Source organism: Desulfonatronum thiosulfatophilum, from assembly GCF_900104215.1.
Classification (GTDB): domain Bacteria; phylum Desulfobacterota; class Desulfovibrionia; order Desulfovibrionales; family Desulfonatronaceae; genus Desulfonatronum; species Desulfonatronum thiosulfatophilum.
This window is the reverse complement of sequence record NZ_FMXO01000003.1, coordinates 1-115,343: the sequence shown is the minus strand read 5'-3', so window position 1 is coordinate 115,343 and position 115,343 is coordinate 1. Positions and strand designations below refer to the sequence as shown.

Annotated in this window: 101 protein-coding genes, 3 tRNA genes and 1 riboswitch (1 of these 105 running past the window's edge); of the genes, 44 read left to right on the top strand and 60 right to left on the bottom strand. The window is 56.9% G+C overall.

Annotated elements, in window-relative coordinates; all coding sequences use genetic code 11:
• On the top strand, positions 1-943 hold the 3' portion of the coding sequence (locus BLP93_RS03225; RefSeq protein WP_092117167.1) for a uracil-xanthine permease family protein. Its footprint begins 788 nt before the window's first position; 943 of the gene's 1,731 nt are visible here — the last part of the coding sequence; its start codon lies off the left edge, out of view; its stop codon occupies positions 941-943.
• On the opposite strand, the gene BLP93_RS16560 is transcribed toward BLP93_RS03225, so the two are convergent.
• Both BLP93_RS16560 and BLP93_RS03215 read right to left on the bottom strand, forming a co-directional pair.
• On the bottom strand, positions 921-1,106 hold the full coding sequence (locus tag BLP93_RS16560; RefSeq protein ID WP_139162898.1) for a hypothetical protein: 186 nt from the start codon (positions 1,104-1,106) through the stop codon (positions 921-923). The two genes, BLP93_RS03225 and BLP93_RS16560, sit on opposite strands and share 23 nt — an antisense overlap.
• Before the next feature lie 263 nt (positions 1,107-1,369).
• A complete protein-coding gene (locus BLP93_RS03215) occupies positions 1,370-1,576 on the bottom strand; it encodes a hypothetical protein (protein ID WP_092117163.1) in 207 nt (68 codons plus the stop codon).
• A 466-nt stretch (positions 1,577-2,042) separates the two neighbouring features.
• Between BLP93_RS03215 and BLP93_RS03210 the strand changes: the two genes are divergently transcribed.
• Together BLP93_RS03210 and BLP93_RS03205 are read left to right on the top strand one after the other, a co-directional pair.
• Positions 2,043-3,101, top strand: coding sequence for a response regulator (locus tag BLP93_RS03210; RefSeq protein ID WP_092117161.1), 1,059 nt, complete (start codon positions 2,043-2,045; stop codon positions 3,099-3,101).
• 4 nt (positions 3,102-3,105) lie between these two features.
• Positions 3,106-5,202: a GspE/PulE family protein gene (locus tag BLP93_RS03205; protein WP_244148627.1), complete on the top strand. Its 2,097-nt coding sequence runs from the start codon at positions 3,106-3,108 to the stop codon at positions 5,200-5,202.
• Between the two features lies 1 nt (position 5,203).
• Here BLP93_RS03205 and BLP93_RS03200 read toward each other — a convergent pair whose 3' ends face one another.
• A complete protein-coding gene (locus BLP93_RS03200; RefSeq protein ID WP_092117159.1) occupies positions 5,204-6,874 on the bottom strand; it encodes an FAD-dependent oxidoreductase in 1,671 nt (556 codons plus the stop codon).
• 341 nt (positions 6,875-7,215) lie between these two features.
• On the opposite strand from BLP93_RS03200, the gene BLP93_RS03195 reads away from it, so the two are divergent.
• Both BLP93_RS03195 and BLP93_RS03190 read left to right on the top strand, forming a co-directional pair.
• Positions 7,216-7,533, top strand: coding sequence for a hypothetical protein (locus BLP93_RS03195; protein WP_092117157.1), 318 nt, complete (start codon positions 7,216-7,218; stop codon positions 7,531-7,533).
• Complete coding sequence (locus tag BLP93_RS03190) at positions 7,530-8,324, top strand: HD domain-containing protein (protein WP_092117155.1); 795 nt, start codon at positions 7,530-7,532, stop codon at positions 8,322-8,324. The genes BLP93_RS03195 and BLP93_RS03190 overlap by 4 nt, the downstream gene beginning before the upstream one ends.
• A 134-nt stretch (positions 8,325-8,458) precedes the next feature.
• Here BLP93_RS03190 and BLP93_RS03185 read toward each other — a convergent pair whose 3' ends face one another.
• Both BLP93_RS03185 and BLP93_RS03180 read right to left on the bottom strand, forming a co-directional pair.
• Positions 8,459-12,004, bottom strand: coding sequence for a YhaN family protein (locus BLP93_RS03185; RefSeq protein WP_092117153.1), 3,546 nt, complete (start codon positions 12,002-12,004; stop codon positions 8,459-8,461).
• 94 nt (positions 12,005-12,098) lie between these two features.
• On the bottom strand, positions 12,099-13,355 hold the full coding sequence (locus tag BLP93_RS03180; RefSeq protein ID WP_092117151.1) for a metallophosphoesterase family protein: 1,257 nt from the start codon (positions 13,353-13,355) through the stop codon (positions 12,099-12,101).
• 756 nt (positions 13,356-14,111) lie between these two features.
• Between BLP93_RS03180 and BLP93_RS03170 the strand changes: the two genes are divergently transcribed.
• Positions 14,112-14,294 carry a hypothetical protein gene (locus BLP93_RS03170; RefSeq protein WP_092117147.1) on the top strand — a complete coding sequence of 61 codons (183 nt, stop codon included), beginning with the start codon at positions 14,112-14,114 and terminating at the stop codon, positions 14,292-14,294.
• Between the two features lie 285 nt (positions 14,295-14,579).
• Here BLP93_RS03170 and BLP93_RS03165 read toward each other — a convergent pair whose 3' ends face one another.
• Complete coding sequence (locus BLP93_RS03165; RefSeq protein WP_092117145.1) at positions 14,580-16,418, bottom strand: methyl-accepting chemotaxis protein; 1,839 nt, start codon at positions 16,416-16,418, stop codon at positions 14,580-14,582.
• A gap of 159 nt (positions 16,419-16,577) precedes the next feature.
• Positions 16,578-16,802, bottom strand: a complete 225-nt coding sequence (locus BLP93_RS03160; protein ID WP_092117143.1) for a hypothetical protein — start codon at positions 16,800-16,802, stop codon at positions 16,578-16,580.
• Between the two features lie 210 nt (positions 16,803-17,012).
• Between BLP93_RS03160 and BLP93_RS03155 the strand changes: the two genes are divergently transcribed.
• Entirely contained in the window at positions 17,013-17,318 is a 306-nt protein-coding gene (locus BLP93_RS03155; protein WP_139162897.1) for a hypothetical protein, read from the top strand.
• 128 nt (positions 17,319-17,446) lie between these two features.
• On the opposite strand, the gene BLP93_RS03150 is transcribed toward BLP93_RS03155, so the two are convergent.
• A tRNA-Arg gene (locus tag BLP93_RS03150) sits at positions 17,447-17,523 on the bottom strand.
• 90 nt (positions 17,524-17,613) lie between these two features.
• Positions 17,614-18,867, bottom strand: a complete 1,254-nt coding sequence (murA, locus tag BLP93_RS03145) for a UDP-N-acetylglucosamine 1-carboxyvinyltransferase (RefSeq protein ID WP_092117139.1) — start codon at positions 18,865-18,867, stop codon at positions 17,614-17,616.
• A 190-nt stretch (positions 18,868-19,057) separates the two neighbouring features.
• Here murA and BLP93_RS03140 point away from each other — a divergent pair.
• The 4 genes from BLP93_RS03140 to BLP93_RS03125 all read left to right on the top strand — a co-directional run bounded on the left by BLP93_RS03140 (position 19,058) and on the right by BLP93_RS03125 (position 21,935).
• A tRNA-His gene (locus BLP93_RS03140) sits at positions 19,058-19,133 on the top strand.
• Positions 19,134-19,306: 173 nt separating this feature from the next.
• Positions 19,307-20,614 carry an adenosylhomocysteinase gene (gene ahcY / locus BLP93_RS03135; protein WP_092117137.1) on the top strand — a complete coding sequence of 436 codons (1,308 nt, stop codon included), beginning with the start codon at positions 19,307-19,309 and terminating at the stop codon, positions 20,612-20,614.
• A complete protein-coding gene (locus BLP93_RS03130; RefSeq protein ID WP_092117135.1) occupies positions 20,614-21,189 on the top strand; it encodes a 5-formyltetrahydrofolate cyclo-ligase in 576 nt (191 codons plus the stop codon). The genes ahcY and BLP93_RS03130 overlap by 1 nt, the downstream gene beginning before the upstream one ends.
• Positions 21,174-21,935: a purine nucleoside phosphorylase YfiH/LACC1 family protein gene (locus BLP93_RS03125; protein ID WP_092117133.1), complete on the top strand. Its 762-nt coding sequence runs from the start codon at positions 21,174-21,176 to the stop codon at positions 21,933-21,935. The genes BLP93_RS03130 and BLP93_RS03125 overlap by 16 nt, the downstream gene beginning before the upstream one ends.
• Positions 21,936-22,000: 65 nt before the next feature.
• Here the strand turns inward: BLP93_RS03125 and BLP93_RS03120 are convergent, their stop codons facing one another.
• From BLP93_RS03120 to BLP93_RS03100, 5 genes are all read right to left on the bottom strand, one after another.
• Positions 22,001-22,135, bottom strand: a complete 135-nt coding sequence (locus tag BLP93_RS03120) for a DUF3096 domain-containing protein (RefSeq protein ID WP_092117131.1) — start codon at positions 22,133-22,135, stop codon at positions 22,001-22,003.
• Between the two features lie 88 nt (positions 22,136-22,223).
• Positions 22,224-23,381, bottom strand: a complete 1,158-nt coding sequence (locus BLP93_RS03115; RefSeq protein ID WP_092117129.1) for a baeRF3 domain-containing protein — start codon at positions 23,379-23,381, stop codon at positions 22,224-22,226.
• Positions 23,382-23,398: 17 nt separating this feature from the next.
• Positions 23,399-24,589 carry an anaerobic nitric oxide reductase flavorubredoxin gene (locus tag BLP93_RS03110; RefSeq protein ID WP_092117127.1) on the bottom strand — a complete coding sequence of 397 codons (1,191 nt, stop codon included), beginning with the start codon at positions 24,587-24,589 and terminating at the stop codon, positions 23,399-23,401.
• A gap of 65 nt (positions 24,590-24,654) precedes the next feature.
• A complete protein-coding gene (locus BLP93_RS03105; protein WP_208596553.1) occupies positions 24,655-25,320 on the bottom strand; it encodes a DUF3341 domain-containing protein in 666 nt (221 codons plus the stop codon).
• Positions 25,321-25,419: 99 nt separating this feature from the next.
• Positions 25,420-25,872 carry a hemerythrin domain-containing protein gene (locus BLP93_RS03100; protein WP_092117125.1) on the bottom strand — a complete coding sequence of 151 codons (453 nt, stop codon included), beginning with the start codon at positions 25,870-25,872 and terminating at the stop codon, positions 25,420-25,422.
• A 422-nt stretch (positions 25,873-26,294) separates the two neighbouring features.
• Positions 26,295-26,396: riboswitch (TPP riboswitch) on the top strand.
• A gap of 189 nt (positions 26,397-26,585) precedes the next feature.
• On the opposite strand from BLP93_RS03100, the gene thiE reads away from it, so the two are divergent.
• The 4 genes from thiE (at position 26,586) to mltG (ending at position 30,622) form a co-directional block, all read left to right on the top strand.
• Complete coding sequence (thiE, locus tag BLP93_RS03095) at positions 26,586-27,239, top strand: thiamine phosphate synthase (protein ID WP_092117123.1); 654 nt, start codon at positions 26,586-26,588, stop codon at positions 27,237-27,239.
• Positions 27,236-28,540, top strand: a complete 1,305-nt coding sequence (gene thiC / locus BLP93_RS03090) for a phosphomethylpyrimidine synthase ThiC (RefSeq protein WP_092117121.1) — start codon at positions 27,236-27,238, stop codon at positions 28,538-28,540. The genes thiE and thiC overlap by 4 nt, the downstream gene beginning before the upstream one ends.
• A 188-nt stretch (positions 28,541-28,728) precedes the next feature.
• Positions 28,729-29,532: a 2-amino-3,7-dideoxy-D-threo-hept-6-ulosonate synthase gene (locus BLP93_RS03085; RefSeq protein WP_092117119.1), complete on the top strand. Its 804-nt coding sequence runs from the start codon at positions 28,729-28,731 to the stop codon at positions 29,530-29,532.
• Entirely contained in the window at positions 29,525-30,622 is a 1,098-nt protein-coding gene (gene mltG / locus BLP93_RS03080) for an endolytic transglycosylase MltG (RefSeq protein ID WP_092117117.1), read from the top strand. The genes BLP93_RS03085 and mltG overlap by 8 nt, the downstream gene beginning before the upstream one ends.
• 141 nt (positions 30,623-30,763) lie before the next feature.
• On the opposite strand, the gene BLP93_RS03075 is transcribed toward mltG, so the two are convergent.
• The gene (locus tag BLP93_RS03075; protein WP_092117115.1) at positions 30,764-31,177 is read right to left on the bottom strand and encodes a response regulator; all 414 of its coding nucleotides are present in this window, start codon (positions 31,175-31,177) and stop codon (positions 30,764-30,766) included.
• A gap of 222 nt (positions 31,178-31,399) precedes the next feature.
• On the opposite strand from BLP93_RS03075, the gene BLP93_RS03070 reads away from it, so the two are divergent.
• From BLP93_RS03070 to BLP93_RS03055, 4 genes are all read left to right on the top strand, one after another.
• A complete protein-coding gene (locus BLP93_RS03070) occupies positions 31,400-31,597 on the top strand; it encodes a MoaD/ThiS family protein (protein WP_092117113.1) in 198 nt (65 codons plus the stop codon).
• A gap of 2 nt (positions 31,598-31,599) precedes the next feature.
• Positions 31,600-32,511, top strand: a complete 912-nt coding sequence (locus tag BLP93_RS03065; protein ID WP_092117111.1) for a PP-loop family protein — start codon at positions 31,600-31,602, stop codon at positions 32,509-32,511.
• A 7-nt stretch (positions 32,512-32,518) separates the two neighbouring features.
• Positions 32,519-33,862, top strand: coding sequence for a nickel pincer cofactor-dependent isomerase, group 22 (locus BLP93_RS03060; RefSeq protein ID WP_092117109.1), 1,344 nt, complete (start codon positions 32,519-32,521; stop codon positions 33,860-33,862).
• 85 nt (positions 33,863-33,947) lie between these two features.
• Positions 33,948-35,993 (top strand): SpoIIE family protein phosphatase, encoded by a 2,046-nt coding sequence (locus tag BLP93_RS03055; protein ID WP_161946177.1) that lies wholly within the window; start codon positions 33,948-33,950, stop codon positions 35,991-35,993.
• A gap of 56 nt (positions 35,994-36,049) precedes the next feature.
• On the opposite strand, the gene BLP93_RS03050 is transcribed toward BLP93_RS03055, so the two are convergent.
• The 9 genes from BLP93_RS03050 to BLP93_RS03015 form a co-directional block, all read right to left on the bottom strand.
• On the bottom strand, positions 36,050-36,484 hold the full coding sequence (locus BLP93_RS03050; RefSeq protein ID WP_092117105.1) for an MOSC domain-containing protein: 435 nt from the start codon (positions 36,482-36,484) through the stop codon (positions 36,050-36,052).
• Between the two features lie 18 nt (positions 36,485-36,502).
• Positions 36,503-37,642 (bottom strand): cobalt-precorrin-5B (C(1))-methyltransferase CbiD, encoded by a 1,140-nt coding sequence (cbiD, locus tag BLP93_RS03045; RefSeq protein WP_092117103.1) that lies wholly within the window; start codon positions 37,640-37,642, stop codon positions 36,503-36,505.
• Between the two features lie 36 nt (positions 37,643-37,678).
• A complete protein-coding gene (locus BLP93_RS03040) occupies positions 37,679-38,353 on the bottom strand; it encodes a precorrin-8X methylmutase (protein WP_092117101.1) in 675 nt (224 codons plus the stop codon).
• Positions 38,354-38,355: 2 nt separating this feature from the next.
• The gene (locus BLP93_RS03035; protein ID WP_092117099.1) at positions 38,356-39,783 is read right to left on the bottom strand and encodes a cobyrinic acid a,c-diamide synthase CobB; all 1,428 of its coding nucleotides are present in this window, start codon (positions 39,781-39,783) and stop codon (positions 38,356-38,358) included.
• A 366-nt stretch (positions 39,784-40,149) separates the two neighbouring features.
• Positions 40,150-40,947: an NYN domain-containing protein gene (locus BLP93_RS03030; protein WP_092117097.1), complete on the bottom strand. Its 798-nt coding sequence runs from the start codon at positions 40,945-40,947 to the stop codon at positions 40,150-40,152.
• 48 nt (positions 40,948-40,995) lie between these two features.
• The gene (locus BLP93_RS17160) at positions 40,996-41,199 is read right to left on the bottom strand and encodes a hypothetical protein (RefSeq protein ID WP_208596552.1); all 204 of its coding nucleotides are present in this window, start codon (positions 41,197-41,199) and stop codon (positions 40,996-40,998) included.
• On the bottom strand, positions 41,196-41,522 hold the full coding sequence (locus BLP93_RS17155; RefSeq protein ID WP_208596551.1) for a GNAT family N-acetyltransferase: 327 nt from the start codon (positions 41,520-41,522) through the stop codon (positions 41,196-41,198). The genes BLP93_RS17160 and BLP93_RS17155 overlap by 4 nt, the downstream gene beginning before the upstream one ends.
• Complete coding sequence (locus BLP93_RS03020; protein ID WP_167353011.1) at positions 41,509-42,270, bottom strand: class I SAM-dependent methyltransferase; 762 nt, start codon at positions 42,268-42,270, stop codon at positions 41,509-41,511. The genes BLP93_RS17155 and BLP93_RS03020 overlap by 14 nt, the downstream gene beginning before the upstream one ends.
• The gene (locus BLP93_RS03015) at positions 42,263-42,568 is read right to left on the bottom strand and encodes a helix-hairpin-helix domain-containing protein (RefSeq protein WP_092117095.1); all 306 of its coding nucleotides are present in this window, start codon (positions 42,566-42,568) and stop codon (positions 42,263-42,265) included. The genes BLP93_RS03020 and BLP93_RS03015 overlap by 8 nt, the downstream gene beginning before the upstream one ends.
• Before the next feature lie 284 nt (positions 42,569-42,852).
• Between BLP93_RS03015 and BLP93_RS03010 the strand changes: the two genes are divergently transcribed.
• Both BLP93_RS03010 and BLP93_RS03005 read left to right on the top strand, forming a co-directional pair.
• Complete coding sequence (locus BLP93_RS03010) at positions 42,853-45,318, top strand: mechanosensitive ion channel domain-containing protein (protein ID WP_092117093.1); 2,466 nt, start codon at positions 42,853-42,855, stop codon at positions 45,316-45,318.
• Between the two features lie 108 nt (positions 45,319-45,426).
• Positions 45,427-46,557, top strand: coding sequence for an LBF_2804 family protein (locus tag BLP93_RS03005; RefSeq protein WP_092117091.1), 1,131 nt, complete (start codon positions 45,427-45,429; stop codon positions 46,555-46,557).
• Between the two features lie 120 nt (positions 46,558-46,677).
• On the opposite strand, the gene BLP93_RS03000 is transcribed toward BLP93_RS03005, so the two are convergent.
• The 8 genes from BLP93_RS03000 to flgB form a co-directional block, all read right to left on the bottom strand.
• Positions 46,678-47,199, bottom strand: a complete 522-nt coding sequence (locus tag BLP93_RS03000; protein ID WP_161946176.1) for a Slp family lipoprotein — start codon at positions 47,197-47,199, stop codon at positions 46,678-46,680.
• Between the two features lie 297 nt (positions 47,200-47,496).
• On the bottom strand, positions 47,497-48,822 hold the full coding sequence (locus tag BLP93_RS02995) for a FliI/YscN family ATPase (RefSeq protein ID WP_092117087.1): 1,326 nt from the start codon (positions 48,820-48,822) through the stop codon (positions 47,497-47,499).
• Complete coding sequence (locus tag BLP93_RS02990) at positions 48,822-49,550, bottom strand: FliH/SctL family protein (RefSeq protein WP_092117085.1); 729 nt, start codon at positions 49,548-49,550, stop codon at positions 48,822-48,824. The genes BLP93_RS02995 and BLP93_RS02990 overlap by 1 nt, the downstream gene beginning before the upstream one ends.
• The gene (gene fliG / locus BLP93_RS02985; protein WP_092117083.1) at positions 49,537-50,547 is read right to left on the bottom strand and encodes a flagellar motor switch protein FliG; all 1,011 of its coding nucleotides are present in this window, start codon (positions 50,545-50,547) and stop codon (positions 49,537-49,539) included. The genes BLP93_RS02990 and fliG overlap by 14 nt, the downstream gene beginning before the upstream one ends.
• Positions 50,540-52,147 carry a flagellar basal-body MS-ring/collar protein FliF gene (gene fliF / locus BLP93_RS02980; protein WP_092117081.1) on the bottom strand — a complete coding sequence of 536 codons (1,608 nt, stop codon included), beginning with the start codon at positions 52,145-52,147 and terminating at the stop codon, positions 50,540-50,542. The genes fliG and fliF overlap by 8 nt, the downstream gene beginning before the upstream one ends.
• Before the next feature lie 136 nt (positions 52,148-52,283).
• Complete coding sequence (gene fliE, locus BLP93_RS02975) at positions 52,284-52,589, bottom strand: flagellar hook-basal body complex protein FliE (RefSeq protein ID WP_092117079.1); 306 nt, start codon at positions 52,587-52,589, stop codon at positions 52,284-52,286.
• 55 nt (positions 52,590-52,644) lie between these two features.
• Entirely contained in the window at positions 52,645-53,082 is a 438-nt protein-coding gene (flgC, locus tag BLP93_RS02970; RefSeq protein WP_092117077.1) for a flagellar basal body rod protein FlgC, read from the bottom strand.
• The gene (flgB, locus tag BLP93_RS02965; protein WP_092117075.1) at positions 53,082-53,492 is read right to left on the bottom strand and encodes a flagellar basal body rod protein FlgB; all 411 of its coding nucleotides are present in this window, start codon (positions 53,490-53,492) and stop codon (positions 53,082-53,084) included. The genes flgC and flgB overlap by 1 nt, the downstream gene beginning before the upstream one ends.
• Before the next feature lie 326 nt (positions 53,493-53,818).
• Between flgB and BLP93_RS02960 the strand changes: the two genes are divergently transcribed.
• The 4 genes from BLP93_RS02960 to hflX all read left to right on the top strand — a co-directional run bounded on the left by BLP93_RS02960 (position 53,819) and on the right by hflX (position 58,309).
• The gene (locus tag BLP93_RS02960) at positions 53,819-54,382 is read left to right on the top strand and encodes a tetratricopeptide repeat protein (RefSeq protein WP_092117387.1); all 564 of its coding nucleotides are present in this window, start codon (positions 53,819-53,821) and stop codon (positions 54,380-54,382) included.
• 312 nt (positions 54,383-54,694) lie between these two features.
• Positions 54,695-55,675 (top strand): hypothetical protein, encoded by a 981-nt coding sequence (locus BLP93_RS02955; RefSeq protein WP_139162896.1) that lies wholly within the window; start codon positions 54,695-54,697, stop codon positions 55,673-55,675.
• Positions 55,676-55,791: 116 nt separating this feature from the next.
• Positions 55,792-56,403: an IMP cyclohydrolase gene (locus tag BLP93_RS02950; protein WP_092117071.1), complete on the top strand. Its 612-nt coding sequence runs from the start codon at positions 55,792-55,794 to the stop codon at positions 56,401-56,403.
• Between the two features lie 397 nt (positions 56,404-56,800).
• Positions 56,801-58,309: a GTPase HflX gene (gene hflX, locus BLP93_RS02945; protein WP_244148626.1), complete on the top strand. Its 1,509-nt coding sequence runs from the start codon at positions 56,801-56,803 to the stop codon at positions 58,307-58,309.
• Between the two features lie 12 nt (positions 58,310-58,321).
• On the opposite strand, the gene BLP93_RS02940 is transcribed toward hflX, so the two are convergent.
• From BLP93_RS02940 to groES, 3 genes are all read right to left on the bottom strand, one after another.
• Positions 58,322-59,347, bottom strand: a complete 1,026-nt coding sequence (locus BLP93_RS02940; RefSeq protein WP_092117069.1) for a GGDEF domain-containing protein — start codon at positions 59,345-59,347, stop codon at positions 58,322-58,324.
• A 428-nt stretch (positions 59,348-59,775) separates the two neighbouring features.
• Positions 59,776-61,422: a chaperonin GroEL gene (gene groL / locus BLP93_RS02935; protein WP_092117067.1), complete on the bottom strand. Its 1,647-nt coding sequence runs from the start codon at positions 61,420-61,422 to the stop codon at positions 59,776-59,778.
• Positions 61,423-61,480: 58 nt separating this feature from the next.
• Positions 61,481-61,771, bottom strand: coding sequence for a co-chaperone GroES (gene groES / locus BLP93_RS02930; protein ID WP_092117065.1), 291 nt, complete (start codon positions 61,769-61,771; stop codon positions 61,481-61,483).
• Positions 61,772-62,338: 567 nt separating this feature from the next.
• Between groES and amrB the strand changes: the two genes are divergently transcribed.
• The gene (gene amrB, locus BLP93_RS02925; protein ID WP_092117063.1) at positions 62,339-63,142 is read left to right on the top strand and encodes an AmmeMemoRadiSam system protein B; all 804 of its coding nucleotides are present in this window, start codon (positions 62,339-62,341) and stop codon (positions 63,140-63,142) included.
• Positions 63,143-63,562: 420 nt separating this feature from the next.
• Here the strand turns inward: amrB and lpxC are convergent, their stop codons facing one another.
• The 10 genes from lpxC to sat form a co-directional block, all read right to left on the bottom strand.
• On the bottom strand, positions 63,563-64,495 hold the full coding sequence (gene lpxC / locus BLP93_RS02920) for a UDP-3-O-acyl-N-acetylglucosamine deacetylase (protein ID WP_092117061.1): 933 nt from the start codon (positions 64,493-64,495) through the stop codon (positions 63,563-63,565).
• A 388-nt stretch (positions 64,496-64,883) separates the two neighbouring features.
• Positions 64,884-65,750 (bottom strand): peptide chain release factor N(5)-glutamine methyltransferase, encoded by an 867-nt coding sequence (gene prmC / locus BLP93_RS02915; RefSeq protein WP_092117059.1) that lies wholly within the window; start codon positions 65,748-65,750, stop codon positions 64,884-64,886.
• Positions 65,751-65,752: 2 nt separating this feature from the next.
• Complete coding sequence (gene prfA / locus BLP93_RS02910; protein WP_092117057.1) at positions 65,753-66,832, bottom strand: peptide chain release factor 1; 1,080 nt, start codon at positions 66,830-66,832, stop codon at positions 65,753-65,755.
• 89 nt (positions 66,833-66,921) lie between these two features.
• Positions 66,922-67,137: a 50S ribosomal protein L31 gene (gene rpmE / locus BLP93_RS02905; protein WP_092117055.1), complete on the bottom strand. Its 216-nt coding sequence runs from the start codon at positions 67,135-67,137 to the stop codon at positions 66,922-66,924.
• A gap of 129 nt (positions 67,138-67,266) precedes the next feature.
• Positions 67,267-68,442 carry a quinone-interacting membrane-bound oxidoreductase complex subunit QmoC gene (gene qmoC / locus BLP93_RS02900; RefSeq protein ID WP_092117053.1) on the bottom strand — a complete coding sequence of 392 codons (1,176 nt, stop codon included), beginning with the start codon at positions 68,440-68,442 and terminating at the stop codon, positions 67,267-67,269.
• 13 nt (positions 68,443-68,455) lie between these two features.
• Complete coding sequence (locus BLP93_RS02895; protein WP_092117052.1) at positions 68,456-70,741, bottom strand: hydrogenase iron-sulfur subunit; 2,286 nt, start codon at positions 70,739-70,741, stop codon at positions 68,456-68,458.
• A gap of 3 nt (positions 70,742-70,744) precedes the next feature.
• Positions 70,745-71,992: a CoB--CoM heterodisulfide reductase iron-sulfur subunit A family protein gene (locus BLP93_RS02890; protein ID WP_092117050.1), complete on the bottom strand. Its 1,248-nt coding sequence runs from the start codon at positions 71,990-71,992 to the stop codon at positions 70,745-70,747.
• 188 nt (positions 71,993-72,180) lie between these two features.
• On the bottom strand, positions 72,181-74,163 hold the full coding sequence (aprA, locus tag BLP93_RS02885; protein WP_092117048.1) for an adenylyl-sulfate reductase subunit alpha: 1,983 nt from the start codon (positions 74,161-74,163) through the stop codon (positions 72,181-72,183).
• Between the two features lie 61 nt (positions 74,164-74,224).
• The gene (gene aprB, locus BLP93_RS02880; RefSeq protein ID WP_092117046.1) at positions 74,225-74,719 is read right to left on the bottom strand and encodes an adenylyl-sulfate reductase subunit beta; all 495 of its coding nucleotides are present in this window, start codon (positions 74,717-74,719) and stop codon (positions 74,225-74,227) included.
• 99 nt (positions 74,720-74,818) lie between these two features.
• Positions 74,819-76,105, bottom strand: coding sequence for a sulfate adenylyltransferase (gene sat, locus BLP93_RS02875; protein WP_092117385.1), 1,287 nt, complete (start codon positions 76,103-76,105; stop codon positions 74,819-74,821).
• A gap of 837 nt (positions 76,106-76,942) precedes the next feature.
• Here sat and BLP93_RS02870 point away from each other — a divergent pair.
• The 7 genes from BLP93_RS02870 to BLP93_RS02840 all read left to right on the top strand — a co-directional run bounded on the left by BLP93_RS02870 (position 76,943) and on the right by BLP93_RS02840 (position 86,415).
• Complete coding sequence (locus BLP93_RS02870) at positions 76,943-78,616, top strand: 3-phosphoshikimate 1-carboxyvinyltransferase (RefSeq protein ID WP_092117044.1); 1,674 nt, start codon at positions 76,943-76,945, stop codon at positions 78,614-78,616.
• Entirely contained in the window at positions 78,576-78,881 is a 306-nt protein-coding gene (locus BLP93_RS02865) for a hypothetical protein (protein ID WP_092117042.1), read from the top strand. The genes BLP93_RS02870 and BLP93_RS02865 overlap by 41 nt, the downstream gene beginning before the upstream one ends.
• A gap of 15 nt (positions 78,882-78,896) precedes the next feature.
• Complete coding sequence (locus tag BLP93_RS02860) at positions 78,897-80,819, top strand: aconitate hydratase (protein ID WP_092117040.1); 1,923 nt, start codon at positions 78,897-78,899, stop codon at positions 80,817-80,819.
• A 75-nt stretch (positions 80,820-80,894) separates the two neighbouring features.
• Positions 80,895-82,790 (top strand): SurA N-terminal domain-containing protein, encoded by a 1,896-nt coding sequence (locus tag BLP93_RS02855; protein ID WP_092117038.1) that lies wholly within the window; start codon positions 80,895-80,897, stop codon positions 82,788-82,790.
• Between the two features lie 93 nt (positions 82,791-82,883).
• On the top strand, positions 82,884-83,615 hold the full coding sequence (locus tag BLP93_RS02850) for an SIMPL domain-containing protein (RefSeq protein WP_092117037.1): 732 nt from the start codon (positions 82,884-82,886) through the stop codon (positions 83,613-83,615).
• A gap of 416 nt (positions 83,616-84,031) precedes the next feature.
• Complete coding sequence (gene coaE, locus BLP93_RS02845; RefSeq protein ID WP_092117035.1) at positions 84,032-85,660, top strand: dephospho-CoA kinase; 1,629 nt, start codon at positions 84,032-84,034, stop codon at positions 85,658-85,660.
• Positions 85,661-85,671: 11 nt separating this feature from the next.
• On the top strand, positions 85,672-86,415 hold the full coding sequence (locus BLP93_RS02840) for a rhomboid family intramembrane serine protease (protein ID WP_092117033.1): 744 nt from the start codon (positions 85,672-85,674) through the stop codon (positions 86,413-86,415).
• A gap of 21 nt (positions 86,416-86,436) precedes the next feature.
• Here BLP93_RS02840 and BLP93_RS02835 read toward each other — a convergent pair whose 3' ends face one another.
• Positions 86,437-87,579, bottom strand: a complete 1,143-nt coding sequence (locus BLP93_RS02835; RefSeq protein WP_092117383.1) for an SPL family radical SAM protein — start codon at positions 87,577-87,579, stop codon at positions 86,437-86,439.
• Between the two features lie 66 nt (positions 87,580-87,645).
• Between BLP93_RS02835 and BLP93_RS02830 the strand changes: the two genes are divergently transcribed.
• Positions 87,646-88,428: a glycosyltransferase family 2 protein gene (locus BLP93_RS02830; protein ID WP_092117381.1), complete on the top strand. Its 783-nt coding sequence runs from the start codon at positions 87,646-87,648 to the stop codon at positions 88,426-88,428.
• Entirely contained in the window at positions 88,403-89,143 is a 741-nt protein-coding gene (locus BLP93_RS02825; protein WP_139162895.1) for a polysaccharide deacetylase family protein, read from the top strand. Before BLP93_RS02830 ends, BLP93_RS02825 begins: the two co-directional genes overlap by 26 nt.
• On the opposite strand, the gene BLP93_RS02820 is transcribed toward BLP93_RS02825, so the two are convergent.
• Genes BLP93_RS02820 through BLP93_RS02800 form a run of 5 tightly spaced genes read right to left on the bottom strand, consistent with a single transcriptional unit; the run spans position 89,135 to position 94,308 of the window.
• Complete coding sequence (locus BLP93_RS02820) at positions 89,135-90,229, bottom strand: glycosyltransferase family 4 protein (RefSeq protein ID WP_092117029.1); 1,095 nt, start codon at positions 90,227-90,229, stop codon at positions 89,135-89,137. The genes BLP93_RS02825 and BLP93_RS02820 overlap by 9 nt on opposite strands.
• A gap of 3 nt (positions 90,230-90,232) precedes the next feature.
• Positions 90,233-91,333 carry a lipopolysaccharide heptosyltransferase II gene (waaF, locus tag BLP93_RS02815; protein WP_092117027.1) on the bottom strand — a complete coding sequence of 367 codons (1,101 nt, stop codon included), beginning with the start codon at positions 91,331-91,333 and terminating at the stop codon, positions 90,233-90,235.
• Entirely contained in the window at positions 91,334-91,861 is a 528-nt protein-coding gene (locus BLP93_RS02810) for a KdsC family phosphatase (RefSeq protein ID WP_092117025.1), read from the bottom strand.
• Positions 91,851-92,666 (bottom strand): 3-deoxy-8-phosphooctulonate synthase, encoded by an 816-nt coding sequence (gene kdsA / locus BLP93_RS02805; protein WP_092117023.1) that lies wholly within the window; start codon positions 92,664-92,666, stop codon positions 91,851-91,853. The genes BLP93_RS02810 and kdsA overlap by 11 nt, the downstream gene beginning before the upstream one ends.
• A complete protein-coding gene (locus BLP93_RS02800; RefSeq protein WP_092117021.1) occupies positions 92,659-94,308 on the bottom strand; it encodes a CTP synthase in 1,650 nt (549 codons plus the stop codon). The genes kdsA and BLP93_RS02800 overlap by 8 nt, the downstream gene beginning before the upstream one ends.
• 218 nt (positions 94,309-94,526) lie before the next feature.
• Here BLP93_RS02800 and BLP93_RS02795 point away from each other — a divergent pair, with 218 nt between their 5' ends.
• The 4 genes from BLP93_RS02795 (at position 94,527) to BLP93_RS02780 (ending at position 96,395) form a co-directional block, all read left to right on the top strand.
• On the top strand, positions 94,527-95,339 hold the full coding sequence (locus BLP93_RS02795) for a phosphoribosylformylglycinamidine synthase subunit PurQ (protein ID WP_092117019.1): 813 nt from the start codon (positions 94,527-94,529) through the stop codon (positions 95,337-95,339).
• Between the two features lie 78 nt (positions 95,340-95,417).
• Positions 95,418-95,915: a nucleoside deaminase gene (locus BLP93_RS02790; RefSeq protein WP_092117017.1), complete on the top strand. Its 498-nt coding sequence runs from the start codon at positions 95,418-95,420 to the stop codon at positions 95,913-95,915.
• An 11-nt stretch (positions 95,916-95,926) separates the two neighbouring features.
• Positions 95,927-96,019 (top strand) — tRNA-Ser (locus BLP93_RS02785).
• Positions 96,020-96,122: 103 nt separating this feature from the next.
• Positions 96,123-96,395, top strand: a complete 273-nt coding sequence (locus BLP93_RS02780; protein WP_092117015.1) for a PDDEXK family nuclease — start codon at positions 96,123-96,125, stop codon at positions 96,393-96,395.
• Positions 96,396-96,484: 89 nt separating this feature from the next.
• Here the strand turns inward: BLP93_RS02780 and BLP93_RS16555 are convergent, their stop codons facing one another.
• The 4 genes from BLP93_RS16555 to BLP93_RS02760 all read right to left on the bottom strand — a co-directional run bounded on the left by BLP93_RS16555 (position 96,485) and on the right by BLP93_RS02760 (position 101,321).
• Positions 96,485-96,988, bottom strand: a complete 504-nt coding sequence (locus BLP93_RS16555) for a hypothetical protein (RefSeq protein WP_139162894.1) — start codon at positions 96,986-96,988, stop codon at positions 96,485-96,487.
• A gap of 675 nt (positions 96,989-97,663) precedes the next feature.
• Positions 97,664-98,494 carry an FAD binding domain-containing protein gene (locus tag BLP93_RS02770; protein WP_092117011.1) on the bottom strand — a complete coding sequence of 277 codons (831 nt, stop codon included), beginning with the start codon at positions 98,492-98,494 and terminating at the stop codon, positions 97,664-97,666.
• The gene (locus tag BLP93_RS02765) at positions 98,491-99,012 is read right to left on the bottom strand and encodes a (2Fe-2S)-binding protein (protein ID WP_092117009.1); all 522 of its coding nucleotides are present in this window, start codon (positions 99,010-99,012) and stop codon (positions 98,491-98,493) included. The genes BLP93_RS02770 and BLP93_RS02765 overlap by 4 nt, the downstream gene beginning before the upstream one ends.
• Positions 99,009-101,321, bottom strand: coding sequence for a xanthine dehydrogenase family protein molybdopterin-binding subunit (locus BLP93_RS02760; protein WP_092117007.1), 2,313 nt, complete (start codon positions 101,319-101,321; stop codon positions 99,009-99,011). The genes BLP93_RS02765 and BLP93_RS02760 overlap by 4 nt, the downstream gene beginning before the upstream one ends.
• A 382-nt stretch (positions 101,322-101,703) precedes the next feature.
• On the opposite strand from BLP93_RS02760, the gene BLP93_RS02755 reads away from it, so the two are divergent.
• The gene (locus tag BLP93_RS02755; RefSeq protein WP_161946175.1) at positions 101,704-102,927 is read left to right on the top strand and encodes an MFS transporter; all 1,224 of its coding nucleotides are present in this window, start codon (positions 101,704-101,706) and stop codon (positions 102,925-102,927) included.
• Positions 102,928-103,219: 292 nt separating this feature from the next.
• On the opposite strand, the gene BLP93_RS02750 is transcribed toward BLP93_RS02755, so the two are convergent.
• The 5 genes from BLP93_RS02750 to BLP93_RS02730 form a co-directional block, all read right to left on the bottom strand.
• The gene (locus BLP93_RS02750; protein ID WP_092117003.1) at positions 103,220-104,293 is read right to left on the bottom strand and encodes a hypothetical protein; all 1,074 of its coding nucleotides are present in this window, start codon (positions 104,291-104,293) and stop codon (positions 103,220-103,222) included.
• A 17-nt stretch (positions 104,294-104,310) separates the two neighbouring features.
• A complete protein-coding gene (locus BLP93_RS02745; RefSeq protein WP_092117001.1) occupies positions 104,311-108,345 on the bottom strand; it encodes an aromatic amino acid lyase in 4,035 nt (1,344 codons plus the stop codon).
• A 43-nt stretch (positions 108,346-108,388) separates the two neighbouring features.
• Complete coding sequence (locus BLP93_RS02740) at positions 108,389-109,468, bottom strand: hypothetical protein (RefSeq protein ID WP_092116999.1); 1,080 nt, start codon at positions 109,466-109,468, stop codon at positions 108,389-108,391.
• Positions 109,469-109,880: 412 nt separating this feature from the next.
• Positions 109,881-110,282, bottom strand: coding sequence for a type II toxin-antitoxin system VapC family toxin (locus BLP93_RS02735; RefSeq protein ID WP_092116997.1), 402 nt, complete (start codon positions 110,280-110,282; stop codon positions 109,881-109,883).
• On the bottom strand, positions 110,282-110,554 hold the full coding sequence (locus BLP93_RS02730; protein WP_092116995.1) for a hypothetical protein: 273 nt from the start codon (positions 110,552-110,554) through the stop codon (positions 110,282-110,284). Before BLP93_RS02730 ends, BLP93_RS02735 begins: the two co-directional genes overlap by 1 nt.
• Positions 110,555-112,089: 1,535 nt before the next feature.
• Between BLP93_RS02730 and BLP93_RS02720 the strand changes: the two genes are divergently transcribed.
• The 4 genes from BLP93_RS02720 to BLP93_RS02705 form a co-directional block, all read left to right on the top strand.
• Entirely contained in the window at positions 112,090-112,731 is a 642-nt protein-coding gene (locus BLP93_RS02720) for a hypothetical protein (protein WP_092116991.1), read from the top strand.
• A 57-nt stretch (positions 112,732-112,788) separates the two neighbouring features.
• Positions 112,789-113,409, top strand: a complete 621-nt coding sequence (locus tag BLP93_RS02715) for a hypothetical protein (RefSeq protein ID WP_092116989.1) — start codon at positions 112,789-112,791, stop codon at positions 113,407-113,409.
• A 121-nt stretch (positions 113,410-113,530) separates the two neighbouring features.
• Positions 113,531-114,469 carry a DUF4062 domain-containing protein gene (locus BLP93_RS02710; protein ID WP_092116987.1) on the top strand — a complete coding sequence of 313 codons (939 nt, stop codon included), beginning with the start codon at positions 113,531-113,533 and terminating at the stop codon, positions 114,467-114,469.
• 318 nt (positions 114,470-114,787) lie between these two features.
• A partial coding sequence (locus BLP93_RS02705; RefSeq protein WP_208596550.1) for a transposase occupies positions 114,788-115,343 on the top strand: 556 nt, incomplete at its 3' end.

Sequence of the window (115,343 nt, the reverse complement as noted above, 5' to 3'; positions counted from 1 at the left end):
CATGGAGGGAACCGGGAACATCATGCTCGTTCAGCAGTTCTCGCTGCGCCGGTTTCGCAAAGTGGACTATCAGCGGGTCCAAACCGGGCTGTACGGGGACGCCGTGGCCAAGGGGCTGGCCGGATTAAGCGGCGCCGCGCCCGTGGCTACGTTCTGCGACAACCTGCCGCTGCTGAAGATGACCCGCGTCGCCTCGCGTCGCGTCGGCCTGATGGGCGCGGCAATCCTCTTCGCACTGGCTTTTATGCCCAAAATATCCGGTTTTCTGTTGGACCTGCCCGCCCCGGTCATCGGCGGAATGCTCGTGGTCATCTGCGGGATGCTCTTTGCCGCTGGCATCAGCCTGATCATCAGCTCCGGGCTGAGTTTCCAGATCGGGCTGATCTTGGGGCTGTCCCTGTGTGCCGGGCTTGTAGCCGAGACTCGCAACTTCTTTCCGGATGTAATGCCCGTGGCTCTGAGCCCGGTACTCCAGAGCGGCGTGGCCATGGGCGGTTTTGTGGCAATGGCCATGAGCCTGTTGCTGGTTCTCTTTCCCAAGCCCCAAATGACGTTTCGGCTTCTGCCCCGGACTGAGGAAATGCCGAAGCTGCTGGCCACGCTGGAGGATGTTCGGCATAAGTTCAAGATAAGCGACACAGCCTTCCATCGTCTGCGCCTGTCCTGCGAAGAAACGTTCAGCCATCTCTGCGAGCACGTCGCCGATGAGGGCAAGACATGCCTGTTCGACATCCAGCGCAAGGAAGAGGGCATGTTCGTGGAAATCATATGCGGCTCGCAGGTCGAAGACGTGGACCGCTGTCCGCCCCCCATCCACCCCTCCTGCGCAAACGACCAGGATCTTTCCAGACTGGGCCTTTTTCTACTGGCCAAGATGGCCCGCGACGTGCTGCACTTCCACCTCTCCGGGAATACCTACATTACTTTTTATATCGATGATTAAAGTTTCTCGTTAGAAGTTTTCCGGGGTGAAAATCGCCGTTCTGGTCCAGGGGGGCGGATTCGGACAGGCTGAGTTTTCGCAACTGGAAATCGAGCCGGGAGTGGAGATCCCGATCCACATCCATGATCCGCAGCTGGATTCCATTTTCGTGCTTTTCCGGCATGGGCGAGGCGTATTCCAACGGAGGATGGCGAGGCCTTTGGGACGGAGGTTCACCTTTTTGCCCGATTGGCGTGGAACATGGGGTGTGCAATACAGGAGCCCTGCCTGCTTTGTCGGGAGGGCCTGTATGCTGGTTTCCAGCGACCATGACAGGGTCGATGAGATTGATGCATTGGCGCGACCCGGTACGGATTGTCGGGCCGCGCCAAGGCAAATTACGGTTGCGCGGTGGCAGATTGATCGAAACGACACTGTCCGGAATTTTCAGGAGTAGTGTCCTCCTGGCTGGCCTTTGAAAAACTCGTTTACTGTTTCGCTGACATACAGCTTGACCTCTTTATCTCCTTCCTCAAGCAAAACATTGGATTCGGCGAGCAAACCCAGATCCTCGGCCACATCTTCCCAGTGTTTTTTCGTCCGTGCGATATCCGGATCTCCAACATTGAAACGCCTGATGGCTACCCACGACATGTTTGACTCCTCTTTGTAGTTGCTCGTTTATCTGTATTGCGCCGACACAGCGCATTGAGTGAAGCGCGTCTCAAAAAAACATTAAACCGCTCGCTCCCGTTGATCGCTGAAGACGCCGAGATCGCCAAGGGGAAACATTTTCTGAAAGCAGGAAAGGAGCTGCTTTCAGAAAGGTTGCCTTCTTTGACGGGATGAACAAGACATCGCCGGCAGACGTGAAGCCTTTTTGGCTTAACACACCTTTCCAGCGGAAGACGAAATCTTCTTGGCGGCCTCTGCGGGCTTGAGCGTAGCGGGCGGTTCATATTTCAAAAATACGCTCCAGCCGAATGAACCGCAATAATTGCAAGAATGGTGCAAGTCAATTTGGTTGCATTTCCTCATGTCCAGGGATAATTGTAATGAATGCAATGGAAGCTTCAGCTGATGTCGATTATCTTCGCAAGCGCAACGAACTGAGGTCGGTATGGATAAGTGGAACCATGACGAAGAGCCGGAAGATCTGAACGTCTCCATCCTCCTGATTGAATCTGACATCGAACAGGGGAGATCCATGGAGTTGGAACTGCGCAGGAGCGGCTTCAAGGTCTTCACCGCGACGAGCCACTTGAGGGCGTTGAGTCTGCTGGAGGATCACAAGAACTTGAGAATCGTTCTTGTCCAGGTGGAGGCCACGGATATCGGCGGCTTCGATTTCGTGCATCTCCTGCGGCACCGCAACCGCTTTCAAAACCAGCATCTCCAGATCATCATGATCGGCTCGGGAGAGGATTTCGTTAGATTTCCTGCTGATGGCAATTCCATCGACGACTACCTGCTGCGGCCGTATTTTCCCGGAGAACTTTGCTGGCGGGTCCGCAAGGCCCAGAAATTTCTGCTTAATCAAAAACAGATCGCCGCCGTGCACCAGATGAGCATTTCCGCCGGCATTTTAACCTCTTCAGGACTGAAAAGGGCATTGCATGAGGAATTGAACAAGGCTTTCCGCAAGCGCAGCTGCTTTTCCCTGGCCGTGTTCGAGTTATACGGCCTGGAAAGCGTTCATCTGAACCATGGGTTGATGATGGCCGAATGGATGGAGCGGGACCTTTCGGCCCAGATCCGCGACAGGCTGCGCAGCTATGATCGGCTGGGCAGACTGGACTGGGGTCGGTACTGCCTGATCGCCCCGGAGATCGATCAGGAGCACCTCCGGTTGCTGCTGATCCGCTTCAGTCGACAGATCGCCGAATGGAACGAATCCGTCAGCCGCAATTCCCACATCCGGATTCCTTTGGAACCGCAAGTTCGCCCATTGACTGTCATCCCGGAATTTGAACCGCACCATTTAGCCCAAGCCACGGCAGTGCTGTGGGACTGGATTATCCGTCTCGACGGCCATGTTCCTGTCGCTGCCGCCGATTATTCGAGCATCGTAATAACTTCGGAAACCATCGCGGATGTCGTCATCGCCGAGCAGGACGGCTCCGTTCAGACCCGTCTTGCGATCAAGGCACCAGGCATCACCCAGCCTTTACCTCAATGAACCAATGACAACTGCTTCATCAACCAACCTTCAGGGGGAAGCGCTCTTCCGGCAGGGAAGATTCCAGGAAGCCGCCACTTCACTGCTCGACGATTATCGCAGTGGCAAGAAAACCTTTGCCGTGATCACCCTGCTGATCCAGTCCCTGCGGGCCCTGGGCCAACACCGGGAAATGGCTGATTTTCTGGCCAAGGCGTTGATGGAATCATCCCTAACCGTGCATGAACAGGCGGCGTTGTACTACCAGCTCGGCCAATCCTTGTTCCAGGCCAAGGATCTGGTCCAGGCCAAGCAAGCCTTCTGGCAGGCCCACCGCCTGAACCCGAACCACCCGGGCCTAGCTGAGAAGCTGAAGGCCATCGGGCAAAAGGAAAGCCGCCCACAGCATCGCTACAGTCAGCTGATCTCGAAGGGAGACCTTGCCGAGCAGCAGCTTGCCGAGCTGACCTTGTCCGCCAAAGAAAACAACGAGGACCTGGACCAGTTGCTCCTGCGGGAAGCGAAGATCAGTAAGCAGGCCCTGGGTGAATCTCTGGCCACTTTTTATGAAGTGCCCTTCGTGGATTTCGATCCGAATATCGACGCCCCCTTTGAACTCTTGGAAAAGCGCAAGCTGGACCCGGAATACCTGAAACGCTCCGGGTGGACCCCTCTGGCTGTTGACGGGAACACCATCACCGTGCTGATGGCCAACCCCTTCGATCATGCCCGACTGGATGAAATCCGATTCATTTTCGGCACCAGCCGGATCGAACCGAAGGTTGCCCTGATTTCCGACATCCATGGATTCATCGAGCTGTTCTACCGTCGCCTGGGTTCAGAGGAACTGATGGAACTTGGGGATTCGGTGGAAGCGCGAATCGATGAGGAAGTGGAACCGCATCTGGACATGGAGACCGGGGTCACGGATTCCGAGGTCGTGCGGCTGGTGAACGCCCTGCTGGTGGAGGCCTGGCGCCGCAATGCCTCGGACATCCATATCGAACCCGATCCGCGCAACAGATTCTGCTCGGTACGGTTTCGGATCGACGGCAGCTGCCATGAGTTCCGGAAAATTCGCGCCGGCATGGCCAAGCCGCTCATCTCCCGGATCAAGATCATGGCCCACCTGAACATCGCGGAGCGCCGTCTGCCTCAGGACGGCAAAATCAAGATGCGCCTGCCTGAGCTGGGTAAAATTGTTGAATTTCGGGTGGCCATCCTGCCGACCATCGAAAACCATGAAGACGTGGTCCTGCGCCTACTGGCCTCGGGCAAGCCCCTGCCCCTGGAAAAGCTGGGCATGTCCGACGACAATCTGGCCAAGTTCAAGAACGCGGTCTACAAGCCCTACGGGCTGATCGTCGTGGTCGGCCCCACGGGCTCCGGCAAGACCACCTCGCTCCACTCGGCCATCAGCTACATCAACACTTCCGAACGCAAGATCTGGACGGCCGAGGACCCGGTGGAAATCACCCAGGAAGGCCTGCGCCAGGTTCAGATCAACCCCAAGATCGGCCTGGATTTCGCCACAACCCTGCGGTCCTTCCTGCGGGCCGATCCGGATGTGATCATGATCGGTGAGATGCGGGACGCGGAAACCGCGCATATCGGGGTTCAGGCCTCGCTGACGGGCCACTTGGTTTTCTCCACGCTGCACACCAATTCCGCGCCCGAAACCATCACGCGCCTGCTGGACATGGATCTGGACCCGTTCAACTTCGCGGACTCTTTGCTCTGCGTCGTGGCCCAGAGGCTGATCAAAACCCTCTGCACCCAATGCAAGGAAGCCTATCGCCCCGCCAAGCAGGAGGTGGACGATCTGCAAAAAGAATTCGGGGCGGGCTTTGACCAGTACATTCCCATGTCCAGGGATATTTCATTGTATCGGGCCAAGGGGTGCGGTCAGTGCAACCAGGGCTACCGCGGCCGGATCGGCGTTCATGAACTGATGGCCAGCTCGACGCGGATAAAAAACCTGATCAAGCGCCGCGGCCATACCGAGGAAATCCGGGATCAGGCCGTGGCCGACGGGATGCTGACCCTGAAACAGGACGCCCTGCTCAAAGTGCTGCAGGGCGTGACCGACATGTCCCAGGTTCGGTCGGTGAGTGGGTGGTAGCTCAATCGTTCGAAGGCTCTTTGGAAAGATCCTCGAATATGCTCAAGGCCGCCACGGATCCCTGGCCGACGGCCGTGACGATCTGGCGCACTCCGCCCGTAACGTCTCCCGCGGCATAGATACGGGGATGACTTGTACGCATCCGGTGGTCCACGAAAACTGTGCCGTCCTCGTTCAGTTGGAGACCGAGATCCCTGGCCAGGTCGGCATTGGCCGTCTCGCCGATGGCCACGAAAACACCGTCCGTCGAAACTTCACGCTGCACACCGCTATGCACGTCGCGGATCCGCACAGCCCGCACCGACTCCTCGCCCAGGATCTCCTCCACCACGGTGTTCCAGTAGACCGGAATGTGTTCGCGATCCAAGGCGTCCACCAGATGCTGCTCGCCCCGGAAGGCGTCGCGGCGGTGGATGACGGCCACGCCGGCACCGAGGTTCTTCAGGTACAGGGCATCGGTCAGGGCCGTATTGCCCCCGCCGACCACCAAAACGTTCCGGCCCTTGTAGAGGTAGCCGTCACAGGTGGCGCAGTAGTTCACGCCATGGCCGAAAAACTTTGCCTCTCCCGGAACGCCCAGCTTGCGCCATGTGGCTCCGGTGGCCAGAAGCATAGCCCTGGCGCGGAACAGCCCCCGATCCGTCAGAGCCTCCACGCGCCTGCCGATCTTGGCTTCGTGAACAGGCACCCCCTGGAGGATCTGGACATACTGCCGGGCCTGTTCGGACATCATTTCCACCAGCTTGAGACCGGAAATGGAGGTGAACGCAGGATAATTCTCCACCACAGGCGTGACCACGATCTGTCCGCCCACGGTCTTGCCCTCCAGGATCACCGTTTTCAGACCGCTGCGCGCGGCATAGACGGCCGCGCTCAGACCTGCCGGCCCACCGCCCACGATCAGCAGATCCACGTCCACGGCTTCCTGACCGGAATTTCCAGGGGTCGGAGACGCAGTGGACGGAGCCACCGGCTGGAGCGTCAACACCTCGGCCATGAAGTGCTCCTCCGGAACCAGGCCGATGATGTTGTGTTCGGCATTGACCACCGTATGGGGAACGGCGCCGATGTTGAATCGTTGGGCCAAATCCTGATTCTGGCCGGTTTCCACGCATTCCGTGGAAATCAGATCCGGGCGCTCGATGGCCGCGCGGATCGCATGCATCACTTGTTGCGGGCAGTAGGGACAGACGGGGTTGACGAAAACCTGGATGTCCCGGGGCTCTTTGCATTGCGCCAGCACTTTTATGGATGTCTCCGAAAGTCCGCTCTCCTTGAGGGATGCCAGCAGGATGGTTTCAATGAGGGACTTGCCTTCCTCGCCCGCGGGCGCTCCGGTAAAACGAATGCGATAGTCCTCCGGCTGAACGAGGATGGTCGGTGAGCGGTGTACGGAGTATTTCTCGGCCTCCCCGGATTCCATGGACGCGAAATTTGCCTTGATTTTCGGGCTGATTCGGGCCAAGTCCTTCACAAAATCCGTGCAGAACCGGTTGTAGGGGACGTTCTCCTCCTCCCTGGTGAAGACAAAAAGTACAACATCCCGAGTCATTACACGAAAAAGGTCTTCAAGGTATATACGGCTCTTCTCCGGGAGGAGCCATTTTTGCGTGGGCTCGGAGCTTTCGCGCGAATCGTCCGCGGAAGATTTCTTGCTTTTCCAGAAGGCCATGGCAGCTCCTCATGGTGGGTAATGGCGGGTGAGGCGGGCAGATGCAGCGATTGGTGGTTGCACGATACTGAAGACCCGATATCATGGCAATTTCAGATGCGCGAAAGCGATAAAAAGGGGAGAACCGTCCGCTTCGCTTAAGTCGCAGAGGTCGCCAAGAAGAAAATTTCTGAAAGCAAAGCTCTTCCCCTGCTTTTAGAACGTTCCCCTTGGCGCCTTCCTTGAGCGACCGCAGGGAGCGGGTGGTAATGCAATAATTTATGATCCGCATCGCTCAAACCGGAGAAGGACGATGCAGGCTAATGATTCAACACTAAAACCAGTAATCAGGAGAAATGATAATGGAATTATGGTCCGTCTTTGAGTTGATGTTTACGGCCCAGGGGCCGTCGGAGTGGTCGCACTGGCCCTTCGGGCCGACGTTTGTCGGCAGCTGGCTGAACATGTTGACGAAGTTCATCTTTATCGGACTTGTCCTGGCCTTGATGATGTACATGTTGCGCTATCTGTTTGGTCCGGGCGGCCCAATGCGCGAAGAGCCTGAAATGGGCGAGGAGCAGAAGGTTGAGCTGGCGGTGGAGCTGTTGCGCAGGCGGATGGAACAGGGGCGCATCGATGCCTTGGAGTTCGAGCGGATCAAGAAATTATTGCAGCCATGATGGTAACGGAGCTGGAACGCGGCGTCCTGGAACTGTGCCGCTTTGCCCGCGACCATTATCCCCAGGAACAGTTGGAACGGGCGAACATGGCCCTGAAACTGGACCATTGCCTGCGGGTCTTCCAGGAAGCGGAATCCATCGCAATGGAAGAAAAGCTGGAACCGGACGCGGTCCGGGTTACACTCTGGGCAGCGCTTTTTCATGACGTCGGCAGATTCCCGCAGTATCTCGCCTACAAGACCTTTGACGATCGCAAATCCGTGGACCATGGGCGCCTCGGAGTGCGTGTCCTTAAAAAACACGGTTTTCTTGAGGGCCTGAGCGCTCAGACCCAAAAAGCCGTGCGTACGGCGATCATTCTGCACAACAAGCGATTTCTGTCGGCAAGCCTGCCGGAGTGGGCGGCCGTCCCGGCCAGGGTCGTCCGGGACGCGGACAAGTTGGACATCTACAAGATCTTGCTCCAGCATCTGCGCCCGGACGCCGCCAACAACCCGGTGGTCACCATGGACTTGCGCGACGAGCCCGAAGTGTACAACGAGGAACTTGTCCGGCAGATACTGGACGGAGAATTGGGGGATTATTCCCGGATGCAAACCCTCAACGACTTCAGGCTGCTGCTCTGCAGCTGGGTTTACGATCTGAACTTCTCCGCAACGAAAAAAGCGGTCATCCAGCGCGGCTACCTGGACGAACTCCTGTCCGGCCTCCCGGACACGCCCCGAATCAGGCAGGTCCGGAAAACAGTACTTGCCCGCGTCCGAGAATACGCCACTGAGCCGCTCAATTGATTCCCATAGATATCATCTAAATATCATTGGTTGAAATATCTGTATCCATGTCCATGGTGTTTCTGTTTTATTTTTACCACCCTTGTCCTTCGGCTTCATCCGCAAATGCGGGCAGGTGACGGGACTGATCAAAATCAAGCTGTTGTCGAATTCAGGTGGTGGATTCTGACATCTCCATGAGCATGGTCATTGGTTTTGCCAGGCATGTTCATTTTTTGCACTGTATCCACGACCCAGCCATGATGAGTAAAGAGAATGACCTGGTTGCTTCGCCCCAGATCGGCCAAGGCGTTCAATGTTGCCATGGTGCGATGGTCGTCGAAGTTGATCAGGATGTCGTCGGCGATGAAGGGCATGGGTTCGTGGGATTCCAGCCTCCATTCCAGGGTAGCCAGACGCAGGGCCAGGTAAAGCTGGTCCCTGGTGCCGAAACTCATTTCCGCGACGGTTTTCACGCTGCCGTCGGCGCAGACGCCCACCAGAACAGGCCGCCCCTTGTCGTCAATGTCCGAGCGCAATCCAGGAAAGGAATTCAGGGTCAGCGCCGCGAAGTAGCGGGAGGCGATGGCCAGGATCGGGCCCTGGTGCCGGCGGCGGTAGCGTTCAATTTCCTGTTTCAGCAGCAATGCGGCCAGGCGGACCCGAGTATAGCGCTCGGCCAGGCGGCGAACCCCGGACAGGGCGATCTGGATTTCGCTTTCCTTGGCCGCGGCCGCATCACTGCCGTCCATGCGCTGCAATTCGTTGCGTGCTTCGCCTTTCTGCTCGGAAAGTTCCCTGATCCGTGGCTCCAGTTCCTCTGCAATCCGTTTGCGCAAGGCATCGATTCGTCCCGGCAGCGCGTCAGGATCCACTTCCGTGCGTTGCCGGTCCAATTCGTCCAGGGAGATGCCTTCGGCGATCTCCAGCAGGGTTTGCTCATGCCGTTCCAATTCTGACCGGGCGGCCAGGAACTGCTCAAACCGCTGCCCGGTTTCGCGCAGCATTTCATTCGATTCGGCCTTGGAGACGCGCTGCAGTTCAGCCAACTGATCTTCCGTGTTTTCCAGGGTGATCCGGGCTTGACGGATTTCCTCTTCAAGGCTTTCCAGGTCGGCGCGGAGCTTTTCGAAAACTGTTTTCTGGGAATTGGCCTGCGTGAGCAAGGATTGCAGTTTGACCACGGCTTGATCCATGGGCAGACCTTCCAGCTCTGGAGCCGTGATGGACCCGATCAGTGCGATGGTCGAGGACTCGAACTGTTCGAAGTAGGCATCGATGTCCACGATCCGACGCGTGTACTGATCCGCTTGGTTGATCTTGGTCAGGCAGGTGCTCAAGGCTTCGAGAATCCCGGCCGCCGCGTCCGGGGTGGTCTCGGAGGACAGACCGAATCCGGACAAAGCCTCTGACCAGTTCTGCTGCCAGTCCGCGATATTTCTCCGGCACCCCTCGAGATTTTTCCCGGCCCGGATCTGGTCCTTGGCAAGGCGAACCCGGTCCTTTTGCAGGCTCACTGCCTGGTCCTGGAGGGTTTTACAGGAAGTCAGATACTGTTCCGCAAACGTGAGCAACGGGGCGAGTTCTTCTCCAGACTCGGGATGTGGGCAGTTCATCCGGCCCAGTTCATGGGCAAGGCGATCCAGCAGACTTCGGCGCTGGGAGAGAATAGGCGTTTTCTCGGTGATCGTTTTCCGGGCTTCCAGGAACTTCCGCCGGCTTTCCAGACACTGCTCCAGCCAGGTGCGCATTTCGCGAGGAGTTCGGGGCCGCAACCCGAGCGGAGCCCACAGTTCCAGCCACTGGGCGTCAAGGCGGACCTTCTCGTCTTCCATCCGCACTGCTTCCTCACCCAGTCGCTCCAACTGGTCTTCGAGCCTGCTCGCCTCGGCACGCTTCGCAACGTACTGATGGACCCGCTCCGCGGCCAGGCGCAGGTGGTCCGCGGCGTCATCGGCTGCCTGCATCCCGGCCTCAAAGGCAGCCGGCAGACCGAGATCTCCGGCATAGACCATAATATTCTCGTCCTGGTCTTTACCTTCCAGCCAGACCCCCCGAATCAGCTGCCAACCCTGGTCACGGTGCGCCCTGCGCTGGAGCAAGTCCCCTTCCGTGACCACCTGTCCGGTCTGCTCGATGACCGCGACATCGCGCCGAACCCGGTCCAGTTCTTCCTGAAGAACCTTGCGCTGGGACGTATTGGCCTTTGCGCCGTCCGCCAGCTCCTTGAACCGGTCCACGAACCGGTCAATGCTTTCCGATGCGGGTAAGGAGTAATCCACCAGGTTTTCCGGCTCTCCGGTCCACAGTCCGATGCGCGTGATGTCCGCGGAAGCGGATTCCATGAGCAGCCGGGCATCCTTGTCCAGCTTGCGGAGCTGGCTGTCCAGATCTCCGGCTTTCTGGGCCAGGCTCACTGCCGTTGCCAATCCCTCCAGATTCGGCGTCTCCGGCAACTGGGCCAGAGCGCTTTCCACGTTTTCCAGGGCAGCGGTTGTCTCCTGGAATTGCCGCTGGGTCTGGACCACGGCGGCGTCCAGGCCGGCAAAACGGTTGCCCAAAGAGTGAATGGTCTGACGCTGCGCCAGCAGATTCTTGATTTCGTCGCGATGATCCAGAGACAGGGCCGGAGCGGCCTGGGCCAGCAGGGTTTCGGCCTCGGTGCGCAGTTGCAATTGATCAGCAAGTAGTCCAGGCCGATCCCGTCGGGCCTGATGCACCATGCCCAGCTGCTTATGGAGGGCGTCTATGCTCTCGGCCTGATCCAGGATGTCCTGTCGGATCAGGCATTCCGCGACGCGCTGCTCCAGGCGTTCACGCCGGGACAAGGCGTCTTGCCGGCATTTGGCGGCGGCATTGTGGTTCTCCAGGGCTTGCGGAACCCGAGCCGCAAAATCGATGGGAAGATTGGCCACGTCAACCAGTGTGGCACAGATTTCGCGCAGTGCATCCCGCTTGCCCATGTGCGGCAGAGCGCGCTGCAGTCGTTGCAGGCGTTCCAGCTCGGTCCTCACGCCCTGGTTGGCCTGCTCGGTTTCGGCCAGTTGCCCGGAGAGTTCATCCAGGGCCAGCCGGCGCTTCTTCCACTCGCTTCCAGCCAGGCAAAGATTGCGCATTTCCGATTTCAATTCCGCATGCCGCTTGATCGCCTTGTTCAGTTCCGGCTTGCTGCCGCCGGATTTGAACAGATCCGCGCCTTCCTGCTCCAGCCGGGCAATGATCCCGTGCAGCGAGGCCAGGCCGACCCCGGCGGAAAACAAGGCCTGACCCACATCGCCCTGCTGTTCCAGGATGGCTTTGCCTCCGGAAATCAGGGTCTCGTGGTCGATCCCGAACAAGGAGTTGAACAGGGGTTCCTCGATGCCGTGCAGGAACTCGTCCAGGATGCGCTGGTCGATGGCCTGATGGTCCCTGTCCAGCAAGTCGCCCACATTGCGCTTGCGCCGCCAGAAATGCAGTTCCCGTCCGTCCCGGTTCTGAAGCACCCCGCCGACGAGCAGCTTGTTGTATTCATGCTGAAAATTGTCCGCGGTTCTGGCTTCGATGCCGTAGAGCAGAGCCCGAATGGCCCGCAACGCCGTGCTTTTTCCAGCCTCGTTGGGACCGTAAACCACATGCAGCCCCGGCGTCGCGGATGTGAAATCCAGGCTGTGATTCGTGAAATGGCCATACGCGGCAAGTTCCAGGCGATTGATTTTCATTTCCCGCTCCTGTTCCAGGACTGTAAGTGTGACACCAAGAGGAAATTGTTGAAGATGGATTGCAGAGTTGACTGGTTGTTGAAGGTTTCGATTCTCACGTTTGCAGCAATTGGGCGACCAGAATATTTTTGACGTCCGTGCGGATTTCCGCCCACTGTTCCGGCTGGGTCGGGGCAAACGCGTCTTCGCCGGTGAACAGTTCCGCCGGCAATTTGTTCAAGAACGCCTCGAAATCCGGATCGATATCGCGAAGGGCATCGGCATCCATTTCCAGATCCAGCAGACTGGTGATCAACCCGCCCAGGGCCTCGTTGCTTTGGATCAGCGTTTCCAGATCCAGGTGCTCTTTGGTCCGCAACCGGATTTTTTCCAGACAGAGATCATCCCCGCCCAGATCCGCCGCCAGGGAACGCAGGGCTTCTTCCCAGTGGGTCGGATTGGCCTGCAGCCGCTGATGCATGGGGGTCGCACCGTGCAGTTCCAGCCGGGCCACCACGGGCCGTCCATCACCAAACTTCAGCACGTTGAGCATCCGGCCGCGCGCCTTTTCCAGGATTTCCTCCGGACCTCGGCATTCGGATACATCCACCCGACACAGGTCCCAGCGCAATACGTCCAGATCCACATGCTCCACTCGGTGGGCCAGTCCATCGGCGACCGTAACCAGCGTGCAGCCCTTGGCGCCTGTTTCCCGGATGGTCCGGCCCTGCGTGTTGCCAGGGAAAACGATCCAGGGATCATCCTCCCACACCACTTCCCGCTGGTGGACGTGACCCAGAGCCCAGTACTGGTATCCCTTGGCCCGCAACCCATCGACGGTACACGGAGCGTACGGTTCGTGACCTTCTCGTCCGTTCAGGGCGGTATGCAGGAGTCCAATGTTGAAGAAACCTTCCACCGGCGGTGGATAATTGCGGCTGAGATCCTCGGAAACGGCCCGACCGGCATACCCCTGGCCATGAATGGCGACCTGGATCGACTCCAGCCTGTGCGTCTGTGTCTTCCGGGACGAAAAAACAAACACGTTTTCGGGCAAACTCAAGGCTTTGGTGACATGGCTGACTGCATCATGGTTGCCCGAAACAATAAACACCTGGACGCCGGATTCACGTAACCTGGCCATACGTTTGGCGAAATACAGCCCGGAATTGAAATCCTTCCAATCACCGTCGAACAGGTCACCAGCCAACACGATGAACGCGACATGCTCGCGTAACGCCAGTTCGACCAGATTATCGAATGCCCTGCGTGTGGCGCCTCGGATTTCATCCCGGACCGACTCCTCCGGAACTTCGATCCCTCTCAACGGGCTGTCCAGATGAATGTCAGCGGCATGGATAAAGCTGTACATGAACCCTCCTTGCAATGTAGACGTATAATGTTTTTATCGTCGCTTGTTATTGCATCGTAAATCATGACCTGATCTGAAACAACGACGCACCGGCGAACTAACGGCGAGTTTGCGGACCTGCAATGCACCCATTGTTGGCTGCTCTCATGTGCTTCATCTTGCAGTCAAAGTACAGCGAGATGAAATTTTTTCGAGCTTGGTCCCGTCCACAATTCACGCCGGAGTAAAAAGGCTTGGGCCTGCCCTGTTCGCCGCCTGTCATCTTGCATAAGACAAAAATTTCGAGCACAGCTTCATCCCCGGGTGGCTGACAGGCAGCGTAATACCACCCGCTCCCGCCAAAAATGTGGTCAGCGCAAATCAAGCTGTCGATCATGGTTGGCGATTCCCGCACAGCACGAAATTTTGCATATTTTCACTTTGCGCGGATTGTGCTGAAACGATGACCATGAACCCTAATTTACGGCTGAATAAACAGGCGATTATCGGCATTGCTGGTGAATATTTTGAAGGCAGATATTGTTTATGAATTAAGCGCTCGCGATTTCACACGCGCATGAGGATGTCCATGCGCTGGTCGCACGGCGGCTTTGCGCCAACATTGCCGAACACGCCCGTGCGCTGGCCGAGATATCTGAAACCCTTTGCCGCCTCGAAGAAGGCGTACGCGAGTTTGGCGCGGTCTTTAACGAAAGGCCGTCCTCGGTTTCACGGGATTGGGCCAACCGGTTTGTTGAAAGTCTCGAGTTTTTGCTGATGACGGCGGACGAGTCGGTGTTTTCGCGGACGAAATCTGACATCGAGACGCTATTTCGCCTGACGGAAGACCGGGGGGAGATGAAGGAAACGCTCCGGCAACGGATTTATAAAGGGGAAGCCGGTGCATCAAAGGAGGCTCAAGATTATATCTTTGATCTCACAATTTTTTTTCCCGTCTGATCTATTTTTTTCACGCGATGGCCTTGCAGGCGGATAATCTTTCACCACGGAAGCTGCGGGATTAGGAGCCCCTGCCGGATGCGACATTCATTCGCCCCCATGTTAGACTCAGCAGGGCCAGTCTCTAAGTGTCCGGGACCAGCTCGGGCACAATTCGATCAGGGATCACCGAAAAAATCTACAAAAGCTGCCGGCACCTGGTCCAAAGCGATGCCGGCAGCCATTATAAGAAAAAGTTCCAAATGCAAAATTGAGCCAGTGGAATGGTTTCCGACTATAGATGTCCTATCGTTCTTCCTTCATTTCCCTGACCAGATTGTGCAACATACGGACTTGGTCCAGCAGTTCCCGAATGGCTTGGTCGGAGCGGTTCATGGCTTCGGTTGTTTCCGAAGACAGGCGGTTGATTTTATCCAGGCCCACCTTGATCTGGTCGCTTGCTGCGGACTGCTGTTCCGTGGCTGTGGCGATTGAATGAACGTCCGAGGCCGCGTCGCTGACCAAGGCAACGATCTTTTGAAGAGCCTGACCGGATTTCTCGGCAAGTTCCGTGGCCTCATGGACTACTGCCACAGCGCTTTCCATGGCCTTTATATTGGTTTTAGTGCCATTTTGAATGGAGGTGATGGCCTGGCCGACCTCCTTGGTGGCGTGCATGGTTTTTTCCGCCAGTTTGCGGACCTCGTCCGCAACCACGGCGAAACCGCGTCCTGCGTCACCGGCGCGAGCCGCTTCGATAGCCGCGTTTAGGGCGAGGAGGTTGGTCTGGTCAGCGATGTCCTCGATCACATTCATGATGTTGCTTATTCCCTCGGCTTCCTTGCCAAGTCCGCCCAAGTTGTCGCGTAATGATTCAGCCTGTCGCTGAACTTTCACAATAGCCTCGACGGCCTTCTGGACGATTTCCGATCCTTGCAGGGCTTGCTTCTGGGATTCGTCTGCCCGGCCGGCGACGTTGGAGGCGTTCCTGGATACCTCCAGGACCGTGGCATTCATTTCCTCCATGGCAGTGGAACTCTCGGATACCCGTTCACTCTGAGTAAGGGCGCTCCGGGAAGAATGCTGAACCTGGGACGAAAGTTCGTGGAGCGATTCGTTCAAACGCTCGACAATGGTTTCCACGTTGGACGCGGCATGCTGAATGCCCTCTTCTTTAGCCTGCTCCGCACGCTTCTTGGCCTCAAAGGCTTCCTGGGCCGCTTCCATAGCCCGGCGCGACTCAGTTTCCGCCTCCCTGGACTTGTCCTCGGCTTCGAGGATCTTCTCTTTGAGCTTCTGCACCATGGCCTGAACCGAGGCCTTTAGCGAAGCCAGCTCACCGCGGTATGTGCCCCGAACTTCCCTGTCCAGGTCGCCGCGTTCCACCGCCAGGGCGTACTCCTGCAAGCGTCCTAATGGACTGCTGATCAATCGGGAGAAAAGCAGGAACACGGAAATCACGATGGCCAAAAGCCCTGCGGCCCCCAAGGGCAGGAAGACCCGGTTGGCGCCGGCGATGGTGGCATAGATGGAGGACATGGGGATAAAGACGATTTCCGCGGTTTCCACGCGGTTTTCCAGCCTGGCCGGATAGTCGAAGGTATACCGCTGCTGCATGGACAAGGGCGCGTCCTCGGGCGCGGAATGGCAAGGTATGCAGCTCCTGGCGTTGACCGCTCCCTGGGCGATGATGAAGTGATCCACCCCGTCCACCTGTCGAACCCCGCGCCACTCCAGAGTCTTCTCCCCGTCAAGATGCATCCGGTCCAGGTGTTCAATCAATTCCGCCTCCACCGGTGTCGCCTTATTTTTGGGATTCATAGGTTTGGTGGACGGTGTCCGGAATTGAATTTCATACTTGTGGTCAGGGGAGATTACCTCGAAGACTCTGTTGGCGGCGTAGGAGGTAGACTGCAATTCCACAACGAATTCATCAGAGCCAAGAATGCGAGTAGCTTCGGGACGGATTACGGATCCGAGGTGGCTACGCACGGCCTTCATGCTGAACAGGAGCATGCTTGCCTTTTGCTCGTACTGGGTCGTGATTTCCCGTTCCATAATCCTGTTGATGCTCAGGATCAAAGCGGCCACCGCCAAAAAACAAAATCCAGCTGACAACAGGATGAAAATTCGACTCAACTTCATGCTCTACCTCTTTATGTAAAAATTCCGAATGCATATATCCATGATGGATTACTTAATGTTTTTTCATTGAGTGAAAAAATTTTATGTCCCGTATAATGGATAGTTGATAAAGGCAACTAAAATATTAATAAATGTCTTCGCAAGCGCTTGCCACATTAATTAATTGAGCATCACAAAAGAGAAAGCTCCCTGGATAATCAGTGGTAGAGGACTTGGTTGGTTATAGAACGGATTGCATGCGACTTTATTCACAAGCGCATCATCCAGGAGCGGAATGTCACTGCAGTCGATTTCGCTGTCCGGAATATCGAACAACGCCTTGAGATCGGCGTTCTGCTCGTCGATCAGAGGCGGCATGTTGTTCAGGTCAACCTTATAACTCACAGTTTCTCATAGCGCCTCCTCTTTTTCGGTTCGGCGCGACGTCCTGAAATGATTTGGAGCAACCCCTGTGCCGCACTCGCCTTCCCGGGACAGACTCCATCTTGTTCGTTGTTCGGGAATTAGGCTTGACCAACGTCGCGACTCAGCTCTGCACTCAGCTCCAAGCAAAAGAATTGATTGGTCCACTCGACCAGACAGCGATTTTGTTTGGTGCTGCAACCCACGATATCGGCAAAGTCCGGTGCTCAATCCGAACTCAGCGATAGCGGCTCCCTGCATGAACGGCTCGGTCCCAAACTGTTGGAGGAGCGAGATATCGCTCCCTCCTATGCCCGATTCGCTCAGACACATGGCAGTTGGCGAAACCAGCCGGATCTCCCGCTTGGAGACTTGCTGGTCGCACTGGCGGACACGCTGGGTCACAATCCCTGGGATGTTTGGCTGACAGTCGACGGCATCATTGAAAATGCCGATACTGCCGTGGATAGATTATACGGGCAGGAAAGTTTCTATTAGATTCAAGTTGCGAAAACTGAACTGCAAAGGTCTAACCGGGCAAAAGCAGAACAAATCATTTCTCAATATTTTTTTTGGGGGGGCAAGCAAAAAAAAAGGCTGACTAAGTCAGCCTTTTTTTTATTATTTGGTGCTCCCGGTAGGATTCGAACCTGCGGCCTATCGCTTAGGAGGCGATCGCTCTATCCACCTGAGCTACGGGAGCGGAATTTGATTCCCTAAACCCCGAAGTATGCCCTCGTCAAGTCGATTCAAAATTCAGGTCCTATCTGTATCTGCCCTCTGCCATACGCTCCTACTGGGCCTCACGGCGAATCCGGGCGCCCACCTGGGACAGCTTGGACTCCAGTTCTTCATAGCCCCGATCCAGGTGATAGATACGCCGCACCTCGGTGGTTCCCCTTGCAGCCAGACCGGCCAGAACCAGGGAGGCGCTGGCGCGCAGATCCGAGGCCATGACGGGCGCACCGTTGTAATGGGTCACGCCGCGAATCATTGCGTTCTGACCTGAGACCTTGATTTGCGCTCCCATGCGCACCAGTTCCTGGACGTGCATGAATCGGTTCTCGAAAATGGTTTCCTTGATCACGCCGGAGCCATCGGCCAGCCCCATCAAGGTCATGACCTGGGCTTGCATGTCCGTGGGGAACCCGGGGAACGGCTGAGTCATCAAATCAACTCCGACAAGTTTTGCGCCGCGTTTGGCCAACACCCCGCTCTTGCCCTCCTGGATCCAGACCCCCATTTCCCGCAGCTTGTAGACCACGGCGTCCAGATCATTCATTGAACAGTTTTCCAGGTATAATTCCCCGTCGGTGATCACCGCGGCGACCAGATATGTGCCGGCCTCGATCCGGTCGGGCATGATCCGGAATTCAGCTCCGGTCAGACGTTCCACACCCTGAATACGGATGATGCTCGTGCCCTGGCCCTGGATTCGGGCCCCGCAGGCGTTCAGGAAGTCGGCCAGATTGACCACTTCGGGTTCCCGGGCTGCATTTTCCAGGATCGTTTCCCCTTCCGCCAGGCTGGCGGCCATAAGCAGGTTCTCGGTCCCGCCCACTGTCGGGAAGTCGAAGTGAATATGGGCGCCTCTGAGTCGATCGCATCGGCCGAGAATGTTTCCGCCCTCCAGGTCAAAATGGGCGCCCATCCGTTCCAGCCCCCGCAGGTGCAGATCCACCGGTCGTGAGCCGATGGCGCACCCTCCGGGCAGCGCCACCACCGCCTTGCCCAATCGGGCCAGAAGGGGCCCCAGGCACAGCACTGATGCCCGCATGGTGCGGACCAGATCGTAGGGCGCTTCAGGGGTCAGATTTGCCCCAACACACGTCTCCACCGAGTTTCCGTCCTGCTCCGCCTCGCAACCCAGCAGCCGCAGCAGCTCAAGAGTGGTGGATATATCTCGCAGCTTCGGCACGTTCCGCAAACGCACCGACCCCTCGGCCAGAATACAGGCCAGCAGAATGGGCAAAGCCGCATTCTTCGACCCGCTGACCGGCAACCTTCCACGCAGGGGAACATTTCCCTCAATAACCAGCTTGTCCATTATTTTCCTCCAAAATGTCGAATGTCGTCATAACCCGCTCTTAATCGCAATCGAAATCGAAATCGAAATCGAAATCGAACGATGGTATTTGCGGAACGGAAATTTGTCACGCCGGGGAGGCGACAAAATTCATCCAGCCTGCATCTTGACGAGAACACGGCGTATGGCTTAATGATACTATCTTTACACGGTGGGTGTAGCTCAGTAGGTAGAGCACCTGGTTGTGGCCCAGGCGGCCGCGCGTTCAAGTCGCGTCATCCACCCCATGTATTTACAGGGGTCAATCCAAACACGGGTTGACCCCTTTTTTGCTTTTACCGCTCTTGACCCGTGGGGAGATATAGGTTTTCCTCACGCATTTCAAATTCGACCCACATTACCCATTACCCATAGCCAACCAAACACAAATACGATTCCCAAAGCAAAAGGAGTGCGACACATGACGAGAATTCCCGATACCAAGACGGACTTCAAGGTCCGCGATCTTTCCCTGGCCCAATGGGGCCGTCAGGAGATTGAGATCGCGGAGACTGAAATGCCCGGCCTGATGGCCCTGCGTGAAGAATTCGGCGCGGCTCAGCCCCTGAAGGGCGCACGCATCGCCGGTTGCCTGCACATGACCATCCAGACGGCCGTGCTGATTGAAACTCTGATCCATCTCGGAGCGGAAGTCCGCTGGAGTTCGTGCAACATCTTCTCCACCCAGGATCACGCGGCGGCCGCCATTGCCGCGGCCGGAATTCCGGTCTTTGCCTGGAAGGGCGAGACGGAAGAAGAATACTGGTGGTGCGTGGATCAGACCATCCAGGGACCAGACGGCTGGGTTCCGAACATGCTGCTGGACGACGGAGGTGATCTGACCCAAATCATGCACGAGAAGCACCCTGAATCCATGGCCTCGCTGCGCGGGTTGTCCGAGGAGACCACGACAGGCGTGCACCGCCTGTATCAGATGGAGAAGGCCGGCACGCTGAAATGCCCTGCATTCAACGTGAACGACTCCGTGACCAAGAGCAAGTTCGACAACCTCTACGGCTGCCGGGAGTCACTGGCTGACGGCATCAAGCGGGCCACGGACGTGATGATGGCCGGCAAGGTCGTGGTGGTTGCCGGTTACGGGGACGTGGGCAAGGGCTGCGCTCAGGCCATGCGCGGACTCGGGGCCAGGGTCGTGATCACGGAAATCGACCCGATCAACGCCTTGCAGGCGGCCATGGAAGGCTACCAGGTAGTGACCATGGAAGAGGCCGCTCCCATGGGAGACATCTTCGTCACCGCCACGGGATGCCGCGACGTCATCACCCGCGCCCACATGGACGCCATGAAGGATCAGGCCATTGTCTGCAATATCGGTCACTTCGATCTGGAAATTGATGTCGCCGGGATCCGCGAACTGAACTGGATCAACATCAAACCCCAGGTGGATCACATAGTCTTCCCGGACGGCAAGCGGATCATCCTGCTGGCCGAAGGCCGGCTGGTGAACCTGGGCTGCGCCACCGGCCACCCCTCCTTCGTGATGTCCGCCTCGTTCACCAACCAGGTCATCGCCCAGATCGAATTGTGGACTAATCCCGGCAAGTACGAGAACAAGGTCTATGTTCTGCCCAAGCTGCTGGATGAAAAGGTGGCCCGTTTGCACCTGAAGAAGCTCAATGTCGGCCTTTCATCCCTGACCAAGGCCCAGGCCGATTACCTTGGCGTTCCACTCGAAGGCCCCTACAAGCCGGATTACTACAGGTATTGATGTCCAAACGCATTCTCCGATCCCGGCTGACGGCGAGGCGCAGCAGTATGCAGGTCGACGACGCCTTACGGCGAAGTCATGCCGTTCAGGAGCGCGTGCGTGAGCTACCCGGCTGGGAAGCCATGCGTACGGTCCTGGTCTATCTTCCGTTCCAAAACGAAGTGGACACCTGGGATTTGATCCATGAGCTCTGGGGCCGGGGCGTACAGACCCTGGCCCCATGTTGTCGTCCGGACTGTCCGGGGGAGATGGATTTGTATCGGTTCCGCGCTCTCGAAGATCTGCGCCCCGGCAGCTACACCATTCCCGAACCGGATCCCAGCCGTTGCACCATGGTCGATCCGCGGGAATGCGAGGGCATCCTGATCCCCGGAGTGGGATTCGACCGCCGGGGATTTCGCCTCGGCTTCGGCGGCGGCTATTATGACCGGCTCCTGGCCCTGACCGGAGCCGAAGTCCGGACCATCGGGCTGGCCTACAAGTTCCAGATCCTGGACGATCTGCCTCTGGAACCCCACGACCAATCCGTGCAGGTCATCTGTACGGACACGGAAACCATATGGGCCCCCACATAGGCTGCATCCCCTTTTCCTTTCCCGGATTGCCGAACATTCGTGCCGCCTTCACCACCCGCCGGGGCGGCTCGAGCCGGGGTCCCTATTCCGGGGGCAATCTGTCCTGGGAGGTGGGGGATGCAAAGAACGATGTGCTGGAAAACCGCAACGCCCTGCGGGAACTGGCGGGATTCGGGCACTGGGCCGAGGCGCGACAGGTTCACGGAGTGGAAGTTCTGGTTGAGCCGAACCCCTTGAATTTGGATCAGTGCGCCGACGTCCAGGCCGACGGCTTGGCCACTTCCCGCCCGGACCTGGCCCTGGTCATCAAGACGGCGGACTGTCAGCCCATCCTTCTGGCTCATGCCGACGGCCGCCATATTGCTGCCCTGCACTGCGGCTGGCGGGGCAACCGGCAGGGCTTTCTCCAGAAAGGTGTCCGGGCATTCTGCGACGCCTACGGCTTCCACCCGCACGAGGTGCTGGCCGTACGGGGGCCGAGTCTTGGCCCCGGCGCCAGCGAGTTCGTGAATTTCGATTTGGAGTGGGGTGAGGCTTTTCGGAAGTATCATAATCCGACAACCGGCAACCTCAATCTATGGCGCCTGACCAAGGCGCAACTGCTGGAAGCCGGTCTGCTTGAAGAACGTATTTTCAGCATTGACCTCTGCACCTACAGCCTACCGGAAACCTTTTTTTCCTATCGCCGCGATAAGGCCACCGGACGGCAAGCCGGACTGATCTGGATGGATCCTGCTGTTGCTTGACCCTTATCCTTTCTTATTCACCACGAAGAAAAACAAAGAACGAACGATCTTCAACGTTATCTCGGTCAGTTTATCAACCTGAGTATGCCAAAGATAATCAGATAGATGGCGACAATGTAATTCAACACTCTGGGAAAGATCAGGATCAAAATCCCCGCGATGATGGAAACAATCGGTTCAGCCGTTACGTTTATTTGCATTTTTTCCATCCTTCATCAGAATTTTCTTAACAGACAGACCGGGACACTGGGTTTGAATACCCCGTGTCCCGCCAGATCACATTTTCCATCAAAATCGATAGATCGCGGCTATTCCGGTCTGCGTTGGCATTCGTTCGGCTGGAACGACCACGACTGTAGCGCCTTTACGCATAGCCATCTGCCCCAGATCGTCGAGCAGGTCGTCCATCTTGGGGTCCATGATGTCGTCCAGTTCGATCTCTCCGGTACTCGCATCCACCCTTCCGGGAATTTCACGATCGGCCTCCACCAGCAGCGTACCAACCCGGCCCTCGATGATCGCCTTGGCAACCTGCGCAACGTTGTCGTCGCCCAGCTCTTCGGCCTTTGCCGTGCCGAATTTTTCCACATGATCCGCCAGAATGCCCAGATACCGAGGCTCTACCAGCCGCCAGGAGAGCTTGCGCAGTTCGTCCAGGGATGAAAGCGAATCCGGATGAACCGTGATGCCCTCCGGCAGGAGCTGGGGATTGCGGCTGACTTCGTGAAACATGTGATGGTGCTCCGGAAGCGCGGCCAGGATCAGCGGCAGTCCGGACGGCTGGGAGTGATGTTCCATGACCGCGCGGTCTACGGCCCGGAAGTAACGTTCCGCGTCGAGATCAACCTGGTCCTTCTTTCCGCCATGGCCGTGGTGCATGGCATTTTTTCCCACGCCGACGCCTCCATATCTGGCAACGGTCAGGCGAGGATCCGTCAATTCCTCACCCAATGCTTCCACCAGCGTCTTGGGAACATCCGGAGCCGGCATGATCTCATCCAATGCGTCGCGATTGCCTTCGAAAAGCTTAATCTCCTTCCGGTTCACCGCGAGAATCTGATAACGGTCGGCTGATTGCAGGATGCGCCACAGGGGCTTGGTGTGGAAATTGTCCGCCGCGACGGCCAATTCGGATACCGGTCGCTGGAAGGTATAAACCCGAAAGAACCCTTTTGATCCCAGCACGGCCAATCCATCCAAAGTATGGTTCCAGAACTCACGGTCCTCGGACAAATCCCGAAACGGCTTGAGCAACGGCCCAATGTCGTTCTCTGGATACTGCCGCAGCAGTGACTCTTCCAGCTTCTTCACCAGATTTTTGAATCGGATCGGATCCTGTTTGTTCTCCGGAAAATTCCTGTACGTCGGCTGATACAGGGAAAGGCAGGGTGGTTCACAGTTGTCAAACAAACCGGCGGCGTAATCTTTTTCCAATGTGTTGTTCATTCAGACCTCTCTCTGGGTTACGTTAAACTTGATGCGAACTCTCTGCCGAACCGGATGCAATTCTCCACGGCCTCATTGTTGGGGTTCCACTTTTCGCGAATTCCATCACTAACCAAATGAAAGCCGCCCTCTCGCAGTCTGTCGGAGATGATTTTCACCGATTCTCCGCTCCAGCCGAAACACCCAAATGCCGCGGCCTTCTTGTTCTTGAACTGCAATCCCCTTATTTCTTCCAAAACTGCAGCGGTGGCCGAAAGGATGCCCTGGTTGATGGTCGGTGATCCGACCAGGATTGCCTTTGACTTGAAGACCTCGGTTATCACGTCGTTCTTGTCCGACTTGCCGACGTTGTAGAGCTTCACATCAATGTCGCCGTTGGCTTCAGCGATTCCTTTGGCGATGGCCTCCGCCATTCTCCGGGTTCCGTCCCACATGGTATCGTAGATGATGGTGACTTGATTCTCAGCATAGGCATTCGCCCACTTCAGATATTGGTGCACGATCTGCAGAGGATCTTTCCGCCAGATCACTCCATGGCTGGGACAGATCATGTCCACCGGAAGCCCCAGTTCCAAGATTTCCTTAATTTTTTTGTCAACCAGCGAACTGAACGGAGTCAGGATGTTGGCATAGTACTTAATAGCCTCCTGGAACAGTTCCGCCTGGTCCACCAGATCATTGTACATTTTTTCGGACGCCAGATGCTGCCCAAAGGCATCATTGCTGAAGAGGATGTTGTCTCCTGTCAGGTAGCACATCATGTTGTCCGGCCAGTGCAACAGTCTGGCCTCAACAAAAACCAGCTCCTTCGACCCAAGGGTGAGTTTGTCGCCGGTTTTGACAACCTGAAAATTCCAGTCCTGGTGATAATGTCCCTTCAGGGAATTCACGCCGTTTGCGGTACAATAAATGGGAACATCCGGGATATGGCGCATGAGTTCCGGCAAAGCGCCGCTGTGGTCGGTTTCCGCATGATTGGCGATGACGAAGTCGATCTTATCCAAGGGAATTTGCTGTTGCAGTTCCACCAGGAATTCTTGGGAAAATTTGCCCCACACGGTATCAATGAGGGCGGTTTTTTCATCCCGGACCAGATAGGAATTGTAGCTTGATCCGCGATGGGTGGAGTATTCCTGTCCATGGAATGTTCGCAGTTCCCAGTCGACCTTTCCGACCCATGTGACATTGTTGTTGATTTGAAAAGCCATCAAGGGCCTCCAATTATGCATGACCGGGAGACCGGTCAGGATTTGAGATTGAACGACGGTTTTTACTAAACGTTGGGGGTGCGTGGATCTTTAGACCATTTGGACACGGGATCGGCCGCACTCGTTTCGTGCGGATCGCCGTGGGCGGTAGCGGTATGTGGTACAGCCTTTTCACCCTCGGGATAGGGTTTGTCCGTGGCATCCAGATCCGCTCGAGATTCAGCCTTGGAGCCAATATCCTCCGCCTCCGTGCGCTCCAGGATGTCCTTGGCCTTTTTCTTCCAGTCCCGGTCGTCCGCATGAACGGAGAGAAGAATCCCTCCCTGCTTGATCCGGCCTTCGTAGCGATTGGCTTCGTATTCAGGTATCCCCATGCCCACCAGGGCGCCGGCGATCCCCCCAACCAGTCCTCCGGCGCCGACGCCGGCCAGGGCCGCCATAATGGGACCCGCGGCAACAAAGGGGCCAATACCGGGAATGGCCAGCAAGCCGATACCCGCCAGCCATCCCAATCCTCCCCCGATCACCGCGCCGGTCCCGGCGCCTGTGGTCGCCCCTTCAGGAGCTTTCGTGGACTTGTCGATCGCGAATTCCTTGTTCCCAATATTTTCCGGAAAAAGGACGGAGATGTCCGTGTTGCGAAAACCTTCTTTCTTCAGTTCGTCCACCGCCCGTTCAACCATTGGACGGCTTGGATAAATGCCGTAAACGGCGATGTTTTTTGAAGCCATGTTTACTCTCCATTTCTAAGATGGCTGCTATCGTCGAAGTTTGTTCGCGCATCTGGCATGGAGGGAGAAGAACTTTCAGCTCTTCTCCCCCCATTGCGATTATTTCAGCTTTTTCTTGATTTTCTGCTTCTCCTCCTCAACCTTCTCCGCCATCATATCGAGCTCATCTTTACTCATCGCCTTTTCAGCGGCCTTGAACAGCTCGGATTCTTCTTCCTGGATATGATGCTCCACGAGTTCCTTGAATACGCTTACCTTGGCGCCCCATTTGTCGTCGTCCTTCGGCATTTTATCGAGTTCTTTCAGGACCATCTCACTTACATGGTGCTCCTCCATACCTTCCATGGCCTCTTCCCGGGCCTCTTTCTTCCCCATCAACGGCGTGTAAAAGATGGCCTCTTCGGCCTTCATATGCGGCACAAGCTCCTGCTTGAGGGTATGAAACAATTCTTCTCTTTTTTTGGAATCACTTTGTTTGCTCGCCTTCAGTTTCCCGAGGATGCCTTTCACCTCTTGATGGTCCTTCTTAATCATCTGAAATAACTTGTTCATCTCTGTTCTCCTTGTTGAATTTGAGATTGCTCCTGACTCGTAAAACTCACTTTGATCCCTGCTATAAGTGCAACATCGCAGTGAAGTACCGGGGTGCCAGAGTCGAATGTATTTCGTTTTTACCTTGCCCTCGACAAAACCGTCACTAGGGAAAAGCCGTAATTATGGTGGGGTGATAATGTATGGCGGCAGCTTTTCTCTTCGTAGCGAAGGCTGACCCGTTTCGCTATTATAGCATAACCATTTAAATTTAATTAAGTATTATGCTTCGCCGGACGATTGCCGCGGTGCCTTCAATTAAGTTGAATAGTATTATGAGTTCTTGAGCTTTGCTATTCGCGCGCAAGTAGCGCGACATCCTTAGAATGCCAAAGTGTACAAACCAGGAACTTTACAGGTTCTAAAGGATACGGTACCAGTTTATTCATTGCTGGGGGAGCCGTTGGGCTGAGAGGGGGCGATCGCCCCGACCCTTGGAACCTGATACGGACCATGCCGTCGTAGGGAAGCAGCCACGCACTGCCTTTTCGGACCGCCACGCTGCATTTTAGGTCCCGGAAGGGCATTTTTTTGCCCCCGTTGTCTCCTTCTTCGTCTCACCCGCCACTTTCCGCTTCCAGCAAGAACGACGCTGGGTATCAGTTCGTATTTTTGCGAATCTATGCCCTGACTATTTATATATAGCTGTGTTCACACAACCCAAAGAGGCAATCATGAACAATCCGCTGCACGCCGTTGATCTCTACTGCCTAACCAGCGAGGAGCACTCCCTGGGGCGATCCAACGTGGCCGTGGTCCAGGCCATGCTGGACGCCGGAGTGAAGCTGGTCCAGTACCGCGAAAAATACAAACATGCTGGTGAAAAGCTCCGGGAATGCGAGCTCATTCGGGAGATGACCCGCAAGGCCGGTGCGCTGTTTCTGGTCAATGACGACGTGGCCGTGGCCCAGGCCGTGGATGCGGACGGGGTGCACGTGGGGCAGGACGATCTGCCCGTGCCCGTGGTCCGCCGCCTGCTCGGTCCGGGCAAGATCATCGGCCTGTCCACGCATTCTCCGGAACAGGCCAGGGCCGCGGTGGAGGCAGGGGCGGACTATATCGGCGTCGGGCCGATTTACGCCACCAGGACGAAAAAGGACGTCTGCGCTCCCGTGGGCCTGGAGTACCTGGAATGGGTCGCGGCCAACCTGACCATTCCCTTCGTGGTCATCGGCGGGATCAAGGAACACAACATCGCGGAAGTAAAGCGGCGCGGCGCAGGCTGCGTGGCCATGATCACGGAAATCGTCGGTCACGAGGATATTGCCGGCCAGATCCGGACTTTGCGCAATCGCATGCACTCAACCTTTCAGGAGATCGGATCATGAGCTGGACCACCCAGATGGACGCGGCCCGCAAGGGTATCATCACCCCGCAGATGCGTATCGTGGCGGACAAGGAAAACATGGCGCTGGAGACCCTGGTCCAGCGCATGGCCCAGGGTACGGTGATCATACCGGCGAACCGCAACCACGCCCACCTCGATCCGGAAGGCGTCGGGCTGGGCCTGCGCACCAAGATCAACGTCAACCTCGGCATTTCCAAGGACGCCTGCGACATGGACCTGGAAATGGAAAAGGTCCGTCACGCCCTGCGCCTGGGAGCCGAGGCGATCATGGACCTGAGCTGCTTCGGCAAGACCCGCGAGTTCCGCCAGGCGCTGATCGCCGAGTCCCGGGCCATGATCGGCACGGTGCCCATCTACGACGCCGTGGGATTCTACGACAAGAACTTGTCCGACATCAGCGCGGACGAGTTTTTCGACGTGGTCCAGGCCCATGTGGACGACGGCGTGGATTTCCTGACCATCCACTGCGGATTGAACAGGCTGACCGCCGAACGGATCGAGAAAACCCAGCGCCTGACTTCGCTGGTTTCCCGGGGCGGCTCGCTGCTCTACGCCTGGATGAAGGAGAACAACGCCGAAAATCCCTTCTACGAGCATTACGACCGGCTGCTGGAGATCTGCGCGCAGCACGACGTCACCTTGAGCCTGGGCGACGGCTGCCGGCCCGGATCATTGCACGACGCCACGGACGCGGTCCAGGTCCAGGAAATGATCGTCCTCGGCGAGCTGACCAGGCGGGCCTGGGAGCGCAACGTGCAGGTGATGATCGAAGGTCCCGGCCACATGGCCCTGAACGAGATCGCCGCGAACATGGTCCTGGAAAAACGGCTCTGCCACGGCGCGCCGTTCTACGTGCTCGGCCCTCTGGTCACGGACGTAGCCCCCGGCTACGACCACATCACCAGCGCCATCGGCGGAGCCGTGGCCGGCGCCGCCGGCGCGGATTTCCTGTGCTACGTCACTCCGGCCGAACACCTGCGCCTGCCCACGCTGGACGACATGAAGGAAGGAATCATGGCCGCCCGCATCGCGGCCCATGCCGCGGACATCGCCAAGGGCATCCCGGGCGCGCGGGACTGGGACGACAAGATGTCCAAGGCCCGGGCCGACCTGGACTGGGAGGCCATGTTCAACCTGGCCCTGGACCCGGAAAAAGCCCGCGCCTACCGGGAATCCTCCCGCCCGGCCCATGAGGATTCATGCACCATGTGCGGCAAGATGTGCGCCGTGCGAACCATGAAACGCCTCAAGGAGGGCAAAGACATCCGGCTGGATGATTGAGAAGGGACTTGTAATAAGACCTCGAAACGGAAAAGATCCGGTGTGTCTCGAAGATCAGCGAGTGGCGTTCACATCACTCATAAGCCGGCGCTACGCTTGATTTTTGCAGCGAATCTTGAGTAGATCAACCCAACTGATTGTGGATTCCCCGGATTCCGCCATTTCAACCGCCTCACAGGAGCAGCGTCATGCATCTTGGAAAACAGATCAGACTGGAACGGATACTGAACCGCAACACCCGGAGAGCCGTCATTGTGCCTCTGGATCATGGCGTGACCGTGGGACCGTTGTCGGGCCTGATCGACATGCGCCAGACCCTGAGCCAGATCGCGGGCGGCGGGGCCAATGCCGTGGTCATGCACAAGGGTCTTGTGCGCTGCGGGCACCGGGGCAGCGGACCGGACATCGGCCTGATCATTCACTTATCAGCCAGCACGTCCCTCTCCCCCTTCCCCAACGCCAAAACCCTGGTTGCCACGGTGGAAGAGGCCATTCGCCTGGGCGCGGACGGCGTTTCCGTGCACGTCAACCTGGGTGATGAAAACGAGCGGGTCATGCTCGAGGACATGGGCAAGGTCAGCGCCACGGCTGCTTCCTGGGGAATTCCCATGCTGGCCATGATGTATGCAAGGGGCCCGAAAATCGTCAATGAATTCGATCCGGCTATTGTGTCCCATTGCGCCCGGGTGGGCGTGGAACTGGGCGCTGACCTGGTAAAGGTGCCCTACACCGGGGACATGGAAAGCTTCCAGCGGGTCGTCGAGTCCTGTTGCGTGCCAGTGGTCATTGCCGGCGGACCGAAGATGAACAGCGTCCGGGACGTGCTGCGCATGGTGGCCGACTCCGTCAGCGCAGGCGGCGCGGGGTTGTCCATGGGCCGGAACATCTTTCAGGACGAAGATCCGAAAACACTGCTCAAGGCGCTGCACGGCATCGTGCATGACGACCTGAGCGTGGATCAGGCCATGGAGAGGCTGGGACGCGATGGTTGATCATCCCAGCACTTTTCCATCAGCCGGAGAAAACGATCCCGTCATTCCCTCCCCCCGCGGGAGAGGGCGTCGATGGCTGGGCAAGCTCCTGCTTTTACTGCTGGCACTCCTGATCCTGGTTGGCGGCCTGGCAGCCTGGGATGTCTACCGTTTTCTGCACGTTCCTCCTCAGGAACCCGGAGAGAGCCGGATCGTGACCATCACACCGGGCATGTCCATGGTCCGCATCAGCAGTCTTCTCGAAGAGGAGGGCGTGGTTACCAGTGGGCTGCGTTTTCGCCTCTACGCCCAGGCCATGGGACAGGCGGCTTCGGTTCAAGCCGGGGAGTTCGCCTTGCATACCTCATGGCTGCCTGAAAGGGTTTTGGACGTACTGACTTCCGGGCGGGTATATCTGCACCGGTTGCAGGTGCCGGAAGGATTGACCTGGTGGCAGGTCGGGCAGCTCGTGGAGCAATCAGGTCTGGCCGATTTTGAGAGTTTCGCCCGGGCCGTGGCTGATCCGGACGTCCTGCGAAAACATCATATCCAGGGAAAGAACGCCGAAGGATTTCTTTTTCCGGAAACCTACTTCCTGCCGCGGCCCCGCAACAAGGACGCCCGGCCCATCGTGGAAATGATGCTCAGGTCTTTTTGGCGGGTGGCGGATGAGCAGCTATGGCCGGAAGGTAGGCCGTCCTGGGATGTGGTCCGGGAAACGGTGATCCTGGCCTCCCTGGTGGAAAGAGAGACCGGATTGGCAGAGGAGAGAGAACGCATAGCCGGTGTCTTTGCCAACAGATTGCGGATCGGCATGCGCCTGCAGTGCGATCCCACGGTCATCTACGGTTTGGGACCGGATTTCTCCGGACCACTCCTGAGGGTCCATTTGGAGGACGCCGCCAACCCCTACAACACCTATGCGCATTCGGGCCTGCCACCCGGCCCCATCGCCTCTCCGGGCCTGGCGTCCATGAGGGCCGTGCTGGAGCCGGAACAGCACAATCTGTTCTATTTCGTCTCCGCTGGAGACGGGTCACACAACTTCAGCCGGACCCTGGAAGAACACAACCGGGCTGTGCGCCAATTCCGGATGCTGCGCCGAAACTAGCCCGAACAGCCAAGGTTACGGTACCTGAAAAAACTTATCCAGGCGCAAGGTGAACTATCAGCAATGTCTCATCATTGAAGGAAATAAAAAAAACCGGATTAAATCCGGTTTTTATGTTCTGTTCTGAGAAAGAAATAGCGGTCAAAAGTACGAGGGCTGTGCCTCTCCTGAAGAGGAACCGGATTGTTTCTCCGCCTTTTTGAGAGCTTGTTCCACCTTGCTTTTCAATTCTGTCAGGTCCACGGACTTGACCACGTAAAAATCAGCGGCAATGGATTTCAGATCGTGCTGAAAGCTGTCGTAAGCCGTGCACAGAATAACGGGAATGGATTGATCTTGACTGCGGATTTCCTGCAACAGATCCAGACCTGATCGATTTCCCTCCAGCTTGATGTCCAGGACCACCACTTGCGGTTTTTCCCGGGACAAGACCTCTAAAATATTCTCCGAACCATCCGAAGTGACCACTTCATAGTCTTCTACCTGGAGTTCTTCCTGATATAGCAGGCGAATATGATGTTCATCGTCGACTACGAGTATTTTTCCCTTGGCCATACTGACCTCCTTGGTGGGGCGCATTCAGTTCCATAGTTTCGCAGAATGATGCGACGGTTAGAGCAGATAAGCAGATATAAACGCAGCGCCGAACATGCGCTGTTATGGACACGGCGGCCATTATGGTACACAGATCATCTACGGGCCTCAACTCCAATGAAACAGTTGAGTTTGCCCGCCTACATGGATAGACAAAGAACAAATTTTTGTCGAGGTAACATTATGATTTCCGTTCGTTTGGAACCCAAGGGCAGGGAGATAGAGATCACCAAAGCCTCCACGGTCCTGCAGTTGCTCCGTCAACTCGGGCTCGGCCCCAATGCGGCACTCGTCATCCGCAACAAGGAGTTGCTCACCCCGGATCGCCGAATCAACGCCGGAGACACAATCATCGTCCGCGGCGTGTCATCAAGAGGGTAATCATGAAATGCCGCAAATGCAAAGCCCTGGCCGCCGTTGCGCTGCCCAGCCACAACACCGCGTTCTGCGCCGAATGCTATCCGGATTTCTTTCGGTCCCAGGTGGAACGATCCATTCATCGCCACAAGATGATCGCGCCCCAGGAGCGGGTTCTGGTCGCCGTAAGCGGAGGCAAGGATTCCCTGGCGCTGATCATGCAACTTCAGGAGCTTGGCCATGACGTGCACGGCCTGCACGTGGATCTGGACATCCCGGACTCGTCTCCTGAAGCACGTCGGGTCTGCGAAACCTTTTGCGAATCTCTGAATGTACCGCTGACGGTTGTCGAGCTGCGCCGCGAGGGGCTGTCCATTCCCCTGGTCAAATCCAAGATCAAGCGCCCGATATGTTCGGTGTGCGGCAAGTTGAAAAGATACTATTTCAACAAGTTTGCCATTGAGAACAACTTCTCCGTCCTGGCCACGGGGCACAATCTGGACGACGAGGTCAGCCGGCTTTTCGCGAACACTGTGCGCTGGGATTCCGCCTACCTGAGCGACCAGGGACCGCTTCTGCCCGCAACCGCCGGATTCGCATCCAAGATCAAGCCGCTGTATCGCCTTACTGAATTCGAGATCGCCAATTTCTGCTTCCTGCGCGGTATCGAACATGTCACGGCCCCCTGCCCGTACAGTGCCAAGGCGAGTTTTCCCATATACAAGGGCCTGTGGTCCGATCTCGAAACGCGGATGTCCGGAGCCAAGGTCCAGTTTTACGAAAACTTCCTGCGTGACGGCCGTCCGGTTTTCGCGGCCTGGGCGGATCGAAAGGAGAGTGCATTAGTGGCCTGCTCCAGTTGCGGTTATCCCACTTCCGCGGAAACATGCGGCGTTTGCAGGATCAAGAACATGGTCGGGCAGGAGCAAGAGGCATGACGGCGGCATGGTCGACTCCCCGCAATCCGCGCTGAGCAGACTGCTTGGTTCGGTCCGATTTCCGGACATGGCCTTGATCCGCCGGAAGCTGGACACGAGGGAACTCGGCGACGTCGCCGAAGTCCTGGCCGCCCAGGCCGGCGACCTGGATCTCGCGTCCCGGATCGCTCCCGGACAATCCGTGGCCATCGCCGTCGGTAGCCGGGGCATCCACCGCTTGGACCAGGTGGTGCGCGCACTGGGCGATCTGTTCCGGGGACTGGGAGCCCAGCCGTTCATCGTCACGGCCATGGGCAGCCACGGCGGCGCCACGGCCCTGGGCCAGGAGCAGGTTCTGGAGAGTCTGGGCATCACCGCACGGTCCATGGGCGTGCCCGTCCGATCAGGGGTGGAGACAGTTGAACTTGGAACCACCGCCCAAGGGATGCCCGTGCTGGTGGACGCCCTGGCCGCGCGGGCCGATCATCTGGTGGTCGTCAACCGCATCAAGGCCCACACCAAGTTCAAAGGGCCGGTGGAAAGCGGGCTGATGAAAATGCTGGCCGTGGGTTTGGGGAACGACCTGGGTGCCCGGCGGCTGCACTCCCTGGCTCCGGTGCACGGGATGTTCGCGCTGATCGAATCCACGGCTCTGACCATCCTGAAACGCGGCAATCTGCTCTGCGGCGTGGGGCTGGTGGAAAACGGAGTGGGACGGCTGCACACGCTGCGCATCCTCCTTCCCCAGGAGATCCCTTATCAGGAAAACCACCTGTTGACCCTGGCCAAAAAGCTTGCCCCGAAACTGCCTTTTTCCGAATTGGACGTGCTGATTGTGGACCAGATCGGCAAGGACATCAGCGGCACGGGCATGGACACCAACGTCACCGGGCGCAACCGGGACATTCTCGGCGACTTTGCGACGTCCACGCAAATCAAGCGGATATTCGTGCGTGATCTCAGCCCGGGAACCGAGGGCAACGCCCTGGGCATCGGCTTTGCCGACGTGACCACGGATCGGGTGGTCCGAAGCCTGGACTACTCCAAAACGATGATCAACGCCCTGACCGGCCTCAGCCCGGAAAAGGCCGCCCTGCCCCTGCACCTGCCCTCGGACCGCCTGGCCCTGGCCGCCGCCATTCACACCTTGGGCGCAATCCCGCCGGGCGAACTGCGCATTTCCCGCATCCAAAACACCCGAAGCCTGGAACGACTGTACGTCTCGCCAGCTCTACTCCAGAACGCGCCTGCCGATCAGGAACTTCTGCATCCTCCCAGGCCCATGGATTTCATCGGCGATGATCTGGCTCCTTTTCCATGCTTGCCTGTGCGCAAAAATATTCTCTTCAAAAATGCTCACAAAGAAGAATAGCCTGATATTCGACAGATAGATTAGGCCATGCATGGCAGCGCATTTTTTTTCATTTTTTGTACTGAAGCCATCAAGGGAGAAAGATTTGTTCCATTCATTGAAGACCAAAATATTTTTTCTGGTATGCGTAATTCTCGCCCTGGTGGCTGTTCTCGTACTGTACTTCACGCACCGGGACGTGGAAGAAGCCATGTTCGACGCCGAACAGCGCAGCGCCCGCAACGTTTTGGAGCTGGTGGAGCTGAACATCCAGAGCGGATATCGGGACTTGTTGCGCAGCCGAATGGATGCGGTGAATGCGCATCGCCGCACGCTGCAGGGCATGACCATGATGGCCCATACCGGTTTGGACGAGATATTTGCCGCTGCCCCGCCAGCCGAGAAAGCCGGGCAAGATGCCATGCAGCGTGCCCTGGACTGGTTAAGCGCTCCCACCTTTGTGGAAGGAACCGAGCTTCTGGTCTTTGATCTTCAGGGCGTGCTTTTGGCCCACCCGCACAAGGAAGCCCGAGGTTCCAATCTGAACCAGATCCAGGACATCAAGGGCCTGCCCCTGGCCAGGGCCGTGGAGGAGGAAGTCCGGCGGCAAGGCCATGCTTCGGCCACCTTTTTCTGGCCCTGGACCGACCACGCCCATCCGGTCAAGAAATTCGGGTGGTTCGTTCATTACCCGCTCACGGACTGGATCATCGGGGCAGCCGTGGACATCGAAGAACTGGAACGGGAGGGTGAACGCAAGCTGGAGGAGTTGATAAACAATTTGCGGGTCAACTTCAGCAAGATCCGCATCGCCAAATCCGGCTCAATAGCGCTTTTCAACGCCCAGGGCGAGATGCTCATTCAGCCGGCATATGAGGCCCTGAATCTTGAAGGTGCGATCAACGAACTGACTGGCGGCCTCATCCTGGAAGAACTCAAGGCCGCGGCTCAGAGCAGGGAACGGGCTTCGATCCGCATCGTGCTCCGGACTGAGGAGGATATGCAGCTCCGCGAAATAGAAGCGTTTAGCGGGTACTTCAGGACCCTGGGCTGGTATGTGGCCGCCATGGGTTTTGTCGATGAGATCAGCGCCCCGGCCCGGGATCTGGTTTCGCGCCTGAGCCTGATCATCGCCGGCGTGCTTCTGGCCAGCCTGGCCCTGGGGCTGCTGCTGGCCATCCGGCTGACCAGGCCCCTGAACGCCTTGACGGATTACGCCAAATCCATGCCCGAGACGGACTTCACCTCTGCCGATCCGCGCAGCACGGCCATTGATCACCTGCCGCGCCAGAACAAGGACGAGGTTGGCAGGCTCGCCGAAGCCCTGATCTTCATGGACCACTCCCTGCGGGACAATGTCCGCTCTTTGCTCGAAACCACGGCGCTCAACGAGCGCATGGAAACCGAACTCAGCGTGGCCCGGGAAATTCAGCTCGGCCTGATCCCCAAAACGTTTCCGCCTTATCCCGAGCGTCCCGAGTTCGACCTGTACGCCGTGCTGGAACCGGCCCGGGAAGTCGGGGGAGATCTCTACGACTTTTTCTTCATCGACGAACATCACTTCTGCTTTGCCGTGGGCGATGTCTCGGACAAGGGCGTTCCCGCGGCGCTGTTCATGGCCGTCAGCCGGACCCTGTTCCGGATCGCCGCGGTCGAAGAATTGAACCCGGCCCGGATCATGGAAACCATGAACAATAACCTGGCGCCCAACAACCCCAACTCCATGTTCGTGACCTTGTTCATCGGAGTCCTCGACGTCCGCACGGGTGAGTTGCGGTATTCCAACGGCGGACACAATCAGCCGGTCATTGTGGACCGGGACGGCAAGGCTCGTTTCCTGGAAGGCCGCAGCGGTCCCATGGTCGGCGCCATGGAGGATCTGCCCTATAGTCCGCTGGAAACGAATCTGGCTCCCGATGAATTGTTGTTTCTCTACACCGACGGCATCACCGAGGCCATGAACATCAGGAAGGAGCTGTACTCCGACGAAAGGCTGCTGGCCACCATGGAGACACTTCCGGAACGCGACGCAACCGCCGCAATCCGGCACGTTCAGACCGACCTGGCCCTGCATGTGGCAGAAGCGGATCAGTCCGACGACATCACCATGCTCTGCATCAAGTTTCGCGGCATGGCGCCGCCGGCAGCATAGCTTTGCGAAGGACGAGCCTGAGGGGTGTCGGCAAAAGGCAATAACAGGGATCGCCCCTACGGTATCACCTCCACTGCGTCCCCGACCTGCACCGGACCGCCTAAGAGCACCCGGATGAAAATGCCCTCCTTGGGCATCACGCAGTCGCCGGCTTGGTGAAATATGGCGCACCGGGTATGGCATTCCTTGCCGATCTGGGTCACCTCTCCCACGGCCGTCTCGCCGATGCGCAGCTTCGTGCCCAGGGGCAGAACAGGCAAGTCAATGCCCTCGGTGGTCAGGTTCTCGGCAAAGTCGCCCGGCCCCACCTTTAACCCTGCGTCCTGCATCTTCTTGATGCTTTCCATGGCCAACAGGCTGACCTGGCGGTGCCACGGCCCGGCATGGGCATCGTCCTGCAGCCCGTGTTCCGCCACCAGCATCCCCTGATTGATATTTTTCTTGCGTTGCCCCTTTTTAGGGCTGGTGCAAACGGCGATAATCTTTCCCATGCGGACCATCCTCAAAGTCTAAGGTTTTCTTGAATTACCAATGCCCTTCGGGCACTGAACACGTTGTATCACGCAACCGTCATAATCCAGCAAAATCAATTCCAGATCCATTGTCCCCCGTGCCCAGCAACGACAATGGCGGCAGGCCGCTTCCAGAACCCTGCGGACAGCCTGCTCGCAGCAGCTGGAGGCTCGCAACAGGTCAAGGGCATGCCGTGCCGTGTTCGCCTCGGCAATGGATGCGGCCAGGTCCCGTTCCACGCCTACCCGAAGCGCCAGTTCGGCAAGCGCGTTAAGATCCACCGGGAACAGGCGGGCATGGGTCTGTGGACGGCCCTGGGCCATTTTGACAAGCTTGCCCCAGAATCCTCCCCAGACCAGGCGGCTCATGCCCCGCTGGGAAGCCTGACGCAGGGCGAAGCCCGGATGGTCTCCGACCTGGATGAAGGCTGCTCCGGGAAGTTCCGGCAGGACGGCTTCCAGAAAACGCTGCCCCCGGCCGCCGGTACTCAGAGCAACAGCGTCCAGCTGTTCAGCCAGAGCCACGTCCAGACACTGACGGATCGTATCCTTCCACGCCGCGTGGCTGAACGCCTTCACCGTGCCCCGGGTACCCAGAATGGAAATGCCGCCGAGTATGCCCAATCTTGGATTGAGGGTTTTTTCCGCCAGGACAAGTCCCTCCGGGACCTCCACCAGAACATGGACCCGGGCGGTCAGGTCAAGACGTTCCAGCGTCTCCAGCAACGCGCGTTGCATTTGCCGCCGCGGTCCGGGATTGATGGCCGCCTCACCCACCGGCACGGGCAGCCCCGGACGAGTGACCGTGCCAACGCCCTTTCCCCCCTGGATAACAACCTCCGGATATGCCGCCGCCTCCATTCGGACGCGAACCACGATGGCGGCGTTGTGCGTGGCGTCCGGATCGTCACCGGCCCGTTTGCGGACAGTGACGCGCACCGCCGGCCCTGCCGAGCCGTCCGGTTCCGGTTCCAAGTGCTCGACCGGGATGATCAGCCGCACATGTCCGTCCGGACAAGGAATGCCGATCCGATGGTTCCTTTTTCCTGCAGCTAAAAAAAGCAGCCCGGCCTTTGCCGCGGCAACCGCCGCTGAACCGGTGGTGAAGCCGATGCGGACCTTGCCCCGTCGGTTCATCTTATCGCAAAACCGATAAACGTTTCTTCAAGACCATCACGCATCCTCCGGATCAGGCTTGGTTGCGGCCTGCAGAGCCATCCCGGCCAGAGCGTTCAGAGCGGCAGCGGCCAGGGCCGAGCCTCCTTTGCGGCCACGGACAAGAATGGACGCGATACTCTCGTTCTCCAGCAGCGCCTGCTTGGATTCCGCGGCCTGGACAAAGCCCACGGGCATGCCGATGACCAGGGCCGGGACGACCCGGCCTGCATCCACCAGCTCCAACAGCCGCAGCAACGCCGTGGGCGCGTTGCCCACCACCCAGATCGCGTCGCGGTGCTCCGCCGCGGCCACGTCCACGGCTGCCGCGGCCCGGGTGCTGCCCGAGACATTGGCTCGCTCCAGGGTCCGGGGATCGTTGATCAGGCAATACCTCTGGCATCCGAGGGGATCGTAGAGCCGGGCTGAAAGTCCGGCCAAGGCCATGCGCGTATCCGTGATCACCGCGCATCCGCTTTGGAGCGCTTTCAGTGCCGCGGCCACGGCCAGGGGATGGAACCGAACCAGATCCATAAGTTCGAAATCCGCGCTGGCATGGATCATCCGGCGAACCACGGGCCACTGGGTCTCGTCGAATGGACGGGGCTCGGGCACCTCGGCATCAATAATGCGCATGGACTCGTTTTCGATATCCAATCCGGCGGCGTTCAAGGGTATCACGGGGACAGGCATGGTCAAGATCCTTGTGAAGCGGTTGCCGCCCAGTTTGCGCAGGCGCGGACAAAGGAGGCCGCGGCCGGAGGATGGGAACCGAAGTGCAGATGAATGTAGGAGGCCAGCACATTGGTACGCTGAAAGCCCTCCAGGAACTCCCGGCCCCGGCTGTCCGTGATCCGGTAGACGGCGGATACTTCGTCCGCCTGGGGAACGTCGAGAGCGGAATAATGAAACTCGTGGCCCCGCAGGACCGTTCCGGCCGGACCGAGCAGGCCCGCAAAACGGAGCTCAACCTTTCGATAGCCCAACGCCTGAAACCGGGAATGCATTTTTGAGCGGGCCGGAAAAAGGCCGACCATGGGAAAAACAGCACCGCCAACGTCTTCCAGCTCGGCCAGCAAGTACTGCATGCCGCCGCACTCGGCATAGACGGGCATTCCGGCCTCGGCTGCCGCGGCCACGGCAGCCCGCATGGCGTGGTTTTGCGTCAATTCAGCGGCATGCAACTCCGGATATCCGCCCCCGAAAAAAAGGCCTTGCACATTGTCGGGCAATGCGCCATCCGTAAGCGGCGAAAAAAAGACGAGTTCCGCCCCGGCATTCTCCAGAAGGCGCAGATTTTCCTGATAATAGAAACAAAAGGCCCTATCCCTGGCTACTCCCAGGCGAACCCTTCCGCCTTGTTCATTATCCGTGTCCAGACTCGGAACGGATTTCAATATCGCAGCGGATTGCCGTGAAATCCGGTGCAGCAACTCCATGTCCAGCCCCTGTTCGACCCAGTCGGCCAGAAATCGCCGCCGCGACGCATCCCACCCCAAGTCTTCGGCCATGTGCAGGCCCAAGTGCCGGGAGGCAAGTTCCAAGTCCGAGCGACGAGGCAAACAACCCAGGCAGGGCAGTTCCGGGAGGTGGGAGGCCATGGCTTCACGCAGCATGGCTTCATGCCTTGGCCCCCCGACCTGGGTGAAGATCACCCCGGCCAGATGCAGTTCCGGATCGAAGTCCCGAAACCCCTGAACCAGGGCCGCGGCTGAACGCCCCTGGGAGCGGGCATCCACGACCAGAAGCACGGGCAACCCCAGCCATTTGGCCATCTGGGCCGTGGAACCGGTTTCCTCCGCTCCGGAAGCTCCGTCATACAGGCCCATCACTCCTTCCACCAGGCAGAAATCCACTTCCACTGCATAACGGTGAAAGATCTCCAATACTCTCTCCCGGCTCAGCATCCATCCGTCCAGATTGTGCGCGGGACGGTCGCAGATCGCGGACAGGTGGGAGGGATCGATGAAATCCGGTCCCACCTTGTATCCCTGGACGCACAACCCCCGTTCCCGCAACACAGTGGCCAGTCCCAGCGTTGCCAAGGTCTTGCCGCACCCGCTCCGGGTTCCGGCGATTACAACTCCGGAGGCAATTTGGTTATCTGTATGGGTTCGCTTCATAAGCTAAAAAATTCGATCCACTCACATGTCGGTGCATGCCACAATTGTACTCCGGACCGCACCTCTTCCCCTGGGAGCGACGCACCCTGGTGCGGCACGTCTTATCATGGGACGACCAGATTAATACCCAGCTCAAATCCTTGGACATTGGACAAGTCTGAGCTTGAACCTGGGACTGACGAATCCCGGCAGATGCGTTTCTTTCGGCGAAAGTTACGTGCCGCACTGGGTGCGGCGCCCCCAGAGTTTCCACCATCTGAACCGGGGCCATTGGTGAATAGTGACAAAAACTCTCTCTCCGTGCTCCCCGTGCACCCCGTGGTTCAAGCTTCAGCGTTGCATTGTCTCAAAAGAGTCGATGCAATGTTATTTCGCACGCAAATACAGAACCTTCTGCCCTGATCCCGGCGACTCCCTTTCTTCGGTTACGAAAAGATCCGTCTTGGCTTTCACGAGTTCGGAAAGTTTCTTGTACCCGAAAAGCCTGGGGTCGAAATCCGGCTGCAGCTTGGTGAGGTAATTGCCAAAGGTGGCCAGGTGCGCCCAGCCTGAATCGTCGGTGGATTGATCCAGAGCGGTCAGCAGAAACTTTTGCGGGAAAGCATGTTTTGGCTCCGCAGGCTCCGGAGGCAGTTGCTGCGCGTGGCTGGGACCATTTTCCGTTTTGGATTTTGTCTTGCTCTGTTCCCCGGACGGACGCAGGACTTCGGTGAAAATGAACTTATGGCAGGCATTTCGAAAGGCATCCGGTGTCTTTTTTCCGCCAAAACCGAGCACCGTCAGGCCTTCTTCACGGATGCGCATGGCCAATCCGGTAAAATCGCTGTCGCTGGTGATCAGGCAAAAACCATCGAATTTCCGGGTATACAACAAATCCATGGCATCGATGATCAGCGTGCTGTCCGTGGCGTTCTTCCCAGTGGAATAGGCGAATTGCTGGACCGGCTTGATGGCGTAGCGCTGCAGGACCTTCTTCCAGGACGAACTTGTCGGCGCGGTGAAGTCGCCGTAGATGCGTTTTACGGTCGCTTCACCGAACCGGGCGATTTCCGCGAGCAGTTCCTCGATTACGGCAGCCTGCGCGTTGTCTGCGTCAATGAGCACCGCCAAACGAAGCGAGGGTTCTTCCGAATCAATTTTTGAAATTTGTCGTGAAGATGCCATGGTCCCTCCTGGTTTCAGGGATTGTCCGCCGAACACTGTCCAGCCGGATCATGAATCCGTCCGGATCGGCAGGCGGAAATGGATCAGCGCCGCTCTGCGGCCTGCCTCGTCGCGACGTTCTTCAACGGCAAACGGCTGAAACCCCAGCTTGGCGTAAAGCAGCATGCCGATAACGTTGGCATTGAAACACGAGATATGTACCTCAGTGGCCCGGTGTCTGGACACGGCCAGGTCGATCATTTCCTGAATCAAAAAAGACCCACGCCTCGGCCGCGGACCTCCGGCGCAACCGCCACATTGCCGATGGCGCAATTGCCTCCGGTCTCCCAGCGATAAAAATTGGCAAAGGCCGCCGCTTTGCCGTCAAGCTCCGCCACTGTCGAATCCGATCGGGAGGCAATGGCCGCCGCCAGCTGGCCAGGAGTCAGCGGGAACGTAGCCTTGGGAAACATAAAGAACAACTCCGTTGCATTCCGCGGAAAACCGCAGATGACGGCAATGTCCTGATCTTTTGCCGGACGACAGTGCAGATGCATGTGCAGCGAGGATTTATTGCCCTTTTCAGCAGGTTGCATCGCTCTTCTTGACGCAGGCGAACATAATATACTCGTTCTCTCCGTCGGTGAAGGCTTCGCAGTGCACCTCGAAGCCGACGTCGATCAGCACCTGCATCCAAACATTCCGGGAAAAAATTCCGAGTACGTGCCGATCCGTCTCCACCCGTAACCGGCCATGCTCCCGGATCAGGTAGATCATCGTCGATTCGTACTGTTCGTCGCGCGGGTCAGGATCATAGACATTTTGAACAAAGACCACGTCAACGCCTTCCGGTTGGTATTCACGTACGCCCGGAGTGCAGGTCGTCAGATTTTGACGGAATGTTTCGGTGGTGACGTCCGGAGTGGCGATCAGGACACCGCCGGGCTCCAGGTGGGAAAATGCATTTCCCATAGCTTCGGCCAGATCCGTCCGGTTCAGCATGTAGGAAATTCCGTCATCCATGACTACTGCGTCAAATTTTCGGTCCAGCGAAAAGGTGCGCATGTCTCCGATGATGAATTCGCATTCCGGGTTGAGCGAGGAGGCGAGATTGAGCATCACCGGACTCAAATCCAGTCCGGTGACCTGAAATGCGTGTTTCAGATTGAAAACATTCTTGCCTCCGCCGCAACTGATGTCCAGCAATGACGCAACGGGTCGCCGCGCATACTGACGTATGAGTCGGGTTATATGAGCGCTGTACCGTGCATACTCATCCCTGTGGTCCCCCCACATGGGCCAAAGCCATGCCAGGTCGGCGTAGAGCCGCGGCTTTTCACTCACGCCCGCCTCCTGATTCGAAAGCAGTTCTTCCCTGAAGCGTCTTCTTGCGCTCCCGGGTATAGCTCCACCATGGCGTTCTCGGCGCCCCCTCCATGTAGCGGACCGCGGAGATGAAGACGTCGAGCAGGCAGGGGTCATGTTTTGTTCCTGTCCGCACACCCAACCGGTCGAAAAGCGCATACGGGTCCTGGCCGACAAGATCGCCGGGCTGATCAATGCCGACACGGCGCAGCTTTTCAGCGATGATCCGCCCGACATTGGGAATGTCCTCCAACTTCTTGACGTCTTCATGCTCCATCCGCTGCCTCCTGTCCGAATCCTGTCGCGATCCCTTTTGCTACCTTCAAGAGCGCCCATCCGCAAGAACTGATTCTGCCGAAACGGCACTCGCGCCGTACAGGAATTTTCCATCAATCCCGGGAACCATGTGTCGGAGCAATCCATCACCTCGAGCAGCAACATTGAGCCTTCCGAGTTTCGGATGAGTGACTTTGACAACATTATCAAGCAAAAGGCAAAATTCCTGACTCCCGGATCTTGATATCGCCTCTCGATATTTCCAATATCTTCCAAGGAGAATTCATGTCCCGCCAATTCCACCACGCAGGATTTATGATAGCGTTCTTTCTGAGTTCATTGATGATCGTTTTTGCTTCTGTCTCTTCGCATGCGCAGCAGACGTCAATCCTCGAACAGTTCGGGGGTGCAACCTCCAGCGCGACACAGCCCGACATGACCCAGGCCGGCATTGAACGACTTTTGCGAGACCTGGAAAACCCTGAACAATTGAACCAATTGAAGGAGAATCTGCGTCTTCTTCTCGCTGCCCAGGCGGCTGACCCTGCCTCCCAGGTATCCGAACCCGAAGGCCTTGTCGCGCATCTGCTTTCCTCAGTGTCGGAATCCATGCGGAACGTGAATCGCCAGTTCGCCGCGAGCGCGGACAAGTTTCTCGAAATACCTTCGTTGCTTCGCGAACTGGCCGTGCAGGCTCAGGATCCGGCCGTGCTGAGAACGTGGGGTGAAATGACCGGGAAGATCATCCTGGTTCTTCTCGTGGGCTGGCTGGCCCAGGTCCTTGTTTCGCGGCTCCTTGGCGGAATGCGCAAGGCTCTTGAAGACCGTAAAGAGGACAGGCAATGGTTCAGGACCCTGCTGCTGTTTGGGAGATCCCTGCTGGACCTGATACCGATCATTGCCTTTGGTCTTGCTGCCTATGGCGTGCTGACTCTCCTGGATCCGCGGGTCGTCACCAGACTGGTTGCTTTGACCCTGGTCAATTCCAGCGTTCTGGTGCGTGTCATCCTGACATTCACCCGACTGGTGCTGGTACCAGGAGTTCCCTCTTTGAGCATTCTGCCGATGCGCAGCGAGTCACGGCGCTATTTTTACATCTGGATGCGCAGAGTCGTCAGAATAGGCGTCTATGGCTACTTCCTTCTTGAAGCCGCGCTCATTCTCGGCATTCCTGCCAGCCTGCATCATTTTCTGCTCAAAATGCTCGGCCTGATAATTACGCTCATGGTGATCATTTTTATCCTCCAGAACAGAGCTGACGTTGCGTCGTGGCTGCGCCGCGGCCAATCCTTTCCTGATCAGGAAGCCTCCTCCGCATCCGAGGCCAACGATCCCATTGTTCGTCAGCACCAGGTGGCGGATGCCTTGCGCCGTCGCCTGGCGGAATTCTGGCATATCCTGGCCGTGATGATTGTCGTGGGTATTTACGGAACATGGGTTCTGGAGGTCGAAGGCGGCGCCTATTTTGTCGTCAGAGCAGTGATCATGACCATGGCGATTGTTGCTCTGACTGCATTTCTCGACCGCATGAGCCGACGCGGCATCAATCGGCTTTTCAAGATCAGCGATGAACTCAAGGAGGATCACCCCCTACTGGAAGCCAGGGCCAACCGGTATCTGCCGCTGTTCAGACATACAATCAACATATTGCTCTACATTGTTGCCTTTTTCTCCATCATGCAGATCTGGGGGATGGGGGCCTTCAACTGGCTGCTGTCGCCTCAGGGCTCGGCGATCATATCCAGTCTGCTGTTCATTTGCCTGATCATCGCCGGAACATTCCTGCTCTGGGAACTCATCAGCGCCAGGATCGAAATTTCCCTGGACAAGGAACGTCGGAATGCGGCGGACAGAAAAAGCAGTACCCGCGCGTTGACCCTGCTGCCCATGCTCAGCAATGTCTTCTGGATCGTTCTGGTAATCATTGCCGGCATGAGCGTACTGGCGCACCTTGGTTTCAATATTGCGCCCTTGCTGGCCGGCGCGGGAGTAATCGGCCTGGCGGTCGGATTCGGCGCCCAGACCCTGGTCCGGGATGTGATCTCCGGGGCCTTCATCCTGCTGGAAGATTCCATTGCCGTGGGGGACTGGGTCGAGGCAGGCGGCCACTCCGGCACGGTCGAGCATCTCACTATTCGAACGGTGACCCTGCGGGATCTGGCCGGAACCGTGAATATTATTCCTTTCGGGGAGGTCAGCGCGATCCGCAATTTCAACCGCGGCTACGGTTACGCCCTGATCGATGCCGGGGTGGCGTACAGGGAAGACTACGGTGAAGTTGTCCAGGCCCTGCAGGACGTGGCAGCGGAATTGCGTCAGGACCCGGTCTGGGGACCTGATATCCTGGAAGACCTGGAAGTGTTCGGACTCAATAATCTCAGCGATTCGGCCGTGGAAATCCGGGTACGGCTCAAGACGATGCCCAGCCGTCAGTTCACGATCCGGCGGGCGTTTTTGCAAAAAATGAAACGGATTTTTGACGAACGCGGCATTGAAATACCCTTCCCCCATCAAACCATCTGGTTCGGGGAGGACAAGAAAGGCTTTGCCCCACCGATACGCGTCATCAGAGAGTCCAAGGATCACCGGCCGTCTCCCCCGCTTCTCTCCTCACCCGGAGAAACTCGGGAAAAACAGGAAATTCAGTATACTTCCGAATCCCAGGCTTCCAAGGAAGTGGTCCGGGAACAGGAAAAAAGCGAACTGGAGCGGGAAGAGATCGAGCGGGTTGAAACGGAAAGCAAGACGTAAATGCTCAGCCATTTTGGCATGGCCGGCTCTTGCGGCAGCTTGCGGATGAATCAAGGCATGCTTATTTTTTCATGAACATAAGACCAAATAAGCAAGGAGTAGAACGGAATGCGTCCAGCGGCGCCGCATACGGACACCCTGAACATCTTTGAACGCTGGGGCCTGCGCTGGATGCGCAGGCATTCCCGAGCGGATCAGCCCGCACTGAGCCATTGGCCCAAAGAGATTCTGCACAAAATCCGGAAGATCGAGCGGAGCACGATCATCCAGGCGTCCATCCTTGGAGCGGTCTCCGGAATGCTCTTCGGTGTAACCGAAATGGGACTCGAGGAATGGTTCGGGGAAGACCAGGGATGGCTGTACTGGGTTATCTTCTCCGCCCTGGGGCTGGTGATCAGCGGAGCAGAGATCATCATTCTTTACTGGCGAATTTTTCGAACCGTCGGCCGCGTTGCCACCCAAGCCGGCCTGGACATCGACCGCGACGACGTGGAAAGGATGATGGTCCTGGGCTTGTCTCGAGCCGCGTTGGACATGCCGAATCCCAGAGCCGCGTTCCACGGCGTCGATCCCTATTCCAGGCTGCCGCGATGGAAGCTGCTCATGTACACGATTTTCTACCGGCTCAAGGTCGGAGCGACCAGCATGGTCCTAAGGGTGATCCTACGCCGCGTTCTTGCTCGGGCCGCCCTGAGATCCCTTATCCCCTTCGCCGCAATCGGAGTCTTCGCCTTCTGGAATGCCTTGATCACCTACTGGATACTGCGTCAGGCACGCATCCGGATCGCCGGTCCCGTGGCCATCCGCGACCTCGAAGCCATTACCAAGGAAGATGGAGAATCACTGGACCAGTCCCAGAAAGAAGTGCTGTATATGGCCGTCGCCGAGAGCGTGGTCCGCAGCCAGGATGCACACCCGAACTATGTCCTGCTGCTGGGGCAGCTCCTTGAGAGATGGAAGCTGGACAAGGGGGAGGTCAGGGGAGAATGGCGTGAGGGCGTTCTGAACGAAAGCAAGCTGGGCAAGACTGGCAAAAAGACGTTGCTGCGCATGCTGATCGCCACCACCATTCTACGCGGCTCCTCGCGCAGAGCCCAACGGGTATTTCTTGAAGAGACGGCAAGAGATCTGGGCCGCGGAATAGACAAGGGCGCATTGAAATCCCTGCAAAGCGGCGTGTATGACGGCCAGGGGCTGGAAGCCTCGCAAATCGACGCGGTCACCTCGCAAGCGTCATGATCCGCCTGCTCCCTCTCCGAAGAAACGAGGGTTGTCCGGTGGATCAAGGTTGCTTGGGCATTGAGCAGGTTGTTCTGAACAGAGATTTAATCTGCTGGATAATGCGTCTGCCACGGCTACTCAAGGATTGAACGGATAATTCCTCTCGGGAAAAAGCCTGGGCATCCTCCTCCCGTAACCATCCCTGAAATTTAAAGGTTCTTCGGGTGTTGGATCAAAGCGCGCCTCGGGTCGCTCCTCCCATCGATGGATTTCCAAGACGACAAGATAAGGATATCTCTGCTCTTCCCCCTCCACCCGGCCGGCCACGGTGACCTTGGTTCCATGGACGAACCGGCTCGGAGCTGACGATCCATCATCAAAGGCAAGAAAACGTCCTGCGGATGCCTCCAGATTCCCGGGTCTGCTGTTGCCCATGCCGGTCTGTTCAATGGTCAGCAACGTCCCGTTTTCTCTCTCATCGGCCAGGACGACAACTCCACCAAGAACAACGACTTTCCCTCTGTGCGCCTGGGGATGACGCATCAACTGGGCAAAGGAGAGATCCTGATCCGCCATCCGCAATAAGGAAGAAGAAACAGCCTGGGAACACCCCGCTAGAATGAGTGTTCCCATCAGCAGAGGAAAAAAGAATTTTTGCATCTTCCACCTCCCCTGAAATCTGATGAAAATGCATCTTCCGCCGCCATTATCCGGGAAGAAACCTGAACACCGGCTTAGCATTACTGCCTTGGAAATGTTACTATAAGCCATTCCGGCGGAAGCCGGAATAGCGTAGTGCTGAGGAGTTGCAGAGTAATCACTCCAGAAGGGATAGCCAGGCCAAAGGCTGGCCTCACCCGTGGGAAGGTCTTGCTGTAGAGTGGGGTGCTGTTTCTTGAATCAAGATTGGCCTTGTAAGAAGAAAATCCGCAAGCGTCGAGAACGCCACCGAAGACGTCACTTTCCGGCAGTTCTCTCCAGCAATGCGTGCAAGGCTGTATAGCTTTCCTCAAGGGATTGGCATTCATCAACCTGTTGGCGCAGATAATTCTGAATAGGGCCGATGCGCTGCAACGCCAAGTCAATTTCCTGACTGCTCCCCTTGGCGTATGCGCCGATATTCACCATGTCCTCGACCTTTTTGAAAGTGGCCAGGGTGCGGACGAATTCCTGACCGGACCGGATGATGTCCGGCGGCGAGACGTCGGCCCGCAGCCGGCTGACGCTCTTGAGCACGTCCACGGCCGGGTAATGGCCCTGATCAGCCAGTTCCCGGGTCAGTACAATGTGCCCGTCCAGAATGGAGCGGACGGAATCCGCCACAGGCTCGGAAAAATCGTCACCCTCCACAAGGACAGTGTAAATTCCGGTAATGCTGCCTTTTTCGCTGTTTCCAGCCCGCTCCAGCAGCCGTGGCAGCATGGCGAAAACCGTGGGCGTGTATCCGCGGGTGGTGGGCGGTTCGCCGGCAGCCAGTCCCACTTCCCGGGCTGCCATGGCGAAACGGGTTACGGAATCCATCATCAGGATCACGTCCTTGCCTTTGTCCCGGAAATATTCGGCTACGGCCGTTGCGGCGAAGGCGGCGCGCATCCGGACCAGCGGGCCCTGTTCCGAAGTGGCCACAATGAGAATGGACCTGGCCAAACCTTCCGGTCCCAGATCCTTTTCCATGAAGTCCAGCACCTCTCGCCCGCGTTCGCCCACCAGGGCGATCACGTTGATGTCCGCCTTCGTATACCGGGCCAGCATGCCCATCAGGGTGCTCTTGCCCACGCCGGAACCGGCCATGATTCCCACCCGCTGTCCTTTGCCCAGAGTCAGCAGGCCGTTGATGGCCCGGATGCCGGTATCCAACGGCGCCATGATCCGGGGCCGTTTCAAGGGATTCAAGGGATTGGCATGCAACGGGTAATACTGGGATGCGCGCAAAGGGGGACCGGCATCCATGGGTCGGCCAAAGGCATCCACCACGCGGCCGAGCATCTGGTCGCCCACGGGAAACAACGGCGGCGTGTTGGAGTTCTGGATCAAGCTACCTGGCCGGATGCCCCGCATCTCGCCGTACGGCATGAACAGCACGGAACCATTACGAAAACCCACAACTTCCGCCGGGATGTCTTCCTTGCCGTCATCGGACAGCAGGCGGCAAAAAGATCCCAGGGAAGCCTTCATGCCCCGGCCCTCGACCAGCAGTCCGACCACCTTGGACACCTTGCCGTAGGTTTGGACCGGATCCGTCTCCCGGAGCACATTGATGCAATTCTGCGGAGACAGACCCATCAGTTGCTTTCCTCAAGAGTCAGTTGCGCGATAATGTCCTCCAAACCGGCCCTGCGTGATGCAATGGTGTTGTCCACCATGCCGTGATCGCATTCCAGAATCAGTCCGCCTTGTTCGATCCGCGGATCCTCCTTGATCTTCCAGTTGTCCAGCTGATCACCCCCGTTTCGGGTTTGACGCAGCATCGCCTCAATCAGTTCGCGATCCCGAGGGTGCACTGAAAAGACCATCTTACGCTTCGAGTCGATCATGTCCACGGCCTGATCCAGGAGAACGGCAAGGCTCTCCTGGCGATGCGCCTCCAATTCCACGGCAATGGTCTTTTCCACCATGATATGCAATAGTGAAATCAAGTCCGCGCGGTGCGTCCGCCACACCTTTTTGCCCTGCTCCTGAATTGCGTTCAAAATGGCGGCACACTGGTCCGCGGCCTGTTCCCGGGCCACCATGAGTTCAGCATCCGCCTGGGCCTGGCCAGCATGATACCCTTCCTCATGGGCCTGAGCACGGACTTGCTCCGCTTCGGCCATTGCCTGGGCCAGAATCTCCCTGGCCATGTCCTGGGCTCGAATTCGCACACGAGACAGATACTCCTCCTCGGCTTCCAAGTTCCAGGCTTCCTGGCGCCCGCTGTTCAAGGTCAGCTCAGCCAGACCCACGGAGCGCGGACCGATGATGATCCTGCCTTCCGGCTTTTGATCGGCGCCCGGGGCACTAGAGAAGGACATCCCCGCCTCCCTTGCCCGTGATGATGATCCGACCTTCCGCCTCCAACCTGCGAACGACCTTGACCACGTTCATCTGCGCCGCTTCCACTTCCGAAAGCTTGACCGGCCCCATGATCTCCAGATCTTCCTTGATCATGGTCGCGGCGCGTTCCGAAAGGTTGGAGTAGAACTTGTCCCGAAGGTCCTCGCTGGCGCCCTTCAAGGCCAGGGTAAGTTCGTCGTTGCTGACTTCCTTGAGCAATTCGCGAATGCTGCGATCGTCCAGCTGCTTGATGTCCTCGAACACGAACATCAGCTGACGGATATCTTCGGCCAACTGGGTGGACTCTTCCTCGATGTCCGAGAGCACCTCTTCTTCCGTGCTACGGTCCACGGCATTGAGAATCTCCGCAACCGCGGGAATTCCCCCGACCTTCTTGCCCTCGCGGCCTCCCATGGCAATCAATTGTCGCTCCAGAATCCTGCCCACTTCCACCAGCATGTCCTCTGGAACAGCCTCCAGTTTGGCCAGACGGATCAGGACCTCCGCACGTACGGCCGTGGGCATGCTCTGGAGCAGACCCGCCGCCTGCTCCGAATCCAGGTGCCCGAGAATCAGGGCCAGGGTTTGGGGATGTTCGTTGCGCAGGATCTGGGCCAGCATTTTTGGACTCACGTTCTCCAGAGACTTGAACGGCGCGGGACCGGCGTCCAGATCCAACGAATCCAGGACGTATTTGGCCGTATCGCTGTCCAGCCCCTGCAACATCCGCCGAACCCGATCCGGACTGCTCACGAGCATATTCTCGCCCAGCGACAGGATCTGGTTGAACTCCCTAAGGACGTTCTCAACCATCTCCTTGGGAACCGAATCCATTTCGACCATGGCCTTGCTCACCCGGGAGATCTCTCGCCGGTCCAGGTGCTTGAACACGTCCACGGCATACTTGTCGCCCAAGGCCAGAAGCAGGATGGCTGTCTTTTGGGTGCCGGATATTTTTTCAGCCACTTCAGGCATTCTCCTCTTTCAACCAGATCTTGAGCACGTTGATGCTTTGCTCCATGTTCTTCTGCAACAGTTCTTCGGTCTGCTGCTTCAGCTGCTCCATGCGCCGCTGGGCCAGAACGGTTTCGCTCTCCAACGCTTCGGCCTCTTCCAGAGCCATCTGTTGCATATCCCCGCTCGGCAGCCCTTCCACCACTGAATCGTCCTGTTCGGCGACACGGGGCCGGATCATGGCCAGAACCACCGGTCGAAGCACCAGGAGCAGGAACAACAGGACCAACAGAAAGTTGAGTATCGGCTTGCCGAACTGTCGACCGTAATCCAGGATGATGTCCGCCAGTCCCGGTGCCGGAAGAACCTCTGGGCCGCCGAACGAAATGCTGGAGACTTCCACGCTGTCCCCCCGTGCTCCGTCATATCCGATGGCGTTGCGGACCAACTGCTCAATCCGCTGCAACTCCTCCGCGCTACGGGGAATGAAAACATGGCCCGAACCGTCGGGTGCCGCTTCATAAATGCCGTCGACGATAACCGCAACACTGAGCCGCTGCAATTGCCCCATGGGCATGATGATCTGCTGCTCTTCGCGGTCGATCTCGAAATTGATCGTGGAGGACGAGCGAGTGCTCTCCTGGAGCGTTCCGTGTCCCGCAAAGCCCTCGCCACGAAACTGCGGTTCAGGCACGCCGCCGTCCAGGTGGGACTGCCCTGAACTTGCTTCATCGCTTTTCTGCTCGCTGCGGACCACGGCGCTGTCCGGATCAAACATTTCCTTGCGGATGGTGCGATGACTGAAATCCAGATCCGTATTCACCTTGGCGATCACCTGGCCATGTCCGAACAGCGGAATGAGCATCTGGTCGATGCGGCGCTCCAGCGTCTGTTCCAGTTGCAGCTTGTACTCCAACTGCGTGCTGGACAGCCCTTCAAACGTATCCGAGGCCTTTGGCTGATACAGCACCCGGCCGCTGGTGTCCGACACGGTAATGTGATCCGCTGTCAATCCTTCCACTGCGGAGGTCACCAGATTGACGACGCTCTGAACCTGCCGGGATTCCAGGCGAGCGCCCTGGCGCATGGTCAATATCACAGCGGCGGAGGGCGGGCTTTGTTCTTCAATGAACAGGCTGCGATGCGGAATGACCAGATGGATTCTGGCGCTGTCTACTTCCGGAAACTCGCTGATGGTTCTGGACAATTCACCTTGCAGCGCTCGCTGATAATTGATGCGCTGGATGAAGTCCGTCTGACCCAGCTTGACGTCGTCAAAAATTTCAAAACCAAGCCCCGATCCGCGCAATGCTCCTTCCCCGGCGATCCGCAACCGCAATTCATGCACCCGATCCACCGGGACAAGGATGGTTTGGCCGTTGTCCGTCAAACGAAACGGCTCTTTGGCGGTTTGCAGCGTACTCACCACCCGGTTGGCATCCTCCGGAGCCAAGCGATCATAAAGCACGGCGTAGTCCGGACGTCCCATCCAGTACAACAAAAGAAAGAAGACAAGGACCATGGAAAACGCCAGTCCTCCGACCATGATGCGTTGAGAGACGCTGGAATCGTTCCAGATGAGGAGCGCTTTGGCTTTCAAATTTTCCAGAAAGGGAGGCATGGTCTTTTCTCCGGCTCGGGGGCTTAGAATGTTGAAGTTGTCATACAAGGCGATCAGGGTGAGGCCGGTCCGTCAGGCAGTGGGAGTGCGTAAAGCACTACGGCGCTGCTCAGGTCGGAGGTTCGTTTACCTTCACTTAGAAGGGCATGCGCATCACTTCCTTATAGGCTTCCATGAGTTTGTTGCGTACGGCGGAAGTCATGTTCATGGATAAACTTGCCTTCTGCATGGCAATCATCAACTCATGCACGTTCTGGTTTTCACCCGCGGCAAAGGATTCGATCATTCCGACGGATTCCTGACGAAGATTGTTCACGTTGCGCAAGGAATCCTGAAGCGTGGAGGTAAATGATTTGGCCTCGGTGTGAGGCTGAACGGTTTCGGGGCGCGGCATCTTTGCCGCTTGAGCATACGCTTTCAGGGCGATGGGTGAAATGGCCATGTACTCCTCCAAAGATGCATGAATGTAAATCTCGCGGCGATGGACAGCCGACTCGTTATCTACCCAGTTCCAGAGCCTTGTTGAACATGGCCTTGGCCGAGGAAACCGTGGCGGCGTTGGCCTCGTACGTGCGCAAGGCCGTCATCATGTTCGCCATTTCCTCGACCACGTTGATGTCCGGCAGGCTGACGTAGCCCTGCCCATCCGCATCAGGGTGGCCCGGATCATAAACCCTTTTCAGGGGCCGCTGGTCCGTGACGACTCCACTGACTTTCACGCCCTGCACCTCCCGCTCAAGTTCGGAGCGCATGGCCTTGGTGAATGGGGAATCCAGGGGGGTGGACTGAAAGACAACGCTTTTTCTGCGGTATGGACCGCCTTCAGGTGTACGAGTCGTGTTCACATTGGCCAGATTCATGGATATGACGTTCAAATGCGTCCGTTCGGCACTCAATCCGGAAGCACCGATATCCAGAGCGGTCATGAAGTCCATTAGCGACCTCCTTCAGTAATGACTGTCTTCAATCCTTCAAAGTTCTTCTGCAACGTCGTAATCAGCGTATTATAGAGCAGCGTGTTCTTGGCCATTGTTGTCATCTCCTTGTCCAGATCCACGGCATCCTCGCCCTGCGTTACGCGCGGCTTGAGATCCTTTATGAAGTCAGCGGAAAAATTTTTCGCGTCGAATTCCGCCGGCATGTGACTTGCGTTGGTCCGGGTCATCTTCCCCCGTGCATCCAATCCCAAAGCTCGCTGCAGATCTTCCTCGAATTCCAGGCTGCGGGCCTTGTAGCCCGGCGTCTTGATGTTCGCCAAATTCCCTGCGACGACATTTTGACGTTCAAGGCGCATATCCAGGACCTTGGCCTGGAGATGAATATGTGAACCGAACAGGCTTTTCACGTTGTATTTCCTCCATTTTCTTCCAGCGTGCCATGGCTGCGACACTTGGGTTGCAAGACTATTCTAAAGGGTTTTTCGTCCAGAAGTAGCAACTCCCGTTCCAAAAAAAAAACACCCAGCGCTTTAGCCTTCACTACGCAACCAGCGCCTTATGGCCCGCCTGCCGAATCCCAATGTTACGTTCCCAGCCGACATCTTGCCTCTCCAGGAGGCAATCGTTGCAGTCCATGCTTGGCATGAAAGATGCTGACGACAAGGAAACAGTCGGATTTCAGACAGGAACAACTGCTGAAGAACCCATTTATCTACACAGAGGAGATATCATCATGACCAGCCATCTTGATTATGAAATCAACAAAGAACTTGGAGAGTGCTATCTGTTCATGGGCGAGCTGGACAAGGCGGAGCAGTATTATGAAAAAGCCGCCAACTCCAACGGAACGCATCCTGATCCATATCTGGGTTTGGCAACAGTCGCGGTCCAACGTGGACACCTTGAGAATGCACTCAGCCTCTACAGACGCGCAACGGAAATTCAATCCACAGACAAATCTCTTGCAGGCATGGCTTTGGTGGAAATGGAGACCGGCGTCATAAACGATGCATATGAGCATTTTTCCCAGGCCTTGGAACTCAACCCCGAAAACTTGGTGGCCCTCTACGGACTGGTCCAGGTTGCCCACAGCCTGGACTGCCTGGACAAGCTCATCTCACCCTTGGAAAATTTTCTTGAACTCAACCCGGACAAGGCTGAAATACGCTTCACCCTGGCAGGCGTCCTGATCAAGCTAGGCAAAGTCACTCAGGCCAAAGAACAGCTTGAACAGTGCCTGGAGATCGACCCGACCTACGACCCAGCCAAGGAACTTCTGCTCGAGATGGTTCAATAACACACGAACTAGCCTTGCTCCTCTGCGTGTCGTTGGGGCGCCTGATCCTGGTCATGGCGTCCCAACGACTACGATTTCCCTTGAAAAAACACCCACTGCATTCAGGTCGTTCTTTGCACTCATGTTTAACTCAGCAAATGGAACGGACAAATCGAACCGTTGGACATTCATGCGCCAAAAACTGTCTGAGGTTTAAACGCCTCGGTACACGGAACATCAGCCCAAGGTGGATAGACAAGTTACATTTATTAATAACTCTTCAATGTGATGTTAATCCAGCCGCAAGCATAATCAAGCGATATAGGGAATCAAATGAGTTTTTTAAAATGGAAACCTTTTATTCGTCCCGCAACAATAGAAGTCCAAACGCATTCACCATCGGCGGGATGCAAACAACGTGACAAACTTCATCATTATTCAATATTCTCATTTCTCGCAGCAGCGATTATGCTGCTAGTGCCGATTTCTCCAATTTTCGCTAATGACACGGTAACTCTTCATGTCGAGTGGGACTATAGTCCTCCCGAATCGGGACAGGTTCTGGGTTATCGTTTGTACATCAATGATCATCCTGAAGCTATTTGTGAGACACACAATCTTTCAAAAGAAATGCAGTGCGTCATTACTGCGCCTATCGGAACGACGTCTTTCTCCATGACAGCCTTATTTTCCGATGGTTCAGAGACTTCCCACTCTATTCCATATGTGATTTATATAGAGCAAAATAATGATCAGGACAAAAGTCCACACCCAATAAATCCACCGAAATATGATGAAACACAACAAATCGAAAATTCACTTCATCAGAGAATTATTTCTTTAGAAAACAGGGCAAAAGCAAAATTATTGTTTTGCTGGAGCGAACTGCTTTTTCCAGAAATATTCTCGTTAAACACACATCCAATAATGGAAAATGAAGGGAAATTTTATCAATCTTATCCAATGTCCGGCCTAAAGCTGTTAACAGACAATAACGAGCTGTATTACATGGATTCAGACGGAGTAGAACATAGCTTTGGGAATGTGGATGAATGGCTTATTATGCTTTTTGCGGACGAAGAAGAGAAATCGGCAATATTATTTCTTTGGCTTGAGCATCTGTTTCCAAGCCTTTTTGCACCATCACCCCAAACAACCATAAAAACCAACGATATGTATTACCGCAGCTACCCCAAAACCGGTGCGACGGTTGCAATTAACGCAGAGAAATTGTACTATATCAACCAGAATCAGACGATAGAACTAGGTAACGTTGACAACTTACTCCTAGGCCTTTCTGAAATAAGCAGTTAACTTGTACTGCCATCGCCCATGACGAAATAACTACTCCCTTTGCTTTACAGTCATCGGCAATCGACTGTATTGCCGATGACTGTAAAGCTGACTTCGCATCATAAAGAGAAAAAAGCATGCAATTATTACCTATCAGACAGGCGCTGCTCAGCGTCACGGATAAAACTGGCTTGCGGGATTTCGCGACTTTTTTGCATCAAGGTGGAGTACAACTTGTTTCAACGGGAGGAACGAGGAAGATCTTGCTGGAAGCCGGCCTGCCAGTCCGAGCAGTGAGCGAGGTTACTGGGTTTCCGGAAATCCTTGATGGGCGGGTCAAAACACTGCACCCGCATATTCATGGGCCTTTACTGGCAGACAAGGACAACCCCGCACACTTGCAGACTCTCGCTGAACGGAATCTGTTGCCCCTGGACCTGATCTGCGTCAACCTGTACAATTTTGCAGGCGCCCTTGAACAAAACCTGGACATCCGGGATTGTATCGAACAGATCGACATCGGCGGGCCGACCATGCTCCGGGCCGCCGCGAAGAATTTTCACAGCGTCCTGGTGGTTCCTGATCCTGAATTTTATTCACGCATAATGGGTGAATTGGCATCTCAGCATTATCGTGTCAGCCTAGCCCTGCGTCGAGAGACTGCGGCGAGAACTTTTCGCTTGACTTCGAATTATGATGCCATGATCGCACAGCATCTTGCCAAGGTTGATGGAGCGTCTCAGAATTAATCCAAGTCAGGTACGATTATGTTATTGCTTTTCCTTGGCTGGTAATTATTTTCAAATAATGTACGAAAACTCAGCAAATTCTTGTCGGCAGGATGATGTTAAGCCGGCGAAGGAACTGCTTTTCCAGACCAAGGAACACTTGGTTTCGTCAGTGAATTATTACTATCAGGAAATCGAAAACGCTCGAACATGCGCAAAGGGATCTTTTCAACCCTAATGGTCCGGCATATTTTCACCTTCAACGACATCACCCGACAGAGGTCCCGACATAGCCAGCCAGATCCAAGGCAATACAACAGGCCTGAAGCCCAGCCAGCTCAAAGCGCTGAATCGTTTATACCAGCGACGCTATCCACCAGCTGAGGGATACACCCCGGAGCAAGCCCGGGAACTGGGCATGCTCAGCTTAGAGACGGGGCGGCAGATCGGTCTGCTTATCGATCGACAGGGCAAGCCACGGATCGTCATCGTAGGCGATGCCCATGGAATCATCATACCTGAACTCCCTCCTGGCCGTCATGGACCGGGACGCTTGCGCGGACTGCGCCTGTTGCATACCCACCTCAATCAGGATCCTCTGAATGAAGAGGACCTGATGGACCTGATCTTCCTGCGCCTGGACTCCATCTCCGTTTTGTGCCTTGATGCCTGGGGGCAGCCAAGCCTTTTCTCCTGGGCTCACCTCCTTCCCGGCGGTGCGGAACAAAGCCCGTACCAGGTTTTCCCACCGACATCATGGGATCAGGTCCATGTCAATTTTTTGGAGCAAACTGAAGCCATCGAGGAAGAGCTTGGTCGGACCATCGCGGCGCAAGGTCCGGCGCCAACCGGCGACAGGGCTTTGCTGGTCAGCGTGGATACGCTTCCTCGCGCCGAACAGGAACTCAACCTTGATGAACTTTCGGATTTGGCGAAGACTTCGGGAATTACCGTTGTCGGCAACATGATCCAACGGGTTCAGCGTCAAAATCCCAAACACATTCTGGGCAAGGGAAAACTTGCCGAACTTGAGGTTCTGGCTTTGCGGACGAATGCCGGAATTCTGCTCTTTGATCAGGACTTAAGTCCAACCCAGATTCGCAACCTGACCCATCTCAGTGAACGGAAGGTTCTGGATCGGACCCAGTTGATCCTGGACATTTTTGCTCAGCATGCGAAGACCAGAGCCGGAAAACTGCAGGTGGAGATGGCCCAGTTGCGCTACACCATGCCTCGCCTGGTGCGCCAGGACAGAGCCATGAGCCGTTTGGCAGGCGGAATCGGGGGTCGCGGCCCGGGGGAGACGAAGCTGGAATTGGATCGCCGAAAGATTCGCCAGCGCATAGCGAGGATAAAACAGGATCTGGAGGACTTGCGCCGGCAGCGTGAAGCCACCAGGGTCCGTCGTCAGAAGGTGGGGCTGCCTATCGTGGCCATGGTCGGATACACCAATACAGGCAAATCCAGCTTGCTGAACATTCTCACGGCCAGCGAGGTACTTGCGGAAAACAAGCTTTTTGCCACGCTTGATCCCACCAGCCGCCGGGTTCGGTTTCCTCAGCAACGGGAAGTGATCATCACGGACACGGTTGGATTCATCCGTCGTCTGCCTCCAGAACTCAAGGAAGCCTTTCGGGCGACTTTGGAGGAATTGGACGAGGCCGATCTGTTTTTACATGTTGCGGATGCCGCCCACCCTGAACTGGAGCGTCAGGTCCAGGATGTGCGGGGCATTCTGGAAGAAATGAATCTTCAGGAAGTCCCGACCTTGTTGCTGCTGAACAAGCTCGATCTCCTGTCCGTCGAGGACCGGGTACGGCTTGGGCAAATATTTCCTGAAGGGATCGGAATATCCGTTCAAACCGGAGAGGGGCTGGAAAATCTTGTCCAGCGCATCATGATCGCCCTTCCTGTTTCCCTTGCCTGATCATCGCATCTGCTACGTTTCTGGGACTCCATTGCCCTGGTACAGCACCACCTTGTTCCTGCCATCTTTCTTTGCCTGGTACAACGCTCGGTCCGCAGCCTCAATTAAAGTGGCACTGTTGGGACTATGTCCGCAGTAGGCATGCAGTTCAGCCACGCCGGCGCTGATGGTTATTTTTACTCCTGAGTAAACCACTTCACCGCTGCCATTGCGAATCAGGAAGTTATAATCTTGAATCCTTTTACGAACCTTTTCGGCAAAACTCACGGCCTCTGAATCTGAAGCCCCAGGCATGATCAGCACAAACTCCTCTCCACCGAAACGCGCGGGGAAGATAGTGCAACCGACTCCCCTTTCCTGGTCGTTGATACATGCCTTGAGCAATCCCGCAACGGTTATAAGAGCCTGGTCGCCAACCAGGTGTCCGTATTTGTCGTTGAACTGCTTGAAGTTGTCGATATCCAGGAAAACCATGGCCAAGGGGGTCTGACAGGATAGCGAATTGGTAATCGCGCGGTGCATGAAGGAGTCCAGGGCCCTGCGATTGTATATTTTCGTTAGTTCATCGGTCATGCTCATGGCCACGATGGTTTCCAAATCGCTCTGCAACATGCCTTCAATCTTTTGAAATCCGTTCTGAATCTCGGCGACCATTTTCTCCATAGGCTGATCGCTATGGATGGTTTCCAGGGTCATGACTTCAAGGTCTTGGACATCATTTTTTCTGCGCTGCAACAAAGTCTGAAACTGCTTTATCAGCTGGGCTGTATCCTGCAGGGTCTCCGTCAGCTTGTGCCGCCATCGATCATTGATAATTGCTTCGTTGTCCCGCAACAGCTTCTGAAACGCCTTATCGGAAAAGTCCTTCCTGCGTAGTACCTGCATGACCAGGTCCTGTGTCCGCTCCCGTTGTTCCGCGGTCAGAAACTCGTAATCACGGATGCTGCGCATGTACAGAATCAATCCCCGCCACTTGGACTCCCGGGGAACACCCAACTTGTCCATGGTCGCGCAAAGATCTTCGAAACACCGTTTCATCGCACACTACCCGCTGGTTTCCGTATGTTGATCATGATCCGTCTTGTCACAGGCGTTGGTTCCTTCAGCGGCCTTCTCCTCGCGCCCATTCAACTGGCCATGGCCTCAGAAATATCACTGCAGATTCCAGGATGCGTCGTCAGCCGAATTACCCATAAAAGGGAATCTGTGCAAGATTACTAACAGCGGCACATTCAGCAGACCTAGTTTTTCGACAGGAACTGGTCCGGCTTGTCGAGTAGCCATTGCTGTCTCACATACCTGTTGAACCAGGACACACACATTCCGCGCTATCCGCCCCGCTATGAATTATTAGTATCAGCGTGATTCCAGGCAAACTCGAGATGACGGGCCTCAGGCAAATCGTTGCACGACAAAAAAAGGCCGGACAATGTCCGGCCTTTTGAAGCGCAATTAGATGGCGGGAATTAGTACATTCCGCCCATTCCGCCCATTCCGCCCATACCACCGCCGGGCATGGGCATATCTTTCTTCGGCTCGGGCTTTTCAGCCACGGCGCATTCGGTGGTCAGCAGCAGACCGGCCACGGATGCGGCATTCTGAAGAGCAATACGGGTGACCTTCTTCGGATCAATGACGCCGGCGGCGATCAGATCTTCATAGACGCCGGTGGCGGCGTTGAAGCCGTATCCGTCTTTACCGTCTTTGACCTTTTCCACAACGATGGAACCCTCGAAACCGGCATTGGCCGAGATCATCCGCAGGGGCTCTTCAATGGCCCGGCGGACCAGCGTCACGCCGGCGGCTTCGTCATCGTCAACGGTCTTGATACCATCCAGGCTCTTCACGGAGCGAACCAAAGCCACGCCACCGCCGGGAACAATGCCTTCTTCCACGGCAGCGCGGGTTGCATTGAGCGCATCTTCGACGCGGGCCTTCTTTTCCTTCATCTCGGTTTCCGTGGCGGCGCCGACATTGATCACGGCCACTCCGCCGACGATCTTGGCCAGACGCTCCTGCAGCTTCTCGCGGTCGTAATCGGAAGTGGTCTCGTCGATCTCGCTGCGGATCTGCTTCACACGGGCCTTAATCTGCTCAGGATCGCCTGCGCCGTCGATGATGGTCGTGTTTTCCTTGTTGATCACGATCCGCTTGGCCTTGCCCAGATCGTTCAGGGAGATGTTCTCCAGCTTGATGCCCAAGTCTTCGGAAACCATCTGTCCACCGGTCAGGATGGCGATGTCCTGCAACATGGCCTTGCGACGCTCGCCAAAACCGGGGGCCTTTACGGCGGAAACCTGCAACGTGCCGCGCAGTTTGTTCACGACCAGTGTAGCCAAGGCTTCGCCTTCCACATCTTCAGAGATGATCAATAGCGGCTTGGACATTTTGGCGACCTGCTCAAGAACGGGCAGCATGTCTTTCATGCTGGAGATCTTCTTCTCGCAAATCAGGATCAGGGGCTCGTCCATTTCGCAAAGCATCTTTTCCGGATCGGTCACGAAATAGGGGGAGAGGTAACCACGGTCAAACTGCATGCCCTCGACCACGTCCAGGGTTGTTTCCAGGCCCTTGGCCTCTTCAACGGTGATCACGCCTTCCTTGCCGACCTTGTTCATGGCTTCGGCAATGATGTTGCCGATGGTCGGGTCATTGTTCGCGGAAATGGTGCCGACCTGAGCGATTTCTTTCTGGTCCCGGGTAGGCTTGGTCTGGTTGACCAAATCAGCGGTGACGGCTTCAACGGCCTTGTCGATGCCGCGCTTGATGGCCATGGGATTACGGCCGGCGGTTACCAGCTTTACACCGTCTGTGAAAATGGCCTGGGCCAGGATGGTGGCTGTAGTGGTTCCGTCGCCGGCGACATCACTGGTCTTGCTGGCGACTTCCTTGACCATCTGGGCGCCCATGTTCTCGAACTTGTCTGAAAGTTCGATTTCCTTGGCCACGGTGACGCCGTCCTTGGTGATGATCGGCGAGCCGAAGGACTTCTCAATGACCACGTTGCGGCCCTTGGGGCCGAGGGTCACTTTGACTGCGTTCGCCAGGGTGTCAACACCCTTTTTCAGTTTTTCACGCGCCTTGGTGTCAAACAATATTTCTTTAGAAGCCATAATTTTTCTCCTTGCGATAGTTGATCGTTAACGTGGCTGTCAGGATAATCAGCGGGTATTACTCTTCGATAATCGCGAGAATGTCGTCCTCGCGCATGACCAGGAACTCTTCGCCGTCCACCTTCATTTCAGTTCCGGCGTACTTGTTGAAGAGCACCTTGTCGCCTGCTTCCACCGCCACCTTGGTGCGCGTCCCGTCGTCGCCGACTTTTCCCGGACCAACGGCGATGACTTCACCCTTCATGGGCTTTTCCTTTGCGGAATCAGGGATGATGATGCCGCCTTTGGTAACTTCCTCACCCTCAAGCCGTTTTACCAACACACGATCATTCAATGGTTTCAATTTCATTTCTTTCCTCCAAAAGTTTATTTTTAGTTTTGCTAGCACTCACAAGCGATGAGTGCTAGCAGGGTGCTTATCCCCGGGATGCCGTTAAATTGCAAACCCGGAATTTCTTCAAAAAAAGCTAAATTTTTTATTTTACAATAAATATATCAACCATTGTCTCAAAATATATATTATTCACAAATTAAACCGTAAATACTCTTTTTTTTAAAAATATTTTTTTGTGTTCAAAAAAAATCATGTTTGCAATCCGAAGGATTCCGCCGTGATCCGGCATGTCTGTTGCGTTTGAGCATTGCGACACGGCTTTCAAGTCTCCCTCTACTCGCGAAACGTGGTTACTGCGAGCAGCTTTACAATTCTTCCAAGAAAGAATCCCCTGCTCACTAGCATCTGATGCCTTTTCATAAGGCAAGCACTAAACTGCTTCAGCATAGGGTCAACGCTAACCTTTCGTGAAATTTTTGACTTCGTATGGAAATTTCGAGAGAATTTATTGAAACTGATCCTGCTCAACCAAGCAGTTCCAGAAAGTCAGATTTTTAAAGGATTTCAAACAAAGGATTGTTTATGGATCGATCATATATCGTTGGAGGTAAATTTTACCCCGGCACAAGACCGGCATGGGAAACCGAAGTCCGAAACTATCTTGAGCCCAGGAATATCCAGGCAGAGCAGGCGCTACTGGCCATGGTTCCGCATGCCGGCTACGCCTATTCCGGGGCAATAGCCGGCAAGACATTGTCTGCCGTATCCGTACCCGAAACAATATTGCTTCTGGGGCCGAATCATACGGGATTGGGAGCTTCTTTCGCCGTATGGCCTTCCGGGCGCTGGATACTTCCCGGCGCGTACCTAAATGTGGATACTCGACTGGCACAATCCATTATTGACAGCACTCCGGCAACAGCCGACCATCAAGCCCATAATCAGGAGCATTCCCTAGAAGTGATATTGCCCTTCCTTTATGTCTTGAATCCCGATTTGCGTATTGTCCCCATGGCCGTTTCCGAAACAAAACTGGACAATCTGCTGTCAATTGGTCAGGACTTGGCCGGCGTGCTCAGCAAATGGACTACCCCGGTACTGATTGTGGTCAGTTCGGACATGAGCCACTTCATTTCCGCGGAACAGGCGAAATACCAGGATGATCTTGCCTTGAGCGCAATTCTGGAACTGGATCCGGTAAAATTTTATTTAACCGTTCGTTCTGGGAATATCAGCATGTGCGGCGTGCTGCCGATGACTATCGGCTTGACCATTGTTAACAGCATGGGCGGATCACAGGCAAAAATCATCGCCTATGGGACCTCTGGGGATGTAAGTGGGGAATTTTCTCAGGTCGTGGGATATGCGGGAGTCGTGATCACCTGATTGGCGACTTCGAAAGCATTCGTCTTGTGCGACTGGGCGGGATGGATTGAAGAACAAATCCTGGCTCCATCAAAGATACGAAGCCGTAACAATTAAAAGTCAGTCACCTGTCATGCATCGAGAGCAGGATGTGCTGAGTATGAGGAGATACAAAAAATGTAACTCAGCACATTTTTACTGCATGGTATGAAGCTGTCCGGCTTGTCTCGATTTTTCGGCATCGCCTGCCTGCCTGACTGAGTCAGGATTCGTTCATCGAACCATTGGCGGACGCTTGAAGCGCTAAATGCTGTTTATTAACGCAATGGTTCGAAGCTACGAAGCCGACGAAGGAGTTGCGATGCCGAATAACGAGACAAGCCGGACAGTTGATGAATAGTTACCAAAAAATTTTGGTCATTGCCCTGTCGGCAACGAGCTTCAATTCCAGATCTGTGAAGTTGCTGGAGCCTGGGCCGGCGAAGGAAAAAAAGCTTCCTCGGCAATGACCTGCTCACCGGATTCGTCCAGTTCCAGGTACTCGCCCCGATTATCCACCAGGTAACGTACAAATGCATTGTTTAATGCATGACCCGAGCAAAACACCTTGAAGTCTCCATTCATGGGCATTCCGAGAACAAAGAGGTCGCCGATAAAATCCAAGATTTTATGACGCACAAATTCATCCGGAAAACGTAGTCCGTCGGGATTGATTACGCCGTATTCATCCAAGACAACGGCATTATCCAGCGAACCGCCAAGAGCCAAACCGTTACGGCGCAAGTATTCTACTTCCCTCATAAATCCGAATGTGCGTGCTTTGGCAATATCTCGGGTGAAATTCTCTGGATTGCAGTCCACGAAAAATTTCTGTGTCCCAACCAGGGGATGATTGAAATCGATGGTGTAGTCGATAGTCAACCGGTCAGACGGGCTCGCTTTGATCCATTTACCATCCTGCTGAAAATGAATCGGCTTTTTCAAAGTTAGTACGCGTCGGGGCTTGTTCTGGCGGCGAAAGCCCGCTGCGCGCAGCAAAAAAATAAAGGAGGCCGAACTGCCGTCCATGATCGGTACTTCGTCCCCTTCCACTTCGACATACAAATTATCGATTTCCAGGCCCCTTACCGCTGCCAGGAGATGTTCGACTGTGGCAAGCCGCTGCCCGTCAAATCCGAGCGTGGTAGCCATGGTCGTCTCAACGACGGCATCCGCGGAAGGACTGTGAAAGCGCACTCCGTCGACCCCATGCAAGGCGAACACTATCCCTGTATCTTCAGCTGCGGGACGTAGCACCAGCCGGACTTTTCGACCTTTGTGCAAGCCGATTCCCGAACACTGAATGGAACGTTTAATTGTTTTCTGGCAAGTCATAGGGACTCCTTTCAAACCCGCCATGCAATGAACATGCCCATAAGCAGACGCCACGCAATCCATTGAAATATTATGACATTAAAATCACAACAATCTGAAAATTGTTGCTTTTACAACCATCTTGTGTCATTTACAACAATGGTTCTTGTGTTTATGTGTACAGTATTTGTGAATGGGTTCTGGTTGAAAGGCTGGATTTGCTGAGATGGCTCTTGGCTTAGGTGACTCCCATGTCAGAGAGCGTCAAGGCTTGTTTATCAGATTATTGCCGCAAACAGACGCGAGCGAATTATTCTCTGCATCACGCTATGGTTGGATCATACAGCCTTAATGTTGGGAAGGTTAGGAAGCCAGCCTCAACTCACTCACATATATAGCGTATAAAAAACTATTCCCACCATGCAGACACAAACCTGTCCAATCCGGAAAGATCTTTATGAACTCGGACGCGTTTCCAATTTGCTGAAATCCTTTGAATGTGATCATGAACAGCCGCGGCTTGTGTTGAACCTGTTTCCAGCAGAATACATCCCCCTCTCTTCAAAACACGCATGGCATCGCTCAGGAGCGGCGCAAAAAGCTCATCCCCTTTCGGTCCACCGATTAGTGCCTGGCGGGGTTCGTAACAGATAACTTCAGGACTGAGCGTTCGGGCTTCATCTTCACTAATGTAGGGCAGGTTGGCGATGATAAAATCCAGACAAAGTGATCCCAGATGTTTCAGCAAGTCGCCTTGGACTGTCAGGATTCGCTCGGATACGCCGTGCCGCTGGGCATTAAGCTTGCTTATTCCCAAAGTCCTTAAACTAATGTCTGTAGCTATTGCCTGGCCATTGGGAAATTTTGTGAGCAGGGTCACGGCCAGAGCGCCGCTACCGGAACCGACATCTGCAAATAAAAGTTTCCTCTCTTTGGGGAAACTTTTCAAGACCAAGTCAACTCCCAGTTCCGTGTCAGGTCTGGGAATGAGAACATCTTTCGAGACGAGGAAGTCCAGCCCGTAAAATTCTTTATGCCCGAGGATATAGGCCATTGGCTCACCGGTCCCGCGTCTGATCAGAAACGGTCGGATTCTGGCCAATTCATTTTCGCCGAGGGGCTTGTCCGGGTCCAGAAACAGAGCGAGTCGATCTACCCCTAAAGCGTGAGCAATCACAAGCTCAGCACTTAATCGAGGAGAATCGACCCGCTTTTGGCTTAAATAGCCAGTGCTTTTTATTAAAATGTCACGCAGGGTCAGCTGCGTCATGGACATGCTCAAGATCCAACTTCTTCGGTTTCCGCTTTCAAGGCTTCGGTTTGATAGTGCTGGACCAAGGCGTTCACCAGTTCGTCCATTTCTCCTTCAAGAACGGCTTCCAACCGATAGAGCGTCAGGTTGATGCGATGGTCGGTGATCCTGCCCTGAGGATAATTATACGTCCGGATACGTTCGGAACGGTCCCCGCTACCTACTTGGCTCTTCCGGTTCTGGTCGTATGATTGCTTCTGCTCTTCCTGCTTGGCCTTGAGCAGCCGAGACCGGAGCACGGTCATTGCCTTGGCCCGGTTCTTATGCTGGGATTTCTCATCCTGGCAAATCACCACGAGACCTGTGGGGATGTGGGTTACGCGGACGGCGGAATCAGTTGTGTTGACGCTTTGCCCGCCAGGTCCGGATGAGCGATAGACATCCGTACGAACGTCATTGGGGTCAATATGAACATCAACCTCTTCGGCCTCCGGCAGGATGGCCACTGTCACGGCGGAAGTGTGGATTCTGCCCTGGGATTCCGTTGCCGGAACGCGTTGCACGCGGTGTACTCCGGATTCATGTTTCAGGAGACTATACGCCTTGTTCCCTGAAATGGATGCGATCCCTTCCTTGACCCCGCCAGTGCCGCTTTCGCTGGCCTGAATAAGTTCGGTCCGCAAACCGGTGCGCTCGGCATAACGCATGTACATCCGAAAGAGATCCGCGGCAAAGAGGGCAGCCTCATCACCACCGGTTCCGGCTCGGATTTCGAGAATGACATTTCGGTCATCAAGGGGATCTTTCGGAAGCAAAAGGATCTGCAGCTGTCGCTGCAGATCTTCAATTTTTGCATCAAGGAGTTCCAACTCGGCACGAGCCATTTCCCGAATCTCAGGATCCGAGTCGCCAAGGAGCTCCTTGTTCGATTCCAAATCAGCCATGGTGCGGGAATATTCACGATAGACAGTAACAATTTCGCCCAATTCCGAATGGCGCTTTGTCAGCTGACGATACCGGGACTGATCACTGAAAACCTCCGCGGAACTCAACTCCCGCTCCAGTTCCTGATACTTGTCCTGAAGGCTTTCAAGTTTTGCAAACATAATAAAACATCCCTATGACACGGGCATCATCGTGAACACGACAAAGATAGCGTAGAAGGCATTTGCTATCGATTGAAAATCAATGCTGTCTAGCTTTTTTCCGCCATGGCGGCATACTTCTTCTTGAATCGATCAATGCGTCCGGCAGTATCGACAAACCGCTGTTTGCCGGTATAAAAAGGGTGACAATTGGAACAAATTTCAACCTGTATATCATTGCGTTGCGTGCTCAAAGCCTCAACTTCAAAACCACAGGCGCAGTGGATCTTTTTCTTGCTGATTTCGGGATGGATTTCTTTCTTCATTGTAAGGCTCCTTATATCGTTTGCTGAATCGTAAATAATAACCTCTCAGCGACGAACTGACAAGAGTCAGTGCAAACAAAAAAAAACCAGGGCCACAAGGCCCTGGTTTTTTTACGGTTTATAATCAAGTTAGATCTGAGGTTTTGGGCCCCTGCCGATATGCCGAGCATATCCGAGTGCAACGGTTCGATAAACCATGTGTGCCAATTTGGACCATGGCAAGTAGGCAAAGAGCATGAAAATGCTCACCAGGTGAATGTAGTACATTGGATAGGCGACAGCAGGAATATTGGCCAAACGGAGCAGCTGGCTGAACATGCCAGAAAGAGCCACAACCCAGATTACGCCGAGAAGATACCAGTCATAGTAGGATGATTTGAATTTGCCCTCATCCAGATCCAGACGGCGCTTCGTCACCAGAATCAAACCCACGATCAGAGCGATGGACGCGATGTTCGCCAAAATCTTGAAGGGATTCCACAAGCTCATGGGTGTCATCAGGTCCCAGCCTGTGAAAACGCCCAACCAGTAGGCCACGCCAACATAGGCTGTAACAATGAACAATCCCACGAATCCGAAGAATATTCCCATATGGCCAAAGTAGCGATCAGTATTGTCGTTGCCGCACTCCTTCCATCTTGTGTGCGAAAGAATTTCGTCCTTGATCACAAACCATGACGACTTGAGAACGTCTTTTGCGGGGACGCCTCCAATAGGCGCCTGTGGCGAATCATTGAATGTCTTAATCTGCGCTAGAATTCCCCGAACAAAGATAACCACCACGCCAAGTGCAATTAGTCCGAACAGGGGATCAATAAACGCGGTTTGCGGAAAAACCAGTCGGAACAAAACCTGACCGTCGTCAGTCACCGGCATTCCCAAAAAGCCAGGTGTGAAGAATATCCAGGCCAGAAGAAAGATCAATGCTGGGATGCCTGCAAGAACGGGCAGATATTTCGCCGAACTCATGAACTTACCCATAATCGTAGGCTGCGCGATGTTCTGATAGGCCATATTGCGCATGGCGGCCATCAAATCCGCGGGCTTGGCGCCGCGCGGACACTGGTCTGAGCAGGTACCGCAGTTATGGCAGAGCCACATGTCCAGGTCGCCAACCAGCTTGTCTTTCAAGCCCCACTGCGCCCAGATCATCTCTTTGCGCGGATAGGGATTGTCTTCCGGCGAGAGCGGGCAGACCACGGAACACGTGGCGCATTGATAACATTTCTTCAGTGATTCTCCGCCTGCAGCTTGCATCTCCTCAATAAACCGCAGATCGGGATCAATGCGTTTAACTTGGGCCATCTTCAATCTCCTCCTAGAAGCCTTTGTAGGGGTTGGCGCCGATATCGTCGATGATATGGTTCATGAATTCGTCGATCATCTGGGGTATCTTGTCATATTCGTCAATGGCAACCTGCTTCTGCTGAACCCGTTCCGGCTCAAGCTGCAACCGGCCCAGGGTCTCGGCGATGTTTTCCATGCGCTTGTTGCAGAGTTCGCTGCCTTTAGCAAAGTGACACTGATAATCGTCGCCGTATTTGCAACCCAGCAGGAGAACACCGTCAATGCCCTTGGACATGGAGTCGGCAATCCAGATGCTGTTGATAGCCCCCAGGCAGCGCACGGGGATGAAACGCACGTACGGTGACCATTTCTTGCCCTGGAAAGCTGCCATGTCCAACGCTGGATAAGCGTCGTTCTCGCAAACGAAGACGATAACCCGTGGGCCGCCCTCGTCGATGTCGTCCGGCACCTCATTTTCCTTGATCATGGTAGCGATCATGTCCACGTTGTACTCCTCGAAGGAGATGACCCGCTCTGGACAGGCGCCCATGCAGGTTCCACAACGACGACAACGTGTCTGGTTGGGCTTTGGCGTTCCCTTTTCATCATCATCAAGGGCGCCGAAAGGACACTCTTCCGTGCACCGCTTGCACTGGGTGCAGCGGACCATGTTGAACTTCGGGAAGGATATGTCACCGGACCTGGGGTGCACGGCCATGCCGCGATTGATCGACTCCAGGCACTGGATGGCCTTGAGCACGGCACCCGCGGCATCATCCTCAGCGGCGCCCAGAAGCATGGGCTGATGCACGCAACCGGCCGAGTAGACACCGGTACGCCGGGTTTCATAAGGAAAACAGATGTAGTTGGAATCGGCAAATCCGTTGAAGAGCAACAGATCCGGGAATGCCGGCCCCTGGCGATAGTCAAAATTAATCACCGGATCGGCCAGAGTGGTGGGCACCATGCCGGTTGCCAGGACAAGAACATCCACTTTGATTTCAAAGTCTTCGCCAAGCAGCGTGTTCTGTGTCTTGACGACAATGCCGCCGTCGGCATCTTCCCTTACTTCCGCCACATCGCCCTTGGTCAGAAAAATACCTGGGTCGTCCTGAGCGGCCTTGTAATAAAGTTCCTGCACACCGGGAACGATCATATCCTTGTAAAGGATGAAGGCTTTGCCGTCCTTGTTCTTTTCACGGAGATATCCGGCCTGTTTCAGGGATACCATGCAGCAGACGGATGAACAGTAGGGCAGATGACCTTCCTCGGTGGAACGCTGACCGGCACATTGAATAAATGCGACGGACTGAACCGGACGTCCGTCTGAGGGACGCAACAACTCGCCCTTCTTGGCCATCAATTCCATGTCCACGTTGGTGATCACATTGGTGAAGCGTCCCAGACCCAGGTGAGCGAGAACGTTCTCTCCTTTCTTGATTTCAGGAGTTTCTTCAGTAGCAACGTCTTCCTTGGCTTCTTCCTTGGGAGGTTCTACCGCAACCACACGCGCTTCCGGATCGTAGGGTTTCCAGCCGGTGGCCAGAACAACTGAGCCGACAGGCAGGCGCTCTTCGCCCTTGCCGTTGGCGATGACCGCCGTGTACTGCCCGGGAGCACCCTCGAGCTTGTTCAACGTCGAACTGGTGAAGACGCGAATCTTCTCGTGGGCCGTCACTTCGTTGATTTTTTGGTCGATGGTTGTGGGAATGGACTGCGTATAGGGATACGAATACGGAACCTGCTTGTACATCTGCGATGCAAAACCGCCCAGTTGGGATTCCTTTTCCATCAGAATCACATCGTATCCGAGGTTTGCGCCGCCCAGTGCCGCGGTCAAACCTGTATTTCCCCCGCCGACGACAAGAATCGTCTTGGTGATTTCCGGAACTTCGGCCTGCGGCACAACGTACTTCTGAAGCTTGATGATGCCCATCCGGATATAGTCCTGGGCCATCATCCGCAATGTTTCCGGAATTTCGCCTTCCGCCGTGGTGTCAGCCTCGGGCCTGGCATAGGACCAGACGCACTGCTCACGAAGGTTGACCCGTTCGACAACTGCCTTGTCGCCGAACCGGAATATATCCCACTTCACTCGGGGAGAACAGGCACAGACTGCCACGCTGTCAATGGATTCCGCATCCACGTCGGCCTGAATCAGGGCCTTTCCTTCCTGGCTGCACAGTACCGGCGACGTCTTTACCACGGGACAGCTTCCACCGTACTCACTCTTGACGAATTCCGCTAATTGCCCTGCATTCAGCTGAGGGCCAATGTCGCAACCTTCGCATATATAAACACCAATCTTGCTGGACATTGTTTACCTCCCTACCACGGTTTGAATTGCTTTCAGCGCCGCACCGGTCGCGGTCTGTGCCGATCGCATGACGTCCAGAGGCATCTTGGCGCAGCCTGCGGCAGAGATGCCGGCTTCAAGGGTGTTGCAGAACCCTTCGTCATCCTGCTGGAGACCCAAAGGAAGAACCTGGCCGGCCACGCTTGGCTGCATGCCGGTCGCCAGAACCACCATGTCGTATCGTTCTTCCTTTTTCAGGCCGCCGATGATGTCCTCGGCGGTGACAAGCACATCGCCGCTGCCGCCGTCTTCGACCACCTGGGCCACTTTGCCTTTAACCATGAGCACCTTTCCGTCCTCACGGATTTTTTGCAGAAACTTGTCATATCGGCCCGGGGTTCGCAGATCGATGTAGTAAATCACAATATCCGCATCAGGATACTGGGATCGCAGATAGGTGACCTGTTTCAGCGACGCCATACAGCAGATGTAGGAACAATAGGAGAGATGGCTTTCATCACGAGAGCCAGCACACTGCACAAAGGCGATGCGCTGCGGCGCTTTGCCGTCCGAAGGCCGCGTTATCTGACCGTTGGTCGGCCCGCTGGGGCTGGCCAAGCGCTCCATCTGCATGTTCGTGATGACGTTTTTGATTTTTCCACCGCCGAGAATATCCAGATTTTTCACGTCGTATGGCTTCCACCCGGTTGCCCAGATCACGGCGCCGACATTCAGGGTGACTTCCTTTTCCTTTTCATCCAGGTCCACGGCATCATAGGCACAGACTTCCACGCACTTGGAACAGCTCTTGCCGAGACAGATCTCCGGATCAACGACATAGCGCATCGGGAAAGAGGAAAGGTGCGGGCGGTAGATCGCCTTGCGCTTCTGCAAACCGTAGTCGAATTCCGCGTCCGTATCCACGGGGCAGACTTCTGTACACTTGTTGCAAGCGACACAGTTGTTGTTTACGAAGCGGGGCTTGATTTTAATCGTTGCCGTGTAGTTTCCCGGCGCCCCAGTGATTGATCCAACTTCGGCCATTGTGAAAAATTTGACCTTCGGATTATTCTTGATCCGCTGGTAATTGATTTCCAGGCCGCAGGATGGAGGACAGAGTTTGGGAAAATATTGATTCAATTGGGAGACGCGTCCCCCGAGATATGAATTTTTTTCAATAATAAACACCTCATGTCCAACTTCGGCGGCTTCCAGCGCGGCAGTAATTCCGCTGAAGCCGCCTCCTACGACAAGTATTCCTGAATGTTCCATAGTTTCCTCCGTACAGTTTGCCTGACACCGGGCACCAGGTCTGAAATAGCCTAAACCTCGGTCTCAATCATGAAAGTTGCGATACGCTCATGCCTGAAACCGAGATTGAAACCAGAGGCAGCCGGCTTGTCGATAAGACAGAATGAGAAAAGCTGCGGGCCTCGCGGCCCGCAGCTCAAATCCGTGATTTACGGAATGATCTGGATCAAAGGCACCTTGTAGAAGGTGGTTTCCTTCTTGACCGGATCGTACTTGGAGTTGGTGAAGCACTTCCACTCATCGTCGTTCAGATCAGGGAAGTCAGTGCGATAGTAGAAACCGGGGTAGCGGGTTTCCGTGCGGAACTGGATGTGCTGCATGTGCAGACGTACGGTCCACAGGCGGTGGTACTGCTCCCAGCAACGCAACAGTTCGTGCAGGTCGCGGGCGGCCAGCTTGTGGGAGTCTTCATCCAGCATGTCCAGAAGCTTCATGCCGGTTTCCAGCAGCTTCGCGGAAGTGCGGTAGTAGGTAGATGTACCGGCACCGTACTCGTCCGTGCACTTCATCAAACGATCCATGAAGTTGCGCGGAGTAATGTACATGGGGTTAACCACAGGATCCGTGGAAACCGACTTGCCAGCTTCATAGTTGTAGTACGGCTTGTAGATCATTTTCTTCAGCTCTTCAGCCGTTTCCTTGATGGCGGGCTTGTAGTCCTTGTGGTCTACAACCCAGCGCACCAGCTGCTTGGCTGCAATGCGGCCTTCAGCATGGGAACCGGAGGAGAACTTGTGACCGGAAGCGCCAACGCAGTCACCGGCGATGAACAGGCCGTTGACTGAGGTCATGCGGTTGTACACCTTACCGTTGTCAGCCTTGATCTTGTACTCGGCGGGGACCCATTCCTCATCGGGGCCGGAGCACCAGATGCCGCAGCAACCGGAGTGCGAACCCAGCAGGTAGGGTTCCGTGGGCATGATTTCAGAACCGACCTTTTCAGGTTCGATGTTCAAGCAGGCCCAAAGGTTGGCTTGGCCAACGCACATGTCGAGAAAGTCTTCCCAAGCCTCGGACTCAAGGTGCTTCTGCTGCTTCTTGTCCAGGGTAGCGAAGGTGGTCTGCAGGGCTGTGGCGGTGTCCATGTAGATCGGACCGCGGCCAGCCTGCATTTCTTCCAACATCATGTGGTTACGCAGACAGGTCGGGATGATGTGACCACGAGCATAACCCTTCTCGCGATAGGTCTTGATCATGTCGTCGTTGGTTACGCAGTAGTCTTCGCCCAGGGCGTTGACGGCCTTGGCCTTGAACAGCAAGAACCAGGCGCCGACCGGTCCGTAACCGTCCTTGAAGCGAGCCGGGCAGAACCGGTTTTCCATCATGGTCATTTCACCGCCGGCCTGAGCGACAAGGGTGTAACCGGAACCGGCGTTCCATACGGGGTACCAGGCGCGGCCTTTGCCTTCGCCAACGGAACGGGGACGGTACACGTTCACTGCGCCGCCGCTGGCCACGAGGCAAGCATTGCACTTGAAGATGTAAACCTTGTTTTCGCGCAGGGAGAAGCCCACGGCGCCGGCAACCCGATTCGGGGTATTGGCATCCAGGAGCAGCCGCACCACGAAGATGCGCTCCAGGTAGTTGTCCTGACCAATGGCGTTCTTGGCGGCTTCAGCAACGAGGACCTTGTAGGATTCGCCGTTGATCATGATCTGCCACTTACCGGAGCGAACCGGCTTCGCGCCGGTGCGCAGGGACAGGCCCTTGGCCTTGGCCTGAGCGCCGTCCAGGTTGTGTTCGCCTTCCTTGACCCAGCAGGGCAGGCCCCACTCTTCGAACAGGTGCACGGAATCGTCAACGTGGCGGCCCAGGTCGAAGATCAGGTCTTCGCGGACAACGCCCATCAGGTCGGTGCGGACCATGCGGACGTAGTCGTCAGGGGTGTTGTCGCCGAGGTAGGTGTTGATGGCGGACAGACCCTGGGCAACAGCTCCGGAGCGCTCCAGAGCTGCCTTGTCGACCATGATGTAGCTCACGCCGTGCTTGTCGGCCCAAGGCTTGATCTCAACGGCAGTGCCGCAAGCAGCCATGCCGCCGCCGATAATCAGCACATCTTTTTCGATTTCAACAACTTCCGGTTCGGCAATCGGCACCCCTTGGGGGGCGATTTTGGAAGGAATTGTGGTCATGCGAATCCTCCTGAGAGTTATTTGGTTTGCTTTGCTTTGAATCAGTTCGGACTTGCACGCATTACGCGCCGCAGGTCGGCTCAGTCCAGCACTGGGTGTAGTCGGCGTTGGTAAAATCAAACTTCTTGTTCGACACTTCCTGAGGCTTCTTCAGCTCAGTCTCGGTGAACAGCAGTTCGTTTTCCAGATCGCCAGCTTCAGGCTTGCCCTCGTAAGGCTTGATGGAGCCTTCAGCCGTGGTCCGGATGGGGAACTTAAAGCGCTTGATGTTGCCGTTGCGGAACTTGATGGTCCACATGATGGCATCGCCGGAACGCAGCGGGATGCTGGTGCCGCCCATGGGGGCGAAGTCGGCGTAGGGGCGGGCTTCAATGGCGCCCTGGGGGCAGATCTTCACACAGGAATAGCACTCCCAGCAGGCATCAGGCTCTTGATTGAACGCTTTCATTTCCTGGGCATCCAGAATCATCAGGTCGTTCGGACAGATGTACATACATGCTGTCTTCTCACCACCCTTGCAACCGTCACATTTCTCCGGATTGACAAAAGTAGGCATAATACGTCCTCCTCAATGTTGTAGTGTTAAAACCATCCAAGCCTATATGAACAGCCGGGAAACATGTTCCCGGCTGTATGGCTGAATCAGTGGACGGGATCAGCCGGCGGCGGCTTTGTGCATCTTGATCTCGACCTTTTCGGTCAGGCTGGCGTAGTACTCGCGCAGAATCTCGAGAACCTCTTCCCGGCCGAAGTGGTCCGGAATCTCGCCGCCTTCGGACAGCATCTTGCGCAGCTTGGTGCCGCTGAGAATGACCCTGTCTTCCTTGGTATGCGGGCAGGTGCGCAGAGAGGCCATACCGTCGCACTTGAAGCAGTAGAAGGTCCAGTCGATTTTCATCGGCTTGCAAAGCAAAGCCTGGCCAGGGGTCGGGCAGGCTTCCGTGGCGTAAGGAATCTTATCAAAAATGGTCTGGGCTTCGAACATTCCGTAGTAGTCGCCAACGCCGGCATGGTCGCGGCCGATGATCATATCGGAGATGCCGAAGTTCTGACGGAAAGTGGCGTGCAGCAGAGCCTCACGGGGGCCGGCGTAGCGCATGTCCATGGGGTACCCGCCGTGAACCACGTTTTTCGGCACGAAATTGTTCTCAATCAAGGTGTTGATGCACTTCACGCGCCATTCGGCGGGAATGTCGCCGGGCTTCAGGTTGCCGATCAAGGAGTGGATAAACACGCCGTCGCAGACTTCAATGGCAATCTTGGCCAGGAATTCGTGGGAGCGGTGCATCGGGTTGCGCAGCTGCAAAGCGGCGACCTTTTTCCATCCACGCTCTTCGAAGACCTTGCGGGATTCAGAGGGACGCATGTACACGCCGGCGTAGGTCTTGGGGTAATGGCTTTCGGAGAGAACCTTGATCTTTCCGGCCAGGTTCACGGGCTTCTGCCCCATGACCATGTCCACGCCCGGATGGGGATCTTCACTATGCACTTTCCAGAAATCTTCAGGGGTTTTGGTGCCTTCGCCCATGAAAATCTTCTCGCACTCGAACTTCTTGTCGGCCTCGGTCACCTCATACTTCTCGTCGACCTTCATTGTGGCCAGGATTTCATCGTACTTGGAATCGTACAATGCGATCTCGTCGCCTTCTTTGATGTCGGCGGCATCTTCTTTGGAAACGGAGAGGGTCACCGGAATGGGCCAGAAGGTTCCGTCGGAAAGCAACATCTTCTCGCAAACGCCCTTCCAATCGGCCTTGGTCATAAAGCCGGTCAACGGGCTGAAAGCACCGATGCCCATCATCAGGACGTCGCCCTTTTCACGGGGAGCCAACTCAATTTTCTTCAGTCCTTGAGCCTTTTTCTTCTCAGCTTCCAGTTCCGCGCCCTGGAGCAAGCATTCGGTTAGCCCCTTGCCACCATGCGGCGGCACCAAACTCGTCATTTGCGTCATTTCTTCGTCTCCTATTCCAGTATTGGGTTGAAGGTGATTATTTCTGGAGATGCGAATGGCGACACCTCACAAACAACTCCCCTTTTCCATCTTGAACTGCTTGTGCAATATTTAACAAGCTCGTTTAAGTGTGTCAAGGAAGTCAAAATCAATGATTAACCACCTGTGCCACTTCTGACACACGGTGGGTCAATTCCGAAAATGAACAAGAAAAAAAGACGAATAGGCAAATCATTGCCTGAAAACAATCCTAGACAGTGGATACCGGTGAAAATAGCTCATTCCGGACAATCCCGGAAAAATGCTGTCACGATGAAGACACCTTTGGTTCGTAGAATACGAAATGGTTGAACACGACACGGCGACCTTTAACATGAGTTATCCGCCATGGCGCCAAGAAAAAAAACGAATCTATTGAATCTGGTACTTACATTACAGTTGATCCTCCCTAGCCGATTAAATTTTCTTTTTCAACCCCTTTTTCCTTCCAAGAACGACAAACTTTCTTCTTCGAGCGCATCGGGCAGCCGTTTTCATTGTAAAAAGAGCACTTATCAACCAAAATAACTAACAGACCTCTTAAAACACCTCGCGCTTACGGACTACGTTTATTTGCGAAATGAACTCCCATATCCGCTGTCTGAAGGCTGAAAAAAAATAATCCTTTAATCGCAACAGTTAGCCGACAAAATTCTCGAGACGGGAATTCGATTTGCGTCGACCATTATCAATACTAATTTGAACCCCGCAGAGTCAGGCATCCGAACAAGGCTTGTTTCCCGCCGCAAATAAAGATAAATGCCTTGATTTTACGCCTAAAGGAACACCATGAGCAACTATACGCCGTCGGGGCCAAGAACGGATGATTCCGAATCACTGTTTTCATTGGAAGAACGACTTCTGCGCGAGGAGCGTCGGCTGGCAGATGCGGTTCTCCGTAGAACACGGATTTTCGCCGAAATAGCCGCTCGCAGGAAAGATGGAAAACGTCGCGACACTGGGCAGGATTTTGAAAAAGCCATTTGGAAGGTATGGGAAAGTGTCCTGCAATCTGAAGAAGCCGGACATTCTCGCCATTGGCGCCAGCTTGTATCTCAATGCAACAATCTCGGTCAGGCCTATTCTGAACAGAAATTTTCCCGCAAAGGCAAGACATGGCTGTTGCGCCCCTTAGCGCCAGCCAAAGCGATCACCCTTGCCGGTCCCGCGGATATATTCTCCACGAAAATCATCTCTTTTTGGGCTGCCGTGACCAATGCTCCGGCTCGAATACGCCCTGTCGTCCTCAATGACGACCTGATCGAGTTGATCAAGTCCCTCAACCAGACAGGTGCAGGGCTGGCCTGGGAAAACGAGACCATCTCTCACACGCCTCGCCGGACGCCAGAATTGTCTTTAGAGCAGAAAACCATTCACGTCGGACAGAGTACGTTCACCCTGGCGCTGATGGTGGCCCTGGCAATGGCCAGACCGGGCATCGCGAAATTCAGCGGGTCAGGAGCGTTGAACATGTTCTCGATCAAGCCTTGGCAGGCTGTCCTGCCTCACCTTGGCGCGAGACTGCACCAGTTGAATCCGCATGCCCCCGGCCTTCCCGTCCGCCTTGAATCCAGCGGCCAACCCTCGCAAGTGCAAATCGACGCTGACACGCCGATGGACTTGATTCTTGCCCTGCTGGCTGCCGCGCCTTTCTTTCCACAGGGGTTGGATCTGACATGGCTTGATCATCCCATCGCGGCCCCCGAACTGGAAACCTTATTCTTGCTCTACTCTACGTTCAATGTACCGTTTACCAGGCTTCCCAACGGCTTTCGCGTTTCTCCCGCCATGCCCCGCCTCCCGGAACAGCCCCGCATCCCGCTGGACTATTTTCTGAACAGCATGCTCCTGGCCTGGTCGCGCATGACGCGACAACAGATTACTCTCCATGGCAATTGGCCCGAGGGCTCATCTGCCGGTGATCATCTGGATTTATTGCGCTCCTGCGGCGTGCAGATCGAAACTGGACCGGACTACATACGGGCCACGCCGGAATCATGGCCGGAGTCTCCGGTTTTGGATATCCAGGGTCAGGAGCAGGCGCTGCCTTTGGCCATATTATTGGCACTGTGCGCTCCCAAGGGTTGCACCGTTTCTTGTCAATTCGAAATCACCAATCTCGACTTTATCACTGAGATGGCTCGCTGGGCCGGACGCGATTGCCTTCCGGAGCAAGGCGAGGTCCGCTTCGCCCCGGCTCCGCATCCGACGGATCGAGGTGATGGAATTTTCGAAGCACCGGATTCCCGGTGGGGAATGGCCCTGGCCATGCTCTCCTTCAGGTTTCCCGGGCCGCGGCTTACCAATCCCGGAGAATTGACCGCACTTTGGCCCGGATTCTGGCCCATCCACCAAAGCGTGCTCTCTCTTGCCAAACAACGAACAGAAGACCCATCCTCAAGGTTATCCGAGAGTCCTTCAAATGAATCATCAAGAACAGGAAAACGCCGAGTCAAGATCTGAGTCCGAGGCTATTGCCGCGCTGGAAGTCGAAATCCAGGAATTCGCGGCCCAAAAACAAGCCTGCGCCGCCCGGGTCAAGGAACTTATGTTCAGTGAAGACACAGCGGCGGGCATTGTTCACGCCAAGGAAATATTCATGTTGCAGCAGGACAAACTGCGTCTGCAGGTGGAGATGGATTGTCGACGCAACAAAATCAATCGTATTCGAAAATTCGGGCTTGCCAACGAGTTGCAAAACAGCCCTCCACAACCTGATCATCCTTAAAATCAAGAGGAAACAATGGGACGAAACCTGACCCGGAAAATCATCCGCGATCACCTTGTATCCGGCGAAATGATCCCCGGCCGCGAGATATCACTGCGCATCGACCAGACGTTAACCCAGGACGCCACAGGCACCATGGCCTATCTGCAGTGGATGGCCATGGGGCTGGATCGTGTCCGGACTGAACTCTCGGTCAGCTACGTGGACCACAATACACTGCAGATGGGCTTCCAGAACGCGGACGATCACCGTTTCCTGCGATCCGTTGCCGCAAGGTACGGGATTGTTTTTTCACCACCGGGCACGGGTATTTGCCATCAATTGCATCTGGAAAATTTTGCCAGGCCGGGGAAAACCCTGATCGGATCAGACAGCCATACCCCCACGGCCGGCGGAGTGGGCTCCTTGGCCATGGGCGCGGGCGGCCTGTCCGTGGCTCTGGCCATGGCCGGTGAACCCTACACCATCCCCATGCCCAAAGTGTTCCAGATCCATCTCACCGGCCGTCTCCAGGCCTGGGCAGGGGCCAAGGACATCATTCTGCACGTTCTGGGGCTGCTCTCGGTCAAGGGCGGCGTGGGCGCGGTGCTGGAGTATGCCGGTCCCGGGGTGGACGGCCTGACCGTTCCGGAACGGGCCACCATCACCAATATGGGAGCGGAACTGGGCGCCACAGCCTCTGTTTTTCCCAGCGATGAACAAACGCGCGAATTCCTGACCCGGATGGGTCGCCCGGAAGATTTCGCTCCCTTGTCCGCGGATCCGGATGCTTCCTATGATCAGGTGATCGAGATCGACCTGGATTCCATTGAACCCATGGCCGCCCGTCCGCACATGCCGGACCTTGTCGTGCCGATCCGCGAACTGGATGGATTGGCGGTTGATCAGGTGGCTATCGGATCCTGCACCAACTCCTCCTATACGGACTTGAAAACTGCGGCTTTGGTCCTGCGGAATCGACAAGCATCAAGAAACACGGACCTTTTCATTGCCCCCGGCTCCAAACAGGTGCTCAAGCTGTTGAACCGGGAAGGCCTGCTTGAAGCACTGCTGGACAGCGGCGCCAGGCTCCTGGAATGCTCCTGCGGCCCCTGCATCGGCATGGGCGGCTCGCCCACATCCGCCGGAGTCAGCTTGCGGACCTTTAACCGCAATTTCGAAGGACGCAGCGGCACCCAGGACGCCCAGGTTTACCTTGTCGGCCCGGCAGCCGCGGCCCAGGCAGCTTTGGTTGGCCGGATCACCGATCCAAAAACCTGGGGAGCCGCGCCGGAAAAACCGACTCTTCCGCAGGACGTCCCCTCCATCCGCCACCTTTTCATCATGCCTCCTCCGCAGGAGCAGGCCCAAGGCGTGGAGATCTGCTGTGGACCGAACATCGTCCCCCTGGAGGAGTTTTCTACGCTTCCCCGTAAAATCGAGGCCCAGGTGCTCATCGTGCTGGGGGACAACGTCACCACGGACCACATCCTGCCGGGTGGCGCCGCTGTCACGGCCTTGCGATCCAACCTGCCGGCCATCAGCAAGTTCATTTTCAACCGCGTGGATCAGGAGTTCGTTGTCAGGGCGGAAAAGGCTCCAGCGGGGATCATCGTCGGCGGGGAAAACTACGGACAGGGATCAAGTCGAGAGCACGCGGCCCTGGGGCCGCGACATCTGGGCGTGCGCATCGTTTTGGCCAAGTCTTTCGCCAGGATCCACAAGGCCAACCTGATCAATTTCGGCATCCTGCCCCTGGTCTTCGCAAACCCTGACGACCATGCCCGGCTGACCGTCGGTCAAGCCATCGAACTGGATACAGTGGAACTGGCTTCTCGAACCGAGATCCCGCTACAGATCCTTGAAGGCGCGGAAATCCTTGTCCGGCATGATTTGACCGTCAAGGAACTTGAGATTATCAATGCCGGGGGTCTGCTGAACATGGCACGCGTTCGCTAATAATGACCACCTGCGCATGTCTTTTCTTTTCAAACACCGAGATTCATCAAGCGGTTCAACCAGCAAGGAGCAGCAATGCTTGACGCCATTCGTCGCAATGCCCAGTCATGGGGCGTAAAAGTCATATTTGGGATTATTATCCTGGTCTTTGTTTTCTGGGGTGTGGGCAGTTTTCGCTCAGAGCGCGGCAATGTCCTGGCGGAAATCAACGAAAGCCCGCTTTTGCTGGAGGATTTTCAACGGGTCTACCGGCAGACCGTGGAAAATCTGCGCCGGGAAAATCCAGGGATCAATATTGACGAACTGGAGCGCATGGACATGCGCGGCCAGATCTTCGGCCAGATGGTCAATGCCAAGCTCATGGAACAGGAGGCTGCACGCCTGAATCTGAGTGTTTCCACCCAGGAGCTGCGTCAAGCCATTTACGATCTTGAAGTTTTTCACGACCAGGAACAACAATTTGATCCTGTTGCCTACCGGGCGGTCCTGAGAGCGTACAACCTCACTCCGGCTCAGTTTGAAGCGGATTTCCGCAGGGACCTGAAGATTCAGCGTCTTCAGGAGTTCATTACTCTGCCGGCCGCGGTTTCCGACCAGGAGGTCCGCGACCTTTTCACCTTTGCCCGAGAAGAGGTTGTGCTGAGCTACCTCTCGTTTCCCTGGAACCATGAGCTGGCGGAACAGTTTGAGATCACCGAGGAAGCCGTTGAAGCTCATTATCAAGCCAATTTGAACGCCTTCCAGATTCCCGCCCGCATGCGCATCGCCTACCTGAACATCACTCCTTCGGCCTTGGCCGACCCCACAGCCGTGACCCGGGAAGAAATTCTGGACTACTATAATGCCAGATCCCATGAATACACCCGACCTGAACAGGTATGGGCCAGACACATCCTGATCACCCCTTCTGATGCAACCGAGGAAGCCGAGAATCAGGCTCGCGATCAGCTGCTCGCCTTGCTGGTCCGGATCCAGGGCGATGAGAACTTCGAGGACTTGGCCCGCGAATATTCCGAGGACGCCAGCGCTGCCCAGGGCGGAGATCTGGGCTGGTTCGGACGCGGAGAAATGATTGCCGAATTCGAGGATGCGGCCTTCGAACTCCAGGCCGGGCAAATCAGTTCTCCCGTGCGAAGCCCCTTTGGATGGCACTTGATCCAGGTGGAGGAACGTCGCGAAGAAAGTACTATCCCCCTGGAAGAGGTCGCGGCGACAATCCGGGCCCGACTGGCCGAAGAGCATGCCCTGGAGGTTATGACCGACGCCCTGGATGTGGCCATGGAACAGGTGATTGTCGGATCTCCGCTGGATCAGATAGCTGAGCAGCTCGACCTCGAGGTCCAAGAATCGAATTTTTTCGCCATGGGGCAGTCTCCTGCCGGTCTCAATCTGAATCCCGAAGCGGTGGCCGTCCTGTTCGGGCTTGATGATCAGGAAATCACCCAAACGCCAATCCTGATGGCCGACGGTTATCTGCTGGCACAACGAATCGACCATGAACCTCAGCGGGTCCGGACGCTGGATGAAGTCCGCGATCGCGTCGTCACGCAACTCCGCCTGGAACTTGCCAAGGATGCGGCGCAAGGCAGAGCTGAAAGCGTTCTTGATCAAATTCGCGCGGACACTGATGAAGCCTATTCTCCCGACGATCTGCAGCGCAGTTCCGCCTTTGGACGGCAGGGATTCATCCCCGGACTCGGCTTCAACACGGATCTGGCCTCTGAATCTTTTGCCGCTGCCGTGGGTGAATGGCTGCCGGAAGTATACCAGATCCAGGATGCCTTCATTGTTGCCAGGCTTGAGGAACGTTTTCCTCCCACCGAAGAACAATGGGCCGAAGAGAGCGACATGTGGCGCCAGTCCCTGCTCGAATCCAGGCAGAACGAGTTCCTGCAGGCCTTTGTCGGAGAGTTGCAGCGCAAGGCTGACATCAGGATCGTTCGTCCGGACATTATTAGTCCTGCCAGATAGTCCGGGGCGGCGTTGGCGAGGCAGCCCGGTCCTGATTCTCGTCCATTGGCGCCCCTCGCACTGCCGGCAATCCTCAAATACTGGAGACCGAACATGTCCGAATCCCCGCTCAAGCTTTTCGTCGCTGCGCTGCTGATCGCCGTCGGGTTGTCCTTTGGCGGCTATTTTATCGGACAGGGATTTATTGAAGGCCGCCTCAACGACCGTTTCGTAACGGTCAGGGGCCTTGCTGAGACGGAAGTTCAGGCCAACTTGGCAATATGGCCGATGCGTTTCGTGGCAACCGGCAACAATCTGGCGGAGGTTCACGCCCAACTGACCGCGGACGCAAACAAAATCGTCCAGTTCTTCGTCCGCCACGGTCTGCCCGAAAACTCCATTGAGCTGCAATCCCTGGAAGTGACGGATCTTTTGGCGCAAGCCTACCGTTCCGGCCCCTTGGATTCGCGCTTCATCCTGACCCAGATCCTCGTCGCCCGCACGGAAAACGTGGATCTCATTGCGGCTGCCAGCCAAAAGGTCAGCGAACTGGTGGACGTCGGCGTGGTTTTGAGTGCGGAGTACGGTTCAAGCGGTCCTGTCTATTTGTTCACCGGACTCAACGACGTCAAGCCGGAAATGATCGCTGAAGCCACGGTAAATGCCCGTCTTGCCGCCGAGCAGTTTGCCGCCGACGCCGGCAGCCGTTTGGGCGGCATCCGCCGGGCCACGCAAGGACTTTTCCAGATCCTGCCTCGGGACAATGCCCCGGATACAATGGAACACAAGCAGATCAACAAAACCCTGCGCGTAGTGACCACCGTGGAGTACTATCTCACGGAATAGCCAAGGACGCGCGCCCGGTTAATAACGGCTCGATCTCGGCCATCGCCGTTTACAACGCGGATCACCGTTCCTATTTCTACCCCAGGCGATGACAATCGTCTGGGGTATTTTTTTGAACTATTCAGCAATTTCTAATCGTACACGGGATTAGTCCGGCTTGCCTTGTTTTACGGCCTCGCATGTGAGACTGAGCCAGGATTCGTTCATCGAACCATTGCCGTACATTTGGAGTACAAATGATGTTTATTCAAAGCAATGATTCGATGTTACGAAGCCGGCGAAGGAGTTTGCGAGGCCGCATAATCAAGGCAAGCCGGACCCCAGCTGAGTAGTTACTTTTTTTCAACCATTCTTTCCGAGGCGATCCACCCGGAGCGTTTCCATGAGCACGCTTACGAACTTGGAATACTACGATCATGCCCCAAAGTGATGAGAAACATGCTGACGCCCCTTTGACGGCCATCGCTCCCATGGAGGCCCAAGGTCAGAGGCTGGACCAGTTCTGGACGAATCAACTCGTCGAGCAGGAAGTTGCCAGGGCCAAAGTTCAAGTCTGGATTAAAGAAGGGCACGCCAGGATCAACGGCCAGGCATGCACCCGTCCGAGCCGGCGGATTGTCCGCGGAGAACACCTGGAACTGGAAGTGGTCGTCATGAAGAGCGACTTGCAGCCGGAGAACCGGGAACTCCGGATTCTTCACCTTGACGAAGACCTCGTAGTATTGAACAAGCCCGCTGGTCTGGTGGTCCATCCCGCACCCGGACTGGCTATGGGCACGCTGGTTCATCGCCTGATCCATCATTTTCCCGAGCTGAGCGAACTCGCGGGAGCCAGGCCCGGGATTGTCCACCGCCTGGACAAGGACACCACCGGAGTGATGGTAGTGGCCCTGAATGAATCGACAAGGTTGCGGCTGGCGGCTTCCTTTGCCGATCGTCAAGTCGACAAGACATATCTGGCTCTGGTCCACGGCCGCCCCCGGGCCACGGATTTCATTGACGCTCCCATCGGCCGCCATCCGACCTGGAAGACGAGAATGGCGGTTCTTCCCAAAGGCGGTAAACCGGCCCAAAGCGAATACAGGGTGTTATGGTCAGCCGCCCATGACCGCTTCAGCCTTGTGCAGGTGCACATCTTCAGCGGCCGGACCCATCAGGTGCGGGTGCACATGCAGCATGTCGGCCACCCATTGCTGGGTGATGCGTCCTACTGCCCAAACCATTTCCGCGCCTGGCAGAAAGATGTTCCCGGCCTCGACAAGCTCGTCGAGCGGCCCATGCTCCACGCCTGGAAACTGGGTTTCGCTCATCCCCAAACCCACGAGCCGCTGCGCTTTCAACTCCCTCCTCCCAAGGCCATGACCCGAATCATGCTTGTCGGTTCCAGAACCACCCAGCGCGTCGGCCTGACAGGCATGCCCGGCTGCGGCAAAAGCCTGCTTCTGGAGAATCTGGCCGCAATCGGCATTCCGGTTTGGAGCGCGGACATGGCCATCGCGGAACTGTACAAGCCGGGGCAGGACGGCTGGGAATTGCTCCGGCGGCGCTTCGGCGACAGGTTCATTGCCGACCGGAACTCCCAGGTGGACAAGCGGGCTCTGCTGCAAGCTTTGCGTGAAACGCCCCATCTGCGGCACGAACTCGAAGCCATGATCCACCCCCTGGCCAGGCATCGCCTGGAATGCTTCTGGGAGAAACATCGTGGCGCCCGGGTGGCCGTGGCCGAAGTGCCCTTGCTTCTGGAAACCGGATGGACGTCCGGTTTTGATCTTCTCGTTGGTCTTGCGTGTGATGCGCATCGGCGCAAAGCGTGGCTATGTGAGAAGCGGGGATGGAATGAAGAGCTGCTGGCAGATGTGGAGTCCTGGCAATGGCCTGAAGCCAAAAAACTGCGGGCCTGTCATCTGATCGTGGAGAATCCGGGCACCCCTGATCAACTCCAGCGGCGCGCAGAGGCCCTGACCGGCATCCTGCGCCGGCTGCGTCGCCGAAAGGTACGTCGGCTGCTGAGCAAAATTAACGGCCTGGTTAATCCCAAACAGTAGGATGAAAGTCCATGATCCCGCTTCGCGACAATATTCCTAATATCAAACCGTCCTACGGCATGTGGGTGATCATTTCCGTGAACACGGCGATCTTCATTCTGATGCTCTCCCTGAGCCATCGAGAACTGCTGATGATGACCCATGTGTTCGGAATGATCCCGGCCCGGGTCACGGATCCGGCATGGGCACTGGAAATCGGTTACGCTCCCAACTGGTTCATCACTCTGGGCACGCACATGTTCCTGCATGCCGGTTTTTTGCATTTCTTCCTGAACATGTGGATGCTCTGGATCTTCGGCGACAATGTGGAAGACGTGATGGGCACGGTGCGCTTCCTCATTTTCTATCTGTTGTGCGGGCTCGGAGCGGTCCTGTTCCACCTTCTCTTCAACCTGAATTCAACCATTCCGGTCATCGGCGCCTCCGGAGCCATCGCCGGCATCATGGGCGCGTACCTGCTGCTGTATCCCCATGCCCGGGTCGTGGCGTTCATTCCCATTTTTTTCATCCCGTATTTTTTCGAGGTGCCGGCAGTGGTCTTTCTGGGAATCTGGATTCTGATCCAAGTCATATCCGGCGTCACCGCCGCGATTCAGCATGAAGGGGCCCAGGGCATTGCTTGGTGGGCGCATATCGGCGGTTTTGTCGCCGGCATGGCCATGATCCGTCTCTTTCAGAAACGCGGCGCATGCATCCACTGCACGAGTCTGGAACAGTGGTTCAAAGACCACAGCTACAGCCGTCGCGGCAGTTAGCGACCGACTCGTGATTTCATCTCATTCCGTGACAGCTGAGAATTCTGCACCGAACACGCGAGCCATGAGATAGCGAGCCAGTCCTCCGAGTTTCCTGGGTGTACATTCAAGCACATCCTGCCAGACCTCGTCGGATTCCATGCACAGATACAGCCCTTCAAAACCGGCCCGGCGCAACATGTGGGCCACATGGCGCAGTTGGCGGACGCGAAGCGGTCGCAGCAGGCGCTGCTTGCCGTCCAGTCCGGTGATGAATTCGGCGTAGATATAGTTGGAACTGGGATGATTGGTCATGATCCGGCTCTTCAGTTCCGGCATGAATCGCAAAGAGCCCAGACTGATATAGGCCACCTGCTCCGGACGCAGATAATCAGCGATCATCTCCACGGTCCGGGCATAGCCTTGTTCCCAGTCGTTGCACGGAATCACCGGATCAAAATGCAGACAGACCCGAAACCCGGACCGGGCGCAGTACCTCGCAGCCTGAAGCCGCTCCTCCAGAGTTGCGCTGCCGCGTTCCTCCCCAGCCTGGATGTGGGGGGCGTTCATGGACCACGCCGGTAGAACGCGGTCGGGTCGTCGTGCCTGATCCATCCAGCTCAGGTTTACCACCTTGGACTTCAGTTCCAGGCAGACCTGCGGATAGTCGCTCAGGAAGGCGACCAGATCCCGGCTGTAGCCGGTCAGCGGCTCCAGAGTCAGCGAATCCGTGAATTCCCCGGTGCCCAGTCGCAAGCGACGTTGCGGATGCTCGCCAAAAGCCCGCTCCAGTTCCCCGAAAAGATCCTCCTGGTTGGCCCACACCTTGAGCACTCGATCCTGAAAATAGGCCTGGAGAATACAGTAGGAACAGGACAAGGGACAATTCTCGCCGATATGCACGATCCGGTAGCCGCAACAATGATAATGGCTTGTTCCTGGACAGGAGCGCAGAAACCGACCTTTGTAGTGCTTCAGGTACAATATGCCCAGCTCGTGATCGTAGTCCTTTGGCCGTTGTTCCTGATCGACTATCTCCACGGGCAGATGACCGACTCCGGCAAGAACCCGCTGAGTCATGGCAGTATGCAGGACCGACTTATCCACCCAGATCCGTTCCAGCTTGCGCAAATGTTCCGGCAAGGCCGGCAGGGAAGAATTCGGCGCATAAACTTGATTGTGCATTTTAATGTATCGCAGTATATCGATATTTTTTTGTTCGTTCGGCCGCAGCATGATCCTTCATCCAACATGACCAAACATCTTTCGCCCAACATCAGCGTCACCATCCTCACCAGGGACGCTGAACGACTCCTGACGGAATGCCTTCAGGCCCTGTCAGCCTTTCCGGATATCGTCCTTCTGGACAACGGCTCCACCGACGCCACCCTTGCCATTGCCGCCGGCTTTGCGAATGCGCGGGTGTTTCAGGAACCCTTCACCGGTTTCGGGCCGCTGCACAACCGGGCCGCGGAACTGGCCGTCCATGACTGGATTCTCTCCATCGACAGCGATGAAATCCTGACTCCTGAACTGGCAGCCGAAATCGCGGCCCAGCCGCTTGATCCGTCCTGCGTCTATTCCTTTCCCATGGAGAACTACTTCAACGGCAGGCGCATCACCTGCTGCGGCTGGCACCCGGACCGGCATGTCCGGCTCTTTCATCGGGGACGAACCCGGTTCACGGACGCCGCCGTGCACGAGGGCGTGATCACCACGGGCCTGCGGGAGATTCGCCTGCACCACCCGGTGCGCCATTACTCCTATGCCTGCGTTGCGGATTTTCTGGCCAAGATGCAGCGCTACTCCGATCAGTTCGCGCTCCAGCATGCGGGCCGCAAATCCTCCAGTCCGACCAAGGCCGTGCTCCACGGCGCCTTTGCCTTCCTGAAATCCTACATCCTCAAGCGGGGCATGTTCCACGGCTACGAGGGATTGCTCATTTCCGCCTACAACGCCCACACCGCTTTCTACAAGTACCTGAAACTCTACGAGGCCAATCAACGCCGTGCTCGCCGTCCTGATGTACCATGACGTGGTCCACGGAGGCGGCAAGTATGCCAATGACCCGGAAGTTCTGCGCGCCCACCTGGAGTACGTCCGGCGCAACCATCCCGTTGTCCTGCCCGGCGATCCCCTGACCAGCGGCGAATTGAGCGCCTGCCTGACCTTTGACGACGCCCATGTTGGTTTCTTTCATTTCGTTTATCCCATGCTGCGGGAGATGGGCCTCAGGGCGATGGTCGCGGTATCCACGAACTTCATTCTGGAGGATACCGCCGTTCCCATGGAGCAGCGCCTGGGCACGTCGTCCCGCAACGGCAGGGAGGGCGCGCACTTTCAGGATACGGCCTGTTTCTGCACCTGGAAGGAGTTGCGGGAAATGCAGGCCGGCGGCGTGGTCGAGGTGGCCTGCCACTCCGCCGGGCATGTGGACCTGACGCGCTCCGGCATTGACCTGGAGCGCGAAATTCACGGCGCCGGGCGAAAAATTGCCGAACACCTCGAAACGTTTCCCCAAACCTTTGTCTTTCCCCTGGGCCGAGTGAATCCGTCGGTTGCGCGGGTCACGAAACGGTTCTACCCGTATTGCATGCGCATCGGCGGGGCCCTGAACCGGGGTTGGCGCAATCCCGGCGGGCTGATCTATCGCCTGCAGGGCGACGGACTCCAGGACGAGCGAGGCCCGCTGCGCGACCTGTGGAAGCCGAGGCTCAGGTACTACTGGAATACCCTGCGCTTACGGTAGACATTCTTCCATCAACGCCGCGAAGGCCTTCGTCTCCCGGGCCGCGGTCCAGCCGGAGACGCTCTCGACGACCTCGGCAGGGTGAACGGCCGCTGTCCTGCACCAGTGGATCGCATCGCGCGGGTCGTCGTCCAGAATGTACCCCGTTCGGCCGTGTTCAATCACCTCCGCGGCCCCATTGTTCGCGGTGGTCATCACCGGACAACCGCAGGCCATGGCTTCGAGGCAGGCATTGGAGAAAGGATCGTAGAGCGTGGGCAAAATGAAGATATCCGCAGCCTGGTAAAAGCGGCGCAGATCCGTTTGCGGGCCGAGAAAACGCACATGCAGTTCGAGCTCAAGGTTGAGCCTGCGTAACGTGGACTTGAACTGCTCCGGCCGTCCCTTGCCGACCACAAGAAGTACTCCCAAAGGCTCGTCCTGTCCTAAACTCCGGTTGTATTCGGCCATCAGCTCCAGGGCCCGCGCCAGCCCCTTGCGCCGCCACCCGCTGCCCACGAACAGAAACAGCTTGCACTGTTCGGGCAGATTCAGCTCACCGCCGCGTCGTCCCGGCGCGGCCACTTCCGGATAAAAAACGTCAGGATCGAATCCATTGAGAATCACCCGCACCTTTTCCGCGGCCGCGGGATGGTACCTCTCCATTTCCCGCCGGACCATCTCCGAGTTTGCGGCCACGAAGCGTGCGGACCGGATGGTCTTGGCTTCCAGGCGGGGGTACAGCCAGTGCAGGGGATTGACCATCCAGGCCGCGGATGAGCCGAAGCGAAGCGCTCGCCAGCGCAAGTGCATCCCGTCTCCGGCCCGGTAGATGGAGCAGTTCGGGCCGCGTTCCAGATTGAGCGTCACCCCGGGCTTCCCATCCAGGAGCGCGTCGACGTTTGCCGCAAAACGCAGCGCTCGCCACCAGCCCGGGCCTTTCCGTCCGGCAACCACGTGACCGGCAAAGTTCAATCCAGCTCCCAGGCGATGCACCTCCCAGGCAGGGGCAAGATGATCGACCAGTCGACGTGCGGCCGTTTCCGCGCCGCCTCCCGAACATTGTCGACGAACGATATAGGCGATTGGTTTGCTTCGCGAGGCCATGGTTCAGCTTATCCCAGTGGTTTCCGTCCGCTCCGCGGCTGTTGTTTCGGCCAGTGCCCGCTGAACCACGTCGGGCGAAATACGCAGCAGACAATCCAGATGCCCGAGGGGACAGTGCCGCTTGAAGCAGGGACTGCATTCCAGCCCCAGGGAGACAATGCGCGAGGACGCGCTCAACGGCGGGGTGAAATTCGGATCGGAGGAACCGTACACGGCGACCAGCGGACGATCCAGGGCCGCGGCCACGTGCATCAACCCCGAATCGTTGCTGACCACGGCCGAGGCCAGTGCAATCAGATCCACGACCTGGGCCAGTGTCGTCCGGCCGGCCAAATTGACGCAGTCAGCCCCGGCCAAGGAAGACAGGGAACAGATCTCAACGGCCACGTCCTGATCCTTTTCCGAGCCCATGACCCAGACCGCCCACCCCTGGGCATGCATGGCCCGGGCAACCTCGGCGAAATGCCCGGCCGGCCAGCGTTTGGCCGGACCGTACTCAGCGCCCGGACACAGTGCCAAGACCGGACGGTCCAGATCCAGACCGAACGCAGCCAGTGCAGCCTGGCCGTCACAAGGATCGACTCGCAGCTTCGGAGGGGAAACGTCCGGCGGAAGGACAGCGTTTCGGGACAGTCCCAAAGCAACGAACCGCTGCACGGTCATGGTCAGGATGGACTTGTTCAGTCTTCTTATATTGTTGAGCAGTCCGAAGCGCCATTCGCCAAGATAGCCGGTTCGCCGCGGAATGCGGGCAACAAAGGGAATCAGGGCGGACTTGAAGGAATTGGGCAGGACAATGGCTTGGTCATATTTTCCGCGCAAGCTTCGGCTCAGTTTCAGCCGCGTTCCCAGCTCCAGCCGACCATGGCCCACGGGCATAATCACAATCCCGCGCACTCCGGGCATCCGTTCCAGCAAGGCCGCGCTCCAGGCCGGAGCCAGGATATCCACCACGCAGTGCGGGTCCTGGCGTTTCAATTCCTGCACCAGGCTCTGGGCCATGACCATGTCGCCGACCCATGACGGGCCGACCAGAAGGTATCGGGAAGGATGCGGGGAGGCGGCGGACGGTGCGGAGGAAAAGACAGGTGAATCGGGCGTCATTTATTCGGAAGTGAGCCAATGCCGCCAGAGGTCCGCGTACTTGCCCTGCGCCGTGAGGATGAACCGGATGGCTTCACGCACTGCTCCGTTGCCTCCGGTTGCCGCGCTGGTCCAGGCCGCCAGTTCCTTGATCTCGGGCTGGGCATTGGCCACGGCCATGGGCAGGCCGACCATGCGCATGGCCGCGGCATCCACCCAGTCGTCGCCGAGATAGGCGATCTGGCCCGGCTCCAACTGTTTGCGCTCGCAGATGCCCCGGATGATCGGCACCTTGATCTTGTGGCCGGGATGGTACTCCGTGATGTCCAGTTCCTTGATCCGCACACCTACAGCGGTCGCGTCCAGACCGGAGATCACCGCGAACTCCAGGCCCACGTTCTGGGCCATCTTGATGCCCAGACCGTCCTGGACGTTGAATCGCTTCGACACGGCGCCCCGGTCGTCATAGTACAGCCCGCCGTCCGTGAGCACGCCGTCCACGTCCAGGATCATGAGTGCAATGCGCCGGGCGCGCTGTTCAGGAGTCACGGGGCAGCCTCCAGATGTTCAACAGATCCGTCAGGAGCGCGGGCAACTTGTCCAGGGGCCAGCTGTTGGGCCCGTCGCACAGGGCCTGTTCCGGCCTGGGATGCACTTCGAGAAAAACTCCCGCGCACCCCGCGGCCACCGCGGCTTTTGCCAGGACCGGCACGAATTCGCGCTGGCCGTCCGAGGCATGGCCTTTGCCGCCGGGAAGCTGCACCGAATGCGTGGCGTCGAAGATCACCGGATGACCGTACTGCTCAAGCAGCGGAAAGGAACGATAGTCCACCACCAGATTGTTGTATCCGAAACTGGAGCCCCGCTCCGTCAGCCAGATCATGGAGTTGCCCGTGGAACGCACCTTGGCCACGGCCGGTCGCAGATCCCACGGCGCCACGAACTGGCCTTTCTTGATGTTCACCACCCGCCCCGTTTCCCCGGCGGCCAGCAGCAGGTCGGTCTGGCGACAGAGAAAGGCCGGGATCTGGAGCACGTCCGCCACCTTTCCCGCCACCTCCGCCTGCCTTGGCTCATGAATGTCCGTGATCACGGGCAATCCGGTCTCCTGTTTGATCCTAGCCAGCCACTCCAGCCCCTGTTCCAGGCCGGGTCCGCGGAAGGATTCCAGAGAACTGCGGTTGGCTTTGTCAAAGGAGCTTTTAAAGATCACGAGGAGCTGCTCGCGCCGCGCGATCTCGGCCAGGAAATTTGCCACTTCCAGGGCCAGCTCCAGGCTCTCCAGAACGCAGGGGCCGGCGATCAGGAACGGACCGGACTGAGAGCGTTGATACAGCTCTTGTGAATCATTCATGGGCTGTCCTGTTCTTGTAGTTGAGGCAGGCGCCGATGAAATCCCGGAACAAGGGGTGGGGCTGCAGTGGGCGAGATTTGAATTCAGGGTGGAACTGGCAGCCGAGAAACCAGGGATGCTCGGGCAATTCGACAATTTCCACCAGCGCGTTGTCCGGGGAAAGGCCACTGAGGACCATGCCCTTGGCTTCGAAAGCTTCGGCATACCGGCCGTTGAATTCGTAACGATGCCGATGACGTTCCTGGATCAGCTCGGTTTCATAGGCCGTGAAAGCCATGGTTTTTGGTTTGATGCGACAGGGATAGGCCCCCAGGCGCATGGTTCCGCCCTTGGCGCATGTGGAATCACGCTGTTGCAGGCACTGACGACGGTGATCATACCACTCGGACATCAGGTAGATGACGGGATCCGGCGTGGTCGGATCGAATTCCTCGGAATTGGCTGCGGGGAGGTTCAACACATTGCGGGCGAACTCGATCACCGCGCACTGCATGCCCAGGCAGATTCCGAAAAAAGGAACCTGCTCCTCCCGGGCATAGCGGATGGCCGCGACCTTGCCCTCCACTCCTCGATGTCCAAAGCCGCCCGGCACCAGCACGCCATGCAGCGCGGCGATTTTTTCAGCCACGGTCTCGACATCCACATCTTCGGAATTGATGTATTCCAGATGAACCGAGACATTATGGCTCACGCCGCCGTGGATCAAGGCCTCGTGCAGGCTTTTGTAGGATTCCCGCAGGTCGACGTATTTCCCGATAATGGCAATGCGCACCTCGTCCTTCGGCGCCTTGAGTCTTGTGACAAGATCCTTCCAGAGCGGCAGATGCGGATTTTTGGCCGGCAATCTTAAGAGGATGGCGATTTTCTGGTCCACCCCCTCCTCGTACAGGGCCAGGGGAACCTCGTAGATGCTCTTGACGTCGATGGCCGTGAACACGGCGTCCTCGTCCACATTACAGAATAGAGCGATCTTGGCCTTGATGTCCTTGCCCAGATCCACCTCGCTGCGGCACAGAATGATGTCCGGCTGAATGCCGATGGACCGCAGTTCCTTGACGCTGTGCTGAGTGGGCTTGGTTTTCAGTTCGCCGGCGGCCCGCATCAAGGGCACCAGGGTCAGGTGAATGTACAGGACGTTGTCCTTGCCCAGGTTGGAGCGCAACTGGCGGATGGCTTCCAGAAACGGCAAACTCTCGATGTCGCCCACGGTTCCGCCGATCTCAATGATCGCCACGTCCTCGTTGTCCTGGGCCACGCTGAGCACGGCGCTCTTGATTTCATCGGTGATGTGCGGGATGACCTGCACGGTGCCGCCCAGATAGTCGCCGCGCCGCTCCTTGGTGATCACGGAGTTGTAGATGCTTCCGGAGGTGTAGTTGTTGCGCTGGGACATGGAAATGTTCAAGTAACGTTCGTAATGTCCGAGATCCAGGTCCGTCTCCGCCCCGTCGTCGGTCACGTAGACCTCGCCGTGCTGGAAAGGATTCATGGTGCCGGGATCAACGTTGATGTACGGATCGAGTTTCTGGATCGTAACCGTCAGCCCACGGGCCTGCAGCAACGCTCCGATGGAAGCGGCCGCCAGCCCCTTTCCCAATGAAGAAAGAACTCCGCCGGTGACGAATATGAACTTGGTTTTCATACCGACTCCTATTAAAATGATGTCGCAAGCTGAACGCGATGAGAAATTACACAAGGAGAAATGCGTTATCCAAAAAACGATGCATTTTGCCCCAAAAAACTGTAAAAGGCTACCACGACCATTGTTGACGAACTGCCAGGTTGCATCTATCTCCTCAATTTCACGGAGAGTTGTTTCTTGAAATCAAATCTTAATTCACGACAGATGGAGACATAATCATGAGCAAGGTCAGGGTGCTGGTGCTTGCGGGCTACGGAACCAATTGCCAGCGCGAAACAGCCCACGCAGCCATGCTGGCCGGCGCGGACGAAGCGGTCATCGTCCATTTTTCCGAACTTCTTTCCGGAGAAGTGCATCTGGGCGACTTCAACTTCCTGATATTTCCCGGCGGATTCCTGGACGGAGATGATCTTGGAGCAGCTCAGGCCGCGGCCCTGCGCTGGCGCTATGCCCGAACCTCCTCCGGCAAGCCTCTGGTGGACGAACTTAAACGCTTCTTCGAAGCGGGCGGACTGATCCTGGGCATTTGCAACGGATTCCAGCTGCTGGTCAAACTGGGCATGCTTCCGGGAACAGGGACCGAGGACTTCCAGCGCCAAGTCAGCCTGGGCCATAACGACTCCGCACGGTTTGAGGACCGCTGGGTGCATTTGCGGACCGACAGCCAAAGCCCCTGCGTCTTCACCAGGGGCCTGGACAGGATGTACCTGCCGGTCCGGCACGGAGAAGGAAAACTTGTGCCCCGGGACGAGGAAACCCTTGCCGAACTGGAGCAAAGCGCTCTCGTGGCCCTGCGCTACATTCATCCGGAAAGCGGCGAAGCAACCATGGAATATCCGCACAACCCCAACGGTTCGCCCTCCGGGATTGCCGGCCTGACCGATCCATCCGGGCGCATTCTGGGACTGATGCCCCATCCCGAGGCCTTCAACCATCCGACCAACCATCCGTCATGGACGCGTGGAGATCAGGCGCCGCTGGGGATTGAACTGCTGGCCAACGGCGTCAAATACCTGCGGACTCAAATGTGATGCAGGGAGAGGACGTTCCTTGACACCCACTGAGCCATCTCGTAGAGCACCTGACTTCCGGGGCTTGCTGATATTTCGATGATATCCCCACACTTCGAGGATCCATGGGCGAAGCCGATGCGCAAAGCCCTGGACGAAGCAAGAACGGCTCGGGACATCGGCGAGGTTCCGGTGGGCGCCCTGGTCATCAATCCCAACGGCGAGATACTGGCAGCGGCCCACAACCGAACAGAGTCAGACGTCGATCCTTCGGGGCACGCGGAAATCCTGGCCTTGCGCCAGGCGGCGAAAAACGTCGGCAATCACCGCCTTACAGGCAGCGTTCTCGTGGCAACCCTCGAACCCTGCCTGATGTGCCTCGGAGCCATGGTCCAGGCCCGAGTGGCCGGCCTGGTCTTCGGAGCACGAGATCCCAGGGCCGGCGCCGTACTCTCGCGGATCAACGTCAACGACCTGGACTGGCTGAACCACCGCTTCTGGGTTCTTGAAGGCGTCCAGGCCGAAGAGAGCGCAACCTTGTTGCGAGAATTCTTCACTCAGCGTAGAAACAGAACGCAGCCGACGGGTTCTGTTTGAAGTCAACTTCCGGAGAGGTACCGAAGTGGCCGTAACGGGGGCGACTCGAAATCGCCTTGTCCCTTAACCGGGGCACGTGGGTTCGAATCCCACCCTCTCCGCCATCATTGCTTAACCACCTGATATTCCAAAATCTGAGGCACAACAAGGCTCTTCAACACAACATGCTACCCCTGACTGCTACACATCAGGGGCATGGAAGAGTTGATGCTGAAGCAAACACACCTCCTCAAAAGGCGAGGATCGAACTCCTACTATCTACGGTGTAGGGTTCTCCTGGACCTCCTCCAGCACTACCACCCCACTAAAGAGATTTGGCCACGCGTTCATCAATCCCAAGGAGACTTGTACATTGAGGAGATTGAAGTGAAGGGCTACCCAGATGCAGCGGCAAGGAAGAAGCTGGAAGCAATCAAGAAACAGCATCCAGGGCTTGACTGCGGATTTATTTCAGGATGGGAACAAAAGAGCGAGGCCTGAATTAGCTTAAAGGGGAGGGTTGGGAGACCTCTCCCCATTTATCTGTTAATTTTAATCCATCCGAAATAACCATTAACTAAAAGGGTTCTTCACCGCAAAATTCTAAATGGGGAATTATTATCTGTTGATATTTGAAGTGTTTTTTCACTATCAGCAGAAATAACTACAATATCGAAATGGAGAGGACGGCTTGCATTTCCCTTTGCGTCGTAAACTTGTACGGTTGTTCTCCAATTTCCTATTGGTCCTTCAATGTATACAATTGACGCATAATATTTATCAGGGCTTGTCTGTTTTTCAAGGGGAAATTTCAGGATATCGCTAGGCGTTTCAGAATTTTCGCTGTTGGATGTTATTCTAAAACTTACCACATCCAAGTCAGGATCAAACACGTGCATGCTAATAAAATAATATTCTCCAATTTGTAATGTTGCCGTCTTGCCCTCAATAAGTGGTGTTGGAGTTATTCCTACGTCAACAATAACCGGGGCCGTTCCATGTGATTCATATGATTCATCATCACTCCCACCTCCACAACCTGATAAAAAAAGTGAAAGCAAAACAAAAACACTCGTTAAAATTATCCGAAACATTGATCTCTCCCTTACACTTGTGTCCAAAAAAATATGTCTCAACTAATATCAATAATGATAAAATATTTTATTATTACAAGTATCACTCCTGTGTCAAATACGAGATAACATGAATTTTACGAGAAATATTGAAGAGATAGCGGGTTTTCTGCGCAAGCCGTCTAATCCTGGACTGCATTCTACATCAGAAGTGGTTAATAAGTCTAAATAAGTAGAACGGTTGGCTTCATTGTAGGCATCTCCTCCACCAACTTAACAAGCGCATCAGCCACGAGCGAGGCATGCATGAGGATTCCACCCCGGCGTTGCCACCACCATGGCGTGCATTTTGCGCAGCTCAAGCATTTCCCTGACCCATGACGAAAAAGATAACCGCGTTGACAGAAGCGATTCATAAAGCGCGCAGGGCAGCCGGATGGCCTGGTTCGAAGCGCTTGGCCATCGTTACGATACTTGACGATTCGGCTATTCCCGAAACAGCCCTGTTGATTGAAGAAAGTCTGGCACGGGACTGTCAAAAAAAAACCGGAGGAGGATGCGGCATGGTCGTACCTTCAATAGAGGATGTCGCCCTTGTCAAAGCCCCCTTCTCCGATTTGTCCGCCAGGTGGATGCAGTGGAGGCCATTCTTTGTCCGAAAAAGGAGAGCGTCCGTCTGAAGGACAACCGCCCGCGTCAGCCCAGGCGCAATAGGAGGTTTCCGGCCACCTGGCGGCGGTAGTCGGCCGTGGCGCGGATGTCGTCGATGGGGCTGACCGCTTCGCGGATGAGGCGGGCGGCCTGGGTGAGGGCGCTTGGGCTGAGCTTGCGACCGACCAGGGCCTTTTCCGCCTCGATTGGACGAACCACCGTGGGGCCGACGCTGCCCAGGGCCAGCCGCGCTTCCTGGACGATCCCCCGCGGCCCGGTGCGGACCAGTGCGGCCAGGCTGACCACGGCAATGGCCAGGGCGTTGCGCCGGCCGACTTTCTCGAAATGCTGGACCTGAAAGCCCTCGGCCAGGGGGACGCAAATTTCGGTCAGGATTTCAGCGGCCCGCAACGCGATCCGGCCCGGGCCGTGAATGAAATCGGCGATAGGCAGACGGCGTTCCGTATCGCGGGAACGCAGCACGACCTCGGCTCCCAGGACGTACAGCGGAGTCAGCCCGTCCCCGGCCGGGGAGGCGGTGCAGATGTTGCCGCCAAGGGTGGCCATGTTCCGGATCTGCGGACCGCCCAGATGGGCCAGGGCCCGGACCAGGATCGGCGCGTGTTCGCGGACCAGGGGCGAGTCCAGGCAGGCCCGGTGCGTAACGCAGGCCCCGATGCACAGCATGCCCCGCTCCACGTGGATGGTTTGCAGCTCGGGCAAGCGCTCCAGGCAGATCGCGGTGTCGAAGCGCCCCAGGCCATTCCTGAGGCGGACCAGCAGATCGGTCCCCCCGGCCATGAGCGCCGCGCCGGGATTGTCCGCCAGCATGGCCCACAACTCGTTCATTTCGCGGGGCAGCAGAACAGCTTTCATGCCTTTTCCTCCGGTTCGACTCGGTCTTGCTCCCGGGCCACGGACTCCACCGCGTCCACGATTTTCTGGTACCCGGTGCAGCGACAGAGGTTGCCGGAAAGGGCCTCGCGGATGGCCTGGCGGTCCGGACAGGGCTTTCGGGCCAGCAGATCCGCGGCCGTTACGACCATCCCGGGCGTGCAGTAACCGCATTGCACGGCCCCGTGCTCGGCAAAGGCCCGCTGGACCGGATGCAGGTTCGGATGCAGGTTCGGATGCAGATTCGGATGCGGGTCCGTGCCCGACCCCAGTCCTTCCACGGTGACGATGGATCGTCCCTCCAACTGGACCGCGAGCATCAGACAGGACAACTTGGGCACGCCGTCAACCAGCATTGTACACGTCCCGCATTCCCCACTGCCGCAGCCTTCCTTGGTTCCCAACAGTCCGAGATCTTCGCGCAGCAGATCCCCCCCCCGCCGGTCGGGTTCAGTTTCCAGTTCCAATGGCCGACCGTTAATAACGCAGCGCACGATCATTTCTTCCTCCGTTTCATGGCCTTCAGCACGCGTTCCGGGGTTAACGGGGCTTGGCAGACGTCAGCGCCGCACGCTGCATGCGCGGCATTGGCCACGGCGGGCAGGGGACCGTTCATGCCCACTTCGCCCACGCCCTTCATCCCAAAGGGGCCGCTGGGTTCTTCCACGTCGCAGGCCGGCGAAACCATGTCCGGCACGTCCAGGGCAGTGGGAATAATGTATGTCGTCAGGGTGTCCGCCCGCACCCGGCCTTCCTGGATATGCATGTCCTCGCTCAGAGCGTAGCCCAGCCCTTGGGCCACGGCCCCGTGGACCTGCTGCTCAAAGGCCTGGGGATTGAGTACCCGCCCGGCCTCGGTCACGGCCAGATACCGGCAGACCTCCACCGCGCCGGTCAGCTCGTCCACTTCCACGAACGCCGCGTGAGCCGCATGAGCGAACAGCAGGTGCGGGAAACCGATCCGGAATTCCCGTCCGCCGCTGACGGCATCCGGGGCCACGGGCATGAACGCCTCGGCCACGGCCTGGCGGTCGGCCTGGGAAAAGAAGGCCCCCAGCCTGGTCAGGGGCAGGTCCCGGCCCGTGGGCAGATGGCGGATCAGCCCGGGCAGCAGGGCCAGGTCCCTGGGTTCCTCCAGAAAAAAGAACATCGCGGCCCGGGCCAGGAGCTTGGCCTTCAGGTCCTCACAGGCCGGAATCAGAGCCTTGCCAAAGGTGTATGTGGTCCGTCCGGCGGAAGAGGATCCCGACGGGTGGCAACGGCTGGTATCGGGTTGCACCATCTCCAACCGGGAAGCGTCCTGGCCGAGGATTTGTCCGGCGATCTGGGCATAGGCCGTGGCATTGCCCTGGCCCATGTCCGCTACCCCGCTGAAGATGCGGAACATGCCCTCCGGCGTCAGCTCGACCTTGGCTATGGCCGAGTCCGGCAGACCCCGGCCGTAGCCCATGGCATTGTGCACCGCGGCCAGGCCCACGCCCCGGCGCTTGAAACGCGGGGCCTGAGCCACCCAGGCTTCACGTTCGCGCCACAGGGAATGCTCGGCAACCTTGTCCAGGCAGTCCCTGATGCCGGTCGACCCGGTCACGGTCACGCCGCAGGCGTTGCGATCCCCCCGGTTCAGGGCGTTTTTGCGCCGCAAATCCAGGGGATCCATACCCAGTCGGTTCGCCAGGCGATCCATGATCCGTTCCATGCCGAAGCTGACCTGGGCCACGCCAAAACCGCGCATGGCTCCGGCCACCGGATTATTCGTGTATGCAGCCCGACCTTCGATCTGGACGTTGGGCACGCGGTACGGCCCGGCGGCATGTTCCAGCCCCAGGGCCAGCACCTCCCCGCCCAGATGGGCGTAGGCCCCGGTATCCAGCAGCAGGCGGCAGTGCAGGGCCAGCAGGGTTCCGTCCTTGTCCGCACCCAGTTCATAGTTCATCCGGGCCGCATGGCGGGTGTATCCGGCCAGAAAGCTTTCCTCCCGGTCCCAGCACATCTTCACGGGGCGGCCGTTGGCGTGCATTGCGGCCAGGGCCAGCAGACACTGCACCGTGGCGCCGTCCTTGCCGCCGAAACCGCCGCCGAGATAGGGCGCGACAACCCGGATCCGAGTGGGGTCCAGGCCCAGGGCGTGACCGATCTCGAAGCGGTCCCGAAACGGAGCCTGGGTGGAGACGACCATGTGCAATATGCCCTCCTCGTCCTGCCAGGCCACCCCGTTTTCCGGTTCCAGATAGGCGTGGCGCTGGGCCGGAACCGCATACCCGCCGCGCACCCGTACCGGACAGTCGGCCAGGGCCGCCTTGCCCCGGCCCGTGATGATGGACGAGCCGACCAGCAGATTGCCCTCGTCCCGCCCGTCATGCACCAATGGCGCGCCTTTTCGCAGGGCCGGTTCCGGGTCGAACACCGCGAGCAAGGGCTCCAGGTCGACACAAATCGCAGCCAGGGCCTCGGCCAGCGCGCTCTTGGTCTCCGCCAGGACCAGGGCCACGGGATCCCCGCAATGGCGGACCTTGGTCCCGGCCAGCACGGGCTGGTCCTTGTGCAGGATGCCCTGGCGGTTGGTTCCGGGCACGTCTTGGCGGGTCAGGATACGGATGATTCCGGGCAGGGACTCGGCCCGGGAGATGTCAACGCTTCGGATTCGGGCATGGGGAACCCCGGCGCGGCGAGCCCCTGCCCAGAGCAGGTTCGGCGGATACTCATCCACGGCGTAGCGTTCCGTCCCACAGGCCTTGGCCAGACCGTCGATACGCGGTACGGAACGTCCGATTTCCAGCTGGGGAGCGGGCGCAAGGTGTTTGAAGCTCATGAATAGGATCCTGGTTGACGTTCAAACAGGCAAGGCATACCAAACGCAAACACGTCGTTGTCCATGGTGCTTGCATGCAGCTTTGGCTGCTGATTCCGTGATCTGTCAAGTGCCGCGTCGGAAGGAATGTCGGGATGATGCCCTATGCATCCTTCGCGACGTAGGGTAACAGTCCGTTGAAAACCCCCAATTGCTGCGTTGCTGCAAAAAGATCAAACTCTCACGTATGACTAAATACGCTTCGATCTTGTTTTTTTTTGCTCCTTGCACTTGGGGTTTTGAACGGACTGTGGAGTAGGACTTTTTCAACTTTCAGGTAACACATAAAAGTGCTGTAGGCCGGTGGTGCATGCCGCACGACCTCCAGCACTTAGGCTGTATCATGACCATGAACACCTCCGCCGAATCGCCAGATTCCCTGTTCAGCTTTGAATTCGTCGCCTTGAGCGCCATAAGCTTTCTGGCGTTCTGCAACCTGTCCCTGTTTTACGGCTTCAACGCCTATCTGGAGGGGCTTGGGGTGACGGCGGCTTGGCGCGGCGTCCTGATCGGCCTGGAACCAGCCACGGCCTTTGTCCTGCGACCGATCATCAGCCCATGGCTCACGCCCCGCAACAGCGTCCAGATCATCGGCGTGGGCCTGGTCCTGATCATGCTTGCCCTGCTCGGGTACTCCCAGGCTGAAAATCTGTGGACCCTGGGCCTGATCCGGATGCTGCACGGCGCCGGCTTCGTGGTGATGATTTCGGCCTGTATAAACGTGCTGGTTCTTTTCATTCCCGAAGGCCGCAGCGGGCAAGGGTTCGGGGTGTTCTCCATCACCACCCTCCTGCCGTACGCGGTGCTGCCGCCCCTTGTGGAGCCGCTGCTGGTCGCGTTCGGCGACGCCTCACGGGTTTACTCCCTGTTTTCGCCCTTGTTCGTGCCGGCCCTGTTTCTGCTGCCGGCCGTAGGTCGCGGGGTCCGCCGCCGCGTGGCCGACCTGCCGGACAAGGCCATGCAACGTCCACGGTTCAAGGACATTGTCGAGGATCTCCGCACGCCAGGTATTGCCAGGCTGCTGACGGCCAACCTGCTGTTGTTCATCGCCACCACCACGGTCTTCTTCTACATGAAGGATCATCTGTCGGCCCTGGGTGGCGGCAACCCAGGTTTTTTCTTCAGCATCTCCACCGGTGCGACCATTCTGGTGCGCATCGCCTGCGGCAAGCTTCTGGACAGGGTCAACCGGGCGGCCATGCTCGGGCTGTTTCTGCTGGCGCTGGCCGTGTGTTTTCTTCTCTTCAGCCTGGCTGAAACCCCGGACAAGATCCTGATCCTGGCCGGACTGTACGGCGTTTGCCTGGGGTTTGTCATGCCCCAGCTCAACGCCGCCATGTTCGTCATCTCACCGCGGCATCTGCGCGGTTTGAACACGAACATGATGCTCTTCACCATGGACGCGGGCTACTGGATGGGGCCGGTACTGGCCGGGACGCTGCTGGCCATGGGTGTGGCCTATGCGGAATTGTTCCTGGCTTTCGCGGTTCTGCCCCTGGCTGGATCCGTGATCGCCTGGAGCATGGTCGGACTGCTGCGGGTCACGCAACACAACGCGGAAAAATGATCCCGAGGAGACGCTTTCCTGGTGCATGGCCGCGTCAACCTTGGGGGAGAGGGGACCAGGGGAATTTTGTTCTCACCAAATTTTTCCTGCAAAGACGGCTGGTTTACCCTGTTTGGAACGGCTCGAAACTCCATCACCGGCCTCGTACCATCAAGCCGTTGCGCTTTAATAACAAGATGTTGTGCTCGTTGCGATGGGCAACGGCTTGAAGAACGATTCCTGGTTCAGTCAGACAGGCGAAGCCGGTCGATCCGTCCCAAACAGGGCAAACCAGCCTCATAACTTCAGGTAGTTACGTGAGAACAAATTTGCCCTGGAGAGGGGCTGTTTTTTCCTGCTCCGCCCTGATCCGCTCCAGCAGGGCCCGGGCCTTGTCATTATGCAGCCTGATGGCGGCATAGTCCGGCCGCTCCAGGATCTTCTGCATCAGCAGCCCGTCGCTGTCGAACCAGCGCGGCAGGTAGCCGCCCAGGAACCATCCGTCGGCGCACAGCCGTTCGACGGCCCCGCCCACCTCCGCCTGCCCCAGGTTCAGGAATGCCTGGAGCGTCACGCACCCTTCCCGCAGGGCCTCGCTTTCCAGCCCTTCCAGAACACGGGAAAAATCCGCGCCCAATGAGGGGAACTGGAACCGGGCCGTGCCCGTGCCGGGAAAGGCCTGCACCTGGTGAACGGTCTGGCCGTCCGTCGGCAGGGTGTCGGACGCCTCGGCAAACGTGCGCTGGAAATCCCGGTCCGCCAGGATGAAATCCAGAATATCCCGGTGCCTCTCAGGCAGGTGGACCCTGTGCGGTCGGTCCCGGACGGTCTTGAACTGCAGGAAGCAGGACATCCGGCCCGAGGCCCCGTCCCAGCCCTGGCTCGGGGGCAGTAGGCCCAGCTGCACGGCGTAGTCGGCCATCTTCGCCTGGACGCCGAAGAGCTGGGTCACGATGTGATTGGTCACGGGCTCGGCGTAAATCCCTTCAACGGGCAGGCTTTCCGCCAAGGGTCCGTGGACGTACGTGTTGATCATCTCGGCGATGTTTCGCCTCCGGTGGCTTTTCAGCACCAGATACTGCCCCACTTCCAGCAGCCCGGCAAAGGGCGGCGAGCTGCGGTAGAGCGCTCCGTGGGCGACAATCACCCCGTCCTCGGTCTTGCAGACCACGGAGCTGAGCTGTTGCTCCCGGTTCAATTCCAGAATCCGCCGCGGAATATAGTAGTCCTCCACGGGATAGGCGTCGCCGTAGACCGCGTGGTAGAGTCGGGACACGCCGATTTCGTCCCCCGGGGCGAACAGGCTGAGCGTAACCTCCTGCTCCACGTCCGCCGTCAGCGGGTCGGCCGCGAAGCGTTCGACGAAATACTGCTTGTCTTCGGGCATGATCGATCTCCTTCCTGTCAGTGCAGGGCCGCGACAACGCCGCCCACCGCCTGCACGGTCCGGCCTTCAGCGGCAATGTCACGGGTCAGTTTTTCCACCAGAACTTCCAGGGACTGCTCGTCGTCGTTCCAGATCAGGGGGCGGGAATCCTGCTGGGTATGGCCCAGGACATCCAGCACCGCCTGGTACAGGCCCGCGCCGGCGGGTGAGAGCAGGGAGCGCGGGTCGTGGCTGCCGGACATCCGGGCCGCGCGCAGGGACACGGCCTGGACCCCGAAGATCAGGGCCATGGCGGTGTAGGATTGCAGGGAGCGGATGGATGTGCGGGCCAGGACCGCGGAGTTGAAGCCCTGGCTGTTGATGTTCTGGTTGAACTGCTCGGCGTGGGTCGGGAAGCGGTCGGCAATGGGCGCACCGTGGTAGGACAACAGGGGCATGATGGAGTTGGCCGCGATCTGCAGGCCCTTGAGCCCCATGTTCACCTTGCGCTCCGGGTTGCCCACCAGGGACGCCGGCAGGCCGGCGTTGAATTCCGGAGCCGCGAGCAGGGCGATCTGGGTGTCCATGTGCTTGGCCGCCAGGCCCAGGTAGTAGCGCAGATGGTCCATCCACACGGCCACGTACTGGCCGAGGAAGTTCCCGCTGTGCAGGCTCAGGCAGTTGTCGCCGTCGATGAGCGGGTTGTCGTTGGCCGAATTCATTTCGGTTTCCACGGCCGCGGCGGCCAAGCGCAACCCGTCCAGCACCGGGCCCACGAACTGGGGCAGGCAGCGCAGGGAATAGCGGTCCTGGGCCGGCTGCCCGTCCAGCACCTCGTGGTGGCCGTCCAGCTCGTTGCGGCACATGGCTGACCCGTCCAGGAGCCGGAGCATCAGCTCCGCGGCCAGGACCTGGCCGGGATGCGGCTTGAGCTTCTGGATGAAGGGATGAAAGGACTGGTTGGTGCCGCGCAGGGCCTGGATGACCAGGGCGTGGAAGCCCAAGCACAGGGCCGTCAGGCGGCGGGCGTCGTAGAGGCAGTTGGCCGCGATCCCGGTCATCACCGAGGTGCCGTTGACCATGCCCAGACCCTCCTTGGGCCCCAGGGTGAAGGGCTGTAGGCCAAGGCGCTCCAGGGCCGTCAGACAGCTCACGGTTTCACCGCGCATGTCCACCTGGAAGCAGGGATCAGCCCCGACCAGGGCCCCGGCGATGGTGGCCAGGGGCGCCAGATCACCGCTGGCCCCGATGGAGCCCATGTCGCGAACCAGGGGCGTCACGCCGCTGTTCAGAAAGAGTATGACCCGGTCAATGAGTTCCCGGCGCACGCCCGAGGCCCCGCGCAAGTGGGAATTGACCCGCAGGAGCATGGCCGCGCGCACGTCCTCCAGGGGGAGATATTTTCCGGCGCAGACGTTCAAAAAGCGCAGCAGGTTGTTTTGCAGGGCGCAGAGGTCGCTTTCGGGGATGGTCACGTCGGCCATGCCGCCGAACCCGGTGTTCACCCCGTAGATGGGCTCGCCGGTGCGCACGGCCCATTCGATGAACGAGGCCGAGGCCTCGACCCGGTCCAGCACGGTCCGGTCCGCGGTCAGCCGGACCGGCCTGGCGTATCTGGCCCCGGCCACCACTTCATCCACGGTCAGCCCTTCGCCGGACAGAACCACTTCCTCGATCCGGGCGGCCTGGAGCCATTCCCGGTCCAGGGCCGCGGCAGGGACGGGCCGTTTGAGCGGCGAGGCGCAGGCCGGGTTGGACTCGATGTCCCGCAGGATCAGATCCAGGATGCGGTGGGCCCGCTGGGAATAGAGCTTGATGGAATCAGCCACGGGCATGTCCAGGACCTTTTGCATCAGCAGGCCGTCGGTCTCGAACCAGCCCGGCAGCAGCCCCCCCAGGAAATAGCCCTGCTCGCGCAGGGCGGTCACGGCCTGGCCGCACCAGGACTCGCCGAGATTGACGAACACCTGGAGCACCCGGGCCCCGGACGTGCCGGTTCCGGCTCGGGAATCCGGCGCAAGGGCCTGGGACTCGAAACCAGCCAGGCTGCGCTCGAAATCCGGCCCCAGGGTCAGGACATGCATCCGGGCCACCTGGGCAAAGGCGAAATATTCCGTGGAAACCCGGGTGGCGATGCCCGCCGGGGGCTCGTCGTCGCCCGGCAGCACGAGGCGGTCCAGCCGGGCGTCCTGCAGCAGATAATCAACAGCTTCCTGGTAGGCGGCCGGGACATGCAGCCGACGCTGTTCATCCCGGGTCCGGCCGAACAGCAGGAGCGTGGAAACGCGGTCGTCCGGATGCTCCGTGGTTCCATAGGCGGCCGCGGGCATCAGCCCGATTTCCAGGGCCGTTTCCACCAGCCCGCACATGGCCGCGAACTTCTGGGTGACCACCTGATGGCAGGGGGCCTCGCTGAAAAAGACCTCCACGCCGTGCCGGGGAATGAGCGCGTCGCGGATGAACTCCTGCAGGGCCAGGGGAACCTGGGTGCCGCGGTAGGCCGGATGGACCACGTGGGAGCCGATTTCATAGACGCCGTGATGGGGCGCGGAGCTGCGGAACAGACTGCCGTAGCCGACGATGTCGCCGCCAGGGGTGCGGGCCACGGCGCTGTGGACCAGGCCCAGCCGGTTCTCCTCCAGCAGCCGCTCCGGGATGTAATAGGTCTCAAAGGGAAAGGAGCCGCCGAACACTGCGTAAAAGAGCCCGGCCACGCCCCAGGCGTCGCCCATGCCGTCGCCCATGCCGCCGTCCATGCTGCCTTCTGAGCGCAGCCCGTCCACGGTGAATGTCTGCCCAGGTTCGATTGTCCGGGCTTCGGCTTGCAGCCTGGACAGGGCCTGGTCCAGGGTCATGGCCACCTGCCTGGTGTCAACGGTCCAGTCGGCCGGCTTGCCCATTTCGTTCTTGGGCAGTTCCGGGCCAAAGGTGACGGCGCCCGGCTGCTCGACCCGGTACAGCCGACCGGCCAGATGGACGCGCAACGCGTCGCGCATTGCCGGGCCAGGCGTGAACCCGTCCTTGAGCACCACGAAGGCCTTCAGCCGGTCGCCCTCCTCCCGGCGCATCAGCCGCACCGCGCAGTCGGCCACGGCCTCATGGGCCAGCAGCGCCTCCCGGACCCGGGCCGGATAGACGTTGATCCCGGCCACCTGGACCGCGCTGTCCAGGCGCTTCTTGACGAAAAACCGGGTCTCGTCCACCCATTCCAGGGCGTCCTGGAAGGCAAAGGGCTCGGATTGGCCGCCGTCTTCCAGGTCGCGCACGAACTGGTCCTCTCCGAATCGTTTCCAGGTGGCCATCAGGGTCAGGGGATCGTCGGGATTGGAGCGGTGGCCCATGGCCCCGCTTTCCGAGGATCCGTAGATCTCGAACATCACCTGCAGCCCTTGGCGCTTGAGGGTGCGGATGATTTCCGGCGGACACGGTCCGGTGGACGTGACCCCGATCACCCCGGCCGGAAAACGCTCCTTGGTTTCGGAACACAGCCTCCAGATGTGCGGGAACCCGATCAGCGCATCCCCCGGGGCCAGATCCTTGATGATCCGCGCGGGCCGCTTGAAGCGCAGGTCGCACCGTTGCGCCCCCAGAACCTTGGGAATCAGAACCGTGTAGATGAAGCCGTAAATATGGTGCGGCGGGACGAGGCCCAGAATCCGTTTGGTCCCCTGGAGCATTTCAGCCAGATGCAGGGCGTCCTGCTCCAGGAAGTAATAGTCCCGTACAATGGGCTTGGGCTCGCCGGTACTGCCCGAGGTGTAAAAGGTGATCACCCGGGGCCTGGGCCCGACCTGTTCCAGCAGATGCCCGGCCCACTGGCCCAGGGTGGCCAGCCCGCTCAGCCCGGCGGCAACCTCGCCGGTCAGTCCAAAAAATCCGCCCACCCGGGAGGCAACCAAGGCCAGTTGGTCCGGGGGTATCGCCAGGGGTTCCTGGGCCAGGGCGCTGTCCGGAGTAAGCAGCAACTCATCCCCGAACACGTCGGACGTTTTGCGCAGCTTCTTCAGTTCGGCATAAACAACGGCCCGCGTAAGATGAAAATAGTCGTCCAGATCAAGAGATATCTGCCCCATGGCGAGGGTCCTCCGAGGTGAGTGGATGTGAGGGTGAACGGGGTTACTGGTTTTTTGCCGAACGGTCGCGGTCGGAGCGGATCAGCTCCAGAAGCCTCCGCGCCGCTTCGGGATGCAGCTTGATCCGGGAAAAGTCCGGTTCCTTGGCGAGTTTTTGCAGCAGCAATCCATCCTGATCATACCAGAGCGGTAGCAATCCGCCCAGGAAATACCCCTTGGTCCGGGCCGCGTCCACTGCCCCGGTGCAGCCCGGTCGCCCCAGGGGCAGCACGATCTGATAGACGTGACGTTCCGGGAAGTCCTGTTCCATCCGGGCCAGGACGGCGCCGAAGTCCGGCCCGATCCGGTCCACGGTCATTTTGACCAGATCAGCCTTGTCCATGTGCTGCACTGCGGCCTCGGTGAAGTCGGCCATGTCAGCCGGGTTGATTGTTCCGGCCAGTTCGGTCGGGCCGGGGTCGTCCCGGAATTCGCGATCCAGGTCGCGGCTGGCGTACAGGGCGCGCAAAACATCGGCGTAGTGACGGGGAAGATGCACGGCGTGGGGCCGGTCCCGCAGGATGATGAACCCGTCCAGCAGGCTGATCCGGCCTGAGCCCGGTCCGGCGTGTTCTTCGGGCCTGGGCGGCATGGCCTCGATTTCCAGGGCGCCGTAGAAGCTGTTGTATTTGATGCCCATTTTCTGGGTGGTGACATGGTCGCAGACGGTCTGCCCGTAAATGACGTCCACTCCCAGGCGCTCGGGCGGGGCGGTATTGATCCTGGCGACCAGACGCATGGCCAGGGAAGAGGTGCGGTAGGCCGGATGCACGATCCAGGATCCGGCCTCCATGATCCTGTGTCCCGGAGGGTTGCGGAACAGGGCGTACAGGCCGACGATATCGCCCTTGTCCGTGCGCCCGAGCACCTGGTACAGATCCGGCCCGGCATTCAGCCGGACCAGCTCCTCCGGATCATAGACATAATCCACCGGAAACATCTCGCCGTACACAGCGTGGAACAGCCGGGCCACGCCAAGTCCGTCTTCGGGCCGGAACTCGTCCACCACGAACTTTTGGCCGGGTTCGATGACATGGGGCGCGGCGCGCAAAGCCGCGAGGCATTCTTCCCTGGATTTGGGCATGGGGTTCTTCCTTTTCAGTGCGATGGGCGAGTTGGCTGCGAGGCGAAAGCTTTGGTAATTGCTCAAAAGGGCCGGGCAAACCCCCAAATTGCCTCTGCCCCTGGATTCCCGCCTGCGCGGGAATGACTGAAATGGCACGTTCTCTCAAGCTCGTCATGCCCGCGAAGGCGGGCATCCAGGTCATGCTTGCCACAAGTTTTTGAGAAGTTACGGAAAAAGCTGCTTTCCAAAAACATTGCCCCGCCCTGTCGGGTGGAATCAATCTCGCCGATAGGCGGCGAGTTATTTGGCTTCCGCATCTTTCCAGCGGAAGACAAAATCTCTTCTTGGCGACCTTTGCGCCCTGAGCGAAGCGGGCGGTTCAACTCCGAAAGTGTCAACAGGTTTTGAACCATCCCCGGGCGACGGACGTCTAATCGGTGCTCGCCCAGTTTCCCAGCTTCAAGCCGGGAATGCGCTGGAAATGTTTCTGGTTGTTGGTGATCAGGGTCAGATTGCGGGACAAAGCCGTGGTGGCGATGATCACGTCCAGATCCGCAAGCCGCACACCCTGGGCTTCGAGGGATGCCTTGATTCTGCCAAAAGCCTCGACAACCTCCGCACCTGGAGCAAGGAGCGGATAGGACGTTTCAATGGTTTTGAGCCGGGCAAGGTTCGCATCGACGTTTCGCGACTTGTAGGCGCCGTAATACAGCTCCATCATGGTGATGGTGCTTAAAAACATGGGGTCGTGGTAATGGATGCGGAGGTTGGCAAGAACCTCCGCCCTGCCTTTCAAGGCATAGATCACGATGTCGGTGTCCAGGAGAAACATCAAAAACCGTCCTGGAAGCGTTGGCTGTTGATTCGGGATGCGTTGATTTCTTCCATGATGCATTCCGCCGGGCGGTCGTCCTCCCAGGACCCGGCAAGCTGAAGAAGCGTTTCAGCGGGTGAAGATGCGGCCCGCTGGGCAGTGCGGGCCGCAAGGTGGGATTTGATCAACAAAATGACCTCCTGGCTCACGGACCTGTTCTCCACGGCAGCCTGTCGTTTCAACTGGTCATACAGACCGTCGTCAATGCCCTTGACCTGCAGATTTGCCATGTGCTCATCCTCCTGCATACACGTTTTGCATGAAACTTTAGGACTGGATCATGCCTCTGGTCAAGCAGAGCCTGAACCGACAGTGAACAGGAATAACGCAAGACGTTCCACCACTTTGCGCTATTTTGCGTCCCGGCCCCATCGACTGTGAGGGGCGCTTGAGCAACGAGGTGCAGGCGGGCGTGGCCTTTGCCGGATTGTCTCGGCGGAGGCGGCGATGGCGCCCTCTCCTGTTTCATTCGCTTGCGCCCTTCCTGATAATACCAGCGCAGCGCCTCTCGACGAACCGCGAAACGATCATGAGCCAGATACGATTGCTTCCACTACAAATGTCGTTTAATGGCTTCAACATTTGGTACGTATCGTTTCCCGAAGCCAGTACTGGAATTTACGGTGTATCCAGCATTTCCTCCGAGGTTGGCTTTATGCCCCGCTCTTGTGGTGAGTATTTGGCTGCCGCATAAAGCTAACTTCAGCTCGAAGCATAAAGCTGACCTCGGAGTCAAGAATGATTTCACAGTCATTTCTCAATACATTGAAATAACGTGGCAAATGCGGACTATTTTTTAAAAAAAGCTTGCCGAATCAGCAGGTGTTAAGGGCGGGAATTTGGAGGGGCGGATTTTTGTGAGTTCCGCATAATAACACTGTTAGGTCTAAAAATGAGAGAACGTCTGTCAAAATCGCCAGTCGGTGAATTGCTCACGCTAACCGATGATATAGGAATCTATGACTGTGAGAACTTTTTCCTTGAAGGGGCCATTAAGCGCTACCCTTTTTCTCATTGGTTGGACCACCTTGCTCCACTGCATGTAAAGCTCTTGGATGACTATCGAGATAGATCATACAAATCTGGGGACGATTTTGAGCCACTTAAGGATGCGCTTGTCACTAATCTCCGGAACGGGGGTTTCGAGGACCAGGCAAATGAGTTGGCAGATGCATTAGATGAGAAGGTGTTAAATGGCCTCATTGTGCGGCAGTATACGGAAGAGACAGGCCTCTACCCCGCGATCAATCAGCTGCTTCGGAAGGGACATTCAGGTGAGGACGTGTCGGGGTCACCATTGACACCTTGGATTTGTCAATTGGCGGTTGCACTACGAAACTTTCCTGAATTTGTTGGAACCAGTTATCGGGGAACTGAAATGAGTGAGGCGAACGCCGACAAATACTTCCCTGGTGAAATTTTTATTTGGGCTCCTTTTACATCTGCGTCAAAGAAAATCGATTCTTGCTTTGGGGGAAATGTTATCTTTGAGATAGTCCCAGTGTCAGCGCTTTCTGAGCGAGATAAACGTGCCCCAAGAGATATCGCTGGTCTTTCTGTATATCCGTCTGAGGAGGAAGTCCTTTTGCCAATGTGTTGCGCGTACCGACCGACTTCAGTCGAACGACGGGGAGACGTAAGACATATTCGAGTGGAGATTCTTGACCACAATTGACCTAACAAGGCAAATTAACTCGGATGCAAATTCCGCTGCGCTCCATTTGCACCGGTTATTTGCAACGTTCTGTAGTCTGAAGAGGAATACATGGATTTAGTAGAAATATTAATTTCATCAATTGGGTCTGCGGCGTTGTTAGCCGCCTTGGCTTGGCTTTCGAAGAGTTGGATAAAAGCGCGCTTAGAAAACGCCATTAAGCATGAGTACAGCCTTGAATTAGAGAGCCATAAAAATGAATTGAAGGAAAAAACTGACAAGGAACTCCTCGAGCTAAAAAATAAGGCAAATATTGAGTTTGAGAAATATAAAGTAAGAATAGGCCCATACTCAGAAAAACAGTTTGAGCGGTACAACGAGCTTTGGGTGAAAATGGTTGAGCTAAAAACCGGTATGAATGAATTATGGGATCACGCCGAGGGTAGCGCACTTAAAAAGTTTTCCCGTGACTTGCGAGACTTAGTTAATACGCTAGAGAAAAGTGCTTTATTAGTCGAGCCAGAGCACTATGAAGAGCTAATGGAGTCGATGAATGTATTTGCGAATTATCAGATTGGGAAGCAATCACTGATAAACCTGAGAAAAAGTACAGGCGACAGGTACGTGCAGGGTGTAACGGAGCAGATATCTGAGCTTATCGAAAGGAACGAGGGGAACCGTATGAGATTGCTTCGGGCGCTTGATAGACTCATGGATGCGATGCGCAGACAGATAAATGGGGGCATCGGGTGATACAGAACAAGGCCATGCACGCGACAAGCGCGTGATGGCAGCGTTAGGCATAACACTGTGGCCATCGAACTCTCTTCTAGAGCCCATCTAGCGCGCGCTAAAGAGCACGCGGCTGCTTCGGATCCCCATCGACTGCTCTACGCCGCATTAGAACTGCGGCTATCGATCGAGGCTCGGCTACACGACTACGCGGAGCGCGCAGGCGAGTTCATTCGCATCCCCGACAATGTTTGGCAGATCAAGGAACTCCGGAAGCGAGTCAGTTCAGTATTCAGCGCTAGCGAAAAGCCGCTGTCTCTTCGATTGGTGAACAAGAAGGACAAGAAAAAGGTCGAGATATTTTATGTGCCTGTCTCGACGCATGTGCAGAAGATTGGCCAGCGTTTGGGAGATTACTTACACTCGGCCTCGCTCGCCAAGCTATCGAAGCCAGCACAGTTCGATGCGTTTTGTGAGCTAGTGAAAGACGGAATCATGGAGATGGAGTTTGTCCATACGGGCATATTACGCGGTCCTCCGCTCCAGCGTGGTGACGGCTCCATCACTTTATCTCTGGAGATGGGCCATCAGCCGGAAGCCGACGCGCTAGTCTCCGCAGTAGGCGATGAGGCGTTGATCGAGATGCGCGTCGTGGTCACCGAAAAGACACCAAATGGAATTAAGATCAGACCGGCCTAACAAGGCGATGCAGAGAATGCCCATGTCTGTCACGTTCTGTGCTGTCGCACAGACCGCGGCAGCCACGGTCATCTCTGATATTTGACGTTATGCACCGCAAGGAAGAGTTGATGCTATTCATATGCGAGTATTCCTAGGGTCTACGTATTCGGATCTCCGAATGCACAGGGCGAGGACGATCGATGCTCTGCGTGCGCTGGCTGTTCATGTCGAAGCAATGGAATTGTGGCTTGCGAAGCCGGACGATCCGTTGACGGTCTGCTTGGACTTGGTTGGCAAATGCGACGTGTACGTATGCGTTGTCGCCCAACGGTATGGTTCAGAAACGGCAGATGGGTTGTCATACACCGAAACTGAGTACGATTTGGCTGTCGAGGCGGGCAAGGCGGTTTTGGTCTTCATCAGCGACGATGATCACCCCATACCCCCCAAGTTCGTAGACAAAGGGGAAGCCGCGACGAAACTGGACCGATTTAAGGCGAGACTGCGTGATCGCCATCTCGTAACGAGCTTCACAACGGCCGAGGACCTAGCCCATCGGGTGGTCGAAAGCGTGAGAGGTCTACTTCACGAGCGTGGCGTCAAGGACGCAGAATTGCTCGATCTACGGGATTTCTGGGACAAGATTGAATCGCAGTGGGAGGCGCTCGACCCTCCAGACTTGAGAGTCGATTTTGTCAAGGAAGCGGATCCTCTTCAGTTACTAACCGGTCTTGAAGAACAGATTGCGGGAATAGAGAACTTCCACCGGGTAATTTCTGAAAGTTACGGACGCCTCGAATCCGACCTGCACGAGTTCCTGGGTCGTATAGGGTGCGACCCAGCGAAGATCGACGAGGTCCCCTATTACGAAAATCCGTTCTATTCTCGGGATTGGGAATGGGTTACGCTATTCCCGAATCGCCTACGAACATGCGAACTGCTTTTGGCGCAAATGCGAGTCAAGTGGCTTGAGGAAATTGGGCAGACGGAACGGTGGACCCCAGAGCACGAGCGGCACCTTCGGGAGGCCAAGAGGGCGTTGCAGAGGGCTGTCAGTCAGGCTGTTCTCATTGATTGATACGCCAGGAAACATGCGGGAGCGGTGCATAACGAGGGATTGCACCTGACACCGCGCTTCGCGCGGCGCAGGTGAATCCCAGAGGGGGCAAAAAGGGACATCCATGATAAGAAAGTCAAGTGGGAAGATGGAGATTCCCTGACATCCCGGTTTGAGAATTCCGGGTGCTATGAAATGTTGCCCGCAGCCGACGTTTTTATTCTCTCGCTTGGGTCGAGATTAGGGCAAAAAGGGACAGGCTAAATATACTTGACAGGCGCGGATATTCACGTTTACGTTCACTTTCACCTGCCAACTCAAGACCTCCCGGAGGAGAGCATGGGACGCATAGCCAGATTTGTACGAGACGACCGACCTACCATCTATCACGTCATGTCCAGAACGGCCTTGGATGGCTTTCCATTGCAGGACGTCGAGAAGGACCGCCTCATGGCCATTGTGGCCAGGCTTTGCAAATTCTATTTTGTGGATTTGCTTGGGTTTTGCCTGATGGGCAATCATTTCCATCTGGTGGTCAGGATGCACACCGAAGAAGCGGCTACGGATGCGGAGATCGTGAAGCGATTCAAGAAGCAGTTCGGGGAGGATGCCGTAATCTTGCCGCACCAAGTACAGGACTATCGGCGGCGGCTGGTTAATTTGGGGGCCTTCATGAAGGATATCAAGCAGGGTTTCACCCGATATTTCAACAAACGCAGAAACAGAAAAGGCTTTTTCTGGGGCGATCGGTTCAAGAGTCTGATTGTCCAAGAGGGCGCCAGCCTGGTCAATTTGCTGGCCTATGTGGACCTTAATCCCGTCCGGGCCGGTTTGGTGCAGAAGCCCGAGGACTACCGCTGGTCCGGCCTGGGATATCTGGTGCAGCGAGGGAACC

What these genes read in the sequence shown, in the direction of transcription:
- aprB (WP_092117046.1), bottom strand. Translation starts at nt 74,719, where the DNA reads ATGCCTACTTTTGTCAATCCGGAGAAATGTGACGGTTGCAAGGGTGGT.
- BLP93_RS03065 (WP_092117111.1), top strand. Translation starts at nt 31,600, where the DNA reads ATGAAATGCCGCAAATGCAAAGCCCTGGCCGCCGTTGCGCTGCCCAGC.
- BLP93_RS03030 (WP_092117097.1), bottom strand. Translation starts at nt 40,947, where the DNA reads ATGGCATCTTCACGACAAATTTCAAAAATTGATTCGGAAGAACCCTCG.
- BLP93_RS02865 (WP_092117042.1), top strand. Translation starts at nt 78,576, where the DNA reads ATGAATCATCAAGAACAGGAAAACGCCGAGTCAAGATCTGAGTCCGAG.
- BLP93_RS03130 (WP_092117135.1), top strand. Translation starts at nt 20,614, where the DNA reads ATGTCCAAACGCATTCTCCGATCCCGGCTGACGGCGAGGCGCAGCAGT.
- BLP93_RS02840 (WP_092117033.1), top strand. Translation starts at nt 85,672, where the DNA reads ATGATCCCGCTTCGCGACAATATTCCTAATATCAAACCGTCCTACGGC.
- BLP93_RS02790 (WP_092117017.1), top strand. Translation starts at nt 95,418, where the DNA reads ATGATATCCCCACACTTCGAGGATCCATGGGCGAAGCCGATGCGCAAA.
- BLP93_RS02730 (WP_092116995.1), bottom strand. Translation starts at nt 110,554, where the DNA reads ATGGCAAATCTGCAGGTCAAGGGCATTGACGACGGTCTGTATGACCAG.
- BLP93_RS02955 (WP_139162896.1), top strand. Translation starts at nt 54,695, where the DNA reads ATGAGTTTTTTAAAATGGAAACCTTTTATTCGTCCCGCAACAATAGAA.
- BLP93_RS03115 (WP_092117129.1), bottom strand. Translation starts at nt 23,381, where the DNA reads ATGAACAACACATTGGAAAAAGATTACGCCGCCGGTTTGTTTGACAAC.
- BLP93_RS02735 (WP_092116997.1), bottom strand. Translation starts at nt 110,282, where the DNA reads ATGTTTCTCCTGGACACCGACATCGTGATCTATGCCTTGAAAGGCAGG.
- BLP93_RS03015 (WP_092117095.1), bottom strand. Translation starts at nt 42,568, where the DNA reads ATGGAGCATGAAGACGTCAAGAAGTTGGAGGACATTCCCAATGTCGGG.
- BLP93_RS03070 (WP_092117113.1), top strand. Translation starts at nt 31,400, where the DNA reads ATGATTTCCGTTCGTTTGGAACCCAAGGGCAGGGAGATAGAGATCACC.
- BLP93_RS02860 (WP_092117040.1), top strand. Translation starts at nt 78,897, where the DNA reads ATGGGACGAAACCTGACCCGGAAAATCATCCGCGATCACCTTGTATCC.
- BLP93_RS02940 (WP_092117069.1), bottom strand. Translation starts at nt 59,347, where the DNA reads ATGAAACGGTGTTTCGAAGATCTTTGCGCGACCATGGACAAGTTGGGT.
- BLP93_RS02755 (WP_161946175.1), top strand. Translation starts at nt 101,704, where the DNA reads ATGACCATGAACACCTCCGCCGAATCGCCAGATTCCCTGTTCAGCTTT.
- BLP93_RS02995 (WP_092117087.1), bottom strand. Translation starts at nt 48,822, where the DNA reads ATGGGTCTGTCTCCGCAGAATTGCATCAATGTGCTCCGGGAGACGGAT.
- BLP93_RS03060 (WP_092117109.1), top strand. Translation starts at nt 32,519, where the DNA reads ATGGTCGACTCCCCGCAATCCGCGCTGAGCAGACTGCTTGGTTCGGTC.
- BLP93_RS03110 (WP_092117127.1), bottom strand. Translation starts at nt 24,589, where the DNA reads ATGGCTTTTCAAATCAACAACAATGTCACATGGGTCGGAAAGGTCGAC.
- waaF (WP_092117027.1), bottom strand. Translation starts at nt 91,333, where the DNA reads ATGACGCCCGATTCACCTGTCTTTTCCTCCGCACCGTCCGCCGCCTCC.
- BLP93_RS02780 (WP_092117015.1), top strand. Translation starts at nt 96,123, where the DNA reads ATGCTGAAGCAAACACACCTCCTCAAAAGGCGAGGATCGAACTCCTAC.
- BLP93_RS03000 (WP_161946176.1), bottom strand. Translation starts at nt 47,199, where the DNA reads ATGCAAAAATTCTTTTTTCCTCTGCTGATGGGAACACTCATTCTAGCG.
- kdsA (WP_092117023.1), bottom strand. Translation starts at nt 92,666, where the DNA reads ATGAATGATTCACAAGAGCTGTATCAACGCTCTCAGTCCGGTCCGTTC.
- BLP93_RS03040 (WP_092117101.1), bottom strand. Translation starts at nt 38,353, where the DNA reads ATGCCTGTCCCCGTGATACCCTTGAACGCCGCCGGATTGGATATCGAA.
- BLP93_RS03120 (WP_092117131.1), bottom strand. Translation starts at nt 22,135, where the DNA reads ATGCAAATAAACGTAACGGCTGAACCGATTGTTTCCATCATCGCGGGG.
- BLP93_RS03050 (WP_092117105.1), bottom strand. Translation starts at nt 36,484, where the DNA reads ATGGGAAAGATTATCGCCGTTTGCACCAGCCCTAAAAAGGGGCAACGC.
- BLP93_RS02990 (WP_092117085.1), bottom strand. Translation starts at nt 49,550, where the DNA reads ATGTCCTTCTCTAGTGCCCCGGGCGCCGATCAAAAGCCGGAAGGCAGG.
- BLP93_RS16555 (WP_139162894.1), bottom strand. Translation starts at nt 96,988, where the DNA reads ATGTTTCGGATAATTTTAACGAGTGTTTTTGTTTTGCTTTCACTTTTT.
- BLP93_RS02820 (WP_092117029.1), bottom strand. Translation starts at nt 90,229, where the DNA reads ATGGCCTCGCGAAGCAAACCAATCGCCTATATCGTTCGTCGACAATGT.
- BLP93_RS03180 (WP_092117151.1), bottom strand. Translation starts at nt 13,355, where the DNA reads ATGTACAGCTTTATCCATGCCGCTGACATTCATCTGGACAGCCCGTTG.
- flgC (WP_092117077.1), bottom strand. Translation starts at nt 53,082, where the DNA reads ATGGACTTCATGACCGCTCTGGATATCGGTGCTTCCGGATTGAGTGCC.
- BLP93_RS02710 (WP_092116987.1), top strand. Translation starts at nt 113,531, where the DNA reads ATGCGAGTATTCCTAGGGTCTACGTATTCGGATCTCCGAATGCACAGG.
- fliG (WP_092117083.1), bottom strand. Translation starts at nt 50,547, where the DNA reads ATGCCTGAAGTGGCTGAAAAAATATCCGGCACCCAAAAGACAGCCATC.
- BLP93_RS02950 (WP_092117071.1), top strand. Translation starts at nt 55,792, where the DNA reads ATGCAATTATTACCTATCAGACAGGCGCTGCTCAGCGTCACGGATAAA.
- BLP93_RS16560 (WP_139162898.1), bottom strand. Translation starts at nt 1,106, where the DNA reads ATGCCGGAAAAGCACGAAAATGGAATCCAGCTGCGGATCATGGATGTG.
- fliF (WP_092117081.1), bottom strand. Translation starts at nt 52,147, where the DNA reads ATGCCTCCCTTTCTGGAAAATTTGAAAGCCAAAGCGCTCCTCATCTGG.
- BLP93_RS03215 (WP_092117163.1), bottom strand. Translation starts at nt 1,576, where the DNA reads ATGTCGTGGGTAGCCATCAGGCGTTTCAATGTTGGAGATCCGGATATC.
- BLP93_RS02720 (WP_092116991.1), top strand. Translation starts at nt 112,090, where the DNA reads ATGGATTTAGTAGAAATATTAATTTCATCAATTGGGTCTGCGGCGTTG.
- fliE (WP_092117079.1), bottom strand. Translation starts at nt 52,589, where the DNA reads ATGGCCATTTCACCCATCGCCCTGAAAGCGTATGCTCAAGCGGCAAAG.
- sat (WP_092117385.1), bottom strand. Translation starts at nt 76,105, where the DNA reads ATGACGAGTTTGGTGCCGCCGCATGGTGGCAAGGGGCTAACCGAATGC.
- qmoC (WP_092117053.1), bottom strand. Translation starts at nt 68,442, where the DNA reads ATGGCCCAAGTTAAACGCATTGATCCCGATCTGCGGTTTATTGAGGAG.
- BLP93_RS02765 (WP_092117009.1), bottom strand. Translation starts at nt 99,012, where the DNA reads ATGATCGTGCGCTGCGTTATTAACGGTCGGCCATTGGAACTGGAAACT.
- BLP93_RS03210 (WP_092117161.1), top strand. Translation starts at nt 2,043, where the DNA reads ATGGATAAGTGGAACCATGACGAAGAGCCGGAAGATCTGAACGTCTCC.
- aprA (WP_092117048.1), bottom strand. Translation starts at nt 74,163, where the DNA reads ATGACCACAATTCCTTCCAAAATCGCCCCCCAAGGGGTGCCGATTGCC.
- BLP93_RS17155 (WP_208596551.1), bottom strand. Translation starts at nt 41,522, where the DNA reads ATGCAACCTGCTGAAAAGGGCAATAAATCCTCGCTGCACATGCATCTG.
- BLP93_RS02795 (WP_092117019.1), top strand. Translation starts at nt 94,527, where the DNA reads ATGAGCAAGGTCAGGGTGCTGGTGCTTGCGGGCTACGGAACCAATTGC.
- murA (WP_092117139.1), bottom strand. Translation starts at nt 18,867, where the DNA reads ATGGACAAGCTGGTTATTGAGGGAAATGTTCCCCTGCGTGGAAGGTTG.
- BLP93_RS02960 (WP_092117387.1), top strand. Translation starts at nt 53,819, where the DNA reads ATGACCAGCCATCTTGATTATGAAATCAACAAAGAACTTGGAGAGTGC.
- BLP93_RS03085 (WP_092117119.1), top strand. Translation starts at nt 28,729, where the DNA reads ATGCATCTTGGAAAACAGATCAGACTGGAACGGATACTGAACCGCAAC.
- BLP93_RS02750 (WP_092117003.1), bottom strand. Translation starts at nt 104,293, where the DNA reads ATGCCCGAAGACAAGCAGTATTTCGTCGAACGCTTCGCGGCCGACCCG.
- BLP93_RS02890 (WP_092117050.1), bottom strand. Translation starts at nt 71,992, where the DNA reads ATGGAACATTCAGGAATACTTGTCGTAGGAGGCGGCTTCAGCGGAATT.
- BLP93_RS03105 (WP_208596553.1), bottom strand. Translation starts at nt 25,320, where the DNA reads ATGGCTTCAAAAAACATCGCCGTTTACGGCATTTATCCAAGCCGTCCA.
- BLP93_RS03205 (WP_244148627.1), top strand. Translation starts at nt 3,106, where the DNA reads ATGACAACTGCTTCATCAACCAACCTTCAGGGGGAAGCGCTCTTCCGG.
- BLP93_RS03165 (WP_092117145.1), bottom strand. Translation starts at nt 16,418, where the DNA reads ATGAAGTTGAGTCGAATTTTCATCCTGTTGTCAGCTGGATTTTGTTTT.
- BLP93_RS02870 (WP_092117044.1), top strand. Translation starts at nt 76,943, where the DNA reads ATGAGCAACTATACGCCGTCGGGGCCAAGAACGGATGATTCCGAATCA.
- BLP93_RS02760 (WP_092117007.1), bottom strand. Translation starts at nt 101,321, where the DNA reads ATGAGCTTCAAACACCTTGCGCCCGCTCCCCAGCTGGAAATCGGACGT.
- BLP93_RS02855 (WP_092117038.1), top strand. Translation starts at nt 80,895, where the DNA reads ATGCTTGACGCCATTCGTCGCAATGCCCAGTCATGGGGCGTAAAAGTC.
- BLP93_RS03005 (WP_092117091.1), top strand. Translation starts at nt 45,427, where the DNA reads ATGCGTCCAGCGGCGCCGCATACGGACACCCTGAACATCTTTGAACGC.
- BLP93_RS03035 (WP_092117099.1), bottom strand. Translation starts at nt 39,783, where the DNA reads ATGAAGCGAACCCATACAGATAACCAAATTGCCTCCGGAGTTGTAATC.
- rpmE (WP_092117055.1), bottom strand. Translation starts at nt 67,137, where the DNA reads ATGAAGAAAGAAATCCATCCCGAAATCAGCAAGAAAAAGATCCACTGC.
- mltG (WP_092117117.1), top strand. Translation starts at nt 29,525, where the DNA reads ATGGTTGATCATCCCAGCACTTTTCCATCAGCCGGAGAAAACGATCCC.
- BLP93_RS03185 (WP_092117153.1), bottom strand. Translation starts at nt 12,004, where the DNA reads ATGAAAATCAATCGCCTGGAACTTGCCGCGTATGGCCATTTCACGAAT.
- thiC (WP_092117121.1), top strand. Translation starts at nt 27,236, where the DNA reads ATGAGCTGGACCACCCAGATGGACGCGGCCCGCAAGGGTATCATCACC.
- BLP93_RS02745 (WP_092117001.1), bottom strand. Translation starts at nt 108,345, where the DNA reads ATGGGGCAGATATCTCTTGATCTGGACGACTATTTTCATCTTACGCGG.
- BLP93_RS02830 (WP_092117381.1), top strand. Translation starts at nt 87,646, where the DNA reads ATGACCAAACATCTTTCGCCCAACATCAGCGTCACCATCCTCACCAGG.
- BLP93_RS02770 (WP_092117011.1), bottom strand. Translation starts at nt 98,494, where the DNA reads ATGAAAGCTGTTCTGCTGCCCCGCGAAATGAACGAGTTGTGGGCCATG.
- BLP93_RS02850 (WP_092117037.1), top strand. Translation starts at nt 82,884, where the DNA reads ATGTCCGAATCCCCGCTCAAGCTTTTCGTCGCTGCGCTGCTGATCGCC.
- BLP93_RS03200 (WP_092117159.1), bottom strand. Translation starts at nt 6,874, where the DNA reads ATGGCCTTCTGGAAAAGCAAGAAATCTTCCGCGGACGATTCGCGCGAA.
- BLP93_RS02835 (WP_092117383.1), bottom strand. Translation starts at nt 87,579, where the DNA reads ATGCACAATCAAGTTTATGCGCCGAATTCTTCCCTGCCGGCCTTGCCG.
- prfA (WP_092117057.1), bottom strand. Translation starts at nt 66,832, where the DNA reads ATGTTTGCAAAACTTGAAAGCCTTCAGGACAAGTATCAGGAACTGGAG.
- BLP93_RS02800 (WP_092117021.1), bottom strand. Translation starts at nt 94,308, where the DNA reads ATGAAAACCAAGTTCATATTCGTCACCGGCGGAGTTCTTTCTTCATTG.
- BLP93_RS03190 (WP_092117155.1), top strand. Translation starts at nt 7,530, where the DNA reads ATGATGGTAACGGAGCTGGAACGCGGCGTCCTGGAACTGTGCCGCTTT.
- coaE (WP_092117035.1), top strand. Translation starts at nt 84,032, where the DNA reads ATGCCCCAAAGTGATGAGAAACATGCTGACGCCCCTTTGACGGCCATC.
- BLP93_RS03075 (WP_092117115.1), bottom strand. Translation starts at nt 31,177, where the DNA reads ATGGCCAAGGGAAAAATACTCGTAGTCGACGATGAACATCATATTCGC.
- BLP93_RS03125 (WP_092117133.1), top strand. Translation starts at nt 21,174, where the DNA reads ATGGGCCCCCACATAGGCTGCATCCCCTTTTCCTTTCCCGGATTGCCG.
- BLP93_RS03195 (WP_092117157.1), top strand. Translation starts at nt 7,216, where the DNA reads ATGGAATTATGGTCCGTCTTTGAGTTGATGTTTACGGCCCAGGGGCCG.
- BLP93_RS02895 (WP_092117052.1), bottom strand. Translation starts at nt 70,741, where the DNA reads ATGTCCAGCAAGATTGGTGTTTATATATGCGAAGGTTGCGACATTGGC.
- BLP93_RS03170 (WP_092117147.1), top strand. Translation starts at nt 14,112, where the DNA reads ATGACGGCGGACGAGTCGGTGTTTTCGCGGACGAAATCTGACATCGAG.
- cbiD (WP_092117103.1), bottom strand. Translation starts at nt 37,642, where the DNA reads ATGAACCGACGGGGCAAGGTCCGCATCGGCTTCACCACCGGTTCAGCG.
- thiE (WP_092117123.1), top strand. Translation starts at nt 26,586, where the DNA reads ATGAACAATCCGCTGCACGCCGTTGATCTCTACTGCCTAACCAGCGAG.
- BLP93_RS03010 (WP_092117093.1), top strand. Translation starts at nt 42,853, where the DNA reads ATGTCCCGCCAATTCCACCACGCAGGATTTATGATAGCGTTCTTTCTG.
- hflX (WP_244148626.1), top strand. Translation starts at nt 56,801, where the DNA reads ATGCTCAGCTTAGAGACGGGGCGGCAGATCGGTCTGCTTATCGATCGA.
- BLP93_RS03100 (WP_092117125.1), bottom strand. Translation starts at nt 25,872, where the DNA reads ATGAACAAGTTATTTCAGATGATTAAGAAGGACCATCAAGAGGTGAAA.
- lpxC (WP_092117061.1), bottom strand. Translation starts at nt 64,495, where the DNA reads ATGACTTGCCAGAAAACAATTAAACGTTCCATTCAGTGTTCGGGAATC.
- amrB (WP_092117063.1), top strand. Translation starts at nt 62,339, where the DNA reads ATGGATCGATCATATATCGTTGGAGGTAAATTTTACCCCGGCACAAGA.
- groES (WP_092117065.1), bottom strand. Translation starts at nt 61,771, where the DNA reads ATGAAATTGAAACCATTGAATGATCGTGTGTTGGTAAAACGGCTTGAG.
- prmC (WP_092117059.1), bottom strand. Translation starts at nt 65,750, where the DNA reads ATGTCCATGACGCAGCTGACCCTGCGTGACATTTTAATAAAAAGCACT.
- groL (WP_092117067.1), bottom strand. Translation starts at nt 61,422, where the DNA reads ATGGCTTCTAAAGAAATATTGTTTGACACCAAGGCGCGTGAAAAACTG.
- ahcY (WP_092117137.1), top strand. Translation starts at nt 19,307, where the DNA reads ATGACGAGAATTCCCGATACCAAGACGGACTTCAAGGTCCGCGATCTT.
- BLP93_RS02740 (WP_092116999.1), bottom strand. Translation starts at nt 109,468, where the DNA reads ATGCCCAAATCCAGGGAAGAATGCCTCGCGGCTTTGCGCGCCGCGCCC.